This is a genomic window from Leisingera sp. CC-HEC096 (assembly GCF_059429235.1).
In genome coordinates this window covers 2646168-2761228 of sequence record NZ_JCAIJS010000001.1, presented here as the reverse complement: position 1 = coordinate 2761228, position 115061 = coordinate 2646168, and the positions used below count along the sequence as shown (strand labels likewise).

Genomic DNA, 115061 nt, shown 5'->3' with positions numbered 1-115061 from the left:
GTGACAGGATCATGGTGGATTTGGCGCAACAGTTCCCCGGTTATGGCTGGGAGAAAAATGCAGGCTACCCCTCGAAACAGCACCGTGAGGCGCTAGTTCAGCTGGGTGTGACCCCACATCATCGGCGCTCGTTTAAGCCGGTACACAACATCTTGTATCAAGAGTGAACCGTAGCGCGTTGTTATAATAAACAAATTGACCTCGAATCCGCGATGACTCATCCTGTGGACAACCTAATGAGCGCAAAAATGCGCCGCGGTTATGAGGCAGAGCAATGAATAAAACCATGACAAAGGGCGCGGCAGCGCTCCCTTTAAACACGATTATTGGCGGGGACTGCGTCGAAGCGATGAACAGTCTGCCGGCCAATTCGGTCGATCTGATCTTTGCGGATCCGCCGTATAACCTGCAGCTGAAAGGCCAGCTGCACCGTCCCGACAATTCCAAAGTCGATGCCGTGGACGATCACTGGGACCAGTTCTCCAGCTTCCAGGCCTATGACCAGTTCACCCGCGAGTGGCTCAAGGCGGCGCGCCGGGTGCTGAAGCCGAACGGCTCGATCTGGGTGATTGGCTCCTATCACAATATCTTCCGTGTCGGCGCCGTACTGCAGGACGAAGGCTATTGGGTGCTGAACGACGTCATCTGGCGCAAGTCCAACCCGATGCCGAACTTCCGCGGCAAGCGGTTCACCAATGCGCATGAGACGATGATCTGGGCATCGAAGTCGGAAGGCGCGAAATACACCTTCAACTATGAGGCGCTGAAGGCGCTGAACGAAGGCATCCAGATGCGCAGCGACTGGGTGCTGCCGATCTGCACCGGCCATGAGCGGATCAAGGACGAAAACGGCGACAAGGCGCATCCGACCCAGAAGCCGGAATCGCTGCTGCACCGGATCCTGGTTGGCGCGACCAACCCGGGCGACGTGGTGCTGGACCCGTTCTTTGGCACCGGCACAACCGGCGCTGTGGCCAAGATGCTGGGCCGCGAATTCATCGGCATCGAGCGCGAGGAAGCCTACCGCAAGGTGGCGGAGAAGCGGATCAAGGCGGTGCGCAAGTTCGACCGCGAGGCGCTGGAGGTGTCCGCCAGCAAGCGCGCGGCGCCGCGGGTGCCGTTCGGCCAGCTGGTGGAACGCGGAATGCTGCGCCCGGGCGAGGAGCTTTACTCGATGAACCGCCGCCACAAGGCCAAAGTGCGGGCTGACGGCACCCTGATCGGCGACAACATCAAAGGTTCGATCCACCAGGTGGGCGCGCATCTGGAAAACGCGCCGTCCTGCAACGGCTGGACCTACTGGTGCTTCAAGCGCGATGGCAAGACGGTGCCGATCGACGTGCTGCGCCAACAGATCCGGGCCGAGATGCAGAACTGAGGCGCCAGGACTTTTCTGAACACAACAGTCTATTGCAGGTGCCTGCGCGTTTGCGCAGGCGCACACCTTGCCCCGCCTGTCCAAGGCGGGGTTTTTTGCGCTTATGCGGCCCGATGCGCTATTCCTTCTGCGGAACGGGGGATTTAAGTGCAGTGCCGGAACTGCAGCAACCAGCGGGCAGGGGGAAAACCGATGACCGATACCGCAATTGCGTCTGGAGCCGGTGCCGCCCATGCGGCGGGGAGTGGCAGCTTACAGCAGGCCGCAACCGCGGAAAGCAGGTTCGCAGAGGCCGCGCTGGATGCGCACAAGCGGCGCGGGCTGCAGCTTGCCGTGCGGGCGCGCTGGATTGCGCTGCCTATCATCGCGGTCTTCATCGTCTTCCTGAACCCGGTCTGGAGCGTGCTGTATTATCACGGCATTCTTGCGCTTTTGTGCCTCAACGGGTGGTTTATCAGCCGGGCGGGCAAGGTCGGCAGGTCGCGCCTAGAGCTGTTCCTGATCTTCCTCGATCTCCTCATCATGACCTATGGCCTGGTCGTGCCCAATCCCTTTGACAGCCGTGACATACCGGCGGCTATGCTCTACCGGTTCGACAACTTCCAGTATTTCTTCGTCATCCTTGCGGCGGGAACCATGGCCTATTCCTGGCGCACGGTGATTGCTATCGGCACCTGGACAGCAGCGATGTGGCTGAGTGCGCTGGCCCTTGTCTGGTGGTTCTCCAGCCCTGTTCCGGGACTATCGGAAGCAGTGAACATGGCTCTGGACTTTAGCCCTGAGCTGGCGGAGTTTTTTGATCCCAACAGTTTTGTAGTGCGGCTGCGGGTGCAGGAGGCGGTGGTCTTTGTGCTTGTGGCGGTGACGCTGGGTTTCTCGGTGCGCCGATTCAACGGGCTGCTGCGGAGCAATGCCAGCCTGACACGGGAGCGGGCCAACCTGTCGCGGTACTTCTCGCCCAATGTGGTCGAGCAGCTGTCGCAGAACGACGAGCCGTTGAAACAGGTGCGCAGCGAGAACATTGCCGTGCTGTTCATCGACATCGTTGGCTTTACCCGGCTGTCCGCCGGCATGGATCCGCGGGAGGTAATTGATCTCTTGCGCGAATTTCACGGCCGGATGGAGCGCGAGGTGTTCCGCCATCACGGTACGCTGGACAAATACCTGGGCGATGGGCTGATGGCGACCTTCGGCACGCCGGTGGCGGGGGGGCGGGATGCCAGCAACGCGCTGGCCTGTGCCCATGCCATGCGGGCCTCGCTGGAAAAATGGAACAAGGAGCGTATCCGGCAGGGCAAGCCGGAGATCTGCGCCGGGATCGGCATTCACTATGGTGAGGCGCTGCTGGGCGACATCGGAGCCAACAGGCTGGAATATGCAGTGATCGGCATGACGGTGAATGTTGCCGCCCGGCTGGAGAACCTCACCCGCAAGCTGCAGGCCAGGATCGTCACCAGTGAAACGCTGGCGGAGCGGGTCAAGGCGGAACAAGCGGAGCCGGGCCTGCTGGACGGCAGCACCTGGCACCACGGGCAGGAGGTGCGCGGGCTGGATCAGCCGATGACTGTCCTGGCCTGGAGCTAAGCCTTAGCGCGGCATCGGGTTTTGCGCCTTGTTATAGGCGTGCCAGTCGGTAATTTCCGGATAGTACCGCTGCCGCCAGCGCCGCACCCGCGGATTCATCACCCGCCGCCATAGGGGCGGGATCATCGCGGCGATGGTCATCACCGGGTAGCCATAAGGCAGCTGCGGCGCGTCGGCCTCGGTATAGTTCTGCAGCAGCGGAAAGCGGCGGTTCGGCTTGTAATGGTGGTCGGAGTGTCGCTGCAGGTTGATCAGCAGCCAGTTTGACGCCTTATGCGCCGCATTCCAGGAGTGGCGCGGCTGGACGGGCTCATACTTGCCGTCGCCCAGGTATTTGCGGGTCAGCCCGTAGTGTTCGACATAGTTGACCACCTCCAGCTGCCAGATGGCGGTGCCCGCCTGCACCAGGAACAAGAGCACGCCGGTCAGCCCGCCCAGCAGCAGCGCCAGCAGCAGCGTGGCCGCCTGCAGGGCCCAGTAGCGGAAAAACGGGTTGGAACGGTCGGTCCAAGGGCGGTTTTTCCTGGCAAGCTTTTCTTTCTCGGCGCGGAAGGCGGAGTGCCAGCATTGCCGCAACACCCGCGGGTAGAAGCGGTGAAAGCCCTCGTTATAGCGCGCCGTGACCGGATCGCGCGGGGTGCCGACATAGCGGTGATGCACTAAGAGATGCTCGGAGCGGAAATGGGAATAGAGCACCATCGCCAGCAGGATATCCCCAAGCCAGCGCTCGACCCGGCTGGATTGGTGCATCAGCTCGTGGCTGTAGTTGATGCCGACGGCGCCCGTAACCACGCCAACCCCGAAGAAGGCCGCGAATTTCTCGAAGCCGTTCAGGTGCTCCGCGCCGCTGACATACCAAATCAGCCCGAACAGTGTAAGGAACTGCAGCGGCACCCAGGTTGCGGTCAGCGCCTTGTACCACTTGAGGTCGCTGTCGGGTGTCTCTGGGTCGGCGTTTTCCAGATTGAGCCCGAACATGCCGTCCAGCACCGCAAACAGGTGCCAGGTCACCAGCGGCGGCAGCAGCAGCGCCCAGCCGCCTTGCAGCGCGGCAATCCAGACCAGCGGCAGCAGCAGGAAGGACATCCAGAACGGCAGGGCGCTTTGCCAGCGGGAAAGAGTTTCGGGGGCAATCATGCCGGTGTCTCCCAATCAGTCAGCGCGCGTCTAGGGCGACCCTAGGCCCAAAGGTCTGAAAACCCAAGAGGGAGGCAGCGCGGCCTAGCCCCCCTTGTGCAACTCGAAGGCTTTGCGCATCACCGTGGGCAGGCTGGAGGGGCGGAAAGCGTGCCGCGGGATCAGTTCCTGCGCGGGATCCGGGTTGAAGCCTTCGGGCAGTTCCGCTGTCAAAACCTGCAGGATAAGATGGAAATGTGTGAAGGTGTGGCGCACCTCTCCGCCCAGGTCCCGCCAATCCGCCGCGAAGGGGGGATTGGGGGCAGGGGCCTCGTTCCACTCCGACCCGGGCCAGCCCAGCATGCCCCCCAGCAGTCCTTTGTCCGGGCGCCTTTCCAGCAGCCAGGTGCCCTCCGTGGATTTTGCCAGGTAGACGATGCCGTACCGGGTTGGCTTCGGCTTTTTGGGTGTTTTCTTGGGCAGTTCGGCAGCGGTGCCCGCGACCCGCGCCGCGCAAGGATCCCGCCAGGGGCAGATGCCGCAGGCCGGGCTGCGGGGGGTGCAGATGGTAGCGCCCAGATCCATTACCGCCTGGGCATAATCGCCGGGCCGCTGCGCCGGGGTCAGCTCCGCCGCGCGCTCCTTCAGCACGGGCTTCACGTCAGGCAGGGGATCGTGGATGTCATGCAGCCGGGCCATCACCCGTTCGACATTGCCGTCCAGCACGGTTTCCGGCAGGTCGAAGGCGATCGAGGCGATGGCGGCGGCGGTATAGGGGCCTATCCCGGGCAGCTTGAGCAACCCTTCATAATGGTCCGGGAAAATACCCTCTAGCTCATTGGCCACCGCTCGGGCGCATTTCAGCAGGTTGCGGGCGCGGGCGTAATAGCCAAGGCCCGCCCATTCGCTCATCACGTCCGCGTCCTCTGCCGCGGCCAGATCCAGCACCGTCGGCCAGCGGCTGGTGAAGCGCAGGAAATACTCCCGCACCGCGGCCACGGTTGTCTGCTGCAGCATCACTTCGCTGAGCCAGACCTTGTAGGGATCGGGGCGGATGCCGGCCGCGCGCTCCGCCGGGCTGACGCGCCAGGGCATTTCGCGGGCATGCACATCGTACCAGGCCAGCAGCTCTCCGCTCATCATCCCTGCATTGCTGTTCAAGTCACGCATTCGTTATTCCTTGGCTTGCGGTTGGGCTGGCGCCTGTACCCGGGCTCTTTACAATAGGGTACGCAGTCGAGCAAAAGCTAGATCATGGCATTCAGGCGCAGCACAACACGCGGGTTCGCACGAACCTCCAAGCTCCTCAACGAGCAGATCCGCAAGGCGGGGGAAAGCCGGGGCTTCGCGGTGTCCCGGCTGCTGACCCATTGGGAAGAGATCGCAGGCCCGGATATTGCCGCCATGGCGCGGCCTGTGAACGTCGGCTATGGCCGCGGCTCCTTTGGCGCCACGCTGACGGTGCTGACGACCGGGGCCAATGCGCCGATGCTGGAGATGCAGAAGGAACGCCTGCGCGAGCGGGTGAATGCGGTCTACGGCTTCAACGCCATCTCCAAGGTGCGGATCACGCAAACGGCACCGACGGGATTTTCCGACGGCCGCGTGGAATTCAAATATGCCCCCAAGGTGCAAGCGCCGCTGCAGCCGGACCCGCAGGATGCTGCGGAGGCCAGCAAGGCGGCGGCCGGGGTGGAAAACGACGATTTGCGCGCCGCCCTGGAACGCCTGGGGCGCAATGTGCTGACAAAACAGAAAACGCAAGGAAAGGGGTTCAAATGACCCGTCTCATGTCAGGTGTGTTTGCCGCTGTTGCGGTGGTTGCGGGCGGTTATGCCCTGTCCGGTTTCAACACCCAGAGCAATCTGCCTGAAAATCCGCTGGTTGGCGCCGCCTTTGCGCAAGAGGCCGAAGTGGACACCTCGACCATCACCGAGATGACCCTGGGCGCCGAGGATGCGCCGGTCACGCTGATCGAATATGCCTCCTATACTTGCCCGCATTGCGCCAATTTCCACAACACGGTCTTCAAGCAGCTGAAGGAAGACTACATCGACACCGGCAAGGTGAAGTTCATCTACCGCGAGGTCTATTTCGACCGCTACGGGTTGTGGGCGTCGATGATTGCGCGCTGCAGCGGGCCGGAGAAGTTCTTTGGCATTTCCGACCTGATCTACAAGGGCCAGTCGGAATGGGCGCGCGCGGGCGGTGCGTCGGAAATCGTGGATGAGCTGCGCAAGATCGGCCGCCTGGCGGGTCTGGAGAACGAGCAGCTGGAAGCCTGCCTGCAAGATGGCGCCAAGGCGCAGACTCTGGTGACCTGGTACCAGGAGAACGCGACCGAACATGGCATCGAGTCGACCCCGTCCTTTATCCTGAACGGCGAGAAGATTTCGAACCAGTCCTACGAGGAGTTCAAAAAACTGCTCGATGCAGAGCTGGAAGGCTGAGAAACAGCTCCGCTGCAACGATGGCAAGCCCGGGCCGGAGCCCGGGCTTTTCTCGTTTTAGAGCCGCAGCGAAACCCGTGGCGGTTCAAGGCGCGGGTGCAGCTTTCTTCAGCATGTCTTTCAAAGCGTCATCCCCGGCAACCTGCAGCCGCACCGGCAGGGTGATCACCTTGCGGCGGAAGCTGTCAGGCAGGCGGACGGCATCCTTTTCGGTGGTGACCAGCTGGGCGCCGCGCATCTTGGACTCATTCTCCAGCCGGTTCAGCAGCGCCGGGGTCAGCGGCTGATGATCATCCAGCGCCTCGGCCCGGGCGATATCCGCACCGAGGCTGCGCAGGGTATTAAAGAACTTCTGAGGATGGCCGATGCCTGCGAAAGCAAGCACGCGGGTGCCATTCCAGGGCATCCCTGTTTGCAACGGCTCCAGCGCTCCCGTGAAATGCGGCAGGCCCTGCAGCTGGCTGCTCCAGGCGGCGGTAAATGCCTGCTGCGCCGGTTCGGCGCCGATTGAGAGCACCGCATCGGCGCGTTTCAATCCGGTGGCCACCGGCTCGCGCAACGGGCCGGCAGGCAGGCAGCGGCCATTGCCGAAGCCATGCTGTGCGTCGACCACGATCAGCGACAGGTTCTTGGCCACGGACGGGTTCTGAAAGCCATCGTCCAGAATAATGACGGTGGCCCCCGCTGCGGCAGCGGCATGGGCGCCTGCAGCGCGGTCCTTGGCGACCCAGACTTCGCCAAAGGCGGCCAGCAGCAGCGGCTCATCGCCCGTTTGCGCGGCCTCATGCTGGCCTGGAAACACCTGCACGGGGCCTTCCAGCGTTCCGCCGTAGCCGCGGGTTACCACATGCGGCTCGTGTCCGAGGCTGCGCAGGGTTTCCAGCAGCCAGATCACCGTCGGCGTCTTACCGGTGCCGCCGGCGTTCAGGTTGCCGACGCAGATCACTGGCACGCCGGGTACGGCCGGGCTGCCCTTGGCGACCCGTGAAGCCGTGGCCCGCGCATAGGCCCAGCCGAGCGGTGCCAGCAAGGCGGCCCGCAGATCGAATTCGCCCGGCGGCTTGTGCCAGAAGTCAGGTGCCCGCATGGGAATCCTCGCGCTGGTCCAGCAGACCCTGAACCTTTTCCATTAACGTGTCGGTTGTGGCGGCGCTTTCGGTCACGCTTTGCCAGCCGGCCAGGGCCATTTCCGCCGCCTTGTCCGGAGCAGACATCGCGACCACCGCATCGGTCATTTCCGCCTGCGTGCGCACGACCTGGGCAGCGCCGGCCATGGCCAGGCGCTCATACAGGTCGCGGTGGGCATGGACGCCGGGCCCGTGCAGCAGAGCCGATCCCAAGGCGGCGGCATCGAGCGGAGACTGGCCCTGGGCTGCGGGGTCCAGGCTGCTGGCAATCAGCGCAACCGGAGACAGCCGGTACCAAAGGCCAAGGTCTTCGCCGCCTGTCAGCAGCACCTGGGTGAAGTCCTCAGGCTCGCCCCCGGTTTCCCAATCGGCAAATGACAGACCGCTGTCCTGGAGCAGGCCGCGCGCGGTATCCAGGTCCGCGAAGTCATCCAGCGCGACCACCAGCAAGAGCCGGTGCAGCAGCCGCAGTGCGCCCCGGTGGGCGTCCAGGATGCCAGGCAGCTCGCTGAGCTTGACGTGAGCCGCCAGCCAGACCGGGCGGCTGCCCAGTGTCTGCTGCATCGCGGCCAGCTCTTCATCGTTGCAGCCAGGCGGAGTCGCAGAGACCCGAAGTTTTCCTGCCAGCTCCACCCGCTCTGCCGGGAACCCCGCGCGGACCAGCCGCGCCTGTACTGATTTAGACGGTGTCAGGATGCAGGTGAGTCCTTCCAGCAACCGCCTCCGGTGATCCGGAAGCCAGCGGCTGCCCCGGTTCGGGACCTCGTCTTCCAGCAGGTCGGCCAGCAGCACACCAGTGCCTTGTTCGCGCAGCTGCCGCAGCATGACCCGCCGGGCAGGAGTTCCGGTCCAGATGCAGGCATCAGGCTGCCAATGGCCAAGAAAGTCCCGCGCTTCCGCCAGCGTGTCCTCGGGCAGCGGGCCGACGGGGACATCGCAGCCAACGGTTCCGGTCAGCCGCAGGTCCGGTTCCCAGCTTGCCAGCACAGACAGGTCCGGGCGCAGGTTCTTGAGACGGCGGCCGATATCGCACAGCGCCAAATAGCGCTCAGGCGTTGTTGCATGCACCCACAGCAGCTCACCCCTGGGACGGGGCTGCAGTACGGATTGGCGGCTGGGAGCTGTGGTTCGCCGTTGCATCTGGTTCGATCTGAAATTTCCGGCCCAAGGTATCGGCAACATGCGGGTTTGTCTGTGAAAAACTTGTCGGTGGCGCAACCGCTGCTGTTACAGCCGCTTAAGGCCGGCTGCCGTCAATGTCCAGCAATGCCCGGGCTGGCCGGGTCCAGTGCATTCAAAAGAGCTTGGTGCAAAGTGCTGGCGCCGGCCACCACCCCGTTCAGGCGCGGGGCAGGGTTATTGAAGCGCAAAGGGTTGCCGGCCCTGTCGGTGATGGTGCCTCCGGCCTCGCGCAGCAGCAGATCGCCTGCGGCAATGTCCCACTCCCAGCTAGGCCGCAGTGTCAGCATGGCACCGAACCGGCCGTCGGCCACTTTGGCCAGGCGGTAGGCCAGCGACGGGCGGTAGCTGCGGATGAAACCGGGCGGGGTGCCGCCCAGCCAGTGGTGGCTTTGCAGGTTGGGCTTGGCAGCCAGCACTTCTGCTACGGCCAGATCCAAGGCGGAAGAAACTTGGATCGGCTCGCCGTTGCAAGCGGCGCCCTGGCCCTTGGCCGCGGTGTACATCAGATCCCGCTGCGGCAGGTAGATCACCGCCGCCGTCACCACGCCATTTTCCGCGACGGCGATGGAATGCGCCCAGGTCCGGGAGCCCTGGGCAAAGCTGCGGGTGCCGTCGATCGGGTCGATGATGAAAACCCGGTCCCGCGACAGCCGCGCGGCGGTGTCCTCAGTTTCTTCCGACAGCCAGCCGTAACCGGGCCGCGCCTTTTGCAGCATGTCTTCGAGCATAGCATTCACGGCCAGGTCTGCTTCTGTCACCGGGCCTGCACCGCCGGGCTTGTCCCAGCTTCTGGCTTCGGGACCTGTGAAGCGGCATGCGATGTCTCCGGCCAGTTCCGCCGCTTTTACAAGCAGGGGAAGGTCAGTTGCCGGCAAGTGTCATCCCCTCGACCAGCAGCGACGGCACCACGGTGGACAGGTGCGTGCGCGCGTCATTGGCCGGAACAATCCGCCGCAGCATATCGTGCAGGTTGCCGGCAATGGTGCATTCGTTCACCGGATAGGCGATCTCGCCGTTTTCCACCCAGAAACCGGAGGCGCCCCGGGAATAGTCGCCGGTGTTGGGATTGATAGTGGAGCCGATCATTGAGGTGACCAGCAGGCCAGTGCCCATCTGTGCGATCAGGTCCTCGCGGCTGGCCTCGCCTTGTGTCAGAGCGATGTTCCAGGTCGAGGGCGAAGGCACCCCGCCAATACCGCGGGCGGCGTTGCCGGTGCTTTCCAGCCCCAGCTTGCGGGCTGAGGCAAGGTCCAGTGTCCAGCCGGTCAGCACGCCGTTGTCCACCACGGTGCGGCGGCGGGTCGGCAGCCCCTCGCCGTCAAAGGGGCGCGAGCCGGAAATTCGCGGGCGGTGGGGGTCTTCAATGACGGAGACTGCTTCGGGCAGCACCTGCTGGCCCAGCGAATCCTTCAGCCACGAGGAGCCGCGGGCAATTGCCGCACCGTTAGCTGCCGACATCAGATGCCCGATCAGGGAGGAGGATATGCGTTCGTCAAACAGCACCGGGAAGCTGCCGGTCTTGGGCTTGCGCGCGCCCAGCCTGGCAACAGCCCGCTCGCCGGCAGTCTGGCCTATGTCCTGAGCGCTGCGCAGATCGCCCTGGAACGTCCGCGAGTCACCATCGTGGTCACGCTCCATGCCGGTGCCGGTGCCCGCGATTCCGGTGCAGGACAGCGACCGGCCGGTGCGCTGGTAGCCGCCGGAAAAACCGTTGGTGGCAGCCATATGAACAGCGTGGCGGCCATAGCCTGCGGCGGCCGACTGCACCTGGGTGATGCCGTCGATTTCCTGGCAGGCGGCCTCGGCGGCCAGGGCATCCGCCTGCAGGGCGGCGGGTTCCGGCTCGCGCGAGGGGTCTTCCAGCTCCAGCGCGGCCAGGTCCCAGGTTTGGGCCAGCTGCGACGGATCGGCGAGTCCGGCATAGGGATCCTCAGGTGCTTCCTTGGCCATCGCCACGGCGCGTTCGGCCATCGCGGCGATAGTTTCCGGGCGCATGTCCGACGACGACACCAGCGCCTGCCGCTTGCCCACGAACACCCGCAGGCCCAGATCGGTGCCCTCGGAGCGCTCCGCATGCTCCAGCTTGCCTTCGCGCACCTCTATGCTGAGAGAGCTGCCCTCGGCAGCCATGGCATCAGCGGCATCCGCGCCGGCCTTGCGGGCGGCATCAATCAGGGCGTGGCAAAGCGTTTCGGGGGACTGGGTCATGGGCACCTTCTGTTCTGCTCTGTAAAAGAGCTATCCAGTGAGGCGGCTTGCCGCAAGTGCGGGGTGCAAAAAAGGGGCCGCCAAAGGTAGCCCCCTCGCATTACCCATCAGTGATTTGATGGTTATTTGATGCGCTGGCCGTTGGCGTGGATCTGGCCGTCCTCTGAGATTTCGATCTTGGAGGTCAGTGTGTCCTCACCCTCGCCCGGCACGGCCAGCATGCCCATCATCATCCGTGCGCCCATGGCGTCGCCCTCGGACATCAGCCCCATACCGATCAGCTTGTCGATCAGGGTGTTGGCGCCGGTCAGCTTGAGGTTGGCCTCGCCCGCCGGTGCGGGCATGCCGTCAAAGCTGGTCAGGTCCTCGTTGTTGAAGGTGAAGTCGCCGGTGCCGGTCAGTTCGGCGCCCGCAGCGGAAACCTGCAAATGCTTGACGGTCAGCGCGTTCAGCTCGCCCGGCTGTTCCTCGCCCGCTTCCACAGATTCCATGGCTTCCGGGTCGAACATGTCAAACAGCACCTTCCCCTTGCCGGCCAGGTCCAGAATGACGGTGGCCGGGTCATGCGGCAGCTGGCCGGTCGGGTCGACCATGCCCCACAGCATTTCCGGAACGGCAAAATCGCGCAGGGTAACGCCCAGAGCGAAATCCTGCTCTTCCTCGGATTTGGCAAGCGGCATCATCAGCTTGAACCCAGCCTCCGCCATGCTGAGCGCCAGCGGGAAGGGGATCTCGGATCCGGTGATGTTCAAATTGGTGCCGGTCTGCGACAGGTCATAGGTCAGGTGCTGCTTGTCCATCGCAACGGCGATCGAACCGCCTTGGGAGTTGCTTTCCATGGCAAAGCTTTCGCTTCCGTCCACCCCGGAAATGGACCCGTTGCCGCCGGTGAAAGTGAATGTGCCGTCAAAGGCAAAACCGGCTTCCAGAAGCGCTGCCATGTCGGGGCCTTCAAGCCCCGCAGGCACGGTCCCGGTGCCCTTGAAGCTGAGACCTTCCAGCGCGCCCTTGAAGGTACCGGTGCCGTTGCTTTCCGGGTCGTTGAAACCCATGTCGTAGCTCAGGCTGGAGGCGGAAAGCGACTGCTTGTAGCTGCGCGTTTCCGCGATCGTCATCGCGGTGGTCGTGGTTACATCGTTCAGGGTGACCTGCGCACTTGCCACGCCGTCCGGCACGGCCTCGCCATCGGCGGCCAGCTCAGCCAGTGTCATGGTGACCTTGGAGGAGCGGTAATCATAGCTCATGTTTTCGGCATCGCCGGCCACGATCATCGGGGAGCCGTCATGTGTATAGACAAGCTTGCCCGAGAAAGTTTCCCCGTCGGCGGAAAACTCGAACCCTACCGGGAATTCTGCGGGCAGCAGCAGGTTCACGGTGCCATCGCCGTTTTCCACAAACCGGATTTCCGGCAGGCTGACAGTGCCCGATCCGTCCTCTTCGGGGATCGGCATGACCATCGACACATCCGAGACGGTCAGGGTGCTGCCGGAAATGGATTCAGTGCCGGACACGGTATAGCCGGTGCTGGTCAGATAGGCCTTCCACTCAGCCCAGACGTCCTGCGCGCTGAGATCGGCCAGGGCGCCCTGGGCTGAAACAACCAAAATTGCCGCTGCGGCACCGCCGCGCGCAAAAATTCGGGACATTAGAGAACCTTTCTCTGTGAGATAATTGAAATCATCGTCGGCCCGGCGGGCAGTGCCGTCAAGGGGGCCATGGGCTGGACCGTTCCCCGTAACCGCTTTACCACTTGGGTCAGCAGCCACTTGGAGGGACAGCGAATGGATTTCAATGGAAAAACAGTTGCAATTACAGGGGCCAGCCGCGGTATCGGCGCGGATGCGGCCCGGGTGTTTGCCGCTGCCGGAGCTAATCTGGCCTTGCTGGCCAGAAGCGGCGAGGCCTTGCAGGAACTGGCGGCGGAGATCGGCGGGAATGTACTGACCTTCGCCTGCGATGTGGCTGACTATGCCGCGGTCGGGGCGGCGCTGTCCGAGGCGCATCAGAAATTCGGCAGCCTGGATGTTCTTATCAACAACGCCGGGGTGATCGAGCCGATTGCCAGGCTGGAAGAGGCTGCGCCCGAAGACTGGGGCAAGCTGATCGACATCAACGTCAAGGGCGTGTTCAACGGAATGCGGGCCGCGCTACCGCTGATGAAGCCCGCGGGCAGCGGCACTATCATCACCGTCAGTTCAGGCGCGGCGCACCGGCCGCTGGAGGGCTGGAGCGCCTATTGCACTTCCAAGGCGGGGGCGGCGATGCTGACCAGCGCGCTGGACCTGGAGGAGCGCGGCAACGGCATCCGCGCTATGGGCCTGTCGCCGGGCACGGTGGCAACCCAGATGCAGCGGGAGATCAAGGCCAGCGGCATCAACCCTGTGAGCGAACTGGAGTGGGAAGACCACATCCCCGCCGAATGGCCCGCGCGGACGCTGATGTGGATGTGCACGGCCGACGCGGACGACTATGTCGGAGAGGAAGTCTCCCTGCGCGAGGAGACCATCCGACAGCGGGTCGGGCTGGTATGATCGGGCTGGATATTGCGGACAACGGCCTGTGGACCATCACGATCAACCGTCCGGACAAAGCCAATTCGCTGACAGAGGCGATGCTGACCGAGCTGGCGGAGATCGCTGAACGCGCGCAGGAGGCGCGCGGGCTGATCCTGACCGGCACCGGCAAGGTGTTCAGCGCCGGTGCTGATCTGGACGAGGCGCGGGCGGGCCTGGCGACCTCACCTGTGTGGGAGCGGCTGTCCAATGCGATAGCTGGGGTGCCCTGCCTGAAAGTGGCTGCCCTGAACGGAACCCTGGCAGGCGGCGCCAATGGCATGGTGCTGGCCTGCGATATCCGCATTGCGGTGCCGTCTGCCAAGTTCTTCTATCCGGTGATGAAGCTCGGCTACCTGCCGCAGCCCTCGGACGCTGGCCGCATGGCGGCACTGATCGGGCCTGCCCGCACCAAGTTGATCCTGGCGGCAGGGCAGAAGATCACCGCGCAGGAGGCCTATGATTACGGTCTCGTGGACCGCATCGTAGAGCCGGAGGAGCTGATGGGCACCGCGCATGAGCTGCTGACGCACGCACTGGAGGCCAAACCGGAGATCGCCGCCGGGATTCTGAGGATGTGCCGGTGAAGCGGCTGTCCGGCGTTCAGCTGCAGGTGGAAGATCCCGAACGGCTCGCCCGGTTCTATTCGGATGTGCTCGGGATGGAAGCACGGACCGATAACGGGACCTGGCGTGCTGGCTATGCAGGGCAGGATGCGGATGTGATCCTGCAGCCGGGCGGCCGCCTGGTTCAGCACTCACGGGACGAGCGCTATTGGAAAATCGGCATTTGCCTGCCCAACCTGGACATCGCTTGCGAGCAGCTGCGGCAGAAGGGCGTGGAGGTCTCTGCGCCGCATCAGTTTCGCGATATTGGTTACATGGCGCATCTGCATGATCCCGAAGGCTTTGCCATCGAACTGCTGCAGCATGATTTCCAAGGCGACCGGCCGGATGGGACAGGCGACCCGGCGCTGCCGCTGGGCGGCGGGGCGCATTTGGGTCAGATTACCCTGCGTACCTGCGACATCGCGGCAGAACTGGCCATGCGCGCGGACATGATGCTGCTTTCGGTTCAGGACGTGGCGGAATTCGGTTTTGAACTGCATTTCCTGGCCTACACCGACGAAACACCGCCGGATCCGGATCTGCGGGCTGTGGGAAACCGGCCGTGGCTGTGGAGGCGGCCGTATACGACGCTGGAATTCCAGCATATTGCTGGAGCCGACCTGCGCGGCAGCCCGGCGTTCTTGGGGCTGGAGATCACTTAGCGCTTGCGCCGCTTGCCGGGCACGCGGGAGCGGAAGCCCGGCGGGCGTTTCTGCACCCAGGCAATGAACTTGGCCAGCCGCGGGTGTGTTTTCAGTGCTTCCGGGGTGCTGTAATCGCGCGCCAGTTCCGCTTCGCTCAGCGTCGCGTGAATCTCACGGTGGCAGATGTCATGCAGCAACACGGTCGGCCCGCCCTTGCCTCCTTTCAGTTTTGGGATCAGATGGTGCAGGCTTTGCGGCACGCCGTCCGGAATGGGACGGCCGCAAAGCGGGCAGACCGGATCGGACATGTGCGGGCCTCTTGCGGTTTCGTGCGGTGAATAGACACGCTGGCGGCAGGCGTTGGCAAGGGGATGGCATGACGGAAACTTGGGACGCAGTGGTGATCGGTGCCGGGCCTGCCGGGCTGATGGCCGCGGAGGAGCTGGGCCGTGCCGGGCACCGGGTGCTGGTGATTGAGGCCAAGCCATCGGTGGCGCGCAAGTTCCTGATGGCGGGCAAGTCCGGCCTGAACCTGACCAAGGATGAACCGTTTGAGCAGCTGAGCACGCACTATGGCGGGGCGGCGGACTGGCTGGCCCCGATGATCCGCGCCTTTGATGCACAGGCCGTGCAGGACTGGGCACGGGCGTTGGGGAGTGAGTTGTTCACCGGCTCGACAGGCCGGGTGTTCCCCACGGTGATGAAGGCCTCGCCGCTGCTGCGTGCTTGGCTGACGCGGCTGGAGGGGTACGGAGTTCAGATCCGCACCCGCTGGCGCTGGACTGGTTGGGAAGAGACCGCGTTTGCGTTTGAAACGCCCGAAGGGCCGCAACGGATCGAGACCGCGGCCGTGGTTCTGGCGCTGGGCGGCGCAAGCTGGGCCCGGTTGGGGTCGGATGGGGCCTGGGCACCGTATCTGCGTGAAAAGGGTGTGGACCTCGCGCCATTCCAGCCCGCCAATGCGGGTCTGCTGGTGGAATGGTCCAAGCATATGGCGAGCCAGTTCGGCCAGCCGCTGAAGGGCATAGCGTTGCGCGCGGGCGGCCTGGTGACGCGCGGAGAAGCGGTCATTTCGGAACGCGGGCTTGAGGGCGGCGGTGTCTATACCGTTTGTGCGGCGGTACGGGATGGAGCCGTTTTATACATGGACCTGCTGCCGGAGCTGGAGGCGCCTGAGATTGCCCGCCGCTTGTCGCGTCCGCGCGGCAAGGCAAGTTTCTCCAACCATCTGCGCAAGGTGCTGAAGCTGGGGCCGGCGCGAACGGCGGTATTGCAGGAATTCGGCCGTCCGCTGCCGCAGGAGGCGCAGGCCCTGGCGCAGCTGATCAAAGCGCTGCCGGTAAAGCACGCAGGACTGCGCCCGATGGATGAGGCGATCTCCACCGCGGGCGGCGTCTGCCGGGATGCGCTGAACGCAGATTTGATGCTGAAACAGCTCCCCGGCACGTTCTGCGCCGGGGAAATGCTGGATTGGGAAGCGCCGACGGGCGGTTACCTGCTGACCGCCTGCCTTGCCACCGGGCGCTGGGCCGGGCGGGCGGCGGCAGATTATTTGGCGAGTTCTGCAACCCGCTGATAAGCCGGGCGATCGCGCATCCGCTTGCCGTAATCCTGAATTTTCTCGCCCTCGACCGGGAACTTGGCGCTGCGGGCCCAGTTCAGGCAGTGTGTGCAGATGATATCTGCAATGGTGAACTCTTCTCCCATCAGGAAGGGTCCGGCCATCTTGCTTTCGAGACGCGCCAGATTGTGGCCGAATTCCCATTTCAGGCTGCCTTTCACCTCCGGCACACGCTGCTCTTCCGGCAGGATGAAGCTGTGGCGGGCCGCAGCCCACAGAACGGCGTCGATCTCGTCCAGCAGCAGATGGGTGATCGCGTCCTGCTTGGCGCGGGCCACTGTCCCGGCAGGCGCGGTCAATGCGCCGTGCTTGTCAGCCAGATAGGTGATAATGGCGGTCGAATCGGTGATAACCTCACCCTCCACCTGCAGCACCGGGACCTTGCCCGAGATATTCAGAGCCTGAACCTCTGGACTGCGGGGGCCGTGCTGGTTGAGCTCGTAAGGCTCCCCAAGCTCTTCTAGCGCCCAGAGCACCCGGAAGGTGCGGGTCAGCGGGATGCCGGTGACGGTATACATCGTCTCTCTCCTGTTCATTTGCTGACAGCATGGGCCGCCAGCGGAAGCGGATCAAGCAGGATGGCGCGCCGTCTCGTCAGCGGGCACGGCCCAGCATGGCCAGCCGGATCAGGGCGCGCTCCATCAGCGCCAGCGCCGGGGCTGTCTGGCCGGCAGAGCGCAATGCCAGATCGGTGTCGGTGATGATGGTCAGCGCGGTTTCCAGCCGGTTCGCGCCCCAGTTCTGCGCCTGCCGCAGCATCCGGTCGCGGCGCTTGCCGTACAGCGGCGGGCGCAACTGGCCGATGCCCTGGGCCGGGCCGCCGGGGGCGGCGGCGATGGTATAAAGCGTCCGGAAATGACGGGTCGCACCGATGCACAGCGTCACCGCGTTGGTGCCTTGCGCCTGCAGGCGGCGGATCAGCGGTCCGATTTCGGCGCTGCGCCCCTCGGCCACCACGTTCAGGACGTCGTCCAGCGCGGCTTCGGTCGACTGCGGGGCAACGGCGCCGATATCTTCCAGCGACAGCGGGGTGCTGTCGCCGTGTTTATAAAGTGCCAGCTTCTCGATCATGCGGGAGAAGTCGCCGGGGCCGATGTCGTTGGCGATGTCCGTCAGCGCCGACATGCTGTCGCCGGGCACGTCGCGGATGCCGGCCTCGCCCAGGATGCGTTCGATTTCTGCCCGCGAGGGCGGGTCGTCGTAAATGCCCACGGCATAGGCGTTGCTGTGGCCTTCAAACGCCTTGCGCAGTTTGGAGGAGGCCTTGAGCTGCCCGGCTGTGACCACGATCTGGGCGTCGCCCGGCTGCCATTCCTCCAGCGCTGCTGTGATGGCGGGCGTGGCAGTGTCGTTGGCGCCCTCGACAAAGACCGCCCGCACGCCGGGGAAAAACCCTACTGCCTTGACTGCGTCCAACAGCTGCGCTGGGTCCTTGCGCAGGTCGCTGCCGGGCAGGCGGCTCAGCCGCATCTCTTCCTCGGCACCGGGGCCAAGCAGGGCCGCCAGCACCTGCTGCCGCTTGAGCGATACGCGCATTGCATCGGCGCCATAGATCAGAATGCCGGTCTTGCCTGGATCTGGCTTGGCGAAATAGCCGTCAGCTTCGCGCGGGGAGAGCTTCATTCTGCCGGAGCGGAGAGGTCCGCAGTTGCCAGGATCTGTGCGGTGATCTGGTCCGCGAGAATCACCATCAGCCGCTCATGCGCGTCACGCTCGCCTGCCAGTGTTTCCACGGTGGAGCCGGTAGCGGAGTAGCCGGTGAAGTTCCGCACGGTGCCGCTAGAGGCGATATTGCCATCTGCCAATCTTGTCAAAGAGTAGCTGGCGGTGCCAATCACCGAGTAGCGGGTGATCTCGTTGCCGGCGGTGATCGCCTGGCCTTCTTCCTGAGTGCTGAGTGTCAGGTCCAGCTTGTAGGCCGCACTGCCGCCGCGGCCCAGCCGCTGTTCCAGGTTCTGCACCAGGAAATAGGCGTCGGTACCGGTGGCGCCCTTGATCTCCTCGGGCGCCTGGACCTCGATCCGCCCATACAGAGCGGAGCCGGTGCCGCCAGGAGCGTACACCGGGGTAAAGCCGCAGGCCGCTGCCAGCAGGGGCAGGGCCAGAAGCAGGGTTCTGCGGTTAAGCAACGACATTCACAATCCGGCCCGGCACCACGATCACTTTCTTCGGAGCGCCGCCATTCAGCGCCTTTTGCACAGCTTCATGCGAGAGGGCGAGTTTTTCAACCTCTGCCTTGTCCAGATCCTTGGCGACCTCAATCTCGCCGCGGCGCTTGCCGTTGATCTGGATCGGCAGGGTGACGGTGTCTTCGACCAGCATCGCGTCGTCCGCAACCGGCCAAGGGGCAGTGGCACACAGTCCTTCGCCGCCCTGATGGTTCCAGATGTCCTCCGCCAGGTGCGGGGTCATCGGGGACATCAGCTGCGCCAGCGTCATGATCGCCTCGCGCTGCACCTTGTAGCTGGCCTTGGATTTGGAAAGCGTGCCGGTGAAGGCATAAAGCTTCGCGATCGCGGCGTTGAAGCCGAAGGAATCGATGCCCAGCGTCACGTCGCGGATGCATTTATGCATCTCGCGCAGCAGCTCCTCGTCGCCTTCGCCCTTCGCCTCGCGGTCCATCTCCCCGATCCGGTCGCACAGGTTCCAGACCCGGTTCAGGTGCTTATGGGCCGCTTCGGCGCCCGAGGCGGTCCATTCCACATCCCGCTCGGGCGGCGAATCGGACAGCACGAACCAGCGCGCGGTATCGGCGCCGAAGGATGAGATGATGTGCAGCGGATCCACTACATTGTTCTTGGACTTCGACATCTTGGCAGAGGGGATGATCTCCACCTCAGTGCCGTCCTTGAGGAAGCCCTTGCCATCGCGCAGCTCCACTTCCTCGGGGTAGTGGTAGACCGGGCGGTGGTTGTCACCTGTGGTCTTGTAGATCGCGTGGGTCACCATGCCCTGGGTGAACAGCGCGTCAAACGGTTCCTTCGATTTCTCCGGCAGGTGGCCGCAGATGTGCATCGCGCGGGCAAAGAAGCGCGAGTACAGCAGGTGCAGAATCGCGTGTTCGATGCCGCCGATGTACTGGTCGACGTTCATCCAGTATTCGGCCTCGGCCATGTCGGTCGGGGTTTCGGCGCGCGGCGCGGTGAAGCGGGCGAAGTACCAGGACGAATCCACGAAGGTGTCCATGGTGTCGGTTTCGCGCTGGGCCGGCTTGCCGCAGGACGGGCAGGCGCAGTCGCGCCAGGTCGGGTGGCGGTCCAGCGGGTTGCCCGGCACCGAGAAGTCGATCGGCTTGCCGCCCTCATCATAAGGAAGCGCAATCGGCAGATTTTCTTTTTTCTCCGGCACCACGCCGCAGTCTTCGCAATGGACCACAGGGATCGGGCAGCCCCAGTAGCGCTGGCGGCTCAGCCCCCAGTCGCGCAGGCGGTATTTGGTGACGCCCTGGCCCCAGCCGGCCCTTTCGGCAAAGTCGACAGTGGCGTTGATCGCGTCCTCGCCAGTAGTCTCGGTCAGGCCGGCGAAGTGATTGACCCAGCGAACCTTTTCGGTTTTCGGCGGCACCAGGGCCTCGTTGGCGACGGGTGCGTCGTCATCCAGCGCAAAGAAGGCGTTGGTGACAGGCAAGTCATACTTTCGGCAGAAGTCGAGGTCGCGCTGGTCATGCGCCGGGCAGGCAAAGATCGCGCCAGTGCCGTAATCCATCAGGATGAAGTTGGCGATCCAGACCGGCAGTTCCCACTCCGGGTTCAGCGGATGCTTAACGCGGATGCCGGTGTCATAGCCCAGCTTCTCAGCGGTCTCGATGGCTTCCTCGGTGGTGCCGCCCTTGCGGCACTCGGCGACAAACGCGGCGACCTCTTCCGATTCGGCCTCCAGCGCCTTGGCAACCGGGTGATCGGGCGAAATGCCGACAAAAGACGCGCCCATCAGCGTGTCGGGGCGGGTGGTGTAGACCTCGATCGGCTCGCCGCCGTCTGTGCGTTCAAAGGAGAATTGCAGGCCGCGCGACTTGCCGATCCAGTTTTCCTGCATCAGGCGCACCTTGGCGGGCCAGTTTTCCAAGCCGTCCAGCGCCGACAGCAGCTCTTCGGAGAAATCGGAGATCTTGAAGAACCATTGGGTCAGCTCGCGCCGTTCCACCAGCGCGCCGGAGCGCCAGCCGCGGCCGTTCTCGACTTGCTCGTTGGCCAGCACGGTCATGTCGATAGGGTCCCAGTTCACCACCGCGTTCTTACGGTAGACCAGGCCCTTTTCGAGGAAGTCGAGGAACAGAGCCTGCTGCTGGCCGTAATATTCAGGGTCGCAAGTGGCGAACATGCGCGACCAGTCCAGCGACAGGCCCAGCGGTTTCATCTGCTCGACCATCGTGTCGATGTTTGAGTAGGTCCAGTCCTTGGGATGCCCGCCGGAAGCCATCGCGGCGTTTTCAGCCGGCATGCCAAAAGCGTCAAAGCCCATCGGGTGCAGCACGTTATGGCCGGTCGACAGCTTGTAGCGCGCAATCACGTCACCCATCGTGTAGTTGCGCACATGGCCCATGTGCAGCTTGCCCGACGGATAGGGGAACATCTCCAGCACATAGTACTTGGGCTTGTCGCCGGTACGCTTGGCCTGGAAAATTCCGGCCTCGTCCCAGGCCTTCTGCCATCGTGCTTCGATTTCAGGAGCTATGTAACGCGGCATCAGAGCGGTCCTTTGCATGAAAACGCCGGGCAAGTGGCCCGGCGCATCTGATAATGGGGTTTGGCTGGTGATTCCAGTGCGCAGCGGGTCAGAGTTTCTTGTCCGCGATGCGTAGCTGCCGCGCGCGGGAAAGAATCGCATCTTCGACCGCCCGGGTCGTGCTGGCGCTGACCGGGCCGCCCTTGGATTGCAGCGCAACATTCAGCGAGCGCGCATCCAGCGCCGGGTCCTTGATGTGGATAGTCGCCCGGTAGGAGCGGCCGCCGCCCGGCGGGGTGCCGAATCCGGTGACGATCACGCCGGTGAACGGATCGACAGACTGAACCGGCAGGAAGGACAGCACATCCAGGCTGGCGGTCCAAAGGTAGCGGTTCACCTGAACGGTCTGATCCGGCTTGGCATTCAAGAAGTCAAAGAGCGAGGACTTTGTCGCGGCGCCCTGAATCTCTTCCTTGTGGCTGATTGTCCGGGCCGTGCTGGCAGGTGCGTCGCCGCCTCTGTTGCCGCCGCATGCCGCGAGGCTGAGACAGATCGCACCGACCAAAGTTACCCGCAGGGTCTTTCCGTATTCCATAACCGCTCCCGGAGCCATTTTCTGCGCGAACACCTAACGCAAGCCAAGCCGGCGGAGCAAGGGCTTTGGCTGCTATAGTATGGCTATAGTACTGCGCCGCCGGGCGTTTCCGCCGCAACACGGGGCTGATCCGGCGGCACAGCGCACCGCGGGCGGGCAGACTGTGGCAAAGCTGCACCATCCCGGCCCGCATCGTTTCGCCTGACTTTCCCAACACTTGCCAAAACGGGGGCGAAAGAGCGAAACCCCTTGGCATACCCACGCCGGATTCCCCGGTTTGGGCTGAGGAATAGAAAACCGAGGGAAAAACTATGAAAAAGGTTCTCTTCGCGACTACCGCGCTGATCGCCACCGCAGGCATGGCCGCGGCAGAAGTCAAGATCTCCGGCTACGGCCGTTTCGGCCTGGACTGGAACGAAGCCAACAGCGCTGTTGCTGGCACCGCAGAAACCAACATCACCAGCCGTTTCCGTCTGACCTTTGACGTGTCGACCGAAACCGATGGCGGCGTGACCGTTGGCGGCCGTATCCGCGCTCAGGCTCGCAGCCGTGACGGCGCACCGGGCACCGCAGCATGGTCCGCACCGCAGTTCCACGTCGCATACGGCGGTCTGCGCGTGAACGTTGGCAACATCTGGGGCGCGATCGACTCCGCACCGGGCCTGTACCTGAACACCACCTCGGTTGGCACCGGCATCGACGGCATGGGCTTCAACTCCCTGGCCATCGGCAACGGCTTTGACTGGGATACCTTCACCTCCGCGGGCGCTGGCCGCAACGGCATCGAAGCTCTGTACTCCGCAGGCGGCTTCTCCGGCCACATCTCCTACTCGCAGTCGAACGGCGGTACCGTTCTGGGCGAAGCGAACGGCCTGGAACGCGCAGCAATCATGCTGAGCTACTCCTTCGGTGACTACTTCGTGACCGGTGCATACCAGTCCGAAGACAACGGCCGCGCGCTGACCAAAAACGGCGCAGCTGTCAGCGCTGGCGACGACCTGATGTTCTTCGCTGCTGGCGCAGACTTCGGCCAGTTCGGCGCGACCCTGTCCTATGGTCAGACCGAAGAAGCTGACGCTGTGACCCTGGCTGGTGAAGCTGAAATCGGCGCAGCCTCGACCGTTGTTGCATGGGTGAACTCCACCGACATCGACACCGGTGTGACCGCTGGCCAGACCCGTCTCGACGGCACTGCCTTCGGCATCAACTACGAGTACGACCTGGGCGGCGGCGTGACCTTCGTTGCTGGCTACGTGAACACCGCAGCCAACACCAACGAAAACTCCGTTCAGGCAGGTCTGCACTTCAGCTTCTAAGCTGAAGCACGCCTAGCGTGACTTTCGGGGCGGGTTCCTTCGGGACCCGCCCTTTTCTTTTGGCTCTTAACATTGGCGGTCAAACAGTGTTTTTTGCGGCCAAACAGAAACGAGGCCGGACCCATGCCGCTAGAAGAAATTAAATCCAGAATTGCCAAAGCTGAGGCGAACGCAGGCCGCGCGCCGGACAGCGTAAAGCTGATTGCGGTGTCCAAGGTGCAGCCGAATGAACGGGTCGAGGCAGTGCTTGAGGAAGGTCATCGCTGCTTTGGCGAGAATAAGGTTCAGGAGGCGGCTGCCAAATGGCCTGACTTTGCTGAGCGGTTCGATGGTATCGACCTTCACCTGATCGGCCCATTGCAGACCAACAAGGCGCGCCAGGCGATGGAGCTGTTTGACAGCATTCACTCGGTGGACCGCCCAAAGCTCGCCAAAACCCTGGCCCGGCTGGCGCAGGAGCTGGGCAAATGCCCGGATCTGTTCATCCAGGTGAACACCGGTGAAGAGGACCAGAAGGCAGGCGTAATGCCGGCGGAAGCAGATGCGTTCATTGCCGAGTGCCGCGCGCTGGATCTGCCGGTCAAAGGGCTGATGTGCATTCCTCCGGTGGATGAGGAGCCTAGTCTGCATTTCGCTCTGCTGGCGAAGATCGCGGAACGCAACGGTCTGAAGGGCCTGTCGATGGGTATGAGCAGTGACTTCGAGTCGGCAATTGCGCTGGGCGCCACTCACGTCCGCGTCGGTTCTGCCATCTTCGGTGCCCGGACTTATTGAGGCGCAAAAGTCTTGTGAAAACTTTTGCCAAGACTTTTAAGAAAAGTCTCGGGTGCGTCAGGCGCGGCTCAAGGGCGGCACAAAGACCCGGGTGCCTGGCTGAACTCTGGCGGCCAGCCAATGGAGATCGGCGCGGGAAAAGGCGATGCAGCCTTCGGTGGGGAACCCGGGACGCCGCCATTGGTGCAGGAAGATGGCCGAGCCTTTGCCAGGCGCGGCGTCCGGCCAGTTCCAATCGGTGATCAGCACCAGATCATAAAGCGGATCCGCCCGGCGCAGCTTTTCGTGACTGAACGCATAAGGCGCCCGGACATGATGGTTGTAGGCGCTGTGGCCTGCATCATCCGACCACAGATCGCTGGGGCCGATCGGCTCTGCCCAGGGCGCGGGCCGGGAGAGGCGATCGGGGCGGTAGAGCATGCCTGCAATGCGATGAACGCCGATAGGGGTGGCGCCATCGCCTTCGCGTTTCCTGCTGGTAAGCCCGCCTTTCCCGATGGAGAAGGGCAGCAGACGGCCCAGGAAACGCACGCCGCGCGGGGTCAGGACCAGATCTGCCGGGGACATTACAGCATGTGCCCGGACTTGCGCGCCTTGGTGGCCAGATAGTGCTGGTTGTGAGCGTTTTCACCGACTTTCAGGGCCACTCGTTCCGCAACATGCACGCCGGTTTTTTCCATCATCGCGATTTTGTTCGGATTGTTGGTCAGCAGCCGCACCTGGGAAAAGCCCATCTTTTGCAAAATGGCGGCCCCCAGGCGGAAATCGCGCTCGTCATCCTCAAAGCCGAGGCGGTGGTTGGCCTCTACCGTATCAAAGCCCTGGTCCTGCAGGGAATAGGCGCGCATCTTGTTGGCGAGGCCGATGCCACGGCCCTCCTGGTTGAGGTACAGCAAAACGCCTGCGCCCTCATCCCCCATCTGTGCCAGCGCGCCGCGCAACTGCGGGCCGCAATCGCATTTGAGCGAGCCGAGCACATCGCCCGTGAAGCAGGCGGAATGCAGCCGTGCCAGCACCGGCTTGGAGCGATCGGGGCGGCCGATTTCCACCGCATAATGTTCTTCGGCACCGTCCTCGGGCCGGAATATGTGAAGGCGCCCGGCTTCGGCAGCGTCCATCGGCAGGCGGGCCGCGGCGACCGGGTGCAGGGGAGAGCTTTCGCTCAGCAGCGGAGCTGCGGCAGTCCGCGAAATCGTGGTAAGCCCATGGTCCGCGGCAAAGGCTGCTGCGCCACTTAGCGGGACCAAAGCTGCGGCCGGCAGCAGGCGCGCGGATTTTACCAGCGCAATCGCCAGCCGGTGCAGATCAGCGCTGCCGCCGCGCTGGCTCGACAGCGGCCCCTTCATCGGTGTGTTCAGGTCATCGGCCGGATCCGCAAGCGCCTGAATCCAGTCCAGCCCTTCGGATTCCGGGACGGTCACACGGGCGATATCTTCGTCGTAAACCCGGGCTTTCAATGTGTCCGCCCTGCGCGCTGTCAGGGCCAGCGACAGGTCCCCCAGTGCCCGCATGTCTGACAGGCGTGCGCCGGTCAGAGATTCGACAGCAATCGCCAACGCCGCCTCCTCGCCGCAGGTCAGCACCACCGGCAGCCCCATGCGCAGATCAACCCGGGCGCGGGCCAGCAATTCGATCATGGTGGGCATCAGGCTCATGCGGGGTATCCGGTGTTATTCTGTAACAAAGGCTCGCCGTCTTTACGCCCAAATGCAACGGATGTGAAACAATTTCCATGTCATGGACACGTCGGCGTGAGAGTTTTGCAGCAAATCTTGCCGCGGGCGCAAGGGATGCGCATTTGTGGTTCCAAGAACAGGAGGGTGAGCCGATGGCGCAACTGAAGAAAATTCTGCTGGTTGATGACGACGAAGACCTGCGCGAGGCCTTGAGCGAGCAGCTGGTGATGACCGAGGACTTCGATGTCTTTGAGGCGGAGAACGGTCAAAGCGCGATGGAGCGCGCCAAGGAAGCTCTTTACGACCTGATCATTCTGGATGTCGGCTTGCCGGATACTGACGGGCGAGAGCTGTGCCGCCTGATGCGCAAGCAGGGGGTGAAGGCGCCGATCCTGATGCTGACCGGCCATGACAGCGACGCCGACACCATCCTGGGGCTGGATGCCGGTGCAAATGACTATGTTTCCAAGCCTTTCAAATTCCCGGTGCTTCTGGCCCGGATCCGTGCCCAGCTGCGCCAGCACGAGCAGTCAGAGGATGCGGTCTTTGCGCTGGGGCCGTACACGTTCAAGCCCGCGATGAAACTGCTGATCACCGAAGACGACCGCAAGATCCGCTTGACGGAGAAAGAGACAAATATCCTCAAGTTCCTTTACCGTTCCAGCGATGGGGTGGTGCCGCGCGACGTGCTGCTGCATGAGGTCTGGGGTTACAATGCGGGTGTCACCACCCATACGCTGGAGACCCACATCTACCGGTTGCGGCAGAAAATTGAGCCAGACCCGTCGAATGCGCGCCTGCTGGTGACGGAATCAGGCGGATACCGGCTGGTCGCCTAAGCGCGGCGTTGAGCCAGATCAAAGAAGACACTAGAGTTCATCTTTAGACTGTATTCGATCCCGCGCATATCCGGGTTACGGTATGCACCTCCCTGTTGGACTTGGCCGGGCCACTTGCCCGGCCTCTTTTTTGGGCGTCTTGCCGCACGGGATATTCGCGCAATTCATCTCTGGCCCTTCCCGGCCGGGGCGGGCAGTATCGCGGCCGAACCCGGAATTCACGATGAGGCGCGCGATGCCATTTACCCTTGCAACCTGGAACATCAACTCGGTCCGCCTGCGCGAGCCGATTGTGCAGAAGCTCTTGCAAGAGGAAGGGCCGGATGTGCTGTGCCTGCAGGAGTGCAAAAGCCCGGTGGAGAAGATCCCGATGGAGGGGTTCGCGGCGCTCGGCTACCCTCACATGATTGCGCGCGGGCAAAAGGGGTACAACGGCGTTGCGATCCTGTCGCGGCTGCCGATCGAGGATGCCGGCGATCAGGACTTTGCTGCCCTTGGCCATGCCCGCCATGTGGCCGGGCGGCTGGAGAACGGGGTGGTGATCCACAACTTCTATGTGCCGGCGGGCGGCGACGTGCCGGACCGGGACGTGAATGAGAAGTTTGGCCAGAAACTGGATTACCTGACGGGCATGCGCGACTGGTTCCATGCGGAGAAGCCGCAGAAGTCCATTCTCGTCGGCGATCTGAACATCGCCCCGCGGGAGGAGGACGTCTGGGATCACAAGAAGCTGCTGAAGGTGGTGAGCCATACGCCGGTAGAGGTCGAGCATCTGGCCGATACACAGGAGGCGGGCGGATGGGTCGACATCACCCGCCGCGATATTCCTGAGGGCAAGCTCTATAGCTGGTGGTCTTACCGCGCGCGCGACTGGGATGCGGCGGACAAGGGGCGGCGGCTGGATCATGTCTGGGCAACACCGGATATAGCCGGGGCAGGCCATTCCAGCCGGATCCTGCGTGACGCCCGCGGCTGGGAAAAACCCAGCGACCACGCGCCGGTCTTTGCAACCTTCGATTTGTGACCGGGGGCGGGGTTCTCCCGCCTGAACCGGGCCATCCGCCGGATGACCCTCCTCAGTTGGGCATGGAACCGCGCTGCCGCGCAGTGCCGGCACGCCGCCAGGGGCTGGCGCCGCCGGGACCACACAGTCAGGGTCATCAACGAAAGCACCGCCATGCGGCTGTAGACGTCGCAAGGATCGGCGTGCCGGTCCAAGGCGGTCTCATTCTTGCGCATCATCTGCGCGATGCCAATGAGGCCACACCTGGGCTGTGCCACGGCCAACTCCTCTCTTGGTTTCCGGCGCACAGGATTCCATATAGGGGGGAAGTTCCAAGCGGAGAACAAACTGATGAGCGATATTATTGGCAGCACCGCACCGGCGGGTGATCTGATCAAGGACGTGACCGAAGCCACCTTCATGCAGGACGTTGTCGACGCGTCGATGCAGGCTCCGGTGATCGTGGATTTCTGGGCCCCCTGGTGCGGCCCCTGCAAAACCTTGGGCCCGATGCTGGAGGCCGCCGTCACCAAGGCCAAGGGTGCTGTCACCATGGCCAAGATCAACGTGGATGAGAACCAGCGCCTGGCGCAGGCGCTTGCGCAGCAGGGGCTGCCGCTGCAATCCATCCCGACCGTAGTCGCCTTTGTGCAGGGCCGCCCTGTCGACATGTTTCAGGGCGCTTTGCCCGCATCGGAAATCGACGCCTTCCTGAAGAAGGTGATCGAGGCCGCGGGCGGCACCGCCGACGGCGGGCTTGGCGAAGCGTTGGAAGCCGCGGAACAGATGCTGGCCGAAGGCGCGGTTGCGGATGCGGCTCAGACCTTTGCCGCCATCCTGGGTGAGGATGACAAGAATGCCGCCGCTTATGGCGGGCTGGCGCGGGCCCATATTGCACTGGGTGAATTGGATCAGGCCGAGGCGGTGCTGAACGGAGCACCCGCGGAGATCGCTGAAGCAGCGGAAATCGAAGCGGCCTTCGCGCAGATCGAGCTTGCCCGCCAGGCGGAAAACGCCGGCCCGGTGGCGGAGCTGCGGGCCGCGGTGGATGCAAACCCCGGCGATCACCAGGCCCGTTTCGATCTGGCCCAGGCCCTGCATGCATCGGGCGAGACCGAGGCTGCCGTCGATGAACTGCTGGAGCTGTTCCGCCGTGACCGGGAGTGGAACGACGGCGCCGCCAAGACCCAGCTCTTTACCATCTTCGACGCGCTCAAGCCCAACGATCCGGTGGTTCTGAACGGCCGGCGCAAGCTGAGCTCGATGATATTTGCCTAAGATCGGGGCAGCACTACACTCTGTCCTATGATCCAGCCTGCCGATCTGCCGGACACCATTGCCGTGTTTCCCTTGCCCGGGGCGCTTTTGCTGCCCCGTTCGCGTTTGCCGCTGCACATCTTCGAGCCGCGGTACCTGCAAATGCTGGAAGACACGCTGAAAACGCGGCAGCGGCTGATCGGTATGGTGCAGCCTTGCCCAGGCCCCAACGGGCAGGGCGAAGATTTGCATTCGATCGGCTGCGCCGGGCGGGTCACTCAGTTCTCGGAAACTGAAGACGGGCGGTATCTGGTCACGCTGTCAGGTGTTTCACGGTTCCGCGTCACGCGCGAGTCCAGCGGGTTTGCCCCCTACCGGCGATGCGACGTCAACTGGACAGGATTCGAGCGCGACCTGGGCCGGTCCGAGGCGGACGATACGCTGGACCGCCCCTCGTTCATGAATTTGCTCGAACGGTTCTTTACCGCGCGCAGCCTGTCGACCGACTGGGAGGCGCTGAAAGAGGCTGAGGATGAGCTGCTGATCAATTCCCTGGCGATGCTGCTGGAGTTCGACCCCGAGGATAAACAGGCCTTGCTCGAGGCGCCCTGCCTTGCGACAAGGCGGGAGACGCTCGTCACTTTGATCGAATTCGCCCTGCGCGGCGGCTCTCAGGAGGAAACCCTGCAATGACCGAACCACAGGCGCCTGCCTTTGACCGGCGGATGCTGGAAGCGCTGGTCTGTCCGCTGACCCAGACAGTGCTGGACTATGATGCTCAGGCGCAGGAACTGATCTCGCGCGCGGCCAATCTTGCCTTTCCGATCCGCAACGGCATTCCGGTGATGCTGGTGGATGAGGCGCGCGAGCTGGATTAAGCTAGGTTCAACCCCGCGCTTCTTCCATGCAGTTCCGGCGCTCTCCCGCGCCTTCAGGCATGCCGGCTGCACCGGCGCCCCTTGCCAGGCTTGGGCCCGGCGACGCGCTGAGGCGCGGCGCGGTTGCTCTGCTTGTCTCAGCATTCCGGGAAATCATGGGCTGCAGCGCGCCCTTGCAAGGATGCTCAGCCCATTGTGAGAGCGCGGCCATATGCCCGCGCCAGCGCGGTGCCTCGCTCAACTGTGCAGGGACATCCCCTGGGATGTTCCGGAGCAGGCGGGAGCACACCCGTCGGTTTCCCGTGAGCGGCGGCGCCTAGATCGCCTGGCCTTTCAGCAGCCGGGGCAGGTCGCCGGTCAGCCCGGCCGCCTCGCGCACGAAATTGCGGCGCAGCCCCGGGACCGCGCCGGCCACGCCCATGCCGATGTCCCGGCCCAGCCGCAGCAAAGGGTTGTCGTTGGAGAACAGCCGGTTGAACACATCCGTGGCCGCAACCAGCGAGGCGGTGTCAAAGCGGCGCCATTGCTGGTAACGCTCCATCACCAGCGGCGAGCCAATATCCTCTCCCCGCCGGGAGGCTTCGGTAATCACCTCGGCAAGTGCTCCGACATCGCGCAGGCCGGCGTTCAGGCCTTGGCCGGCGATGGGGTGCATCCCATGGGCGGCATCACCAACCAGGGCCATGCGGTCGCCGATAAAGCTGTTGGCGATGGTCAGGTTCAGCGGGTAGGTGAAGCGCTTGCCGGCCAGGGAAATCTCGCCCAGAAAATCACCGAACCGCGGCCGCAGTGCCTGGATGTAATCTGCGTCATCCAGCGCGTGAATGGCCTTGGCGGTTTCCGTCCGCTCGCTCCACACGATGGAGGACCGGTTGCCCGGCAGCGGCAGGATTGCCAGCGGTCCCGGGGGCATGAAGAACTGATGCGCGATGCCGTGATGCGGCTGCTCGTGATCAATGGCACAGACCAGCGCAGTCTGGCCGTAGTCCCAGCCGGTCCTCTTGATTCCTGCCCGCAGGGCGGTGCCGCTGCGGCGCCCGTCTGAGCCGACCAGCACCTGGCCGCGCAGCTCTCCGCCATTGTCCAGCGTGACGGTCACGCCGGTCTGGTCCGGGGACTGAGCGGTCACGGTGCGGCCCGATACCAGGGTGATACCCGGCGCATCCTCCATCGCCTGCAGAAAGGCGCGGCGCAGGAAGCGGTCCTCGACCATATAGCCCATCGGGCCTTCTTCGAGCTCGGCATGGTCAAAGTGGATGAAAAACGGCGAGGGGCCTTGGCCCGCGTGGCCGTCGGTCACCTTGATCTCCAGCATCGGCTGCGCGTTGTCCCCGACATGCTGCCAGACGCCGGTCTGCTGAAGCAGCCGCTGCGAGGCGAGCGCCAGCGCGTAGCCTCGGCCGTCGAAACCCTCATCAGCCAGTTTGTCCGGGGTCAGCGAGTCGACGACGGTGACGCTATGGCCGGTCTGTGCCAAGGCCAGGGCCAGGGCGGGACCGTTCAGCCCGCCGCCCACGATCAGGATATCGGACGCATTTTTCATGCCCCGCAATATGCGCCTGCTGGCGGGATTGTCCATGCAGGAAGCGCGGGATTGTGCCTGCGTCCTGGTGCCGCTACCGTCACCGGCAACTGCTTAAGGGGAGACGGGATTATGCAAGACTGGCTGACGATGACGGCCGCCGATCTGGGACGCGGGATTGCAGCGGGTGACATCAGCCCGGTGGCGCTGACCCGCTGCTATCTTGATGCCATTGATGCGCATCCCCTCAAGGACCGGATCTATACGCAAGTCACTCATGAGCGTGCGCTGGCTGAGGCGAAAGCGGCTGAGCAGCGTGCCGGTCTGGGCCTTCGCCGCTCCCTGCTGGACGGGGTGCCGGTCAGCTGGAAGGACCTGTTCGACAGCGCCGGCACCGCGACAGAATCCGGCTCTGACCTGCTGAAAGGGCGGGTGCCGGATCAGGATGCGGCTGTGTTGCGCAATGCAACCCTGATGGGCACGGTCTGCCTGGGCAAGACCCACATGAGCGAGCTGGCCTTTTCCGGCCTTGGCTTCAACCCGGTCAAAGAAACGCCGCCCTGCGTGAATGACCAGGGCGCAGCGCCGGGCGGCTCTTCCTCCGGCGCCGCTGCATCCGTGGCTTATGGCCTGGCGGCGGCTGGAATCGGCTCTGACACGGGCGGTTCCGTGCGTATCCCCTCTGCCTGGAACGATCTGGTGGGGCTCAAGACCACCTCGGGCCGGATCACGTTGGAGGGCGTCGTGCCGCTGTGCCTGAAATTCGACACCGTTGGCCCGCTGGCCCGCTCGGTGGAGGATGCGGGGCTGCTGCTGGGGGTGCTGGAGGGCTCCGCAGGTCCGGATCTGCGCCATCCCGCCAGTCTCAAAGGGCGTCGGTTTGCCGATCTGCAGAATGTCGTGCAGGATGATCTGGACCCGAGGATTGCGTCGGCCTACCGGGAAACGCTGGAGAAGCTGAAAGAGGCGGGCGCGCAGATCGTGCCGCTGGAGGTGCCGGAGCTGGAGGAGGCCATGGGCCTTAGCCCGATTCTCTACACCACCGAAGCCTACGGTCTGTGGAAGGACGTGATCGAGGCATCGCCGCAGCTGATGTATCCGGAGATCCTCGAGCGCTTCCGCACCGGTGCGCAGTTCAGCGGCCCGGATTACGTGGCGGCCTGGGCCAAGCTGGAACAGTGCCGGATGGCCTGGGATCAGGCTGTGGCAGGTTTTGACGCGGTGCTCAGCCCGGCCTCGCCGAACCTGCCGCCGAACCTGGAACGGCTGCAAAGCGACCATGACTATTACGTGCAGTCCAATCTGCTGGCCTTGCGCAACACACGGGTCGGCAACCTCATGGGCCTTTGCGCGCTGTCGCTGCCCACCGGCACGCCTAGCTGCGGGCTGCAAGTCCTGGGGCAGCCGGATTGCGAGGAGGCGCTTCTGCGCACCGGGGCCGCGATCGAGACCGCCTTGGCCTGAAAGCCACATTCGGCCCAGCGGGCCACTCACCGGGTGGACGCACCCGCCCGCCATCTGTAACCTGAGGCGCAAACGGGGCGCCAATGATCCCGTGACCGAGGCACAAGACATGGATTTTCCTGAGCGGTTTTCGAACCTGCCAGCCTATGCGTTTCCGCGCCTGAGGGCGCTGTTGGACCATCACACCCCCGGCGGGGATGTGGTGCATATGACTATTGGCGAACCGAAACATGCGTTTCCGGCCTGGGTCACCGATGTCATTGCCGAAAATGCAGCCGGGTTTAACCAGTATCCGAACAATGACGGCACACCGGAACTGCGAGGTGCCATCTCGGACTGGATCAGCCGCCGCTATGGTGTGACCGGGGACCCCGAGACGCAGATCATGGCGCTGAATGGCACCCGCGAGGGGCTGTATAATGCCGCGATGGCGTTGTGCCCGGAGCAGAAGAACGGGCAGACGCCCGTCGTGCTGATCCCGAACCCGTTTTACCAAGTCTACATGGTGGCGACGATCTCCGTCGGCGCAGAGCCTGTTTTCGTGCCAGCGACCGCAGCCACCGGCCATTTGCCGGATTACGAAAACCTGCCCGAAGATGTGCTGAACCGCACCGCCGTGGCCTATATCTGCTCGCCCGCCAACCCGCAGGGCGCCGTGGCTTCGCGCGATTACTGGACCCGGCTGATCCAGCTGGCCGAGAAATACGATTTCCGCATCTTCGCGGATGAATGCTATTCCGAGATCTACCGTGATGAGGCCCCAGTGGGGGCGCTGACCGTCGCACAGGAACTGGGCGCCGACCCGGAACGGGTGGTGCTGTTCAACTCGCTGTCGAAACGGTCGAACCTGCCGGGTCTGCGCTCCGGGCTGATTGCAGGCGGGCCTGAGACCATCAAGCGGGTGAAGCAGCTTCGCGCCTATTCCGGTGCGCCGCTGCCGGGTCCCTTGCAAGCGGCTGCGGCCAAGGTCTGGGCAGATGAGGCGCATGTGGCGGAGAACCGTGCTCTGTATCAGGAAAAGTACAAGATCGCGGATGAGGTCTTTGACGGCCTCAATGGATATATGGCGCCCGAAGCGGGCTTCTTTCTGTGGCTTCCGGTGGACAACGGCGAGCAGGCCGCGCTGAAGCTGTGGACGGAAACCGGCGTGCGGGTGCTGCCCGGCGCATATCTGGCGCAGGGCGAACCTGGGCAGAACCCGGGCGAGCGCTACATCAGGGTGGCGCTTGTCGCCCCCGCCGAAGACACCCGCAAGGCGCTGAGCACGCTGCGCGGCTGCCTTTACTGAATTCTGCTGAGCGGCCCCAGGCTGGGGGCCGTACAGCCAAGACCAAAAACGGAAAGGCTTGTGACCCCGCGGTGAACAGCAGGGCGCGGGCAAAAGAAACGGAACTGAGGTAGGCATGGCATTTCAAACCCGCAGCCGCGACCCGCTGCTCGACAGCAACATGCAGGCGGCCATTGAAAAGCGCGGCAAGGAGCTGATCGGGATTGCCCTGATCCTGATGGGGCTGATGTTTGCGGCCATGCTCGGCTCGTATACGCCCGAGGACCCGAACTGGACCGTTTCGACTGACGCGCCGGTGCAGAACTGGCTGGGCCGGCCAGGGGCGTCGGTTTCTTTCATCCTGATCACACTGTTCGGCAAGGCCAGCTGGGCGCTGCCGCTGTTCGCCTCGGCCTGGGGCCTTCGGTTTGTGCTGCACCGGGGCGAGGACCGGGTGGTCTGGCCGCTGCTGCTCTCGGTGCCGTGGCTGCTGGTGGTCGCGCTGCACATGGAAACCCTCAATGCCAGCGCTGCCTGGCAGCAGAACTATGACTTCGGCCTTGGCGGTATGGTGGGTTACACCTTCCTGGGCGCTCTGCTGGCGCTGCTGCCGGTCAGTCTGCACTTCATGGTCAAGATCATGTCGCTGCTGAGCGCGGCAGGCATGCTGGCGCTGGGCTGCGCCGTGCTGGGCTTTACTTGGCCAGAGGTTAGGAAAGGCCTGCACAAGGTTACGGTCGGGCTGATCCTCGGATATGGCGCAGTTGCCGCCCTGCTGGGCCGCGGTGCCTCCAGCGGGCTGCAGGCCGCCATGACCTACCGCAAGGAGCGGGCCGAACGGGCGCATTTTGCTGAAGATGAGGCCGCCGCCTACGGCAGCGCAGAGCAAGACCCCGAGATGTTCGAGGACTTCCCCGAAGACACCTATGGCGCCTACATGGCAGAAACCGCCCCGGCAGAGCCGGAAGCCCCGGCCAAGGCGGGTCTGCTGTCCCGCGTACCGTCGCTGATCCGCCGCGCCGCGCCCGCGCCTGCGGTGGAAAACGCCTATGCGGCAGAGATACAGGAGGAGGATGACTCAGGCGCTTTGGCGGATGGAGAAGCCGGCGAGGACCGGATTTCCCAGAAAATCGCCAATGCTGTCCGCATCCGCCGCGCGGCCGAAGTGCCGCCGGAGCAGGACCCGAATCTGCCCCTGACCAAGGGCCGCGGGCAGCGCCCGGCGCCGCTGATCTTCAACCCGGCCGCAGCCCAAGGCGGTCTGCCGCCCGAGCCGCCGCTGACTGCAGCAATGACTCCGGTGCCGCCGCTGCCGGAAGAACCGCCGCTTGTCTGGCAGGAGCCGGAAGACGAGGCCGAGATCCGCGAAGTACCGGTTACAGACCTGCACCAAGACTCGAATGATGTGGACTTTGCCGCTGAGACTGAGTTTCTGACCCCGGATCATGTACCGTCCGAAGCGCTTCCCGACTATGCCGCGGCGGTTACGGCCCCGGCACCGGCTCCGGAAAAGCCCAAAGCCGCAGGGCCGCGCCTGACGGTTGACCTGCCGGTGGCAGAGCCGCGCAAGGCTGTTGTCGAACAGCCGGTGCGCAAGGCTGTGCAGCCTTCGGCCCGTGCCAAGGCAGAGGCCCAGCCCAATCTGGCCTTCGATGACAGCGGCAGCGATTTCGAACTGCCGCCTCTTAATCTGCTGACCAACCCGACCAGCATCGAGCGGCACCACCTCAGCGACGAGGCGCTGGAAGAAAACGCCCGGATGCTGGAAACCGTGCTCGACGACTATGGCGTCAAGGGTGAAATCGTCTCGGTCCGTCCTGGCCCCGTGGTGACCATGTATGAGCTTGAGCCTGCGCCGGGCCTCAAGGCCTCCCGCGTGATCGGCCTGGCCGACGATATCGCCCGCTCCATGTCAGCACTGTCGGCGAGGGTCTCGACCGTACCCGGCCGCACGGTGATCGGTATCGAACTGCCGAACGAGAACCGCGAGAAAGTGGTGCTGCGTGAAATCCTGTCCTCGCGTGACTTCGGCGACGGCAACCACGCATTGCCGCTGGCATTGGGCAAGGACATCGGCGGCGACGCGATGGTCGCAAACCTCGCCAAGATGCCTCACCTGCTGATCGCTGGCACCACCGGCTCCGGCAAGTCGGTGGCGATCAACACCATGATCCTGTCGCTGCTCTACAAGCTGACACCGGATGAATGCCGCTTGATCATGATCGACCCCAAGATGCTGGAGCTTTCCGTCTATGACGGCATCCCGCATCTGCTCTCGCCTGTTGTGACGGACCCCAAGAAGGCGGTTGTTGCCCTCAAATGGGTGGTGGGCGAGATGGAAGACCGCTACCGCAAGATGTCCAAGATGGGCGTGCGCAACATTGCGGGTTACAACGGCCGCGTGAAGGAAGCGCTGGCCAAGGGAGAAATGTTCTCGCGCACGGTGCAGACCGGGTTTGATGACGAAACAGGCGAACCGGTGTTCGAGACTGAAGAGTTCGAACCCAAGGCGCTGCCCTACATCGTCGTCATCGTCGACGAGATGGCCGACCTGATGATGGTGGCGGGCAAGGAGATCGAAGCCTGTATCCAGCGTCTGGCGCAGATGGCGCGGGCCTCCGGTATCCACCTGATCATGGCGACCCAGCGCCCCTCGGTCGACGTGATCACCGGCACCATCAAGGCAAACTTCCCGACCCGGATTTCCTTCCAGGTGACCTCCAAGGTGGACAGCCGGACGATCCTGGGCGAGATGGGCGCCGAGCAGCTCCTGGGCATGGGCGACATGCTCTACATGGCGGGCGGGGCCAAGATCACCCGCTGCCACGGCCCGTTCTGTTCGGACGAAGAGGTCGAGGAAGTGGTCAATCACCTCAAGCAATTCGGACCGCCGGATTATGTCGGCAGCGTGCTGGATGGCCCGGATGAGGACAAGGCCGACAATATCGACGCGGTTCTGGGGCTGAACACCGGCGGCAACACCAATGGCGAGGATGCGCTCTATGATCAGGCCGTTGCCATCGTGATCAAGGACCGCAAGTGCTCGACCTCCTACATCCAGCGCAAGCTGGCGATCGGGTACAACAAGGCGGCACGGCTGGTGGAGCAGATGGAAGAAGAGGGCGTCGTCTCTGCCGCGAACCACGTGGGCAAACGGGAAATTCTGGTTCCCGAACAGTAAGCTGACAAAAAACTGCCGATGCCGGATCCTCGCGGGTCCGGCATCTTCACATCCGCAATGGCGTACCTATGTTGGACACATGAAACGGATTTTACTCGCCATTGCGCTGACCCTCGCTGCGCCTGCCTCCTGGGCAGCAGAGAAACTGAGCCTCAACGAGATCTCCCGTTACCTGAACGGGATCTCCACGGCATCTTCACCCTTCACCCAGATCAATGACGACGGCAGCCTGTCGACCGGCAAGCTGTACATGCACCGGCCGGGGCGGATGCGGTTCGAGTATGACGGCAAGGGCGGTGGCACGGTGGTGGCCGGCGGCGGGGCGGTGGTGATCCACGACCCCAAGTCGAACCAGCCGCCTGAGACCTATCCGCTGAAACGGACGCCGCTGTCGATCATCCTCGATCGCCGGGTGGATCTGGGCCGCGCCAACATGGTGGTGGGGCACAGCTTTGATGGCACCTCGACCATCGTGCGGGCGCAGGATCCGGAGCATCCGGACTACGGCAGCATTGAGATGATGTTCACTGGCGATCCGGTGGAGCTGCGCAAATGGGTGATCCATGACAGCTCAGGCGGCAAGACGACGGTTATCTTAGGTGCAATGAAAACCGGCCAGAAGCTGTCTTCCAGCCTGTTCACCACCAGCGGCAGATCCCGCTAAGGCCGGACCTTCAGCGCAACAGCGGCTCCCGCGCCCGCGGCTGCTCCGGAACCGCCTTGCGGCCTTGGGCCCGGCGCCGGGCTGGCGCCCGGCGCGCGACCGCGATTTTCCAGTTGCAGCAGCCCAACGGCACGGGACCGCACCGCGCGTCAGCGCGGTGCCTGGCCCAACGGCTGAGAGGCTTTCCTGAGAAAGCCTCCGAAGCGGGCGGGAGCGCCGCGCTTGACGTGGCTCAGCGGAACTTGCGGCAGGTGGCAAGCTGCGCCTGATAGGCCTGGGCGCGGGATTCGACTTGCCCGGCAACCCGCATCAGCCATGATTTCGAGCGGTAGCTGCCGCGGGAATAACCGTAGTGGCCTTCGTGATAGGCCAGGTACTGATTGCGCGCGTCATAAAGCGGGATGCCATTCTTTTCGTAGCTCTTGCGCATATACCAGCCCATGAAATCGGCGGCATCGCTGATGCGGTCGCGCTTGGCCCGGCGGCGCCCGGTGTCGCGGCGGTAATCATCCCAAGTGCCGTCCAGGGCCTGGCTGTAGCCATAGGCGCTGGATTGCCGCCCGACCGGGATTACACCCAGCAGGAACTGGTGCGGCGTGCGGGCGTCGCCGCGGAACCGGCTTTCGTGATAGATGGTTGCCATCTGCACATGCACCGGCACGCCCCAACGGCGCTGCGTGGCGCGGAACGCCTTCAGGTATTCAGGACGCTGCTGGATGATGCTGCACGCGTTATCCAGGTTGCGCGGCGGCGCTTTGTGCCCGCCTCCGCATGACGCAACCGCCATCAGGAGAACAAGGGCGCTCAGGAATCTGCTCATTACCTCAGCCCATTTTTGCATTGGGTATGTTTTCGGCAAGTCTAGCGGATTGCGGCGGGTGTGAAAATCAAATTTACAGCACCTGGCTCAGTAGCAGAGGCAGCAGCAGCGCTGACATCAGGGTCGAGACCACCACTAGCCCCGCCACGGCGGTGGAATCGGCATCGAATTTTTCGGCCAGCAGATAGGCGGTGACGGCGACCGGGGTGGCCAGCTGCAGGATCAGCACGCCAGAGGCCGTTGGATCCAGCCCGAAAGCCACCGCCAGTCCCCAGCCCGCGGCGGCGCTGATCAGAAACTTCACCAGCGACAGCGCAACCGCCTTGCCGGTGCCGCCGGGCGTCAGCCGCGCCACCGCGGTGCCCAGTGTGATCAGCATCAGCGGCACCGCCATCTGTCCGGTCAGCTCCAGCGCGTTGGTCAGGAAACGCGGGGTTTCCCAGTCCTGCCACAGGAACAGCGCGCCCAGCAGCGTCGCCCAGACCATCGGCTCCCGGATTGCCTTGCTGCCCGCGCTGTGCCCGGCCACCAGATAGATGCCATAGGTGAAGGACAGGATGGCAGACACGGCGAGCATGACGACGGCATACCCAAGCCCGGCCTCGCCAAAGGCAAGCATCGCCAGCGGGATGCCCAGATTGCCGGTGTTGCCGAAAATGAAAGGCGCCAGATAGGTCCGCCGCTCCAGCCCGCTGATGCGGCAGAGGGCCTCGCCCGCCACCGCCATTACCGCGTGGCCCGCCAGCGCGGCCAGTACAAAGGTTCCCAGCGCGCCCTTGTCCAGACTGGTGTTCATCAGCGCGGTAAAAATCAGGCAGGGCACCGCCAGCGTCATCGCCAGCCGGGTGACAAACTGGGTACGGAACTCAAACCCGAGCTTCACCCAGAGGAACCCGGCGAAGGCCAATAGGAACACCGGGGCAGTGATTTCGAGCACTGTCAAAGCGAGGTTCACAGTCTGTTTCCCCGAAAATTTACGTCAAGAGTTGGACAATTGCTGCGCGAGCGCGCTATTTACAAAGAACGGGGGCTAACATGACCATGTTGAGAACACGAGCAAAATACAACCTTGGGCAGGTCGTCCGCCACCGGAAGCACCCCTTCCGCGGGGTGGTTTTCGACGTCGATCCGGAATTCTCCAACACCGAGGAATGGTACGAGGCGATCCCTGAGGACAGCCGTCCGGTGAAGGACCAGCCCTTCTACCACCTGCTGGCCGAGAACGATCAAAGCTACTATGTGGCGTATGTATCGGAGCAGAACCTGGTCGCGGATTACTCGGGCGAGCCGGTCGGCCACCCGGACGTGCCGGAGATGTTCGGCACCTTTGACGGTGGTGCCTATGCGCTGCATTACCAGCTGAACTAAGAGCTGCTGCTGTCCGGCCGCTGACCGGATAAGCTGCGTATTCGCGCATCAGTATCCCAGCGCACAGCCATCCTTGCGCGGATCGCTGGCACCCTCCAAAACGCCTGAGGCATTAATCCGGATGGCCTGCGCACCGCCCAGCGGCGTGTCCGGCACCACGACATCGTGGCCCAGATCCGCAAGGGCCTGATGCACCGGAGCCGCATATCCGCGCTCGACTTTCAGCACGCCGCCATCGGCAAAGCTGCGCGGGGCGTCGATGGCCGTTTGCAGGTCCATGCCGAAATCCAACAGGTTCGAGACAAGCCGGGCATGGCCCGCAGGCTGATAGCCGCCGCCCATCACGCCAAAGGGCATGATCACCTCTCCGTCTTGCTGCAGCATAGCCGGGATGATCGTGTGCATCGGCCGCTTGCCGGGCCCAAGCTCGTTCGGGTGACCTTCTTCCAGGGTAAAGCCCGCCCCCCGGTTCTGCAGCAGGATGCCGAACTTCTCCGACGCAATACCGGACCCGAAGCCGTGGAAGATCGAGTAAATCAACGACACTGCCATCCGGTCCTTGTCCACCACGGTGATATAGACCGTATCCTTGTGGACAGCTTCGCTCAGCGGTGCGGCGGCCGGCATGGCGCGTTTGGGGTCAATCAGCGCGGCCAGTCCGGACGCAGTTTCCGGCGCCAGCATGTGCGCGAGCCGCGAGGTGTGGTCCGGATCCGCCAGAAACCGGTTGCGCGCGTCATAGGCCAGCTTGGAGGCTTCCGCCTCGATATGCGCCCGTTCGGCCCCGAACGGGTCCATCCCGGCAAGGTCAAAGTGCTTCAGGATATTCAGCAGCAAGATTGCCGTTGCGCCTTGGCCGTTAGGCGGGTGCTCTGCGAGTTCGCGCTCCTTGTACTGGCCAGTAACCGGCTGCGTTGCAAAGCTCTTTACGCCGGCAAAGTCCTCCAGTGTGTGAACGCCGCCCAGAGCCTCCAGGACCTGCGCCATGTCCTCGGCCACCTCGCCGGTATAAAAAGCATCCCGCCCGTGTTTGGCGATGCGGCGCAGGACTTCGGCTTGACCGGGCGCGCGGAAAACGTCGCCGCTGCCCAGAGGCCGGCCGTCCCGCAGATAGTGGCGCCGGGCCGCGCCTTGCAGGGTGTCGGCACCGTTATTCCAATCGAAGGCCGTGCGCGGTGCCACCGGCACGCCCTCTTCGGCATAATCTATCGCAGGCTGCAGCAGTGTATCGAGCCCCAGCCGGCCTTCGCTTTCCGCAAGACGGCAAAAGGCATCAATTGCACAAGGGATCGTAACAGCCTCGGCACTGCTCAGCGGCACCGTCTCCAGCCCTCGCGCCCGCAAGGCGGCAGCGCTCGCCGCCGCCGGAGCGCAGCCGGACCCGTTCAGCGCCTGAACTCCGCTGCCCGGCCGGGAATACAGCACAAAGCAGTCGCCGCCGATCCCGGTCATCTGCGGCTCGCAAATACCCAGCAAAACGGCTCCGGCCAGGGCCGCATCCATCGCGTTGCCGCCGCGCTTCAGCATGTCCACCGCCACGCTGGCCGCCAGCGGATGGGAGGTGGCGCACAGGCCGTTACCGGCAAAAACGGCTGACCGCCCGGGAAGATGAAAATCGCGCATGGTCCGGCTCCTCGCTGTCACCGGTCAGAGCCTAGGCAGGCGGTGCGGGAAGGCAATGAAATTCCTCTGCCGCTGCGGCGGGACGGAACGTCATGGATCACGAAAGCGGGAGAGCAGCCTGAACGAAGTGTCCCCGGTGCCGCGCACTGGTGGGGGCTAGTATACGCGGCACCAGGGGAAGCTCGTTTCAGCTACAGGTAAGGTTTCGCATATGTATTGGGCTGCGGTTTGCCGGGAATACGGCGCCGGTGTGGCGAAGCGTTAAAAATGCAGCTAACCGGCGGTTCGCCCGCAAATAGGGGCGGTAATTTGGTTCAGGCTTCGGCAGGGGGGGTGGTGACCTGGATTTCAAAGCAAAGAGAAAGGTTATTGTTCCCATCCGCCCGCTCGTACTGAACCTGGCTTGCAAGCTCCCGGATCAGGAACCAGCCAAATCCGCCTTCGGGCAGGCTGTCGGTGGGTCCGCTGATATCCGCGGGCTTGCCTTCGGGCAGCTCGCCTTGGGGGAACGGGCTGCCGGCGTCCTGAATGCTGATCCACAAACGCTCCGGTGCCAGCTCCACCCTGATCCGGACGTCGCCGGGGGTTGTGTCCTCATAGGCGTGTTCGACCACGTTGTTCACGGCTTCGGTCAGGGCAATTTGCACCTCGTCCACGCGGGCACCCGGCACCCCCAGGGACCGCAGTTTGCTGACCACGGACTGGATTCCCTTGCGAGCATCCAGATTTGTGGCCGTGAACGAGCAGGCAAAGGTTTTTACCATAAATTTCTCGCTTTGCGCCGCCAGCGCGTTCGTCTTCAAGAATTTGCGTTAGCAGGCGCGGTTGCTTCGTTCAGCGAACCGTAGAGGTCAAAGACCGTATCCATCCGGGTCAGCCGGAAAACCTTCTCCACCATTGGTGTCAGCCCGGCGAGATCCAGTTTGCGGGTGCCGCCCAGCTGCTTCATCGCAGCGACAATCGCGCCAAGCCCGCTGGAATCGATGAACTGGACCTCGGACAGATCGAGGATCACACGGTCCGGCCCGCTTTCGGTTTCCGTCCGCATGTCCTCCTTGAATTGGATAGCCATGGCGGCGTCAATACGTTCAGCATTGACTTTGACGATCTGCGCATCGTCCGTCATGGTGGTCGTCAGGCTCATTTCTTCCCCCGGGATGTAACGTCATTTGGCAGCACTCTAGACCGCAAAGCTTACTTTTCTGTAGGTATAATTTTGACGATTGGAGGAAAATTGCATGAAAGATGTTGTTATCGCCGGAGCAGCCCGGACGCCGATGGGCGGATTCCAGGGAATGTACGACGGGGTGACGGCTTCGGAGCTGGGCGGCGCGGCCATCCGGGCGGCCCTCGACGGGGCCGGCGCTGCCACTGTCGATGAGGTTCTGATGGGGTGTGTGCTGCCCGCGGGCCAGGGCCAGGCGCCTGCGCGCCAGGCCGGGTTTGCGGCGGGCCTGGGCGAAGACGCCCCGGCCACCACGCTCAACAAGATGTGCGGTTCCGGCATGAAGGCGGCGATGATCGCGTTTGATCAGATCGCGCTGGGCCACGCGGACACGATGATTGCCGGCGGTATGGAAAGCATGACCAATGCCCCCTACATCCTGCCGAAAATGCGCGGCGGCGCCCGCATCGGCCATGGCCAAGTCATCGACCACATGTTCCTCGACGGGCTGGAAGACGCCTATGACAAGGGCCGCCTCATGGGCACCTTTGCCGAGGACTGCGCTGAAAAATACCAGTTCACCCGCGAAGCTCAGGACGAATATGCCCTGAAGTCCTTGTCCAACGCGCTGGAAGCACAGGAGAGCGGCGCCTTCGACGGCGAAATCGCCGCGGTGACCGTGAAAACCCGCAAGGGCGAGGTGGTCACCGATGCGGATGAGCAACCGAAATCGGCGCGTCCGGAAAAGATCCCCACGCTGAAACCGGCGTTCCGCAAGGACGGCACCGTGACCGCCGCCAATGCCTCCTCCATTTCGGATGGCGCCGCGGCGCTGGTGATGGCCTCCGCCGAGGCGGCCGAAGCGCAGGGCCTGACCGTGCGCGCCCGCATCCTGGGCCACGCCAGCCACGCCCAGGCGCCGGGCTGGTTCACCACTGCACCGGTGCCAGCAGCGCAGAAACTGCTCAAGTCGCTTGGCTGGAAAGTTGAGGATGTCGATCTGTGGGAGGTCAATGAGGCCTTTGCTGTGGTGCCCATGGCCTTCATGCACGAAATGGGCATTTCCCGCGACAAGGTGAACGTGAATGGCGGCGCCTGCGCGCTGGGCCACCCGATCGGCGCCTCCGGCGCGCGCATCATGGTCACCCTTCTGAACGCGCTGGAAAAGCGCGGCCTCAAGCGCGGTGTGGCCGCCATCTGCATCGGCGGCGGGGAAGGCACCGCGATCGCAATCGAGCGGGTGTGATCTTCACCTTCGCAAAATACTCTCGGGGGTGAATTGACCGTCAGGTCAAGAGGGGGCAGACAGCCCCCTCTGCTGCGTTGAAGGAGGGCTGTTCATGCAGGCCGATTACAATATCCTTGCCAAGACCATCGCCTCGCTGACCGAAGGCGAGACGGATGAGGTGGCGCTGATGGCTACAGTCGCCTGCGAGGTGCATCACGCCGACGACCGGTTCGACTGGACCGGCTTTTACCGTGCCGTTGCGCCGGAGCTGCTGAAGATCGGCCCCTATCAGGGCGGCCACGGCTGCCTGCAGATCCCGTTCTCCCGCGGTGTCTGCGGCGCGGCAGCGCGCAGCGGCGAGGTGCAACTGGTGCCGGATGTGGAGGCGTTTCCCGGCCATATTGCCTGCGCCTCCTCCACCCGTTCGGAGCTGGTGCTGCCAGTCTGGAATGGCGCAGGCGCGCTGATCGGGGTTTTTGACATCGACAGCGACCAGCCGGAGGCCTTTACCCAGCAGGATGCGGATCACTTGGCAGCGATTCTGCATCAGGTGTTCAACCGCATCTGATTCGGGGCATCCAGGGGCTTCGCCCCTCGGCCTGGCGGCCTCACCCCAGAGTATTTCCAGAAAGATGAAAGGCCCGGCGTCTGAAAGCGCTGGGTTTTTTCGTGGGACAACCGCTTTCGTGAAAAAATGCTTGGAAATTTCACGGGCCCGATGCATCGTGAAAAACGAGAGGATTTTTTCACGAGTTGGGAGCAAGCCTGTGAACGATCAGACCCTGGCCGCAGCGACATTGGGAGCGGATATCCGGGCCTTGCGCAAGGCGCGCGGGCTGACGCTGTCGGATATCGCCGCAGTGCTGAACCGCTCGGTCGGCTGGCTGAGCCAGGTTGAACGGGACATGTCTGACCCTTCGATTTCTGACCTGCGCCAGATTGCCGAGGCGCTGGGCGTGCCGATGTCGATGCTGTTTGCCCACTCCGGCGCCCCGGCGGATGAGCATGGCTACATCGTGCGCGCAGGCTCCCGCCGTCCGATGGGCTCCGGCGAGGAGGGGCTGATCGAAGAACTGCTCTCCCCCGATCTGACCGACGACTTCGAGATGGTGCATTCCACCTTCCAGCCCAAATCGCGGATGCAGACGCCGGCCAACCGGCCAACGCAGGAGGTCGGCTACATGATCTCGGGCAAGCTGGACCTGCTGATCGGCGGCCGCAGCTTTACTGTAGGTCCCGGCGACAGCTTCCGGATCAAGCACGAGCCGTATCAGTGGTCCAACCCTTACGACGAGCCTGCCGTGGCCGTCTGGGTGATCGCGCCGCCGGTTTACTAGGAGGGGATGATGATCAGGGGATCCTGCCTTTGCGGTGATGTCCGCTTTGAAACCGCCGCCCGGCCCCAGGGGGCTTCGATGTGCCATTGCAGCCAGTGCCGCAAGCAATCGGGCGGCATCTGGGCCTCGGCTCAGGTGCGGGAGGAGGACCTCACGATCACCGGTCCGGTCAGCTGGTTTGAGGCAACACCGCGGGCCAAACGCGGCAGCTGCCCGCGCTGCGGCTCCTTCCTTTTCTGGAAGGGCAAGGGCGAAGACACCACGAGTTTTGCTTTGGGCACTGTCGACGGGAACACCGGTCTCAGTGTCGAAAAGCACATCTTTACCGCCTCCAAGGGCGACTACTACGAAATCGCGGACGGCGTGCCGCAAGAGGACTGAGACTAGGGAGCGAACATGTCTGATTTTCCAACCAAGGCCCGCGTGGTCATCATCGGCGGCGGCGTCGTCGGCTGCTCGTCGCTTTTTCATTTGGCCAAGAAAGGCTGGACCGATTGTGTGCTTCTGGAAAAGAACGAGCTGACCGCCGGTTCGACCTGGCACGCGGCCGGCAATGTGCCGACCTTCTCGACGTCCTGGGCGATCATGAACATGCAGCGCTATTCGACCGAGCTTTATTCAGGCTTGGCCGAAGAGGTCGACTACCCGATGAACTACCATGTTTCGGGCTCGATCCGCCTTGCACACACCAAAGAGCGGATGCAGGAATTCGAACGCGCCATGTCCATGGGCCGCTACCAGGGTATCCCGATGGAGATGTGGACCCCGGAAGAAACCAAGGAGCACTATCCGTTCCTGGAGACCCATGACCTGGCAGGGGTTCTCTATGACCCGACCGATGGTGACATCGACCCGGCACAGCTGACCCAGGCCCTGGCCAAAGGCGCGCGCGACATGGGCGCTAAGATCCTGCGCTTCACCCCGGCGACCGGTGTGACCCAGCACGAAGATGGCACCTGGACCGTGCACACCGAAAAAGGCGATATCGACTGTGACTATGTGGTGAACGCCGCCGGTTACTATGCGCAGCGCGTGGGCGAGATGTTCAAGCCCTACGGCGGCCGCACCGTGCCTGCCATGGTGATGGAGCACCAGTATCTGCTGACCGAACAGATCCCCGAAGTCGAAGCCTGGTCGAAGGAACACGGCGGCAAGCTGCCCCTGATCCGCGACGTGGACGTGTCTTACTACCTCCGTCAGGAAAAGCACGGCTACAACCTCGGCCCCTACGAGCCGAACTGCAAAGGCCACTGGCTGACCGACGACGATCCGATGCCCGAGGACTTCTCATTCCAGCTGTGGCAGGAAGATCTGGACCGGATCGAGGATATCGTCACCGATGCCATGGAGCGGGTGCCGCTGATGGCGTCATCCGGTGTCTCCAGTGTGATCAACGGCCCGATCCCCTATGCCCCCGATGGCCTGCCGATGATCGGCCCGATGCCGGGAGTGAAAAACGCGTTTGAAGCGCACAGCTTCACCTTCGGCATTGCCCAGGGCGGCGGCGCCGGCAAGGTGCTGGCCGAATGGATCGTTGATGGCCACACTGAGTGGGATATGTGGGCCGTCGATCCGCGCCGCTATACCGACTATACCGACCAGGATTACTGCAACAAAAAGGGCATGGAAGTTTACGGCAACGAATACGCCATGCACTTCCCGCACCACGAATGGCCGGCTGCGCGCGACAAGAAGGTTAGCCAGGTGCACGCCAAGATCAAGGAACTGGGCGGCCAGATGGGTGTCTACAACGGTTGGGAACGCGCCAACTGGTTTGCCAAGGAGGGTGACGACACCTCCGAGGAGGCCACGCATACCTGGGGCCGCTCCGGCCCGTGGCAGCAGCGCATTCAGGAAGAATGCGAAGCGGTCCGCGACAGTGTCGGCGTGCTGGACCTGCCGGGCTTCTCCCGCTTCAACCTGGACGGCGAGGGCGCAGCCGAATTCCTGCGCGGTATGGTGACTGGCGGCCTGCCCAAGGTGGGCCGGATGAACCTGGTCTACTTCTCGGATGACCGCGGCCGCATTCTGACCGAGATGTCCTGCATTCGTCATGGCGAAGACCACTTCACCATGATCACCGCGGGCTCGGCCCAGTGGCACGACTTCGAGATCTTGCGCAAAGCGCTGCCCGCGGGTCTGACCCTGACAGACCGCACCACCGAGTTTGCGACCATGATCGTTACCGGTCCGAAATCGCGGGAGCTGCTGGCGGGTATCTCGGACGCTGACCTGTCGCTCGGCTGGCTGACTCATCAGGAAGCCACAGTGGCAGGCAAGCCCGCCTTCCTGGCGCGGGTCTCCTTTGCCGGCGAGCTGGGCTGGGAAGTTCACTGTGCCAACGCGCATCAGCCGGCGATCTACGACGCCCTGCTCGCAGGCGGTGCCAAGCCGTTCGGCATGTACGCGCTGAACTCCCTGCGGATCGAAAAAGGCTACCGCACTTGGAAGGGCGATCTCAGCACCGATTACTCGCTGCTCGAAGGCGGGCTGGAGCGTTTTATCAAGCTGGACAAGCCCCAGGACTTCCCGGGCAAGGCCGCGATCCAGGCCGAAAAGCAGCAGGGGGCAAAGAAGTCCTTCGTCACCCTGATCGTCGACGCAGGCGAGGCGGACGCGCCTTACATGTCCTGCATCTGGAAAGATGGCGAAATCGTGGGCGAAACCACTTCCGGCGATTGGGGTTACCGCGTCAACGCCTCCATCGCTCTGGGCATGGTGCGCACCGATCTCGCCGTGCCGGGCACTGAGCTGGAGGTCGAGATCTACGGTGAGAAATGCCGTGCGGTGGTTCAGAAAGACGAACCGCTGTGGGATCCGGCCAACGAGCGCCTGCGCGCCTAATGTACTGGCATCATCCCGGGTGGTGACCTGCCCGGGCTGATGCCTGATTGCAAGACAGCCTGCGCCGCCGGACCGTTTCCTGTATCCTGGCGGCGCATGGCACCCTGAATAAGGACGGTTCGGTATGGCTGAGATCACGCTTCTGGATGGCTCGATCGGGCAGGAGATTGTCAGACGCTCCGGCGAGCGGGCAACGCCCCTGTGGTCCACGTCCGTGATGATCCAAAAGCCGGATGTGGCTGGCAGCGTTCACGCCGACTACTTTGCCGCCGGGGCCACAGTGGCCACCATGAACACCTACGCCGTGCTGCGCGACCGGCTGCGCCGTGCCGGTATCGAAGACCATTTCGAGGAGTTGCTGGAGACGGCCGCCAGCCAGGCCGCCGCCGCGCGCGATGCCCACGGTTCGGGCCACGTCGCCGCCGCGCTTGGACCGCTGATTGCCTCTTACCGGCCGGACATCTGCCCGCCGGCTGAGGAAGCCCAAGGCGTCTATGCCGAACTGGTCCAGCTTCTGGAGCCGAAGGCGGATCTGTTCCTGATCGAGACTGTCTCCTCGCTGGAGCAGGCCAGGGGCGCATTGCTGGGCTGCGCCGGCACGGACAAACCTGTCTGGCTGGCTGCCTCTGTTTCGGATGAGGACGGCACCCTGCTGCGCTCCGGTGAGCCGCTGGCGGCCCTTGCCCCGCTGATCGAAGAATTTCAGCCGGACGCTGTGCTGCTCAATTGCTCCCGGCCCGAGGTCATCGCCACCGGGCTGGAGATCGTCAAGGCATTCGGCAAGCCGTTTGGAGCCTATGCCAACGGCTTCACCCGGATTTCGGAGGGCTTCCTGCAGGATGCCCCCACAGTGGATGCCTTGGAGCAGCGCCAGGATCTCGGGCCCAAGGCTTATGCTGAATTTGCGATGGGCTGGGTCGCGCAGGGCGCCACCATCGTCGGCGGCTGCTGTGAAGTCGGCCCGGACCACATTGCCGAACTGGCCCGCCAGCTGCGCGCGGCCGGGCATCGGATCGTCTGACATCGTCTGCCCAGGGGAGGGGGGATCAGCATGGCAACTCCGGAAAAACTCAAAGCTGCGGATCCGGCCCGGGTGTGGAGCATCGACATCATCGTCACCGAAGGCTTTGTCCTGACAGAAATGTCGGCAATTCTTGAAGTGCTCAGGATCGCCAACAGGGTGCTGGCGCAGCCGCCGTTCAAATGGACGGTCCGCTCGTTGCAGGGGGGACGGGTCGGCTGCCGGGCGGGCCTCAGCCTTGATACCGAATCCTTTGCGGCCAAGCCGGACGCGGATTTTGCCTTCTTCCTTGGCAACTCCGACCCGGATCATCCGGGCCTAAGCCTGGGCCGGGTGATCTCCAGCTACACCTGCCGCGGCATCAAGGTTTACCTGCTGGCAGAGGCCGCGGCCCGTTACATCCGCGATCAGGGCGGGGCGTCCGGGCGGCTGACGACCCACTGGGAAAACTCCGCCCTGCTGCGCGAACGCATGGGGCTGAACGATTCCAGCCACGCGCTGGCCAGCGAGGACGGGCTGGTGGTGACCTGCGCCGGCATGGGGTCCACTGTTGATATCGCGCTGGCGCTGGTCGGGCGGCTCACCTCCGCCGCGGCGCAGATGACCGTCGCCAATATCATGCTGCACGAACAGGTGCGGGATTTCTCCTCGCTTCAGCCGTTCGCCGGCGCCAAGCCGACGATCACCGGCGACAGCGACCTGGACCACTGCATCCGCATCATGCAGGACAATATCGAGGAACCGGTGCCGATCAGCGAAATCGTTGCCGAACTTGGCATTTCCACCCGCTCTCTGGAACGCAAGTTCAAGACCTTCCTGGGCACCACCCCCAACGGCTTCTACCGGGAAATGCGCCTTTCCAAGGCCAACAACCTCCTGCTCAACACCACCATGAGCGTGCGGGAAATCGGTCTCGCCTGCGGCTTCCCGAACGGATTTTCCAGCCTTTACAAAAGCTTCTTCGGCATCACCCCATTTGCCCTGCGCAAGCGCCGCAGGCTGGGGGAGGACGGTCCGGAAAATATCCTTAAGGCCGGAGAATAGCCCCGGGAGTCTGACGTTTTTGATGCATTTTGTGCCGCCTGTACGTGATAAATCGGCCTCAACACTGAATGTGGAGCGATGACATGAGCGATCTTCCCAACAAGGCCCGCGTGGTCATTATCGGCGGCGGCGTGATCGGCTGCTCGGTGGCCTATCACCTGACCAAGCTCGGCTGGAAAGATGTGGTGCTGCTGGAGCGCAAGCAGCTCACCTCCGGCACCACCTGGCACGCCGCGGGCCTGATCGCCCAGTTGCGCGCGACTGCCAACATGACCAAGCTGGCGAAATACAGCCAAGAACTCTACGGCTCGCTGGAAGAAGAAACCGGCGTCGCCACTGGCTTCAAACGCTGCGGCTCGATCACCGTTGCGCTCACCGAAGAGCGCAAGGAAGAGATCTTCCGCCAGGCCGCCATGGCGCGCGCCTTTGGCGTCGAGGTTGAGGAAATCTCCCCCGAGGAAGTGAAAGCCCGCTACGAGCACCTGAACGTGGGCGACGTGACCGCCGGTGTGTGGCTGCCCAAGGACGGGCAGGGCGACCCGGCTAACATTGCGCTGGCTCTGGCCAAAGGCGCCCGCCAGCGCGGAGCACTGGTCAAGGAGCGCATTAAGGTCACCGGCATCTCCAAGGAAGGCCGCCGTGTCACCGGTGTCGACTGGGTCAGCGATGACGGCCAATCGCAGGGCCATATCGAGGCCGACATGGTGGTGAATTGCGCGGGTATGTGGGGCCACGAGGTCGGCCGCATGGCGGGTGTCAACGTCCCGCTTCATGCTTGCGAGCACTTCTATATCGTCACTGAAGGGATCACGGGCCTGACCCAGATGCCGGTGCTGCGCGTCCCGGACGAATGCGCCTACTACAAGGAAGACGCCGGAAAGATCCTGCTGGGCGCGTTTGAACCGAATGCCAAGCCCTGGGCAATGAACGGCATCCCCGACAGCTTTGAATTCGACCAGCTGCCCGAGGACTTCGACCACTTCGAGCCGATCCTGGAAGCGGCCTGTAACCGGATGCCGATGCTGGCTGAGGCAGGCATCCACACCTTCTTCAATGGACCGGAATCCTTCACCCCGGACGACGCCTACCACCTGGGCCTGGCGCCTGAGATGGACAACTTCTGGGTCGCTGCGGGCTTCAACTCGATCGGCATCCAGTCGGCCGGCGGCGCCGGTATGGCGCTGGCGCAGTGGATGGAAGACGGCCAGAAACCGTTCGACCTGGGCGATGTCGATATCTCCCGCATGCACCCGTTCCAGGGCAACAAGCACTATCTGTTTGAGCGCTCAAAAGAGACGCTGGGCCTGCTCTACGCCGACCACTTCCCCTACCGCCAGAAGGCCACTGCCCGCGGTGTGCGCCGGACCCCGTTCCATCACCACCTGAAGGAACAGGGCGCGGTCTTCGGCGAACTCGGCGGCTGGGAGCGCGCCAACTGGTTCGCCAATGAGGGTCAGGAACGCGAATACCAGTACAGCTGGAAGCGCCAGAACTGGTTCGAAAACTCTGCCGCTGAACACAAGGCAGTCCGCGAGAACGTCGGCATGTACGACATGTCCTCCTTCGGCAAGATCCGCGTCGAAGGCCCGGATGCGGAGACCTTCCTCAACTACATCTGCGGCGCCAACGTCTCGGTGCCCGCGGGCAAGATCGTGTACACCCAATTCCTGAACCCGCGCGGTGGCATCGAGGCGGATGTGACCGTCACCCGCCTGTCTGAGACCGCCTATCTGGTGGTGACCCCGGCGGCGACCCGTCTGGCCGACCAGACCTGGATGATGCGCCACGTGGGCGATCATCGCGTGGTGATCACCGACGTGACCGCAGGCGAGGGCGTGCTGGCTGTGATGGGCCCCAACGCCCGCAAACTGTTGCAGAAAGTGTCACCCAACGATTTCTCCAACGAGGCTAACCCCTTCGGCACCGCGCAGGAGATCGAGCTGGGCATGGGCCTCGCCCGTGTGCACCGTGTGACCTATGTGGGCGAACTTGGCTGGGAAATCTACGTTGGCGCCGACATGGCGGGCCACGCGTTTGAGACCCTGTGGGAAGCGGGCCAGGGCATGGGGCTCAAGCTTTGCGGCATGCACATGATGGACAGCTGCCGGATCGAGAAGGGCTTCCGCCACTTCGGCCACGACATCACCTGCGAGGACAACGTGATCGACGCCGGCCTCGGCTTTGCAGTTGCCACCGGCAAGGACGATTTCATCGGCAAGGCTGCGGTGCTGGAGCGCAAGGAAACCGGCCCCAAGAACCGCATGCTGCAATTCAAACTGACCGATGCCGAACCGCTCTTGTTCCACAACGAGCCGATCATCCGCGACGGCAAATATGTGGGCTACCTCAGCTCCGGCAACTACGGCCACACACTGGGTGCCGCCATCGGCATGGGCTATGTGCCGTGCGAGGGGGAAAGCGCCGCCGATGTGCTGGGCTCCACCTACGAGATCGACGTCTGCGGTGTGAAGGTGAAGGCCGAGGCTTCGCTGAAGCCGATGTACGATCCGAAATCGGAGCGGGTGAAGGCCTAAGCGCCTCTCCAGCGTCTTTACCTGCCCGTATCACGCCCCGGCCTGCGCGCCGGGGCGTTTTTCGTCTGTGTCCCCGCGGGGACTCGTTTCAGGTTTCGCAACCCAGTCCCCGCGGGGACAGTTCCGGGTTCTGCTGCAACGTTTCCCCGGGTTTGGCCCATATGCCGTCCGCCGCCTCTTGACCCCGCCGGAAATCCCTTGGAGAAATCCATAAAAAGCCTTGTATGGCAGGGGTAAACAGGTAGGTTGCTTGTCCCGGCCACTGACAGGGGCCTGACGAAGAGGATTTGGGACATGAAGATCAGCATCGAACGCGGCACGCTTCTCAAGGCTGTGGCTCAGGCGCAGTCTGTCGTTGAGCGCCGCAACACCATTCCGATTCTGGCGAATGTGCTGATCGAAGCCGAGGGCGACAGCGTCCAATTCCGCGCCACCGACCTGGATATCGAGGTGGTCGACAAGGCCCCCGCACAGGTGGAGCGCGCCGGCGCGACCACCGTGGCCGCCACCACCCTGCACGAGATTGTCCGCAAGCTGCCCGACGGCGCGCTGGTCACACTAAGTGCCGACGCCGCAACCGGCCGCCTGACCGTTGAGGCCGGCCGCTCCAACTTCTCGCTGGCGACCCTGCCGCGGGAGGATTTCCCGGTAATGGCGTCTTCTGAGTATCACTCGAACTTCGCCGCGAAGGCCGCGGTGCTGCGCCGCTTGTTCGACAAATCGAAATTCGCGATCTCCACCGAGGAGACCCGGTATTACTTGAACGGTGTTTACCTGCATGTGTCGTCGGGTGATAGCGGCAAGGTTCTGCGCGCCGTCGCCACCGACGGCCACCGCCTGGCCCGCATCGACGCGGAACTGCCGCTGGGCGCCGAGGACATGCCCGGCGTGATCGTGCCGCGCAAGACCGTGGGCGAGCTGCGCAAGCTGCTGGACGATGACGACATGGACATCGCAGTGTCGGTCTCGGAAACCAAGGTTCGATTTGCCACCCCTAACATCACGCTGACGTCCAAGGTGATCGACGGCACCTTCCCCGACTACACCCGCGTGATCCCGGCCGGCAACACCCGCCGCCTGGAAGTGGATGCAGCCGAGTTTGCGCAAGCCGTTGACCGGGTTGCCACCGTGTCCTCCGAACGCTCCCGCGCGGTGAAGCTGCAGCTGGAAGAGGACCGCCTGATCCTGTCGGTGAACGCGCCCGACAGCGGCGCCGCCGAGGAAGAGCTGGCGGTGGCCTACAATGACGAGCGGCTGGAGATTGGCTTTAACGCCAAGTACCTCTTGGAGATCGCCAACCAAGTGGATCGCGAAAACGCCGTGTTCATGTTCAACTCCTCCGGCGATCCGACCCTGATGCGCGAAGGCAATGACGAAAGCGCCGTTTACGTTGTGATGCCGATGCGGGTCTGACGCGCCTGACGGCGCGGCCTGCGGCGCGAGTATTTTTAGAAAGATGAAAAGGGAGCGCGCCTCGTGCTGGCCCTGACCGCATTGACCCTGTCCCATTTCCGCTCGCATTTGCGGGCGGAATTGCGTTTGGACGGGCGTCCGGTGGCGATCTACGGGGACAACGGGGCAGGCAAGACCAACATACTGGAAGCAGTCTCGCTGTTTTCTCCGGGCCGCGGGTTGCGCCGGGCCAGCGCGGCAGAGATGGCGCGCCAGCCTGAAGCTTTGGGCTGGAAGCTGAAGGGGGAGCTGCGGGCACCGTCGCAGGCCTATGAGGTGGAAACCTGGTCCGAGGGCGGCACTGCCCGGCAGGTTAAGATTGATAATAAATCCGCCAGTCAGCTGGCGCTGGGGCAGGTGGCGCGGGTGGTCTGGCTGATCCCGGCGATGGACCGCCTGTGGATCGAGGCGGCGGAGGGGCGGCGGCGGTTCCTGGACCGGATCGCGCTGAGTTTCGAACCCGCCCATGCCGAGGCCTCACTGGCCTATGAGAAAGCGATGCGCGAACGCAACCGGCTGCTGAAGGAGCAGGTGCGCGATGCCGCCTGGTACCGGGTGCTGGAGGACCGGATGGCGTCCGCCGGGCACCGGATCCATGCCGCACGGGTGCAGGCGGTGGATTTGCTGCAGCTGGCGGAGGCGGAGGCGGAAACCGCATTTCCCGCGGCAGAGCTGGAATTGCTGCAGTCAGAGGGCAGCATGCCGTCCTCTGAAGCCGATTTCAAAGAGGCGCTGCAGGAAAGCCGGTTCCGGGATCTGGCGGCGGGACGCACCCTGGTGGGGCCGCACCGCACTGACCTGATAGGCACTTACCGGGCCAAGGGCATCCCGGCCAAGGATTGCTCCACCGGTGAGCAGAAGGCGCTGCTGGTCTCGCTGATCCTGGCCAACGCCCGGGCGCTGGCACAGCGCGAAGGCGCGCCGCCGATCCTGCTGCTGGATGAGGTGGCCGCGCATCTGGATGCGGGCCGCCGGGCCGCGCTGTATGACGAGATCTGCGCGCTTGGCACCCAGGCCTGGATGACCGGCACCGGGCCGGAGCTGTTTGCCGAACTGGGCGGCCGCGCCCAGGTGCTGGAAGTCTCGGACAGCGGCGGCACGTCGGAAGTTCTGCAAAAATGACTGTCTCTGCCTGGGATCTGACCCTCTATGCGGGGGCGCTGCTGATCCTGTTTCTGACCCCTGGCCCGGTCTGGCTGGCCTTGATGGCACGCTCTCTCTCGGGCGGGTTTCAGGCAGCCTGGCCTCTGGCGGTCGGGGTGGCCTGCGGCGATATCCTGTGGCCGCTGATCGCGGTGGCGGGCATGTCCTGGGTGGTGTCGGAGTTCACCGGCATCATGACCGTGCTGCGCTGGGTGGCCTGCCTGATGTTCCTCGGCATGGGCTATCTGCTGATCCGCCATGCCGGCGACGCGGTAGAGGAAAACCGGGCCCTGACCCGCCCCGGTGTCTGGGCCGGTTTCATGGCAGGGATTGCCGCCATTCTGGGCAATCCCAAGGCGATCCTGTTCTACATGGGGGTGCTGCCGGGGTTCTTTGATCTGTCCGGCACCTCCTGGCCGGATGTGGCTGCGATCGTGACGCTGTCCTTCGTGATCCCGCTGGTCGGCAACCTGGCACTGGCCGGCATGGTGCACCGCGTGCGCCGCGCGGTGACCTCCACGCGGATCCGAAGGCGCATCAACCTGGTGTCGGGCGGTCTGCTGATCGCTGTGGGGCTGGTGATCCCGCTCACCTGAACGCTGCCCTCAGGCAGGCGGCAGCAGCCAGGCCCGCAGATAGGGTTCGAGCGCATCGGCGGGTGACGCGTCGTTTTCGTGCTCGGCGCAAAACCAGACTCCCAGCACATGATTCAGAAAGCCTTGGACGCCTTCTGCCAGCAGTTCCGGTGGCTGGTCCTTGCGCACATTGCCCGCTGCCTGCAGGGTCTGCAGCCAGCCTGTCAGCAGGGTGACCTGCCGGATAAAGCTTGCCGCGACCACCTCATCCGGTTCCGCGGCGGTGGTGCCTGAGTAGCGCAGCAGGAGGTCGAAGATCACCCGGTCCTGCGCGACGTAATCGAGATGCGGAGCCAGCCGGGCGGTGAGGGCGGCAACGTTCGCAGGAGTGCCGCCAGCCTCCATCCCGTCGAGCAGGCGCGTGACTTCCTCGCCGATCAGCACAGCCAGCAGCCCGTCCTTGTCCTTGAAGTGGGAAAACAGGGTGCCCTTGGCCACGCCCGCCCGGGCAACCACGTCTTCGACCCGCAGCCCGCTGTAGCCTTGTTCCCGTACGATAGCCGCTGCCACCTCCAGCAGCTTTGCCCGTGTTTCCAGCCGCCGCTTCTGGGGTGCACGTGTCATGTCTCAGCCTCACGATCTCGTTATTGACCGCGGTCACTTTTATAATTGACCGCGGTCATTTTTGGTTCAATAAAGTGACCATGGTCAACTTAACTTGCGGAGCCTCAAATGTCTTCCCGGAAAATCCTGATCCTGAACGGCCACCCCGGCCAAACCTCGCTGTCTAAATCCCTGTGTGCCGCCTATCAGGCCGCGGCTGAGGAAAACGGCCACCAAGTGCGCTGCCATGACATTTCGCAAATGAAGTTCGACATGGACTATGGACAAAGCGGGTATAAGAACCCCAAGCCGCTGGAACCGGATCTGGCCGCCTTCCTGGAGGATCTGGAATGGGCAGAGCATGTGGTGATGTCTTCACCGCTGTGGTGGGGCGCGGTGCCGGCCAAGCTGAAGGCGGTGTTTGACCGGGCCTTGTTGCCGGGGCGTGCCTTTGACACCCGCAACGTCAATTTCATGGGGCTGCCGGCGCCGATGCTGACCGGCAAGACCGCGCGTGTGCTGCTCACATCGGACACCCCTGCGCTGCTGCTGCGGCTGTTCTACGGCAATGCAGTCAAGAAATTCATCAGCCGCCAGATCCTTGGCTTTGTCGGCATCAAACCCACGCGGTTCACCACGTTTGCGCCGGCCACGGATGCGCCGGAGGCCAAGGTCGAATCCTGGCTCAGAACTGCAGGAGGGCTGGGGGCCAAAGCGGCTTGATTCTGCCAAGAAAAAAGGGGGCTTGCGCGTGACATTCCCGGTCAGGTTTCGTATAAAATCCCGAAGCTAAGACAGGAAGATGTGAATGTCCGGAAACGAGCAGGCCCCCGCAGAATATGGCGCGGATTCCATCAAGGTTCTCAAAGGGTTGGAGGCGGTTCGCAAACGCCCCGGCATGTACATCGGGGACACGGATGACGGCTCGGGCCTGCATCACATGGTGTATGAGGTCGTGGACAACGGCATCGATGAAGCACTGGCGGGCCACGCAGACCATGTGACCGTCAAAATTCACGCCGATTCCAGCGTCTCCGTCAGCGACAACGGGCGCGGGATTCCGGTGGATATCCATGCCGAGGAAGGCGTGTCCGCGGCCGAGGTCATCATGACCCAGCTGCACGCGGGCGGTAAGTTCGACTCGAATTCCTACAAGGTCTCCGGCGGTCTGCACGGGGTGGGTGTGTCGGTGGTGAACGCGCTGTCCGATTGGCTGGAACTGCGCATCTGGCGCAACGGCAAGGAGCACGTCGCCCGGTTTGAGCGCGGCGATACCGTCAAGCATCTGGGAGTGGTCGGCGATTGCGGCGACCAGACCGGCACCGAGGTCCGGTTTATGGCGTCGACGGATACATTCTCGAACCTGGAGTACTCTTTCGAGACGCTGGAAAAACGCCTGCGTGAACTCGCCTTCCTGAACTCCGGCGTGCGGATCATTCTGGAGGATGAGCGCCCGGCAGAGAAGCTCTCGGCTGAGCTCTTTTACGAGGGCGGCGTCAAGGAGTTCGTCAAATACCTTGACCGGCACAAGACCCCGGTGATGGAGGCTCCGGTCTACATCGTGGGGGAAAAGGACGACATCGGCGTCGAGATCGCCATGTGGTGGAACGACAGCTACCACGAGACGGTGCTGCCCTTTACCAACAACATCCCGCAGCGCGATGGCGGCACTCACGTTGCGGGCTTCCGCGGTGCGCTGACCCGCACCATCAACAACTACGCGCAGACGTCGGGCATCGCAAAGAAGGAGAAGGTCTCCTTCACCGGTGACGACGCCCGCGAGGGGCTGACCTGTGTTCTGTCGGTCAAGGTGCCGGATCCGAAATTCTCCAGCCAGACCAAGGACAAGCTGGTATCCTCCGAGGTGCGCCCGGTGGTGGAGAGCCTGATGGGCGAGAAACTGGCCGAATGGTTCGAAGAGAACCCCAACGAAGCCAAGCAGATCGTCGGTAAGATTGTCGAAGCCGCGCTGGCCCGCGAGGCCGCCCGCAAGGCGCGCGAGCTGACCCGCCGCAAGACCGCGATGGACGTGAACTACCTGGCGGGCAAGCTCAAGGATTGCTCCGAAAAAGACCCCTCCAAGACCGAAGTCTTCCTGGTCGAGGGTGACTCGGCCGGCGGCTCCGCCCAGACGGGGCGGGACCGGATGACCCAGGCGATCCTGCCCCTCCGAGGCAAGATCCTGAACGTGGAACGCGCGCGCTTCGACCGGATGCTGTCCTCTCAGGAAATCGGCAACCTGGTGATGGCGCTGGGCACCGGCATCGGCCGGGACGAGTTCGACATCTCCAAGCTGCGCTACCACAAGATCGTCATCATGACTGATGCCGACGTCGACGGCGCCCACATCCGCACCCTGCTGCTGACCTTCTTCTACCGCCAGATGCCGGAGCTGATCGAGGGCGGCTACCTCTACATCGCGCAGCCGCCGCTCTATAAGGTCGCGCGCGGCAAGTCGGAGGTCTACCTCAAGGATCAGGCGGCGCTGGATGACTACCTGATCAACCAGGGCGTCGACGGCGCGGTGCTGAAACTGGGCGATGGCTCCGAGATCGCCGGCGCAGACCTCACCCGCGTGGTGGATGAGGCGCGCCAGCTCAAGCGCGTGCTGGATGCTTTCCCGACCCACTACCCGCGCCATATCCTGGAGCAGGCCGCGGTGGCCGGCGCCTTTGTGCCCGGCGCGGTGGATGCCGACCTGCAGGGCGTGGCGGACAAGGTGGCGGCGCGGCTCGACGCGATTGCGCTGGAGTACGAGCGCGGCTGGCAGGGCCGGATCACGCAGGACCACGGTATCCGCCTGGCCCGCATCCTGCGCGGGGTGGAAGAAGTCCGCACGCTGGACGGCCCGATGCTGCGCTCCGGCGAGGCCCGCAAGACCGGCAGCTTCACCAAGAGCCTGCAGGAAGTATACGGCACCACTGCCCAGCTGGTGCGCCGCGACCGCAGCCAGATCATTCACGGGCCGCTCGGTCTGCTGCAGGCGATTCTGGAAGAGGGCGAGAAGGGACTCACCTTGCAGCGCTACAAGGGCCTGGGCGAGATGAACCCGGATCAGCTGTGGGAAACCACCCTGGACCCCGATGCGCGCACCCTGCTGCAAGTGCGGATCGACGACATGGTCGAGGCGGATGACCTGTTCACCAAGCTGATGGGAGATGTGGTGGAGCCCCGCCGCGAATTCATCCAGAAAAACGCCCTCAGCGTCGAGAACCTGGACTTCTAGCGCGTTGCAGAGGCCCCCTTAGAACTGCGGGTTCCACCGGTATCGCCGGAGGTGCCTGCAGGTCTGTGGAGGCCTTGGTGTGCGAATTGGCGTCCTGGCCGCATTCGGGAGGGGCCAGGCGGCGTTGCGCAAGAGTGCCTGCCAGCCGCCCTGCCTTTGGGTCATGATCGTATGAGAACCCATACAAGGAGCAGCGCCATGCCGGTCAGTGCCTGTATGGCCGATGCGCCTGCAAGAATGTACACCGCACGGGCTTCTCGCTTCTCCTCTGCCAGCGCGTCACCACGCACGAGCCAGTAGAAGCTGTCATTGGGCAGGATCGCAACGAAGGAGCCAAGGCTGATCGCAAAGACGGCGGCGAGCGGGTCAGTGCCGCTTGCGGCAACGATCGGCGCGGCGACTGGCGAGACCGCGGCGAAGGTCGCCATGGATGATCCCTGGGCCAATTTAAACGCAGCGGTTAGTGCGAACAGGGCGAGCAATGTGAGCGGGCCGCCGCCTTCAGGCACCAGACGGTCAAGAGGCACAGACCCGGTCACTGCCGCCCCGAAAGCGCTGGCGGCCCCGATCAGCAGCAGCAATGATCCGGTCCGCCGCACAGCCGCTTCCATGCAGCCGCGGCGCGCGCTGGCTGGGGTTTGCGCCACTGCGAGGACCGCGGCGGCGATCAGCGCGCCTTTGGGCGACAGAAAGAAGTCCGCCGCGGCCAGACCGGTTTGCCCGGCCAGCCCGCCGAGTGTTAGCAGTGCGGCCATGAGCGCGAAGGGCGCAAAAGCGATCCATAGCCGTCCGCTTGCAGGGGCCGGCTCAGGCTCTTTCCCGGCAACAGGTGCTCCGTTGACAAGGCGCACCCAGACCATGCCCGCAGCCCAGACAGGGGGTGTAAGTGCGATTCCTGCGGCCAGCAGAACCAGCGGCGGTGCCGAATCCGGGATTGCACCGCCCAGCCTGGCCGCCACGATCAGGGGACCGGCGGGGTAGAGCAGTTTGAAGCCGGTATAAGCACCGAAAACGGTGGCGAGCTTGTGCCGCCCGGCCGCCGGAGAAAGCGCGGCATAGGCGGTGTCGGGGCAGATCATGCCCGCCCCGGCTACAGGCGAGGCGAGCCCCGCCGTCCGCCCGGCGGCTTCGGAGGCTATGTGCCGGCGTGAGAGTGCGGCGGCAAGCGTGAAAGAGGGGAGCAGTATCAGGGCGAACTCGCCCAAGGCGCGTCCGAAACCGGTGTTGAACAGGCCGATCACCTCCTCCGCTCCGCGACCGTTTGCCAGGCCAAGCACCAGTGTCAGAAGGACCATCCACATTACCAGTGGCAGGTCGGGCAGTCCCCGCCACACAGTCGCAGTGTCAACAACAGCAGTACGTGTGTCGGGCATGGCCAATAACCTTTATGCATGAGTTCTGAACATGCTATCCATGCCCCTAACCCTTTCAAAATGAGAAGAAACAGCACTTATCATGCGTACAACTCATGCTAACCTTCCCCTCAGGTCGCTTCAGGTCTTCGAAGCCGCCGCCCGCCACGGCAGCTTTACGGCGGCGGGTGCGGAGCTGGGGATCACCCAGAGCGGTGTGTCGCGGCAGATCTCGGACCTGGAGGCGGTTCTTGGAGTACGGCTGTTTGTCCGGAAAGGCGCAAAGGTGACCGTGACCCCGGCGGGCGACCGGCTGGCGGCGGGGCTGACCGACTCCTTTGGCCGGATGTGGCGCGCGGTGGCTGAGGCCCGGCGGTCGGAACAGGTGGTCACACTTTCGATGCTCCCTTCCGTCGCGGCCCGCTGGTTTGCGCCCCGGCTGGGACGGTTCATTGCCGGCCACCCGGAAATTGACCTGCGGGTTACGGCGTCGCGCCATCTGGTCGATTTCGCCGCCGAAGGGATCGACGCGGCTGTCCGCTATAACCGAGAACCTGACAGCAACCTGGAGGCGGTCAAGCTCGGCACTGAGACGGTTCAGCCGGTTTGCTCCCCGGACTATGCCCGCCGGATGCGCCTGGAGGCTCCGGACGATCTGTATCGCGCAACCCTTCTTCACGCGGATATTCCTGAGGACTGGTCCGCTTGGCTTCACCTTGCGGGGTGCACCCGGCCGCCGCCCGCCGGGCCGCGTCTTGAGGATGACGGCGCCATACTTCAGGCCGCCATGGATCATCAGGGGGTTGCACTTGGCCGGTCGCTGCTTGTGGCCGGCGACATCGCGGCAGGCCGGCTCATTGCGCCATTCTCGATCAGCCTTGAGGCGAGCCATAGCTATTGGTTCGTCATGCCCAAGGGGGTGGAGCCGTCGAAGACGCTTGCCTCCGTCAAGCGGTGGCTAATCGGCGAGTTTCAAGGCGCGGGTCAGGATGCATCCCGATAAGCAGGAGCGCAGTTTTGCCGGCGGTGAGCAGGTCTTGCCGCGAAAGCGGCCTCGCGACCAGCAACCTACCTGCGGTTTGGTCCTGACAAGGCAAAGGGACCCGCTGCGCGCCCGCGGCGCTGATCGCTTCGGTTTTGCGCCGCGCTGCAGGCGAACGGATTGTTTTGAATTTACTTAACAAGTTTCCGAAGCCGCCGTTTGCAGCCCAACAAACATTAACTTATGATTTTTTGAATGTTTTGATTTTCGGAATCTACAGGCTTTAAAATGACTCAGATCAATGTGACGGACGACGGTCCTTCGCATTGTCCCGTCCAGCGAAGTGAAGCTGAACTGGAAAACAGGTATCTGACATGACCGTTTCCTGGCTGGCTTGCTCCGCTGACAAAGTGAGAGCCAAGGAGGACGCATATGTCCGAACAGCCAACCAAAGCCGAAGAGCGGAACACATTCCTGTTTCTTGCCGTCATCCTCGCGCCGGTTCTGGCGGTCGGGATTGTCGGCGGTTACGGCCTGATCATCTGGGTTTCCCAGATCTTCCTGGGCCCGCCCGCGGGTTAAGAGGCCAGGCCGATGCCAGCCCATGCCAGCACAGCCCCTTCCCGGCGCGCCTTTCTGACCGGACGGGTCGCCAGGCCCGAGCCGGAGTTCCGCCCGCCCTGGACCGATGAGGACCGGGTGCAGGCGCATTGCACCAGCTGCAATGCCTGCGTCGAGACTTGCCCGGAAGAGATCATCGAGTTTGACAGCCGGGGTCGCCCGCGGATCCGCTTCAGCGGCGGCGAGTGCACCTTCTGTGCGGCCTGCGCCGAGGCCTGCCCTGAACCTGTTTTCGACCTCGAGCAGCCCGAGCCCTGGCCGGTGACCGTGGAAATCGGCAGCAGCTGCCTGCTGTCTGCGGGCATAACTTGCCAGCTGTGCACCGATATTTGCGACCCGCGCGCCCTTCGGATGGATCTTTCGGTCCGTCCGGCCGGTGCCATCCAGGTGGACGCTAGCGCTTGCACCGGCTGCGGTGCCTGCCTTGCCACCTGTCCCAACAACGCCATCGCGATCCGCGACCCCCGCCAGCAAAGGAGCCACGGGTGACAGAAGAACTGCATATTTCCAGCCTGCTGGTGCGCAGCGACCCGGCCCGCATGGAGGCCGTGCTGAACACCATCAAAGCCATGCCGAACTCCGAGATTTCGCAAACGGATCCCTCGGGCAAAATTGTCGTTTTGTTCGAAGCGGACAGTGATCGCGCCATTGGCGATGCCCTGGCCAAAATCCAGCTTCTCGACGGTGTCGCCAGCGCGGCGCTTGTCTTCCATCAGACCTGCGATGCCCAGGAACTCGCCCTCCAAGAAGGAACTTCCCAATGACCGGACTTACACGCCGTGACGCCATCAAGGCGCAGGCTGCCGCCGCCGCGGCGCTTGCTGCCGGGCTGCCGATCCCCGCGGCAGCGCAGAACCTTGTCACCGACGCCAGCCTGACCGAACTGAAATGGTCCAAGGCGGCCTGCCGCTTCTGCGGCACCGGCTGCTCGATCATGGTGGCCACCAAAGCCGGCCGCGTGGTTGCCACCCATGGCGACACCCAGGCAGAGGTCAACCGCGGCCTGAACTGCGTCAAGGGCTACTTCCTGTCGAAGATCATGTATGGCGCCGACCGCCTGACCACCCCGCTGCTGCGCAAGACCAATGGCGAATATGATAAGAACGGCGAGTTCACCCCGGTCAGCTGGGATGAGGCCTTCGACATCATGGCCGAGAAGTGGAAAAAGACCCTGGCCGAGAAAGGCCCTGAGGGCATCGGCATGTTCGGTTCCGGCCAGTGGACTGTCTGGGAAGGCTATGCTGCCTCCAAGCTGATGAAAGCGGGCTTCCGCTCCAACAACATCGACCCCAACGCGCGCCACTGCATGGCTTCTGCCGTGGGCGGCTTCATGCGGACCTTCGGCATCGACGAGCCGATGGGCTGCTATGACGACTTCGAGAACGCCGACGCCTTTGTGCTGTGGGGCTCGAACATGGCGGAGATGCACCCGATCCTGTGGACCCGCATCACCGACCGCCGCTTCAGCCATCCGCATGTCAAAGTGGCGGTGCTGTCGACCTTCACCCACCGCAGCTTCGACCTGGCGGACATCCCGGCGGTGTTCACCCCGCACTCCGACCTGGTGATCCTGAACTACATCGCCAATTACATCATCCAGAACGACGCGGTGCATAAGGACTTCGTCGGCAAGCACGTCAACTTCAAGCGCGGCAACCAGGACATCGGCTATGGCCTGCGTCCCGAGCACCCGCTGGAGCAGGCTGCCGGGAACGCCGGCAAGGCCGGCGGCGCAACGGACATGAGCTTTGAGGAGTTTGCCGAATTCGTTTCCGAATACACGCTTGAAAAAGCGGCGGAAATGTCCGGTGTCCCGGCAGAGACGCTGGAGAAGATCGCCAAGCTGTACGCCGATCCGGACACCAAGGTGATGTCGCTGTGGACCATGGGCGTGAACCAGCACACCCGCGGTGTCTGGGTGAACAATCTGCTTTACAACATCCACCTGCTGACCGGCAAAATCTCGACCCCCGGCAACTCGCCGTTCTCGCTCACCGGCCAGCCCTCCGCCTGCGGCACCGCGCGCGAGGTGGGCACCTTCGCTCACCGCCTGCCGGCCGACATGGTGGTCAAGAACCCCGAGCACCGCGCCTATGCCGAGAAGATCTGGAAACTGCCCGAAGGCACCGTGCCCGGCTGGGTCGGCTCCCACGCGGTGAAACAGAACCGCGACCTGAAGGACGGCAAGATCAACTGCTACTGGGTGCAGGTGAACAACAACATGCAGGCCGCCCCCAACATGATGGAGGAAGGGCTGCCGGGCTACCGCAACCCCGACAACTTCATCGTGGTGTCGGATGCCTATCCGACGGTGACCGCCGAAGCCGCCGACCTGATCCTGCCCGCCGCCATGTGGGTGGAGAAGGAAGGCGCCTACGGCAACGCCGAACGCCGCACCCAGTTCTGGTATCAGCTGGTCAACGCGCCGGGTGAATCCAAGTCCGACTTGTGGCAGCTGGCCGAGTTCTCCAAGCGCTTCACCACAGATGAGGTCTGGCCTGCGGAAATCCTGGACGCCAACCCCGGCTACAAGGGCAAGACCCTGTTCGAGGTGCTGTTCGCCAACGGCAAGGTCGACCAGTACGAGCTGTCCGAGAAGGCCAAGGAATACGGCAACCACGAATCCGAAGACTTTGGCTTCTACATCCAGAAGGGCCTGTTCGAGGAATACGCTGAGTTCGGCCGGGGCAAGGCGCACGATCTGGCGCCGTTCGACACCTACCACGAGGTGCGTGGCCTGCGCTGGCCCGTCGTCGATGGCAAGGAAACCCGCTGGCGCTTCAAGGAAGGCTCAGATCCCTACGTTAAACCAGGTGCGGATTTTGAGTTCTACGGCAAGCCCGACGGCAAGGCGGTGATCTTTGCGCTGCCCTATGAGCCGCCGGCGGAAAGCCCGGATGAGGAATACCCGATGTGGCTGACCACCGGCCGGGTTCTGGAGCACTGGCACTCCGGCTCGATGACCCAGCGGGTGCCGGAGCTGTATCAGGCGGTGCCGGATGCGCTGTGCTACATGCACCCGGACGATGCCAAGGCCCAGGGCTTTAGGCGCGGCACCGAGGTGCGGGTGATCTCGCGGCGCGGTGAAATCCGCACCCGGGTGGAAACCCGCGGCCGCAACAAGCCGCCCAAAGGCCTGGTCTTTGTGCCCTGGTTCGATGCGCGTCGGCTGATCAACAAGGTCACGCTGGATGCCACCGATCCGATCTCGAAACAGACGGACTTCAAGAAATGTGCAGTCCGTATCGAAGCAGTGTGAGGCCCGTCATGAAACATCTCCGTCTCGCTATCCTGGCCGCTCCGATCCTTTTGGCCTCGGCCGCCTTTGCCCAGAACCAGGTCGCCACGCTGCGTAATACCGCGCCGCTCGACCAGGAGGGCGAAGCCACCCAGATCCCCGGCATCGTCAACACCGACATCCGACAGGTGCGCAACTACCCGGATCAGCCGCCGCTGATCCCGCACAAGACCGACAACTATCAAGTCGACCTGAACTCCAACAAATGCCTGACCTGCCACAGCCGCACCGCGGTGGAGGTCAGCCAGGCGCCGATGATCTCGGTCACCCACTTCATGAACCGCGAGGGCCAGACCCTCGCCGCCGTGAGCCCGCGGCGCTACTTCTGCAACCAGTGCCACGTGGTGCAGACCAACGCCCGGCCGCTGGTCGAGAATGAGTTCGTCGATGTAGACAAGGTGCTCGACTATGTGCACTCGAAACAGGGCGGGGCGGACTGATGATTGCTTTCCTGAAAAGGCTCTGGTGGATCATCAGGCGGCCCAGTGCCTATTTCTCGCTCGGCTTCCTGACCATGGGCGGCTTTGTGATGGGGATCATCTTCTGGGGCGGTTTCAACACCGCGCTTGAGGTCACCAACACCGAGGCCTTCTGCACCAGCTGCCATGAAATGCGCGACAACGTGTTCGAGGAGCTGAAGCCGACGATCCATTATTCCAACCGCTCCGGTGTCAGGGCTTCTTGCCCGGACTGCCACGTGCCGCACAACTGGACCAACAAGATCGCCCGCAAGATGCAGGCCTCCAAGGAGGTCTGGGGTAAAATCTTTGGCACCATCAACACGCGGGAGAAATTCCTGGAGCACCGGCTGGAGCTGGCGCAGCACGAGTGGGCCCGGCTGGAAGCCAACGACTCGCTGGAATGCCGTAACTGCCACTCCGACGAGTCGATGGACATCACCCGCCAGTCCAAGCGCGCAGCAGAGGCGCATGAGCGCTTCCTGTTCACCGGCGAGAAGACCTGCATCAATTGCCACAAGGGCATCGCCCACCAGCTGCCCGACATGGCCGCAGCCGAAGGCGAGGATCACGCAGGCCTGCTGGCCCCTGCCCATGGCGAGGGCCTGCTGGCCAGCACCCGCAGCTACCTGGGCCTGAGCGGGGACTGACGCTGGCAGCCTGCGCAAGCACTAAAAAAGGCCGCTGTCCCGATGGGCAGCGGCCTTTCTAATTGTCTGCTACTCGGCAGGGCTTACAGCGGGATGCTGCCCAGGTGATCCTCGCCGCGCTCCCGCGCCAGCTTCATCTGTTTCTGCCGCTCGCGGAACCGGGCCTTGTCCTCTTCCGAGGTTTCATTGATGCACAGGTGGCAGGAAACGCCCTGTTCGAACTCCGGCCGGGCCTTGTCCTCAGGCAGGATCGGGCGGCGGCAGCCGTGGCACAGCTCATGCGGGCCTTCGACCAGCCCGTGGCCGACCGACACCCGGTTGTCGAAGACAAAGCACTCGCCTTCCCAGGTGCTGTTTTCGGCGGGCATTTCCTCAAGGTAACGCAGGATGCCGCCCTTCAGGTGGTAGACATCCTCCACCCCTTGGCCCAGCAGGTAGTTGGTCGATTTCTCGCAGCGGATGCCGCCGGTGCAGAACATCGCAACCCGCTTGTTGTGAAAGCGGTCCTTGTTCTCCTCCCACCAGGCGGGGAAATCGCGGAAGCTCTCTGTCTTGGGGTCAATCGCGCCCTCGAAGGTGCCGATTGCCACCTCATAGTCGTTGCGGGTGTCGATCAGCACCACATCGTCCTGCCGGATCAGATCGTTCCACTCTTCCGGCTCGACGTAGTGCCCGACGGAGGCCAGCGGATCCACATCCGGCTGGCCCATGGTCACGATCTCTTTCTTCAACCGCACTTTCATCTTGCCAAACGGCGGCTCGGCGGCAGTGGCCTCTTTCCACTCCAGCCCGGCACAGCCCGGCAGCGCCTTGATATGCGCCAGCACCGCGTCGATGCCGGCACGCGGGCCGGCGATGGTGCCATTGATCCCCTCCTGCGCCAGCAGCAGGGAGCCTTTGACGCCTTGCGCCTGGCACAGCTCCAGCAACGCCGGGCGGATGGCGGCAGGGTCGGGGAAACGGGTGAAGTGATAGAGGGCAGCAATCGTGTACATGCCCCGGCCTTAGAACCATGGCGCGCGGTTTTCAAGAGCAAGAACCGCCTGCGCGGGGCCAATAAAACAAGGGCTTTGCATGTATGTTTTCACTTGCGTCAGCCCGGCGCCGGCCAGCGGGAGTTCCCAAGCGGCACTTGTCCCGTTACAAATTGTGCAAGCCAGAAAGGGAGTTGCCGATGACCCAGGCCCTGATCGTTGTGGATGTGCAGAATGACTTCTGCCCGGGCGGGGCGCTGGCGGTGCCCGGCGGGGACGAGGTGGTCGCCCCCATCAACGCCATGATGGCGCAGTTCGACGCGGTGATTCTCACCCAGGACTGGCACCCGGCAGGGCATTCCTCCTTTGCCTCTGCGCACCGGGGCAAGACACCGTTCGAGACGGTGGAGATGCCCTATGGCACTCAGGTTCTGTGGCCCGATCACTGCGTGCAGGGCACCGGTGGGGCGGACTTCCACAAGGACCTGCGCACCGACGGCGACCTTATAATCCGCAAGGGATTCCGCCCGGCAATCGACAGCTATTCCGGCTTCTTCGAAAACGACAGGACCACGCCCACCGGGCTGGAAGGATACCTGCGCACGCGCGGCATCTCCCGGTTGACTCTCGCCGGGCTTGCCACCGACTTTTGCGTTGCCTTCACTGCGCTCGATGCGGCCCGGCTTGGGTTTGAGGTGACGGTCGATTTGAAGGCCTGCCGGGCAATTGACCTGGACGGCTCGCTGCAGGCGGCCCTTGGCCAGATGAAAGAGGCAGGCGTTGAGCTTCAATCTTGAGTTGATTTGCCGAATTGTTAACGATAGCCGGCTTATGCTGTGCGGGCTCACCGACGGCAAGGCGGATAGATGAATACTTTGGATGGGGCTGCCGCAGGCCCGCTGGACAGTTATTTCAAACGCTACGGTTCGCTCGAGCTGCTGCTGCGTTACGCCCGCGGCCGGGTGCGGATGTTTTGGGGCCGCCAGCTGTTCATGGCTCTGGCCTTTCTGACTCTCGCTCTGGTCGTTCCCACGCAATACGCGCTGCTGGCCTTTGCCATAACCTTTGCCGGCGACACCGCGGATTGCATGCTTCTGCGCCGCGCGGACCGCTTGGCCGGCAGCGGCCTGAGTGAAAGGCGGCTGCGGCTGCTGACCGCTCTGACCGCGTTCCTGCACGCCCTGGCGCTCTGCGCGGCTGCATCCATTCCTTTCTGGGTCGAGTTTCCGGCCCAGGACCCGCACACCCACAACGAACCGCTTTTCACTGTCGGCCTGCTCCTGGGGCTGGCGATCAATGCCGCGCTGGTGCTGCCGTATAACCCTTTGGCAGTTATCGTAAAACTCGTCACCTATGCAGCGCTGCCGGTGGCGGCGCTGGCGGTGGAGATCCTGGAAGCGCCGGAATCGGCCGCAATGTACGAATTGCATCTGGCAGGGCTGGCGGTGCTTTATACCTCCTTTCTGTGGTTTCTCGTTTTCGTCAGGCGAAACTTCAGCCGGACCCGCCGCAACATGAGGGCCCAGGCCCTGCAGCAGCAGGAGCTGGAAGCCGCCTATGCGGAGCTGTCCGAACAGCAGATGGAGGCCAAACGCCTGGCGCTGGTTGCGGAGAACGCCAATGACAGCGTGATGCTGATGGACCGGAACGGGCGGATTACCTGGGTCAACGACAGTTTCACCCGCCTCACCGGGTACTCGTTCGACGAGGCTCTGGGTCAGCTGCCGGGTGACTTGCTGAACAGCGGCAGGACCGACCCCGCCGCCATCCGGCTGCTGCAGGACAGTGTCCGCGATGCCCGGCCGGTGCGCGTGGAAATCTGCAACCGGCGCAAGGACGGGCAGCACATCTGGATAGAGACCAGCCAGGTGCCGATGCTGAACAGCGCCGGAGAGCTGGAAACACTGATCGCGGTGGAACGGGACATTTCCGCCGCCAAGGAACATGCACGGCAGCTGGAACAAGCGCGGATCTCGGCTGAGGAAGGTGCCCGCGCCAAGGCAGAATTCCTGGCGACCATGAGCCACGAAATCCGCACCCCGATGAACGGGGTGATTGGCATGGCCCAGCTGCTGCGCGACAGCGGCCTGAACGGCGAGCAGGAGCTTTATGCCAGCACCATCCTCAGCTCGGCGGATACCCTGCTGGCGCTGATCAACGATGTTCTCGACTTCTCCAAGATGGACGTTGAGGGCGTCACCCTCAGCTGCGCCGACTTTGATCCGCGCGCCTGTTTTGAGGAAACGGTGTGCCTGCTGAAGGCCCAGGCGGACTCCAAGGGCTTGGGGATGCTGCTGGAAATCAAGGATCGGGTGCCCGCACAGCTGCGCGGCGACGACCGGCGAATCCGGCAGATTTTGCTGAACCTGGCTGGCAATGCGATCAAGTTCACCGAACAAGGCCGGGTGCTGGTGACACTGGATGCCGAACCGGCAGGGCAGGGGTTTGATCTGATCTTTTCGGTGGCGGACACCGGCATCGGAATTCCCAAGGAGATGCTCTCCAAGGTGTTCGAGCGGTTTGCCCAGGGGGACGCCGCAATCAGCCGCCGCTTTGGCGGCACCGGACTGGGGCTCGCTATTTCCCGCCGCCTGGCGGAGGCAATGGACGGCAGTATCACAGTGAAGTCCGAACTGGGGCTGGGGTCCTGTTTTACTGTGCGGCTTCGCCTGGATCCTGCGAAGGCGCAGCAGGCAGCACCGCCCGCTGCCGCACCGCAGCCGGTCGGTTTCGACGCGCTGGAGGGGCTGCGGGTCCTGGTGGCGGAAGACAACGCCGTGAACCGGGTGCTGATGGAAAAGTTTCTGCACCCGACACCGGCGCAACTGGTCTTTGCCCAAAATGGCCGCGAAGCGGTGGCACAGTTCCAGGAATTCGCACCGGATATCATCCTGATGGATATGTCGATGCCAGAGATGGACGGGCTGGAAGCCACCCGCGCGATCCGCGCCTCGGCGCTGCCGCAGCCTGCTATTGTGGCGCTGACGGCCAATGCCTTCGATTCGGACCGGGAGGCTTGCCTTGCCGCAGGCATGAACGAATTCATGAGCAAACCCATCAACCGCAGCAAACTGATCGAGCTTTTGGTGCAGCTGGCGCCACAGGCGCAGGCCCGCCGCGCGGGCTGATTTCCTTTGCCCCCGCTGGCGGGCTATCCTATCAATCAATGACTTCTTAAGCACGAGGCTGCCGGTGGATATTGCAACCCGCGTCTACAATCACAAATGGAAGATTGATCCGATTGTCCGGTCGCTGATCGACACCGATTTCTACAAGCTGCTGATGTGCCAGTCGGTGTTCCGCAACAAGCCGGACACCACCGTGACCTTCTCGTTGATCAACCGCTCCACCCATGTGCCGCTGGCCCGGCTGATTGACGAGGGCGAGCTGCGCGAACAGCTGGACCACATACGCTCGCTGTCGCTTAGCCGCGGCGAAAGCACCTGGCTGCGCGGCAATACTTTCTATGGCAAACGGCAGATGTTCCGCCCTGATTTCATGGAGTGGTTCGAAGGCCTGCGCCTGCCGCCCTACCACCTGGAGCGCAAGGGCGATCAGTATGAGCTGACGTTTGAGGGCAAGTGGCACGAGGTCATGCTGTGGGAAATCCCGGCGCTTGCGGTGCTGATGGAGCTGCGCTCGCGCGCGGTTCTGGACAAGATGGGCCGGTTTGAGCTGCAGGTGCTCTATGCCCGCGCCATGACCCGCGTCTGGGAAAAGATTGAGCGCCTGCGCGAGATTGACGGCTTGACGATTGCCGATTTCGGCACCCGCCGCCGCCATTCCTTCCTGTGGCAGGACTGGTGCGTGCAGGCGATGATCGAGGGGCTGGGTGAGAAGTTCACCGGCACCTCCAACTGCCTCATTGCCATGCGCCGCGAGGTGGAGGCGATCGGCACCAATGCGCATGAATTGCCGATGGTCTATTCGGCGCTGGCGGACAGCGATGCGGAACTGGCTCAAGCACCTTATGAGGTTCTGTCCGACTGGCATGACGAGCACGAGGGCAACCTGCGCATCATCCTGCCCGACACCTATGGCACCCAGGGGTTTCTTGACCACGCGCCTGACTGGCTGGCCGGCTGGACCGGCATCCGCATCGACAGCGGCGACCCGGCCAAGGGCGCAGAGGTAGCGATCAACTGGTGGAAAGAGCGCGGCGAGGACCCGGCGGAGAAACGGGTGATCTTTTCCGATGGCCTGGACGTGCAGCAGATCCAGGACCTGCACGCGCAGTTTTCCAGCCGCACCAAAGTGTCCTTTGGCTGGGGCACGCTGCTGACGAACGACTTCCGCGGACTGGTGCCGGATGACGCGCTGGCGCCCTTCTCGCTGGTGTGTAAGGCAGTTGCCGCCAATGGCCGTCCGACGGTGAAACTGTCCGACAACCCGGAAAAGGCGATGGGGCCTGCGGATGAGATTGCGCGTTACAAGCGCGTATTCGGCGTCGGCAAGCAGGAACGGCAGGACGTTATCGTCTGAAAGAAAACGAGGGGAGTTAAAGGGGGGGCGCCGCCCCCTCGGCCTGGCGGCCTCACCCCCGGAGTATTTGGGAAAGATGAAAGAGGCGGACGGCCTCAGCCGTGATGCGCCGCCACGGTCTTGAGCTGCGAGAAGCCATAGAGCGCTTCAAAGCCTTTCTCACGCCCGTGCCCCGACTTCCCGACGCCGCCAAAGGGCAGCTCCACCCCGCGGCCGGCACCGTAGTTGTTGAGGAACACCTGGCCCGCCCGCAGTTTCTTGGCCAGCCGCATCTGCCGGGCGCCGTCACGGGTCCAGACGCTGGCGACCAGCCCGTAGTCGGTCGCATTGGCAATCCGCAGCGCGTCGTCTTCGGTGTCGAACGGGATCAGCACCTGCACCGGGCCAAAGATCTCTTCGCGCGCAAGCACATGATCGTCTGGCACATCGGAAAACAAGGCGGGGCGGACATAGGCGCCGCTTTCCGGCGCATGTCCCACGATGGTCCCCTGCGCCGCGACGGGAAGATCAGCGCCCTTGTCCAGATAATCCTCCACGATCTGTTTTTGCCTGGCAGAGATCAGCGGCCCGACCCGCAGGTCCTCTGCCGCAGGTCCGACGGTCAGCGTGCTGTAGGCCTTAGCCATGCGCCGCTTTACCTCCTCATACGCCCCGCGCTGCACCAGAATGCGCGAGGATGCCGAACAGGTCTGGCCTGCGTTCTGGATACCCGCGTTCACGAGAAACGGCAGGGCAGCGTCAAGATCGGCATCGTCAAACACCAGTTGCGGGGACTTGCCGCCCAGCTCCAGCGTGACCGGCACCACGTTGGCGCCCGCCGCCTGCTGCACCAGCGCGCCAGTCCTGACCGACCCGGTGAAGGAAATGTGATGCACGCCGGGGTGCCCGGCCAGCGCCGCACCGGCCTCCGATCCCAGTCCCGGCACCACGTTCAGCGCACCCGCAGGCAGCCCGGCCTCCATCGCGATATGGGCGAAGGCCAGCGCCGTCAGGCAGGCCTCCTCCGCCGGTTTCAGCACAGAGGCGTTGCCCATTGCCAGCGCCGCGCCGACAGAGCGGCCGATGATCTGCATCGGGTAGTTCCAAGGCACGATATGGCCGGTCACCCCATGCGGCTCCCGCAGGGTATAGACGGTGTAGCCGTCGAGATAGGGAATGGTCTCCCCCATCACCTTGTCCGCCGCGCCGCCGTAGAACTCGCAATAGCGCGCCAGCGCCACGGCATCGGCGCGCGCCTGGGTCAGCGGTTTGCCCACATCCATCGCCTCAATCTCGGCCAGCAGGTCCACCCGCTCCAGCACGAACTGGCCGATCCGGGTCAGGATGCGGCCCCGTTCCAGCGCAGTCATGCGGCCCCATGCGCCGTTCAGCGCCGTCCCAGCTTCTTGCACCGCGGCCTCGATATCTGCCGCACCGCCGCGGGGGATCTGGCAGATTTCGCTGCCGTCCGAGGGGTTCACCAGCGGCAGAGTGCCGCCGCTGGCCGCGGGCAGCCACTTGCCGCCAATGAGGCAGAGCGCGGGATCGAACCAGAGGGGGTCAGACATGCTGGGGGCTCCTTTTCGGGCCGGACAGATCAGGCAGCACCGGGGCTGCGGCGATCAGCTGGCGGGTGTAGGGGTGCTGCGGGTTGCTGAATACGGCTTCGGTTTCACCCTGTTCGACGATTTCTCCGTGCCTCATCACCAGGCAGCGGTCGGTGATCGTGCGCACCACGCTCAGGTCGTGGCTGATGAACAGGTAGGTGAGGCTGTAGGCCTCGCACAGTTCTGCCAGCAGGTCGAGGATGCGGGCGCGGACAGAGACGTCGAGGGCTGACACCGCCTCGTCAAAGATGATCAGCTCCGGCCGGGTGATCAGGGCGCGGGCAATGGCAATACGCTGGCGCTGCCCGCCGGAGAACTGGTGGATGTATTTCTCAGCGTCCTCCGGTTTCAGGCCGACAGCGTCGAGGGTTTCGGCGATCAGATCACGGCGCGCCGCGCCGGTTGGCGGATCAGGCAGCATATGGAACGGTTCGGTGATCAGCCGGTCCACCCGGTGGCGCGGGTTGAAGCTGCCGTAGGGGTCCTGGAAAACCACCTGCATCTTGCGCCGGGTCTCGGGGGCTAGGTGGATCGTGACGGGTTCTCCATCCAGCAGGATCTCCCCCCCTTGCAGCGGCTCCAGTCCCAGAACTGCCCGCGTAAGGGTCGATTTTCCGCATCCCGACTCCCCCACCAGCCCCAGCCGCTCCCCGCGGTTCAGGGTGAAGGAGACATCGTTCACGGCACGGAATGTGCCGGGCTTTGCAAACAGCGATGGGCGCGGGGTCTTGTAGTCGCGCACCGCGTTCCGTACCTCCAAGAGCGCTGCTGGCGCGGATGGATCCGGCAGCGCCACCTGATGGTTCGAGGCGTCAAACAGCATCCGCGTGTAAGGGTGGCGCATGTTGCGCAAGAGCCAGTCCGTGTGGCCGGATTCGACCACCTCTCCATTGCGCATGATTACAATCCGGTCAGCCAGATCCGCTACCACCGCCAGGTCGTGGGTGATAATCAGCAGACCCATGCCATAGTCCTGCACCAGGTCCTTCAAAAGGCCGAGGATCTGCGCCTGCGTGGTCACATCCAGCGCGGTTGTCGGCTCATCCGCGATCAGCAGCTTGGGGCGCAGGGCTATGGCCATGGCGATCACCACCCGCTGGCGCTGGCCGCCCGACAGCTCATGCGGATAGCGGCTTAGCGGAAAGCGGTCCTGAGGCAGCCCGACCCGCTCCAGCACCTCGCGGGCGCGGGCCTCGGCGTCCTGGCGTGGCATCGCCTTGTGGATCAGGATCGTTTCCATCACCTGCTCGCCGATGGTCTTGACCGGATTGAGCGCGGTCATCGGCTCCTGAAACACCATGCCGATAGACTGGCCGCGCAGGGCGCACATCTGTTCTTCGGACTGATCCAGCAGCTGGGTCCCGTCCAGCGTGACATACCCCTTGATTTGGCTCCGCTCCGGCAGCAGTTGCATCACCGCCAGCGCGGTCATCGACTTGCCGGAGCCGCTTTCGCCGGTGACAGCAACAATCTCGCCCGGCTCTACGTGGAACGATACATCCTTCAGCACCGGATAGCAGCCGATCTTGAGAGATAAATGGGTCACATCCAGCAAGGTCATGTCCGCGCCACCCGCAGCTTCGGGTCAAAATAATCACGCAGTCCGTCGCCCAGCAGGTTCAGTCCCAGCACCGTCAGGATGATGGCTGTGCCCGGCACCAGCGCCAGATGCGGTGCAAAGCTGACCATGGTCTGCGCATCGGCCAGCATCCGCCCCCAGCTGGGGGTGGGCGGCTGCGCGCCCAGGCCGACATAGCTGAGGCCGGCTTCGGCCAGGATCCCCAGCGAGAACTGGATCGTCCCTTGCACGATCAGCAGGTTCATTACGTTCGGCAGGATGTGTTCCGCGGAGATGCGCGCCGCGTTCTTGCCTGCCACACGGGCGGCCAGGATGAATTCCCGCTCCCAAAGGCTCAGCGCCGCGCCGCGGGTGATGCGGGCAAACACGGGGATGTTGAAGATGCCGATGGCGATGATCGCGTTGATGGCGCCAGCCCCCAGAACAGCGGTGATCAGGATCGCAATCACCAGCGAAGGGAAGGCAAAGACGAGGTCATTGCCGCGCATGATCAGCTCATCCAGCCAAGACCCCTTGCGCGCCGCCGCCGTCAGCCCCAGCGGAACGCCCGCGCCCATGCCGATACCGACGGCCACCAGCGCCACGGCGATGGAGGTGCGCGCGCCGACCATGATCATCGACATCAGGTCGCGCCCGAAATGATCGGTGCCCAGCCAGTGCTGCGCATTCGGCGTCTGCAGTTTGGCGGCGATGTTCATTGCGGTGTGGTCAAAGGGCGTCCAGACAAACGACACCGCCGCCGCCAGCAGCACCAGCGAGGACAGCACACCGCCAAGGATCAGGTTGCGGGTCATGTCCGGCTCCTCAGCCGCGGGTCCACCAGCGCATAGGCAAGGTCGACCAGGAAATTCACCGTTATGACGGCAAAAACCAGCAGCATCACCACCGACTCCACTACGATCAGATCGCGGGAGGAGATCGCCTGGAACACCAGCCGCCCGAGGCCCGGCAGGTAGAAAACCTGCTCGATGATAATGGCGCCTGCCAGCAGGAAGGAAAACTGCAGCCCGATGATGGTCAGCACCGGGATCATCGCGTTGCGCACTCCGTGCCGCCATAGTGCCTGACGGCGAGTCAGCCCTTTGGCGCGGGCGGTGCGCATGAAATCCTCACCCAGAATATCCAGCAGGGCGGAGCGCATCACCCGCGTCAGGATCGCCGCCTGCGGCAGCGCCAGGGCAATCGCGGGCAGCGTCAGCGCATGGAGGCCCGCCCAAAGCCCCGCTTCCCAGCCCGGAAACCCGCCGGCCCCGAACCAGCGCAGGTTGATGGCAAAGATCAGGACCAGCATCATCGCAAACCAGAAGTTCGGCACCGCAACGCCCAGCTGGGTTGCCCCCATCACCGCCATATCGCCTGGCGTGCCGCGGCGGGCAGCGGCATAGATGCCGGCGGGAAAGGCGATCAGCGTTGACAGCGTCAGCGCGTAAAGCGCCAGCGGCAGCGATACCCACATGCGGTCGGCAATCATCCCGGCAACAGGCGTGCGGTAGGTGTAGGAGGTGCCGAAATCGCCCGCCAGCATCCCGGCGATCCAGTTCAGATAGCGGGCGGCTTTGGTTTGATCCAGCCCCAGCTCTGCCTTCAGGGCGGCCACCGTGTCGGCCTGCGCATTGACCCCCAGCATGAACGACGCCGGGTCGCCCGGTGCCACCTCCACCACAAGGAAGATCACCAGCGAGGCAACAGCCAGGCTGAGGATCAGTGACAGGAGGCGTTTGAGGGCATAGCGCAGCATGGCTGCCACGTTAGGAGCCTGCGGGGAACGGGTCCAGAGGCCAGCAGAGGGAAACCGGGGCCAGGCGGCAAAAATGCGCAGCGTCAATGGGTTGAGCGGATGCCGCACGGAAACCGGCGGATTGTGCGGGGCAAGCCCTTTGGCAGCGCCCGGAAAACGGCTATCACTCTGCCATGCTGTCCCGCCCCCTGTTCATCGGATCTGAAATCTACCGCGGATCGTCCTATGGCCGCACCCATCCCCTGCGGGTGCCTCGGGTTTCAACCGTGATGGACCTGTCCCGCGCGCTGGGCTGGCTGCCGGATGAGGCCTATGTGAACTCCCCCCGCGCCAAACCTGCGGCGCTTACCATCTGGCACACGCCCGAATACGTCGCGGCCCTGCAGGCGGCGGAGGCGGCGCAGTTTGTGAGCGAGGAGGTCCGCGCCCGGCATCATCTTGGCACCCTGTCCAACCCGGTGTTTCCGGAGATCTTCCGCCGCCCGGCCACCGCTGCGGGCGGCTCGATCCTGGCGGGGGAACTGCTGGCGGGTGGCGGCATCGTCTACAACCCGGCGGGTGGCACCCATCACGGGATGCCCGACCGCGCCAACGGGTTCTGCTATCTGAACGATCCCGTTCTGGCGATGCTGTCGCTGCGCCATCACGGCGCGCAGCGGATCGCCTATGTCGACATCGACGCCCATCATTCCGACGGGGTGGAGCATGGCTTTGCCGGCGACGCCGATGTGCTGATGATCTCGGTGCATGAGGAAAACCTGTGGCCCAAGACCGGCACACTGACAGAGGACGCAGGCGGGTCCGCCCTGAACCTGCCGGTGCCGCGCGGCTTCAATGATGATGAGATGGCCCATATCCGCGACGCGCTGATCCTGCCCGCGGTCGAAGCGTTTCAGCCGGATGCCATCGTGCTGCAATGCGGGGCGGATGCCGTCACCGAAGACCCGCTGCCGCATCTGGACCTGTCGAACAACGCCCATTGGGCGGTGGTGCGGGCGCTGATGGGCATGGCGCCGCGCTATCTGGTGCTGGGCGGCGGAGGCTACAATCCGTGGTCAGTGGGGCGGCTCTGGACCGGGGTCTGGGCCACGCTGAACGGGTATGAGGTGCCGGAGCACCTGCCCGCGGCGGGTGAAGAAGTGCTGCGCGGGCTGGAGTTCAATGGCAATCGCCTGGGCCGCAATCCGCCGGAACACTGGTTCACCACGCTCAGGGATCAGCCGCGGGGCGGGGAGATCCGTCAGGAAATCCGGGAGCGAGTAGCGTTTGTACGTGCGAGGCAGGGTCTGTGACGCGATGAGGGCAGCGCCCGCTCCTGGGAGGGGGCGTAAGCGCCCTCTCGTTTTGCCGAAGGCAAACCTGCGGTTTGACGGGAGGCTCGGGCGCTGCCCGGCGTTGCCGCCGGGCCATTGGCTTTTATCAAATTACTCCGCCCAGCTGATCGCCGTCAGGTCGATGGCCGCCGTCGGCGCGTTTTCCCACAGACCTTGCAGCCCGGCTTTAGCAACACCCAGCTTGGCCAGCTGGAACAGGTAACCGTTGACGTAATCCGCTGCGATCATTTCCTGCGCCTCCTGCATCAGCGCGGTGCGGCTGTCCGGATCCGTGGTCGCGTTCAGCCGGTTCATCAGCTCCTGAAACGCCTTGCTGTCATACTGGAAGTAGTACTCGGGCCGGGCGTAGATGCCGATGTCCATCGGCTCGGTATGGCTGACGATGGTGAGGCCAAAGTTCTTGCCGCGGAACACGGTCTCCAGCCACTGGGCCCATTCCACATTGATGATCTCGGCCTTGATACCGACCGCGGCCAGCTGCGCCGCGATGATCTCGCCGCCGCGGCGGGCGTAGGAGGGCGGCGGCAGATGCAGGGTGGTGTCAAACCCTTCGGCGAATCCAGCCTCGGACAGCAGCGCCTTGGCCTGTTCCGGGTCATAGGCGGACTTGCCGGTCAGATCCTTGTAGGCCGGATTGTGCGGCGCAAAGTGGGTACCGATCGGAGTGCCGTACCCGAACATGGCGCCGTCGATGATCGCCCTCCGGTCGATGGCATGGGCCACCGCCTGGCGCACCCGGATGTCATCAAAAGGCGGCTGCTTGTTGTTGGTGGACAGGATCGTCTCACCCTCGGTCGAGCCGACCAGAACCTGGAACCGCGGATCGGCCTCGAACTGCGGCAGGTTCTCAGGCGCCGGGAAATTGTCGAAGGCGTCGATATCCTCCGCCATCATCGCGGCAAAGGCGGCCGTGGGGTCGGAAATGAACTTGAAGGTGGCCGACGCCAGCGCAGGCTGATCGCCCCAATAGTCCGGATTGCGGGCCAGCGTGATGCGGTCGCCCTGCACCCACTCCTGGAACGTATAGGCGCCGGTGCCGACCGGATTGGTTTTGATGTCTTCGATGCTTTCCGGCGCCACGATCACCGCGTCGCCCCAGGCGAGGTTAAACAGCAGGCTGCCATTTGGCGCCTCCAGTGTAATCTGCACGGTCTGCGGGTCCACCGCGTCGACCGCGGTTATCCCCTCGAACAGCGCCTTTTGGGCATTGGTGCTATCCTCCGCCCGGGCGCGGTCGAGCGAGAATTTCACGTCTTCCGCATCCATCGCGCTGCCGTCGTGGAAGGTGACGCCCTCACGCAAGCGGAAGGTGTAGACGGTGCCGTCTTCGGAAATTTCCCAGCTCTCTGCCAGCCCCGGCACTACCGATCCGTCTCCCATGAACCGGGTCAGCCCCTCGAAAATGTTGCTGTAAACCACCGAGTCGATGGCCTGGGCGGCGGCGCTGGTCGGGTCCAGATGCGGCGGTTCCAGCTGCATGGCGATGGTGACGCTGTCCTTGGCCCAGGCACCGCCCGCGGCCAGGGCCAGTGCGGAACCCGCCGCAAAAACAAATGATTTCAGTGCCATTGAATAACTCCCCGTGTACAATATGCGGGCCGTGTGCGGCGCCTATTGGAAACGAGTTTCCCCGATTCCCAAGCGTAATCAAGGGCGGGGGACATTTCGCCCACTGGAAGCACGCGGCGTTAATTGATAATCCGTCGCCACTCCAAGAACCGCGGACAGGAAGCCATGAGCGCAACAGCCAAGAAACAGGCGCCCAACGCCGAAGACATCCGGGCCCGCAAAGGCGGCACCCCTCTGGTGAGCCTGACGGCCTATACCACGCCGATGGCGCGGCTGATGGACAAGCACTGCGATTTCGTGCTGGTCGGCGACAGCGTCGGCATGGTGCTGCACGGGCTGACCTCCACCCTGGGCGTGACGATGGAGATGATGATCCTGCACGGCCAGGCGGTCGCGCGCGGTCTCAGCCAGGCGATGCTGGTGATCGACATGCCTTTCGGGTCTTACGAGGAAGGCCCGCAGCAGGCATTCCGCAACGCTGCCCGGCTGATGGCCGAAACCGGCTGCGCCGCGGTTAAGCTGGAGGGCGGTGTCGAAATGGCCGAAACCATCCGCTTCCTGGTAAAGCGCGGTATCCCGGTGATGGCCCACATCGGCCTCACACCGCAGTCGATCAACACACTGGGCGGGTATAAGGTGCAGGGCCGTGACACACAGGCGGACGCCGTGCTGGCAGACGCCCGCGCGGTGGCGGAGGCCGGCGCGTTTTCGGTGGTGCTGGAGAAGGTGCCGCAGAAACTGGCCGACAAGATCACCGCCGAGGTGGCGATTCCCACCATCGGCATCGGCGCCAGCGCCGGCTGCGACGGGCAGATCCTGGTGGTGGACGACATGCTGGGCTTCTTCACCGCCTTCAAACCGAAGTTCGTGAAACGCTACGCCGACCTTGGCCCGCTGGCCGAGGCGGGTATCGCCGAATACGCCGCCGAAGTGCGTGCCCGCAGTTTCCCGGCTGCCGAACATGTCTTTGCCGATCAGGCCCCGGCGGCCAAGACGCCCTCCAAAGGATGACTTCCGAAATGACTGCCCCGATCCTGCGCCGTCTGGCCGACCTGCGCGCCAAGACGTCCGAGTGGCGCCGCAACGGCGAAACCATCGGCCTGGTGCCGACCATGGGGGCCTTGCACGCAGGACACCTGTCGCTGGTCGAAGCAGCCAAGCAGGCTTGTGACCGTGTGGTCGTGACCATCTTCGTGAACCCCAAGCAATTCAATAACGCTGAGGATCTGGCGAACTACCCGCGCACCGAACACGAGGATGCGGAGAAGCTCGCCCCCTACGGCGTGGACCTGATCTATGTCCCGGACCCGGATCAGATCTACCCGGACGGCTATGCCACTAATGTGTCTGTCGGCGGCAGCATCACGGACGTGATGGAGGGCCCCTTCCGCCCCGGTCATTTCGACGGGGTTGCAACGGTCGTCGCGAAGCTGTTCCTGCAGACCAGCGCGGACAAGGCCTTTTTCGGCCAGAAGGATTACCAGCAGCTGATGGTGGTGACCCGCATGGCCCGCGATCTGGACATCCCGATCGAGGTCATCGGCTGCGAAACCGTGCGCGAGCCGTCGGGTCTCGCCATGTCGTCGCGCAACCTGCGCCTTTCGCCGGAGGCGCTGGCCAAGGCCGCGGCCCTGAATGCGGCAATGCGCGAGGCCGCCGCCAAGGCGTCCGGGGGCGGGCTCTGGGCACCGCTGGAGGCCACCGCGCGGCAGGCGCTGTCTGAGGCGGGGTTTGGCGACGTCGAATACTTCGATCTGCGCTGCGCGGAAACGCTGGAGGCGCTGGAGACCCCCTCCCGTCCGGCCCGGCTGCTGGCCGCCGCCTGGATGGATGGCATCCGCCTGATCGACAATATCGAGGTTCCTCAACTAAATTCTTAGTAGGGGCTGGTAGCGATAGCACCTTTGCGTTTATTGTCCCCGGTCAGAGGAGACTGGAGGGCAGCCGATGACCTATATTCTGGCAATTGATCAGGGCACCACGTCGACCCGGGCAATCCTGTTTGATGCGGGAATGCAGGTCGCGGGCACCGCGCAGCAGGAGTTCACCCAGCATTACCCGCAGGCGGGCTGGGTGGAGCATGACCCGGAGGAGATCTGGGACACCACCGTCGCGGTCTGCCGCAGGGTTATGGCGGATCTGGATGTTTCTGCTGCGGATATCGCGGGCATCGGAATTACCAACCAGCGTGAAACCACCGTGGTCTGGGATAAATCCAGCGGCAAGGCCATCCACAACGCCATCGTCTGGCAGGACCGCCGCACCGCCGCCATCTGCGAGCAGCTGCGCGAGGCCGGCCACGCGGAAATGGTGGCCGACCGCACCGGGCTGCTGCTGGATCCCTATTTCTCCGGCACCAAGGTGAAGTGGATCCTCGACACCGTTCCGGGCGCGCGGGAGCGGGCCGAGGCAGGGGATCTCCTGTTCGGTACAGTCGACAGCTTTCTGATCTGGCGCCTGACCGGCGGCGCCTCCCACGTGACCGACGCGACCAATGCCGCGCGCACGCTGATGTATGATATCCGCAAGGGCCGCTGGAGCAGCACCATCAGCGATCTGCTGAACGTGCCGCAGCAGATGCTGCCGGAGGTGAAGGACAGCGCCGCCGATTTCGGCACCACCGACCCGGAAATCCTTGGCGGTCCGGTTCCGATTCTGGGTGTGGCCGGCGACCAGCAGGCCGCCACCATCGGCCAGGCCTGCTTCCAGCCGGGGATGATGAAATCCACCTACGGAACGGGGTGCTTTGCGCTGTTGAACACCGGGGATGAGCCGGTTGTGTCGAAGAACCGGATGCTGACCACCATCGCCTATCAGCTGGACGGCAAGCCGACTTATGCGCTGGAAGGCTCGATCTTTATCGCCGGCGCCGCGGTGCAGTGGCTGCGCGACGGGCTGGGAATCATCGAACAGGCCTCCCAATCTGGCGAACTGGCGCTGCGGGCGGACCCGGGCCAGGACGTGATCCTGGTGCCCGCCTTCACCGGCCTTGGCGCGCCCTATTGGGAGCCGGAGTGCCGCGGCGGCATGTTCGGTCTGACCCGCAACTCCGGTCCGGCGGAATTCGCCCGCGCTGCGCTGCAAAGCGTCGCCTACCAGACCCGCGACCTTTATGAGGCGATGCGCGCCGACTGGGAGGACGACAGCCACCACACCGTGACCCTGCGCGTCGATGGCGGCATGAGTGCCAGCGACTGGACCATGCAGAGCCTGTCCGATCTGCTGGGCGCTGCCGTCGACCGCCCGGTGATGCAGGAAACCACCGCGCTGGGCGCGGCCTGGCTGGCAGGGATGCGGGCCGGGATCTACCCGGACCAGACCGGTTTTGCCGACACCTGGAAGCTCGACCGCCAGTTCGCGCCGCTGATGCAGCCCGCCGCGCGCGAAGCGGCCTATGCCCGCTGGCAGCGCGCGGTGCAGGCGGTGATCGGGATCTAAGCGCTAGTGAACGGGCAGGGCGGTGCTCTCCCGCCTGCTCCTGCCCATTCAAAAAATGGGCCTCACAGTTGGGCGTAGCGCCGCGCTTTGCGCGGCGCTTTTCTATCTGCTGAGAAGCGGTTTAAGGGCGGAACTGCCCTTAAACGCGCGTTTTCGAGTGTGTGTGTCCATCCGCGCCTCAAGAATAAACCGAGCCTGCGGCACGGCGGCTGCGCCGTCCTTGACCCGCGGTTGGCCGGGGGGCGTGCCTCAGCTGATGCCAGCGCCTGCCGGGATGGTCGGGGGACGCGCGTTGAGTTCTTCGATGGAAAAGCCCGCAATCGACTTGTACTTGGCGGCATGGGCGGCCAGCTCAGCCTGCGGGATCACTTCGCTGATGTCCCCGAAATCTCCGCCGCAGAGGTCCTCGACTTGTTGCAGCACTCCGTCCGGGCCGCCGCCTGCGCGGTTGGCCATACCCACAGCCGTGGTCACCGGACGCACCTCTGCCTCATAGGCCTGCAGAGCGCTGGCGCTGATCCCGTGGTCCAGCAGTCGCGCACCGATCACCCGCGCATCGACAATCGCCTGGCTGGCGCCGTTGGAGCCCACCGGATAGGTCGGATGCGCGGCGTCGCCCATCAGGGTCACGTTGCCATCTGTCCAGCGCGCCAGCGGGTCGCGGTCCACCATCGGGTATTCATAGACCACCTCCGCCCCGCGGATCAGGCCGGGCACGTCGATCCAATCGAACTGCCAGCCCGCAAAATCCGGCAGGAACTCCTGGATGTCCGCAGGCCGGTTCCAGTCCTCCCGCCGCCAGGGGGCGGAGGGGTCAAAGCGCTTTTCCGCGATCCAGTTCATCGTGACGAGGCCTCCGGCATCCGGCTGGGAGATCGGATACGCGACCAGCCGCAGGTCGTCGTGACCGATCATCGCCATCGCCGCGCCGCCCTTGAAGGCGCGCGCGCGGGTGGTAGCCCGCCACAGGATGCGGCCGTTCCAGATGGGCGCGCCCTCATCCGGCACCATCTGCGCGCGCAGGGCAGAGTGGATCCCATCGGCTGCCACAACCAGCGAGCCTTCGATCCGCCGCCCATCAGCCAGCAGCAGCGTGGCGCCGCCGCCCGTATTCTCAAACCCTGCCGCCCGTGCCCCGGTCTCGTAGCAGCCCGCCCCGGCCCGCTCCGCCAGTGCGCGGTACAGCAACATCTGCAACGCCCCGCGGTGCACCGAATACTGCGGCCAGGCATAGCCCGCGCCGGTGCCGCGGGGCTCCTCCCAGATCGTTTTGCCCAGCTTGCTGTAAAACCCCAGCTGCCGGGTCTTCACGCCAATCGCATCCAGCTCCGCCTCCAGCCCCAGATCGAACAACTCCCGCACCGCGTTGGGCTGCAGGTTGATGCCAACCCCCATCGGCTTCAGCTCCCGCGCCGCCTCAAAGATCCGGAAGGGCACCCCGATCTGATGCAGGGTCAGCCCCAGGGTCAGCCCGGCGATGCCGCCGCCGGCGATGAGAATGGACATGATAAGTATACCTCCCAATTGTGCGGGCAGAAAACCACAGCCTACTGCGCAGAACAAGAAGATACGGGGGAGGCGGCTCAGCGCCTGCCGGCGATGATCAGGTCGGGGCCAAAGATCACGTCAGCATAGTTGTGCAGGTAGATCTTCAGCCAGGGTGTGAAGCGCTCAGGATGGCGGCTCACCTCTGCCAGCAGGTCGTGGTAGTCGACCCAGCGGGTTTCCATCACCTCATCCGGGTTCGGGGTGACTTTCAGCGGGCGGTGGGCGTGCGCCAGGAACACATCAACAGCTTCATGCTCCACCAGCCCGTTGCCGACATCGGCGCGGTATTCCAGGTGGTGGCGGAACTCCGGGTACAGACCGGTGATCCCCAGCTCCTCCTGCATTCGCCGCACCGCGCAGGCCGAAGCCTGCTCCTCCCACATCGGATGGGTGCAGCAGGTGTTCGCCCACAGCCCCGGCGTGTGGTATTTGCCCATCGCCCGCCGCTGCATCAGGATTTCCACGCCTTTGACCACAAAGACGGAAACCGCCTTGTGCTTCAGCCCGCGCTCATGCGCGGCGAGCTTGTCAACAGGTGTCAAATCGCCGTTCACCCAGGCGGGGATCATGTGGCTCATGCTGTGTCCGTGACGTGTTTCCCTGGCCGGCCTGCCGCAATTGCGATGGCCTGGCTCCTACCGCTAACGCCTGCGGGTTGCGAAAGCAATTACGCGAAAAGCCGCGGCGAAAATGCCGCGGCTTTGATGCAGTGTTTGCCGGAAATCCGGGCGTTATTCGGTGGCCGCTTCCGCGCTTTCCTCAGTTTCGGCACCCTCTGCCGGGGCCGGGCCGTGGCTGGCCAGGAAGGCATAGATGTCTTCGCCGCCCTTCTTCAGGCGGAAGGACATTTTCGATTTGGCTTTGGAGTCGCCGGTTTCGGCCTGCAGGAACTTCTTGGGGTCTGCTGTGAAGGCGACGAATTTCTCTTCATCCCAGACCAGCCCGGCTTCACCGGCAGCAGCCAGGTCCTTGCTGTATTTGAAGTCTTCCACGGCGCCTGCAGTGCGGCCGGCAACACCCCACAGGTTGGGGCCGGTTTTGCCGCCCTTGACGATCACGTCGCCGTCATCAGAGACGACCATGTGGCAGGACTTGCACTTGTTGAACCCCTTTTCACCCTTGGCCGGGTCGCCTTCGGCGAAGGCGGGGGCGGCGAGGAGGCCGAAAATGGCGGCAGTAACGAGAGGTTTCATATTGCTTGCTCCGGTTATGAGTTGGCACGTGTGACTCATGATCCAATAGCCGGCAGTGTCAACCGGCAGTTTGACGCGCATCAAAGTTCCGGCAGGAAGCTGCGGCAATTCAAGGCGCCGCCCAGCAGGGCAGCAGATCTCCGGGTTCCGGGCGCGCGTGAAAGACTGCGCGGGCAATGGCCCGGCTGAGGCACAGGGCTGCTGCATGGCAGAGCGTTCCAAGCTCCGCGTCCGCAACCTCCAGCGCCCGTGCGCCAGTGCTGGCGGCAAACACCAGATCACCGTCGCCGGGGGTGTGCGCGGGCACGATGGCGCGGCCGATGCCGTCATGGGCGGCGGTGGCCAGCCGCTGGCACTGCGCCTTGGTCAGTGCCGCATCTGTGGCGACGATGGCAATTGTGGTGTTGGCGCGCTCCGGTGGCAGCGGCGTGCCGCTCAGGTTCTGGATCGCTTCGATCTTGCGGCTGCGCAGGCTGCGGCCCAGCCCGGCGGACGTGTCTGGTCCGATCCCGCCGAACTCCTCGCCAATCTCAAAGGGCGCGGCCCAGAAATGCCGCTCCCCCGGCGTGGTGACGGCGCCCAGCGGATTGGCTGCCACCAGCGCGCCCACGGTGACGCCGCCCTCCAGCACCAGCGAGGCGGACCCCAGCCCGCCCTTCAGCATCGCCGTCAGCGCCCCGGTGCCGGCGCCCGAGGTGCCAAGTTCAAAACTCTCCGCCGCCGCCTCAAACGCCGCCCGGCCCAAATCGCGGTAGGGGTTTTCCTGCCACGCCTTATCCCCACCGTTCAGCAGGTCAAAGAGGATCGCCCCCGGCACCAGCGGCACCCGCGCCGGGCCGACCGGAAAACCGCGGCCCTGGCCATGCAGCGCGTCCATCACGCCGGAGCAGGCGTCGAGCCCGAAGGCAGAGCCGCCCGACAGCACCAGCGCGTCGATCTTTGCCACCGATTTATCCGGCGCAAGCAGGTCGGTCTCCCGCGTGCCGGGCGCGCCGCCCATCACATGCACCGACGCGGTGAAGGGGCAGTCCGATGTCAGCACCGTGGTGCCGGATTTCAGCGTGGCATCCTGGGCGTTGCCGACGAGAATGCCGGGAACGTCGGTGATCAGGTTCCTTGGGCCGGGGAGCATGGCGGGCGGTCCTTTTTCTGAATGAAGCGCGCTGGCGCGCGCTGCCTCCGGCGGGAGTATTTTGGGAAAGATGAAAGCCGGGGACGCTATATGCAGCGGCCGCCGTCCACTTCCATCGCGACGCCAGTGATCATGCTGGCCTCGTCCGAGCAGAGGAAGCAGGCGGCGTTGCCCATGTCCTCCGGCGTTGAAAACCGGCCGATCGGGATGGTGGACAGGAACTTGGCGCGCACTTCCGGGGTATCCTCGCCCATGAAGGATTTGAGCAGCGGGGTTTCGCCCGCCACCGGGTTGATCGCATTGACCCGCACCCCATGCGGCGCGAGCTCCACCGCCATGGTCTTGGTCGCGGTGATCATCCAGCCCTTGGAGGCGTTGTACCAGTTGAGGTTGGGACGCGGCGAGACGCCGGCGGTGGAGGCGACATTCAGGATCGCGCCCGCCTTGTTCGCCTTCATATGCGGCACCAGGGCGCAGGCGGTCAGGTAAACGGATTTGACGTTGACGCCCAGCACCCTGTCGAAGTCGTCCTCGCTGATCTCTTCCAGCGGCGCAGGCAGATGGGTGACGCCTGCGTTGTTGACCAGAATGTCGAGGCGCCCGAAGGCGGCCAGCGCGGCCTTGGCCATGGCATCGACCGAAGCGCGGTCCGAAACATCCACCGCCTGCGGGATGGCGTTGCTGCCCAGCTCTGCGGCCAGCTCTTCTGCCGCAGCGCCGTTGATATCCGCAATCATCACCCGGGCGCCCTCGGCCAGGAACTTGCGCGCAATGCCCGCGCCAAAGCCCGAGGCGCCGCCGGTCACGATGGCGGTCTTTCCGTCCAGACGCATGATTTTCCTCCCGAACTGTCTGACGCCAGCATGGGACGCTCCGGGCGGCGGTGCAATCCCAAGTCAGTCCGGGTCGATCTTACCGCGCGTCGCTTTCAATTCGCCGCGCTGCTTCTTGGCCTCCAGCCGCCGCTTGATGGAGCCCCGGGTGGGCTTGGTGGCGATGCGCCGCTTGGGCGCGATCAGCGCCTTGCGCACCAGCTCTGCCAGCCGCTCGCGGACGATCTCGCGGTTCCTTTGCTGCGAGCGGGTCTCGTCGCATTGCAGGATGATTGCGCCTTCCTTGGTCCAGCGGCGCCCGGCCAGCCGCTTCAGCCGGTTCTTGACCGCAGGCGTCAGCGCAGGAGAGCGCTCCGCCTCGAACCGCAGCTCAACCGCTGTCGCCACCTTGTTCACATTCTGCCCGCCCGGGCCCGAGGCGCGGACAAAGCTCTCGGTCATTTCCCAGTCCTGCAGGGTGATTTGGTCGTTGATGCGGATCATGGCTCTTTATGAAACGGCGGCCGGAAAAGCGAAAGGGCTGTTCCCACACGCGGGAACAGCCCTTCGAGATGATAGGAGGTGCACCGGTTAGGTCAGCACCAATTCAGTGATCTATACGCGCCAAGGGCTGCCTCGGCCGCACTCCTTCTGAACTGTTCCGGCACTGCTCTCCATAGCTTCTCTAGACAATGGGCACCTCCTTTCTGAATGTTTCGTGTGCCCTCAGCCTGCCATAGATTCGGCCAATGTCAAAACAAAATCATGTGGTCTTTGCGGTGAGCTTACGCACGATGATGCGGAAGGGCACAAGGGCAACCAGCGCCAGCGACAGTTTCACCAGCCAATCGGCCAGGGCCAGCGAGACCCACAAGGGGCTTTCGGGGCCGGTGCCCAGCAGCGGCAGGATCTCTCCCGCCCAGGAGACGTCATTGCCCGGCTCCAGCCAAGTGAGCGCGCCGGAAAACGCCACGGTGAAGAAAATCGCGGTATCCACCGAGGAGCCGATCAGGGTCGAGGCGAGCGGGGCACGCCACCATTTGCCGGTCCGCAGGGCGGAGAACACGGCGACATCCAGCATCTGCGCGGTGAGGAAGGCGAGGCCGGAGCCAAGCGCAATGCGCAGAGTGACCGCCGGGTAGGTGAAACCGTCGCCCTCCAGCATGATTTGGGTGCCGATCAGCGAGCAGATCACCCCGGCGACAAAGCCCGCCACCACCACTTTGCGCGCCGCGGCGGCGCCGTAGACGCGGTTCATCACGTCGGTGACGAGAAAGGCAATGGGGTAGGTGAAGGCGCCCCAGGTCAGCCATTGGCCGAACAGGAATTGCACCAGGATATTGGAGGCCACCACCACGGCGGCCATGGCAAGGATGCCGGGAATATGCGAGCGGTTCATGTGTCGGATCCGTATGTTTCGGGGCGCGCGGACGAGGTCCGCGGCAAAAAAAGACCGGCCCCTTTAAAATGATCCGGCCTTGAGGGCAAGGTATCCGGCGGCAGGGAACGCTCCTGCCCGCTCGCGGTGCATTCCGTGAATGCCCCGCTCCCGGTTGGGCCGGGCGCCGCTGGCGCGGCGCGATCAGCGGGGCAGCGCGTATTCCACCAGTTCCGTCCGCTGGAGCGGCAGGAAGTTGTCATCCGACACCATGGTGGCGCGCAGCTGGCCGGTTTCATCAGCCCAGACCGACAGGCCTTCCAGATTGTCGTGGGTGCCGGGGCCGGTCTGCAGCAGAATTGTTTCGTTCACCGGGCCGGCGGCGGTCATGTCCCAGCGGCGCAGGCGGCTGCGGAAGCCGAGAAAGGTCAGGTCCCGCTCCAGAAGATAGAAGCGGCCGTCGGGCCCGAAATCGGCGTCCACCGGCAGAAACCTTCCCTGCGGCGGCAGGCTGAAGGGCCGCGACCAGCGGCGGCCGTTCCAGCGCCAGACCGGGATCTGCCCGTGCTTGTCATAGGCCCGCTCCGGCAGCGTGTAGAGGCGGCCGCGGGAATCGATGGCAAGGGTTTCCAGGGACTTGTTGGGCGGCAGCTTGCGGAAGGCCTTGGGGCGCGGCAGCACCTTGGCGCGGCTTTCAGGACGGCGGTAGCGGACCACCCTCGCGGCGCCCTCAAAAGAAATATAGCGGCTGCCGTCGGGCGATACCGCCAGCCCCTCGCTGTCTCCGGCAAATCCGCGCAGCACCTTGCCGGTGGAGGCCCGCAGGCCATGCGCGCGCTGCGCGGTCACTCCGGAAATGGTGCCGTGACGGCGCTCGATCCGTGTGGTCACCAGGGTGGCGCGGTCGCTCAGCACCGTCATTACCGTGCCGCGCTCGCTGAGCTTGAGCGCGGAAAAGCCGCCGAACCAGGGCTGGTTCAGCTTCCAGGTATAGCTGCTCAGATACCGCGCTTTGCCCGCCACGGAGGCGGCGGGACGGCTGGCGGCAAAGACCGCGGCTGTCAGTCCGGCAGCAGCGGCCAGGGCCAGGGTCAGTTTGATTGCAGAACGGCGGCGCATTGCTTGGGCAGATCCGAAAGGGTGTAGTCACGCCGTGGTTTAGGCTTTGGCGCGTTGGGGTCAACCGGTTTCGGCGGCGGCGGGTTCAGGATGTTGTTCACCCACTGCTGCGCATCCGCGCAGCCGTCGCCCTTGGGCGGAGCGGCCTGATCCACGCAGCCGCGGGCGCCGCGGGGGCAGGCCAGACGCACGTGGAAATGGTAATGATGCCCCCACCACGGCCGGATCTTGCGCAGCCAGCGGCGGTCGCCCGTCTCGTCGTTGCACATCTGCACCTTGGCGCCGGGAAACACGAAAATCCGCGCCACCCGCTTATCTTTGGCCGCGGCCTTGAGGATCTCGTGATGCGCCCGGCTCCAGCTGGCGTTCACATAGGCGCCTTTGGCACGGCGCATGGAGATTGAGGAAATGTTTTCGCGTGCATTACGGCTGAGGTTCAGCCGGTCGGGCGGGCGCATCCAGATGTCGATATCCAGGCCGATCTGGTGGCTGCGATGGCCTGACAGCATCGGCCCGCCGCGCGGCTGGCTGATGTCACCGATGTAAAGCCCCTTCCAGCCGCGCTGCCGGGCGGCAAAGCGGCTCAGGTCCTTGACGAAATCAATCGCGACGGGATGGCCCCAGTTGCGGTTGCGGCTCAGCCGCATGGCCTGCCAGGTGGGGCCGGTCTCCGGCAGCCGGGCGGCGCCGGCAACGCAGCCCTTGGCGTAGGAGCCGAAAGGCGCCGGCCGCTGCTGCGAGGCGGCGGGCTTGGCCCCGAACAGCGCTTTGGCGGGGGTCTGCGCGCTTGCCGGACTTATGAAACCAGCAACCGCTAAACAAAAGGCAAGTAACAGTCTCAACCCTGATCTCCTTCTCCTTGAACCCAGAATAACAGTATCAAACCGATCAGAAACAGCCCGATGACGGGGGTGATCCCCAGCCGCGCGCTGCCGGTTATTGTGGTCGCTGCGCCAATCAGCGCCGGTGCCAGAAAGGCGGTGGCGCGGCCCGAGAGCCCGTAGAGGCCAAAGCTTTCGGTTGCGTCCTTCGGGCTGGTGTGGCGCACCATCAGGCTGCGGCTGGCCGCTTGCAGAATGCCGCCGAAGCCGCCGATCAGCACGCCGCAGCCAAAGAAAACAGTGTCCGGCAGGGTGGAGCCTTCTGCCAAGGGTACACCAAAGATCTGGTGCCGCGACATGGAAACGATGATCAGGCAGACAAAGGACAGGATCAGGATCGAGGCGATGATCACCGGCTTCGGCCCGAACCGCCGGTCCGCCTTGCCGCCCAGCCAGCTGAACAGCGTGGCCGCAAAGGCCGCGACAATGCCGAAGATGCCGATCTGGGTAATCTCCCAGCCCAGCACCAGCTTGGCGTAGACGCCGCCAAAGCCGTACAGCCCGTTGAGCGCATCGCGGTAGAACATCGAGGAGCCGAGGTAGCTCGCAAGGCTCAGCCGGCGGCGCAGGCCGGAGACCAGCTTGACCACCATCTGCCAGGCCTTGGCCAGCGTCGCCTTGCGCCCGGTTGCACCGCGGTCCTTCACCCACAGGAAATAGGGGATCATGAAGACGGCAAACCAGATTGCGGTAAAGGGTCCGACGGCGCGGGTGCCCTCCTTGGCCTCCGGATCCAGGCCCAAGGCAGGGCTGAGGCCGATCAGGGTTTTGCCGCTGCCCTGCTCGACAAACAGCAGAAGCATGATGAACAGCGCAATAACCCCGCCGAGGTAGCCAAAGGCAAAGCCCGAACCGGAGATATCCCCCACGTCCTCGCGGCTGGCCAGTGTCGGCAGCTGGGCATTGACAAAGATCAGGGCGAATTCAGCACCGATGAAGCCAAACCCGAAGCTGACCAGCATCCACCACAGGTTGCCGCCCTCGGGGTCCATATACCACAGGCCCCAGGCACCGATCAGGTACATCAGCGAAAACACCATAATCCAGGGCAGGCGGCGGCCGGTGATATCCGCCATGGCGCCCAGGAACGGTGCCCCGAAGCCGATGATCAGCCCGGTCACGGTCAGGCACATCGACCAGACGGTCTGCGCCTGCGCCTTGGCGGCCTCGCTGTCCAGTCCCTGGCCCAGGAAATGCTCGGCGGCGACGGCGGCAAAGAACGGGCTGAACACAAAGGTGACCAGCAGCGTCTGATACGGCTGGCTGGCCCAATCGAAAAACCACCATCCCCAGATCCGCTTGCGCGTGGACACCTGCTGCATACCCGGCCTCTTTTTATAGTTGCCTTCAGGTATGGCAGGCGGGCAGGGGCCTAGGCAAGCCCGTCCTGCATCGGCGGCCAGGGGCGGCCTGCATCCGCTTGGCACCAGTCCTGGATCCACCCGGGCAATTCAGGGGAGGCCTCGGTGCTTTGCCCAAGCGCCGCCAGAACTTTTTCCGGCGGAACGATACCGTTGCGGTCCGTAACGGCCGTGCGCAGCATCACATGGCTGGCGCACTCGCCGTTTTTCTTCCACATGGACTGTTCGACATAGATGAACCGGTCGTCCCAGCCGGCCGCGCGGCTGCGCATTTCAAAGCGCTCAAAACCGCGGATACGGCGGCGGTAGCGCACCGACGACCCTGCCACTGTCAGACCCCAGCGGTTCTTCTTCAACGCGCCGATCAGCCCGGCCCGCTGCGCCAGCATGGTGCGGCCCAGGTCATACAGTGTCATGGTGCGGCCGTTGTTCAGCTCCATCCACATGTCCAGATCCCAGGGCCAGCAGATGTGGCTGGAGACATGCAGGCCGGTGATCGGCAGCCGCTCCATCCGGCTGGCCAGAACGGTATCCTTGATCAGGCGGAAAATCGGGTACATGGACGCGGGCTCCTGTTTCGCATGTGCCCGTGATGCCACCCGTTTACAGCGCGTCAACCGCAACCTCGCGGAAGCCTTGCGTATTTCCTGCCGGCTGCTTACCTGTGTGGCTGTTCGAAAAAGGGAAATACAGATGGTCTCGCTGTTCCAAATCCTGATGCTGATCCTCGACATCGTCTGGTTCTTCATCATTGCCCATGTGATCATGAGCTGGCTGATCAACTTCCAGGTGCTGAACCTGCACCAGCAGCTGGTGGCCCAGATCTGGTACGGGCTGAACCGGATCCTGGAACCGCTCTATGCGCCGGTGCGCCGCGTGATCCCCAACATGGGCGGGCTGGACCTGGCACCGCTGGTGGTGCTGGTCGCGGTCTATGCGCTGCGCATTATCCTAGTGAACAACATGGCGGCGTTCTACTGATGGACCTTCTGCCCGGCCGATAGGCCGGGCTGCGCCCGACCCTCCCCACGGGAGGGCGCATTCGCACCCTCCCAGGCTCGGGCGCAGCCCTTGGCGGTTGACCAATAGCGTCGCCGGATGGTTAAGCCCCCCTTGCCGCCCCATGCCTCCTGTGGGATTGTGCCTGCCAAGTAAGAGCAGACCACCACACTGAGGCCCCTTGCCCCCATGACAGCCCCGGCAGCCCTGACAGGCGCGTCCCCGATCCTGCGTGAGATCTTCGGCTTTGACGCCTTCCGCCCCGGCCAGGAAGAGATCGTCGACGCGGTGACCGCCGGGGAGAATGTGCTGGCGATCATGCCCACCGGCGGCGGCAAGTCGCTGTGCTACCAGCTGCCCGCCCTGCTGCGCGACGGCATTACCGTGGTGATCTCCCCCCTCATCGCCCTGATGCGCGACCAGGTCCGCGCCTTGCAGGAGGCCGGCGTCACCGCAGGCGCGCTGACCTCCGGCAACACCGATGAAGAGACCGAGATGGTCTGGGAAGCGATCGAGGCCGGGCGGCTCAAGCTCCTCTACATGGCGCCCGAACGCCTCGCTTCCGGCGCCGCCATGGGGATGCTGCGCCGCATCGGCGTCAGCCTGATCGCGGTGGACGAGGCGCATTGCGTCAGCCAATGGGGCCACGACTTCCGCCCCGACTACCTGCGCATCGGCGAGCTGCGCCGCGCCCTGGACGTGCCGCTGGCCGCCTTCACTGCCACCGCGGACCAGGAAACGCAGGAAGAGATCGTCCAGAAACTGTTCGACGGCGAGGCCCCCCGCAGCTTTCTGCGCGGCTTCGACCGGCCCAACATCCACCTGGCCTTTGCCGCCAAGGACAGCCCGCGCCGCCAGATCCTGGAATTCGCCGCCGCCCGCAAGGGCCAGTCCGGCATCGTCTACTGCGGCACCCGCGCCAAGACTGAGGCGCTGTCCGCCGCCCTGCGCGAGGCCGGCCACTCCGCTTGTTTCTATCACGGCGGCATGGAGGCGGAGGACCGCCGTATTGTCGAAACCCGCTTTGCCCGCGAGGATGGCTTGATCGTGGTCGCCACGGTTGCCTTTGGCATGGGCATCGACAAACCCGATATCCGCTGGGTCGCCCACGCCGACCTGCCGAAATCCATCGAGGCCTATTACCAGGAAATCGGCCGCGCCGGCCGCGACGGCGCGCCTGCCGAAACCCTCACCCTGTTCGGCCCCGACGACATCCGCCTGCGCCGTTCGCAAATCGACGAGGGCCTTGCGCCGCCCGAACGCCGCGCCGCCGACCATGCCCGCCTGAATGCGCTGTTGGGGCTGGCCGAGGCGTTGCATTGCCGCCGCCAGAAGCTGCTGGGGTATTTTGGCGAGGAAGCAGAGCCCTGCGGCAATTGCGACCTGTGCGACACGCCGGCAGATGTGTTCGACGGCACCACCGTGGTGCGCAAGGCCCTGTCGGCGGTTCTGCGGACAGAGGAATGGTTCGGCTCCGGCCACCTGATCGACATCCTCCTGGGCGCCGACAACGAGCGGATCCGCGCCAAGCGCCATGATGAGCTGTCGGTCTACGGCTGCGGCAAGGAGTTCGGCAAGCGCCAGTGGCAGGCGGTGTTCCGGCAGATGATGGGCCACGACCTCTTGCGCCCGGACCCGGAACGCCACGGTGCCCTGCGCTTTACCGAGGCCGCCCTGCCTATCCTGCGCGGCGAGCAGTCCATCGAGCTGCGCCGCGACACCATCAAATCCGCCGACCGCCGCCCGGCGGTGAAGGCCCTGGTCTCCGAAGAGGACGCACCCCTGCTGTCCGCGCTCAAGGCCAAGCGCCGGGCGCTGGCAGAGGCGCAAAAAGTGCCGGCCTATGTGATCTTCCCCGACCGCACCCTGATCGAGATGGCGGAGATGCGCCCGGAAACGCTGGACCAGATGGCCCGCATCAACGGCGTCGGCGCCAAGAAGCTGGAACGCTACGGCGATGATTTCCTGGGCGTGATCACCGGCGCCGCAGAGCAGCTGCACCCCGCACGGCGCAAACTGGCAGGGCGCGAGGCGGGCTCCGTTTACGACGGTCTGCTGGAAGCGCAGGCGCAGCTGGCCCGCGGCGAATGCGGCACCTTGAAGCCGCTCACCTGCTCGGCGTCGCTGCTGGCAAAGGTGGCGCAGCTGCGTGCGGATGACGAGGCTGGCGTTTCGCGGCTCTTGGGGGAGCGCCGCGCCGAACGTTTCGCGGCGGCGTTTCTGGACGTCCTGCGCGGCGCGGGCTAGGGTCGCGCCAAGATCATCAAGGGGGCAGATATGCTGGTAGTGACCTCTCCGGCGAAGAAGCTGGACTGGGCGGAACGGGATCAGGAGATGACCTGGCCCGCGCTGCATGACGACGCGGTGGAGCTGGCAGAGGTGGCGCGCGGTCAGTCCGTGGCGGACCTGATGAAGCTGATGCACATCAGCGAGGATCTGGCCAAGCTCAACTACGACCGTTTCCAGGCCTTCGCCGCCGATCCGAAAACGGAAGCCACCCGCCCGGCGGCGCTGGCCTTTGCCGGCGACACCTACCAGGGGCTGGAGGCTGCCTCGCTGGAGCCGGAGGAAATGGCCTGGGCGCAGGAGCACCTCCGCATCCTGTCCGGTCTTTACGGGGTGCTGCGGCCCTTGGATGCGCTGCAGCCCTACCGGCTGGAGATGGGCTCGCGCCTGAAAAACCCGCGCGGCAAGAACCTCTATGAATTCTGGGGCCGCAAGATCTCGGACGCGCTGAATGCGCAGGCTGAGGCTGCGGACACGGATATCCTGGTGAACTGTGCCAGCCAGGAATATTTCGGCGCGGTCGATCTTGCGGTGCTGAAGCTGCGGGTGGTCACGCCGGTGTTCATGGAAGACAAGAACGGCACGCCCAAGGTGGTGAGCTTTTATGCCAAACGCGCCCGCGGCGCGATGGCGCGCTACATCATCCAAGGCAGGCTGACAGACGCGGAAAGCCTGCTGGAGTTCGATACCGGCGGCTATGCCTACCAGCCGCAGCTGTCGGAACCGGACAAGCCTGTCTTCCTGCGCAGCGCCTGATACAGGGCCGGGGGCTCCCGCCCGCTCCGGCACAGTCAGAGACTGCACCGTCCCGGTTGGGCCCGGCAGCGCGCTCCGCGCGCTGCCGGGCCCAAGGCCGCACAAAGGATGCTCCGGCGCAGCCGGTGCGCCCGCGGGCGCGGGAGAGTTTGGATTTTGAAATCAGGGACCATGGAGGCGGCAGTCCGCTCGGCGCTGCCCTTGTCCGGTCTCATGAACCGGGCGGGCAGCACATTGGAGGCTGCAACTGCCGGTTTCGCAAGCTGCGTTTTTTGCCTGATGCGGCAGGAAACCCGGCTCTAAAGCGGCCGGGACCGGTCCTTGTGCCTTCACTGTCCGCTGGCGGCCGGGATCGCAGGCGGGCTGCCGGTGTCCAGCGGGTTGGTGCCGGGCGGAGCGCAATCCCGGATCTTTTCGTGGATCAAGGCCTTGCGCAGCGGCTTGGTCAGGTAATGGTCCAGCCCGGCTGCCAGGATGCCCTCGGCATCGCCGGCCATGGCGTGCGCGGTCAGTGCCACCACCGGCACATGATTGCCGGTTCCGGCCTCCAGCTTGCGGATTTCCGCGGTGGCTTCCTTGCCGTCCATCTTGGGCATCGAAATGTCCATGAAGATCAGATCCGGGGCAAAGGTCCTGAAGGCCTCGACCGCCTCCAGCCCGTTGCTGGCGAATTTCAGCTCGATGTTGAGTTCCTTCACCATCTTGCGGAACACCAGCTGATTGGTCTTGTTGTCTTCCGCCGCCAGCACCCGCATCCGGCGGATTGCCGGGCCGGGCGGGCGGGCAGGCGGTTCCGGCGCCGCCGCCAATGGAATCGCCGCCGCAGGCTCTGGCCCCGCAGCGGACGGCGCTGCCGCGGGCTTGCCGGAGCCAGCCAGATTGGCCAGCTGCCTGAACAGCTCATCGCGCGGCACCGGATTCTGCAGCACGCCGTTCACCAGCTGGCGGATTTCCGGATCGTTCGCGGCCTGCGGGCTGGAGTTCAGCAGCAGCACCGGCACCCCGCGCCACGGCCCGGATTTGAGATCCCGGGCCAGCTGCACGCCGTCCAGAACCGGCAGGTTGTGGCCGCTGATGACCAGGTCGATCCCCTCCTGCATTGCCGCCAGCGCGGCAGCGGCGGTGCCCGCGGTGCTGACCCGGACCCCCAGCATCAGCAGGTGCTTTTGCAGGATCTCGCAGTTCAGCGGCAGGTCATCCACCAGCAGCACATGGCGCAGCGTGCTGGGCAGCGCCGGAACCGCCGCCTCGGGGCCGGCTTCCACCGGCAGCGGCAGGCGGAAGCCGAAGCAGGAACCCTTGCCCTCCTCGCTGTCGACCCAGATCTCGCCGCCCATCATCTCGATCAGCCGTTTGGAGATCGCCAGTCCCAGCCCGGTGCCTTCAAACTGGCGGTTGCGTTCGTCCTCGACCTGGTTGAACTCGCCGAAGATGTGGCCGATCTTCTCTTCGGGGATGCCGATGCCGGTGTCCTCGATATTCACATGCACCGCGCATTGCTTGTCGTCGGGAGAGGTGATGCCGGTCACCCTCAGGGTCACATGCCCCTCCTTGGTGAACTTCACCGCATTTCCTGCCAGGTTGGTCAGCACCTGCCGGATGCGGCCCGGATCGCCGGTAAAGCGGGTGGGCAGGAACAGGTCGTAGTCGACCAGCAAGGCAATCCCCTTGTCCCGCGCGGTGGGCTGCAGCAGCATCACCACCTCATGCAGGCTGCGTTCCAGGTCAAAGGGTTCGGGGTGCAGCTCCAGCTTGTCGGCTTCGATCTTGGAGTAGTCGAGCACGTCGTTGATGATGACCAGCAGCGCCTCGCCCGAATTCTTGATGGTGCTGGCATACAGCCGCTGTTCTTCATTAAGCCCGGTGTCTGACAGCAGCTCCGCCATGCCCACCACCCCGTTCATCGGGGTGCGGATCTCATGGCTCATGTTGGCGAGGAAGGCGGACTTGGCGCGGTTGGCGGCCTCCGCCCGGGCACGGGCGGCGCGCAGTTCCTCCTCGTAGCGCACGGTCGAGGTGATATCGAGCGCCAGAGTCACCATGTCGCCGTCATGGCCGCGCTGGTCGATCAGCCGCAGGTAGCGTTCGTCCCACAGCTGGATCACCACCGGTTCCGGCGCGGGAGAGTGCCAGCGCTCATTCATCATCTCGCGCCAGGCATCCGCCGCCATGTCGCCGGTGTTGATCAGCCCTTCGTCGGTCAGAAGCTGCAGGATGCGCAGGTAGGAGATGCCGGGCGACACTTCCTCCAGCCCGTCGAAGATATTCAGGTAAGCCGTGTTCGCGCCGATCAGGTTGCCGTCGGCATCGAAGAAGGCAAACCCGTCCTGAAACGCCTGGATCGAATGCCACAGCCGCCGCTCTGCGGTCTCGACCTTGGCGTGGGCGGTGCTGAGGTCGGATTTCACTTTGGCGTTTTCGTCGCGGACCGTGGCCACTTCGGCCTGTGTCTGGCCGATCTGCTTGGTCAGCGCCAGCGCATGGCGGCCAAGTTTGCGGTTGGCGGCGGAAAGCTCGGCCTGCTTGAGCTCAAGCAGCCGTTCCGCGGCGAGCCGGGCCCGCCTTTCTTCCGCTAATTTGTCGGCAAGGCTCATCCCTGCAAACTCCGGCAATGCATCAACACAAACAACGCGCGGCTAATTCCGCGCGGGCGGCAGCCTGGCTGCCCTTAACGTGTTACGCGGGGGAATCTTGCTATGACGTTAAGCCCGTGCCAGCCTGTCTCCAGTATTGGAGGGTGCCATGCCGCGTCTGTTTGCTTCTGTCTTATTGTATTTTATTGCTTTTATTGCGTTTTTACCCTCGGCTTGGGCCGGGCCGGCGGTTCCTGATTATCGTTACCGCTCTTATGCGGATACCGATTTCTACGGCTCCGATCTGCAGCCGCTGTTTGATACGGACGTGGCATCCTGTGCCCGCGCCTGCTCCGCACAGGCGGACTGCGCAGGCTTTGTCTTCAATCAGAGGGCGAGTGCCTGCTTCCCCAAATCGGCACTGGGGCAATCCAGCCCCTACGCAGGCGCCCTCTCCGCGGTGAGACAGCCCGCCGCGCCCGGGCTGGCCGCCGCGGCAGCGTCCCGCGCGGCGCGGCTCGGGTTCCTGCCGGCGCAGGACTTGCAGAACGCCGCTGCCTTTGCGCGCACTTTGGGGCTGGATTACCCGCTGGCCGCCAGTGACCCGGCGGAGGCCCGCGCCGCCGCCCGCAACCGGCTGCGGGAAGGCGATTCCCCTGCCGCTCTGCGCTGGATGGCGCAGGCGGTGGTGCTGAGCGATGACGCCGCGGATTGGACGCAGTTCTCCGGCTATTTGCTGCGCGCTGCCAAGGACAGGGGCAGCCGCAGCCAGCAGCGCCGCTTGCGCGCGCAGGGCTACCTCGCGGCGGTGAACGGCTACTTGCGGGCCGCCACGCCTGCCGCGCAGGCAGAGGCGCTGGCGGCAGCAGCCCGCGCACAGGAGCTGCAGGCAAACGGCCGCGCCATGCTGCCGCTTTTGCGGCTGGCGCAGGACATCGCGCCTGACGCCGGCCGCGCCGCGCAGCTGGAGGATGCGACTGCCAAATACGGTTTCCGCGTGCTCACCAGCACGGTCGAAAGCGACAGCGCCGCGCCGCGCATCTGCGCCGAGTTCTCAGAGGATCTGGAGCAGGCCGGCACCGATTACGAAAACTACGTCCGCATGGCCGAGGCCGGCCTGGCCGTCACCGTCCAGGGCCGCCAGCTCTGCCTCGACGGGGCGGAGCACGGCAAGCGCTACCGCCTGACCCTGCGCCGCGGCCTGCCCGCGGCCAGCGGCGAGCAGCTCTACAAAGATGTGGAGCTGACCCACTATGTGCGCGACCGCTCCCCGCAGGTCCGCTTCCCGGGGCGTGCCTATGTGCTGCCAGCCGGCGGTGCCGCGGCACTGCCGGTGGAAACCGTGAACCTGACGGAACTGGACCTGCGCCTGCGCCGGGTCAGCAGCCGCAACGTGCTGCGCACCCTGCAGGAGGGCTATTTCGCCAAGCCGCTCTCCCACTGGGAAGACAAGCATTTCGCCGCTGACATTGCCGAGGAGATCTGGACCGGCAGCGCCGAAGTGGACACCGCGCTCAATCAGGCCATGACCAGCCGGCTGCCGCTGGAAGATGCGCTGACAGGGCAGAAGAAACCGGGCCTTTACGCGCTGACCGCCCGGGTACCGGGGGCCGACCCCTACGAGGATGCGGGGGCGACACAGTGGTTCGTACTGACCGGCCTTGGCCTTTCCACCATGTCCGGCAGCGATGGCCTGCATGTGCAGGTGCAGGGCCTGGCGGATGCCAAGCCGCAGGAAGGCGCCGAGGTCAGCCTGATCTCCTCCGCCAATGAGGTTCTGGCAACCCAGACCAGCGATGCCAGCGGCTATGTGCATTTCGCCCCCGGCCTCACCCGCGGCACTGGCGACACGGCGCCCGCGCTGATCACCGCGCGGGCAGGGGAGGGCGATTTCACCTTCCTGCCGCTGAACGATGCCGCCTTTGACCTGTCGGACCGCGGCGTGGCCGGGCGTCCCGCGCCGGGGCCGGTGGATGTGTTCCTCGCCACCACCCGCGGCGCCTTCCGTGCGGGCGAAACCGTGCATGTGACCGCACTGGCCCGCGACAGCAAGGCCCAGGCCATCGACGGCCTGCCGCTGACCGCAATCCTCCTGCGCCCCGACGGGGTGGAATACACCCGCCAGACCTCGGCCAATGGCCATCAGGGCGGCCATGTCTTCGCGCTGGAAACCGGCCCCGCCGCCCCGCGCGGCACCTGGCGGATCGAGATCAAGAGCGACCTCAAGGCCCCCGCGCTCGCCAGCCGCCAGATCCTGGTTGAAGATTTCCTGCCGGAGCGCATCGACTTCACGCAGCAGGTCACCAATTCTGACAGTCTTCAGCCCGGCGGCGCCGCGCAGATCAGCCTGCAAGCCGACTACCTGTTCGGCGCGCCGGGCGCGGGCCTGAAGGTGGAGGGCAGCATCCGCCTGACCGCCGCCGATACTCTCGAACAATGGCCCGGCTTCCGCTTCGGCCGCTATGATGAAGCCTCCTCGGCCCAGACCGAGTATTTCGGCGGCCAGGAAACCGGCGCCGACGGCAGCGCATCCTTCACGGCCAGCCTCCCGGCCGCCACCCCGGCAGAGGGCAAGCCGTTGCTGGCCACGCTCACCACCCGCGTTGCCGATGGCGCCGCCCGCCCGGTGGAGCGCGTGCTGGAACTGCCGGTCCGCCCCGCAGGCCCGGTCCTCGGCATCAAGCCGCTGTTTGACGAGGCCGCGCCGGAAGGCTCTGAGGCAGGCTTTGAACTGATCGCCCTGTCGCCGGACCTGAAACCGATGCCGATGCGCGTCAAATGGACCCTGAACCGCATCGAGACCCGCTACCAGTGGTATCAGCTCTACGGCAACTGGAACTGGGAACCGGTGACCCGCCGCACCCGCATCGCCACCGGCGAGGCGCAGCTGGGCAATGATCCCCTGCCGCTGTCGCAGCCCGTCGACTGGGGCCGTTATGAACTGGTGGTGGAGCGGTTGGACGGAGAATACGCTTCCGCCGCTTTTGACTTCTACGCCGGCTGGTACGCGCCCGAAGGCAGCACTGAAACACCGGCAAGGCTGGACCTGTCGCTGGACCGCGACAGCTACATCCCCGGCGACACCGCCCGTCTGCGTATCGTGCCGCAAGCTGCCGGCACTGCGCTGGTCTCGGTGGTCTCCAACCGCCTGATCCACCGCATGGCGGTGGAGGTTCCGGCTGGCGAAACCGTGATCCCGCTGGAGGTGACACAGGACTGGGGCAGCGGCGCCTATGTGACCGCCACGGTAATCCAGCCCGTTGCGGCTGAGCGCGGCCGCACCCCGCTGCGCGCCCTGGGCCTGGCCCACGCGGCCGTCACCCAGCCCGGACAGCAATTGCAGGTCGCCATTGACGTCCCCGAAGTGGCCCGCCCGCGCGGCACCCAAGTGGCCAAAATCCGCGTGGATGGCGCGGCAGAGGGCGAAGAAGTCTGGCTCACCGTCGCCGCGGTGGACCTCGGCATCCTCAACCTCACCGGCTTCACCAGCCCCGATCCCAGCGCGCATTACTACGGCCAGCGCCGCTTAGGCGTGGAGCTGCGCGACGTCTACGGCCGCCTCATCGACCCCGGCAACGGTACCCTGGGCCGCATCCGATCCGGCGGCGATGCGGACAGCGGCATGAAGATGCAATCGCCGCCGCCCACACAGGATCTGGTGGCGTTGTTCTCCGGCCCGCTGAAAGTGGACGCCAATGGCGAGGCGGAGTTCCCGATGACCCTGCCTGCCTTCAACGGCACCGTGCGGCTGATGGCGGTTGCCTGGTCGGGCAAGGCCGTCGGCCAGGCAGAGGCCGACATGCTGGTTCGCGACCCCGTCGTGGTCACCGCCTCCCTGCCGCGCTTCCTGGCGCCGGGTGATGAAAGCCGCGCAAGGATAGAAATCGTCCACGCCGACGGCCCGGCAGGCGAGATGAAGCTGACCGCAACAAACGCAGGCGGCCTGACGCTCGGCAGCCTGCCTGCCTCCGTCACACTGGCGGAGCAGGGCAAGGCCGTGCTGGACCTGCCGGTGACGGCAGAAACCGTGGGCGACCATGAACTGACGCTCACCCTCACCACGCCCGATGGGCAAGAGTTGCGGCAGGACCTTCGGATGCCGGTCCGCGCCAATGATCCGGTGACGTCAGAGACCCGCCGCTTCACCCTCGCAGGCGGCGACACCTTCCTGTTCAGCAAGGACGTTTTCACGGGCCTGCGCCCCGGCACCGCGCGGGCCACCATTTCCTCCGGCCCGCTTGCCAAGTTCGACGTGCCGGGCCTGCTGGCCGAATTGGACCAGTACCCCTACGGCTGCACTGAGCAGGTGACGTCCAAGGCCCTTCCGCTCCTCTACCTCAGCAGCGTGGCGCAGGCAGCTGGGCTGGGCAACGGCCCGGCGGTGGACGCCCGCATCAACGCCGCCATCCGCAAGGTGCTGACCCGTCAGGCCCCCTCGGGCGCCTTCGGGATGTGGCGCGCCGACAGCGGCGAGTTCTGGCTCGACGCCTACGCCAGCGACTTCCTCAGCCGCGCCCGCGCCCAGGGCTTCGAGGTGCCGCAGCAGGCCTTTGCCCAGGCGATGGACAACCTGCGCAACCGCATCAACTACGCCGCCGATTTTGACGCGGGCGGCGAGGAGATCGCCTATGCCCTGCTGGTGCTGGCCCGCGAAGGCGCGGCCCAGATGGGCGATCTGCGCTACTATGCCGATGTGAAGGGCGACGCCTTTGCCACCCCGCTCGCCGCCGCCCAGCTGGGCGCAGCCCTGGCGGCCTATGGCGACCAGCGCCGGGCTGACCGGATGTTTGCCCGCGCCGCGCAGATGATCGGCTCCGATGAACAGGGCGAAGCCCGCCTCTGGCGCGCCGATTTCGGCACCCGGCTGCGCGACACCGCCGGCGTTCTGGCGCTGGCGGCAGAGGCTGGATCGGAGGCGGTGGATCGCGCCCGCCTGTCGTCGCGGCTTGTTGATGCGTCCGGCACCCGCTCCACCCAGGAGTCCGCCTGGACCCTGATGGCCGCCCACGCCTTGGCGCAAACCCCCGAAGACTCCGGTCTGCTGGTCAACGGCCAACCCGTGCAGGGCCCGTTTGTTGAAGCCGCAGACGGCCAGGACACGCCGGAGCTGGCGCTCACCGCCGCCAGCGGGCGGACGGCAGAGATCACCCTCACCACGCTTGGCGTGCCAGAGGTCCCGCCCGCCGCGGGCGGTTTCGGCTACACCATCGAGCGCAGCTATTACTCGCTGGAGGGCCAGCCGCTGGATGCGCAGTCCGTGCAGGCTGGCGCGCGGTTCGTGGCGGTCCTGCGGGTGAAACCGCATGAAAAGACCGGTGCGCGGCTGATGATCAACGACCCGCTGCCCGCGGGGTTTGAGATCGACAACCCCAACCTTCTGCGCTCCGGCGACCTGCGCGATCTCGACTGGCTGAACCCGGCAGAGGCCGAGCACGCCGAGTTCCGCAGCGACCGCTTCCTGGCGGCGGTGAATGTGCGCGATGCCTCGCCTGTGACGCTGGCCTACGTGGTCCGCGCGGTGACGCCCGGCGTGTTCCACCACCCGGCGGCCTCGGTTGAGGACATGTACCGCCCCGCCTACCGCGCCCGCACCGGCACGGGGCGGGTAGAAGTCAGGTGAAACGCTGGCGGAAAAGAGCTGAGGGCAGCGCCTGTCCGCGGGTGGGCGAGTATCGCCCGCCCGGGGGGGCGGACGGGCGATGCCCGGCCTATCGGCCAGGCAAAAGGCGGAAATGGAGCGCTCTGGCCTTAGCGCTTCTGATAGCGGTGACGTTCTCCGCCTACCGCAGCTTCGACACTTGGATCGAGAATACAAACTTCCCTCTCACCCTGTCGGAGACCTCCACCGAAGTTCTCGACCGCAACGGCAAGCTGCTGCGCGCCTACCCTGTGGATGACGGCCTCTGGCGCCTCGCGGTGCAGCCCGCCGACGTCGACCCGCGCTTTCTGAACATGCTCCTGCGCTATGAAGACAAGCGCTTCCGCTCCCACGCCGGCGTCGACCCCATCGCCCTGATCCGCGCCGCGGGCCAGGCGCTGTGGAACGGGCGCGCGGTCTCTGGCGGCTCCACCCTCACCATGCAGGTTGCGCGCCTGCTGGAAGACGGCACCACCGGCCGCTGGTCCGGCAAGCTGCGCCAGATGCGGGTGGCGCTGGCGTTGGAGCGCCGCCTCAGCAAGGACGAAATCCTCACCCTCTACCTGACCCACGCCCCCTATGGCGGCGCAGCAGAGGGCATCCGCGCGGCCGCCTACAGCTGGTTCGGCAAGGAGCCGAAGCGCCTGACGCCGGCAGAGGCCGCGCTGCTGGTCGCCTTGCCGCAGAGCCCCGAGCGCCGCCGCCCCGACCGCTTCCCCGAGGCCGCCAGCGGCGCCCGCGACCGGGTGCTGGCGCGGATGCTGCGCCAGGGCCTCCTGACCGATGAACAAGCAGAGGCCGCCCGGCGCACCCCGCTGCCGCACCAAATGGCCGCTTTCCCGCGCCTCGCCCCGCATCTGGCCGACCGGGTGGCGGCCCAGCACCCCGGCAACCGCCAGCTGCGCCTGACCCTCGATGGCGCAATGCAATCGCGGATGGAGAGGCTGCTGGCCGAGGCCGTCCGCAGCAGCCCGCGCCTCTCTGCCGCCCTCATCGCCGCCGATCACCAGACCGGCGAAGTGCTGGCGCTGGTCGGCTCGCCCGGTTACTCGGACGCCGCACGCCGCGGATACGTCGACATGACGCAGGCGGTCCGTTCCCCCGGCTCCACCCTGAAGCCGCTGATCTACGGCCTCGCCTTCGACCAAGGGCTGGCCCACCCGGAAACCCTGATCCGCGACGGCCCGGTCAACTTTGCAGGCTATGCGCCGCAGAACTTCGACGGCGAATTCCGCGGCGACATCCGCCTGCGCGAGGCGCTGCAACTGTCACTGAACATCCCCGTCGTGAAACTGACGCAAGAGCTTGGCCCGGCCCGGGTGATGGCCGCCCTCTGGGCCAGCGGCGCCAGACCGCAACTGCCCGGCGGTGGGCCTGGCCTGGCACTGTCGCTTGGGGGCCTCGGCATCAGCCTGCAGGACATGGTGCAGCTTTATGCCGGGCTGGCGGCAGGCGGGCAGGGGCCGCGCCTGCGCGTGATGCAAGGCGAAGCACGCGCTCCCGCAGGCCGCCTCGCCTCTCCCGAGGCTGCCTGGCAGGTGGCCGATATCCTGCGCGGCCTGCCGGTGCCAGCGGGGGCGCGCGCAGGCAGCATCGCCTACAAGACCGGCACCTCCTATGGCCACCGCGACGCCTGGGCGATCGGCTGGGACGGGCGCCATGCGGTCGGCGTCTGGATGGGCCGCGCCGATGGCACCCCGGTGCCGGGCATCTTCGGCGGGGACCTCGCCGCGCCGGTGCTGTTCGAAGCCTTCGGCCGCCTGAAACCCGCGCTCGACCCCCTGCCGCCTCCGCCGCCCGCGACGCTGATCGTCAGCTCTGCCGAACTGCCGCAGCCTTTGCAGCGTTTCCGCCCCCGCGATGCGGCTTTCGCGGAGGCTTCAGACGCGCCGGAGCTGGTCTTCCCGCCCGAAGGCGCAAGGCTAGAACTTGCGGGCGCCGACCTCACCCTCAAACTCCGCGGCGGCACCGCGCCCTTCCTGGTGATGGCCAACGGCCGGCCGGTGCTATCGGGCCAGCGCCGCCGCGAGTTCGCTGTCCCCAGCCCAGGCCCCGGCTTCTCCTCGCTGGTGGTTGTCGATGGCTCGGGCCGCTCCGACCGCGTTAATCTGCGGATCGACTGATCCCGCAATTCCAAGAGGCCCTGTCATGCTGAAACCCCTTCCCGCCGCCTGCAGCCTTGCCTTGTCCGTGGTCCTGGCCGCCCCCGCCGCTATGGCCGCCTGCGCCACTGATGCCGAAATCGCCGCCTTTGTGGACAGCTACTTGGCCAAGACCCCGGCGCAGGCTCTGTCGCCCGGCGCCAGCATGGAGGACGCGCTGTGCTCCCAGGAAAAACTCGCCGCCGCGCTGGAGCTGCACCTGGGCCCGGTCATCGGCTACAAGGCAGGCCTCACCAGCAGACCGGCGCAGGAGCGTTTCGGCGCAACCGAGCCCGTGCGCGGCCTGCTTTATCAAAACATGATGCTGGACGATGGCGCCACGCTCGACGCCTCTTGGGGCGCGATCCCGATGGTCGAGGCCGATCTGGTGCTGGTGGTCGCGGATGAGGGCATCAACACCGCGGCCACGGCGCAGGAGGCCTTTGCCCATATCTCCGCCATCCGCCCCTTCATCGAACTGCCCGACCTCACACTGGCCAAGGGACAGCCATTCACAGCTGAGACGATCACAGCGATGGGCGTGGGCACGCGCCTCGGCGTCCTGGGCGCTCCGGTGCCGGTGGAAGACCCGGCTGAGATGTCCCGCATGCTGGAGGAAATGACCGTCACGATGCGCGACGGCGCGGGCGGTGTGCTGGTGCAGGCGCCGGGCCGCGCGGTGCTGGGCAACCCGGTGAATGCCGCCCTCTGGCTGCGCTCCAAGGGCGTGGAGTTCAAGGCAGGCGACCTGATCTCCGCCGGCTCCTTCGGCCCGCTGTTCCCGCCGCAGAAAACCAAGGGCGGGGTCAGCGTGACCTATCAGGGCCTGCCAGGCGACCCGGTGGTTTCGGTGAGCTTCAAGGAATAATCCGCAGCCGGCTGGATGAGGTGTTTCGCTTCGGGCTGCGCCCGAAGCGACCCGCGCCGCGCCTTTGGCGCGGCGCTTGGCCCAACCAGGGCGGTGTCCGGCAGGACACCTGCGATGGGCGGGAGTACTCCCTGGTCCAGCGGGCGGTCCCGGCTGAAACGCCTACCGCCGTCCCTCGCGCAGCCAGCCGGCCACCAGGAAGAAGGCCGCCAACACCAGCGCCAGCCAGGCGGGCAGCAGCGGCCCCTGGGAAACCGACAGCGTTTCATAAGCCTCGCGCGGGGTCAGGCCGATCCAGCCGCGCCCGGCAGCCGGGCGTCCGGCGCGCACGCTGCGCAGGGCAGGCATCCCGTCCTCCAGCCGCAGCACTCCGCCGCGCAAAGGCGCCAGCACCGGCTCCAGCACAGCGCCGGAGGCCAGGGTCTCCTCGAACTCCTTCGGCGCGGCAGGCCCCAGACCGGCCACCGCGGTCTTGCCGCCTTCCTCCAGCCGGTACAGACCGGCCTCCGGCCCCTCATAGCGGGTCTCCCACTGGCCGGGCGCGGTCTGGCGCAACGCCAGCTCCACCGTGGAGCCATCCGGGTTGGTCACCGTCACCGGCCCGGCCTCCCCTGCCAGCGTCCGGCGCAGGATGCGCATCCGCTGGCCCGAGGTCTCGGCCCACAGCGCCTCCTCCTCCAGTTCCGGCTCCTTCATCATCCAATGGGCGAGACGGCGCAGCAGCTCCAGCTGCGGCCCGCCGCCCTCGTAGCCGCGGCTCCACAGCCAGGCGTGGTCCGAGGCCAGCAGCGCCACCCGGCCCTCGCCCACCCGGTTCAGCACCAGCAGGGGCCGCTCGCCTGCGCCGTTCATCAGCACGTGGCCCTCCGGCGTCCTCAGCTCGATCTGGCGCAGCCAGCGGCCCCAGTCCTCCGCGCCCTCGAGCCCGGAGGTGACCGGATGCTGCTTGCCCAGCTCCGTCACCGCAGGGCGGTAGGCTTCTTCCAGCACCCGCGCCGAGGGCTCGGCCGGCAGGATCAGCGACAGCGGCGAACGGTAGATGCTGTCGGCACTGGCGAAATCCGGCCCCGCCGCCACCAGCACCGCGCCGCCGCCCATCGCGTAATTCGCCACATTGTCCAGATAGACCGCCGGCAGGATGCCGCGCCGCTTGTAGCGGTCAAAGATGATCAGGTCGAAGTCATTGATCTTTTCCAAGAACAGCTCGCGGGTCGGGAAAGCGATCAGCGACAGCTCCTCCACCGGCACCCCGTCCTGCTTCTCCGGCGGGCGCAGGATGGTGAAATGCACCAGGTCCACCGCACTGTCGGATTTCAGCAAATTGCGCCAGGTGCGCCCGCCCGCGTGCGGCTCACCCGACACCAGCAGAACCCGCAGCCGGTCGCGCACCCCGTTGATCTGCACCAGCGCGGCGTTGTTGCGCGCGGTCAGCTCGCCCGGTTCTTCCGGGACGGAGAACTGGATCACGTTGCGCCCGCCGTGCTGCAGCACCATCGGCAGCTCGAAATCCACGCCGACCGGCAGGGTAAAGCGCTGCGCTTCATCGCCGCCGACCGAGATGTCGAGATCGGCAAAACCGCCCTGCACCGGCACCGCGCCCTGATCCTCGATCCGGAGCGTCAGCGTCACCGGCTCGCCGATAATGGCAAAGCCGGGGGCGTTCCTGACGATCAGGCGGCGGTCCCAGTCGTCCTCGCGCCCGGTCAGCAGCAGATGCATCGGCGCCGGCAGGTTCACAAGCTGATCCGCGTCATGCACCTGGCCGTCCGACAAGGCGATGATGCCGGCTACCCGCGCCCGCGGCTCATCCGCCAGCGCCCCGGCAATGGCGCTCATCAGCCGGGTGCCCTCATCGCCCGCGCCATCCGCAACGGTGACCCAGCGCACTTCGGTTCCGGGACGGTTCGCCAGCGCCGTCTTCAGCTGGGTGCGGGCGCGCGCCATCTGCTCCGGGCGGCCGCGCAGCTGCTGGCTGGCGGTCTGGTCCTCGGCAACAATCACAATGTCGTCCAAGGGCGCGCGGTCCTCGCTCTGATGCACCGGACCGCTGAGCGCCGCCAGCAGCACCAGCGCCGCCAGCGCCCGCAGGCCCCAGCCCGACAGCCCTTTCCAAAGCCCCAGGATCAGCACTGCCAGGGTCACCGCACCCGCGGCCCAGATCACGGGCCAGGGCACCAGCGGGTCGAACAGAATGGTCTGTGTCATGGCATCCGCCCCCTATTGCCCCAGCCGGTCCAGCAGCGCCGGCACATGCACCTGGTCGGATTTGTAGTTGCCGGTCAGCACATGCATCACCAGGTTGACGCCAAAGCGGAACGCCAGTTCCCGCTGCCGCTCTCCGGCATAGCCGCGCCCGACCGGCAGCAAAGGCCGGCCGTTTTCATCCACCGCCCAGGCCGAGGCCCAGTCGTTGCCGCCGATCACCACCGGCGTCACCCCGTCGTTGAGATTGCGGAAGGGGATGCCCTCGGCCTGTTCCGCATCGGCCGGCGCCGCCTCGACCCAGACCGGGCCGCGGCTGTGGCGGCCGGGAAAGGCCTGCAGCAGATAGAAGGCGCGGGTCAGCACATGATCCTCCGGCACCACCTCCAGCGGCGGGATGTCCAGCGGCAGCGCGATCTGCTGCAGCCGCCGTGCCGCCGGGCTGGTCGCGCCTGCAGAGGCCAGATCGGCGTCGCGGGTGTCGAACAGGATCATGCCGCCCGCCCGCAGATAGGTGTTGAGCTTGGCGTAAGCCTCGGACGAGGGCAGCGGCTGGTCGCGGGTAACAGGCCAGTACAGCAGCGGAAAAAAGGCCAGCTCGTCCCGCTCAAGGTCCACTGCTGCCGGATTGGCCGGCTCCACCGAGGTACGGAAGAACAGCGTGTCCGACAGTCCGCGCAGGCCCGCCTCGGCAATGCGGTCGACCTGAGGATCGCCGGTCAGCACATGCGCCAGCACCAGTTCGGCAGCCAGCCCGGCAGCCCTGAAATCTTCCGGTGCAGGAGCATCCTGTGCCCGCGCGTCCTGCGGAAAAGCCAGCGCTGCCAGGCCTATGCCGGCCGCCAGCGCTGCCGCCCGGCCCGCCCGAAGCAGGCCGGACACCGCAAGCGTGCCCAGCACATCCAGCGCCAGCAACGCCAGCGCCAGGGTCAGAAGCGCGCCGCCCAGCGGCAGCTCTTGCGGCGCGTCATAGCCGCTGACCCGGACCGAGGCAGGCCAGCGCGCCGCCAGCAGCTCATCGCCCGGACGCAACACGTTGCGCGCCAGCATCCGCCGCCCGCCGTCATAGACACCGGGCCGCAGCTCCGGCCCCGCGGGCGCGGCCACCAGGTCCGGCCCCTTGACGCCCGGCAGCGTCTCCGCCGCCTCCAGCCGGCCAAAGCCGTCCAGCACCTCGACCGGGGTCCAGGTGGTGCCTTCCAGATCCTCGGCTTTTGGCGTGGCGGCGGAAGAGGACACCGCCAGCCGCTCCAGCATCGAAACGAACAGCCCCGACAGCGGCAGGCTGCTCCACTCTGCATTGGCGGTCACGTGAAACAATACCACCTGACCCTGTCCCAGCGTCTTGCGGGTGACCAGCGGCGTGCCGTCCGCCAGTTCGGCAATCACCCGCTCCGCCAGCTGCGGATCGGGCTGCGCCACCACCTGCGAGCTGATCGAGACTTCCTCCGTCACCTCGAGCCCGTAAAAGGGCGAGCTCTCGGCAAAGGGCGCCAGCGTCTTGGGTTCGCCCCAGCTCATGGCGCCGCCGATGCTGCGCCCGCCTATGCGCAGGCGCACCGGCATCAGGGGTTCCTCGCCGCTGCGGGCAGTGTCGCTGGCGGCCAGCCGCGGCCCGGCAAATCGCAAGAGCAGGCCGCCGTTTTCCACCCATTCGATGACCTGGTCTTCCTGATCCGGGGCCAGCCGCGCCACATCGGCCAGCACGATCACATCCGGATTGGCCGGCAGCAGATCCGCCAGCGCGCCCTCCAGCAGCTCCGCCGAAGGCGCCAGCGCCTGGCGCAGGTAGTGCAGCGGCGACAGCAGCGCCAGCCCCTCATCGGCGCTTTCGGAGGAGACCAGCGCAACCTCGCGGCGGCGCAGGCTTTCATCGGTCAGCGCCACCGCGCCCGCCGACCTCACCTCGCGGATTTCGAACCGTGACAGACGCGCCCGCAGCTCCGCGGGCAGCGACAGCTCGGCGGAGGCGCTGCGGGCACCATCCGCAAACCGCAGCGGCAGCGCCGCCAGGCTGCGGGCGGTGCCGCCCGGATCCTTGCCCTGGGCCACAACCGTGACCTCCTGCGCAGGCCCGCTGCGGCTGCGCTGCACCGTCAGTTCGATCGCGCCGCCGGTATAGCTCGCGGGCATCAGCCCCAGCACCGGCGCGGGCTGTTCAAAGACTTCGATGCCGCCGCGGCGGCTCAGCGCCTGGACCAGCCCGTCGCGGCCCGGATACTCCAGCCCGTCGCTGAACCAGATGGTGTCAAAGCGGCCCTCGGCGCCGTCAATCGCGTCCAGCGCCTGCGCCAGCTGCTCCGGTCCCGGCTGCCAGGGCAGGGGCACCATCCCGGCCAGCTGCCGCTGCCAATCGCTGGCGGCGCGGAACAGCAGCGGTTCCGGCGCGCTCAGGCGCAAAACGGCCACCGGGCGCCCGGCCCGGCCTGCCTCCTCCAGCTGCACCGCGGCCTGCGCGGTGGTCTGCTTCCACTCCGCAGCACCGCCCCAGCTCGCATCCATCACGATCAAAAGCGGCCCGCTGCCGCCAGTCTCCTCGGCCGAGGGGTTCAGCACCGGCCCCGCCAGCCCGATGATCGCCGCCGCAACAGCCAGCGTCCTCAGCAGCAAGAGCCACCAGGGCGTGCGGTCCGACAGGCTCTCGTCGTCCTTCAACCCCAACAGCAGCGTCACAGCCGGGAACGGCTGGCGCCTGGGCGCAGGCGGCACCGCGCGCAGCAGCAGCCACAGCACCGGCAAGGCCAGCAAACCCAGCAGCAGCCAGGGCGCGGTAAAGCCGATGCCCGCAATCATTGTCATGGCGCGGTCCGCTCCATTGCGTGATAGAGCCACATCAGCGCGTTCTGCGCTGGTGTGCCAGTGTGATGCTGCCCGAACCGCCAGCCCGCCCCGTGGCACAGCCGCTCCAAGGCCGCGCGGCGCTCCGCCAGCCGTTCCAGATAACGCTCCTGCAGGGCAGAGGCCTTGAGTGTTTCATGTGTAACACCGCCCGCGATGCTCTCGAACAGGGTGCGCCCGGAAAACGGAAACGCCTCTTCTGCCGGGTCCAGCACCTGCAGCAGCACACCCCGGACGCCGCGCGCGGCGGCCTTGGACAGCGCCTGCTCTACCGGTTCATACGGCCCCAAGAAATCCGAGATGAACAGGGCGCGTGCGTGCGGGATCAGGGCGCGGCCATTGGGCGGGGCATAATCTTCCTCTTCGTCATCCGACAGCGCCTCGGCCAGCCGCAGGATCTGCACATTGCCGCGCCGCGGCGGCAGGCTGCCGCCAGTGAGGCCCACCCGCTCACCGCCGTGCACCATCAGCACCGACGCGGCGAGGCCCAGAAGCCGGGCCTGATCAATCTTCTGCGGCAGCTTCGCGGAGGAGGCGAACCGCATCGACGCACCGGTATCCACCCACAGATGCACCGTCTGCGAAATATGCCATTCCCGCTCGCGCACATACTGGATGTCGCCCATGGCAGAGCGCCGGTGGTCGATCATCCGGCGGCTGTCGCCGGCCTGTGCCGGGCGGTACTGCCAGAAATCATCCCCCGTGCCGGCCCGGCGGCGGCCATGCTCGCCCATCAGCACCGACCCGGCCAAGTGCCGCGCCTGCACCAGCAAGGGCGGCAGGGTGCTGGCCTCGGCCTCTGCCCGGTGCCGCAGTCCAACTGCGGCCTGAGAGGCGGCGGGCCTGGTCACGCGGCGGCCCCGGTCCGGGCCAGATCCGCGGCGGTTTCCTCAATCAGGGCGGCCAGGCTCTCACCGCGCGCCCGGGCGGCAAAGTTCAGCTGCATCCGGTGGCTCAGCACCGGGCGGGCCATGTCCAGCACATCCTCAGCATTGGGCGCCAGCCGCCCCTGCAGCAGTGCCCGCGCCCGCACGGCCAGCATCAAGGCCTGCGCCGCACGCGGACCCGGCCCCCAGGCCACGGTCTGCGCCACATGATCGGACACGCCCGGCTCCTCGGGGCGGAACGCGCGCACCAGATCCAGTATCATCTCCACCACCGACTCGCCCACCGGCATCCGCCGCAGCAGGGTCTGCGCTTCGATCAGCTCAGCAGCGGTAAACACCTGATAGGCCTCTGCTTCCTCCGCCCCGGTGGTGGCCAGCAGGATATCCCGCTCAGTCGCGCGGTCCGGATAATTCACGTCGATCTGCAACAGGAACCGGTCCAGCTGCGCCTCCGGCAGCGGATAGGTGCCCTCCTGCTCAATCGGGTTCTGGGTTGCCAGCACATGGAACGGCGCGCCCAGCGAGCGGTCCTCGCCCGCCACCGTCACCATCCGCTCCTGCATCGCCTGCAGCAGCGCCGACTGGGTGCGCGGGCTGGCCCGGTTGATCTCATCCGCCATCAGCAGCTGGCAGAACACCGGCCCCGGCACGAACCGGAACGACCGGTGCCCGTCGGCGGCGGTGTCCAGCACCTCGGACCCCAGAATGTCCGCCGGCATCAGGTCCGGGGTGAACTGGATCCGGTTGCCGTCCAGCCCCATCACCGTGCTCAGCGTCTCCACCAGCCGGGTCTTGCCCAGGCCCGGCAGGCCGATCAGCAGCCCATGGCCGCCG

The 115061-nt window shown here is 64.9% G+C and carries 99 protein-coding genes (2 of these 99 cut by a window edge); 54 read left to right on the top strand and 45 right to left on the bottom strand.

Annotated features, from left to right (window positions below; all coding sequences use genetic code 11):
* The 3 genes from rnhB to AC5STI_RS13220 all read left to right on the top strand — a co-directional run.
* Window positions 1-167, top strand: the 3' end of a protein-coding gene (gene rnhB / locus AC5STI_RS13230) for a ribonuclease HII (protein ID WP_490397782.1). Its footprint begins 451 nt before the window's first position; only the last 167 of its 618 coding nucleotides appear in the window; its start codon lies beyond the left edge, outside the window; it ends in the stop codon at window positions 165-167.
* A 107-nt stretch (window positions 168-274) separates the two neighbouring features.
* The gene (locus AC5STI_RS13225; RefSeq protein WP_027236023.1) at window positions 275-1378 is read left to right on the top strand and encodes a site-specific DNA-methyltransferase; all 1104 of its coding nucleotides are present in this window, start codon (window positions 275-277) and stop codon (window positions 1376-1378) included.
* A 192-nt stretch (window positions 1379-1570) separates the two neighbouring features.
* A complete protein-coding gene (locus AC5STI_RS13220) occupies window positions 1571-2962 on the top strand; it encodes an adenylate/guanylate cyclase domain-containing protein (protein WP_495446997.1) in 1392 nt (463 codons plus the stop codon).
* 3 nt (window positions 2963-2965) lie between these two features.
* Here the strand turns inward: AC5STI_RS13220 and AC5STI_RS13215 are convergent, their stop codons facing one another.
* Entirely contained in the window at window positions 2966-4099 is a 1134-nt protein-coding gene (locus tag AC5STI_RS13215) for an alkane 1-monooxygenase (protein ID WP_495446996.1), read from the bottom strand.
* A gap of 84 nt (window positions 4100-4183) precedes the next feature.
* The gene (gene mutY, locus AC5STI_RS13210) at window positions 4184-5248 is read right to left on the bottom strand and encodes an A/G-specific adenine glycosylase (RefSeq protein ID WP_495446995.1); all 1065 of its coding nucleotides are present in this window, start codon (window positions 5246-5248) and stop codon (window positions 4184-4186) included.
* Window positions 5249-5332: 84 nt separating this feature from the next.
* Here mutY and AC5STI_RS13205 point away from each other — a divergent pair, with 84 nt between their 5' ends.
* Both AC5STI_RS13205 and AC5STI_RS13200 read left to right on the top strand, forming a co-directional pair.
* On the top strand, window positions 5333-5860 hold the full coding sequence (locus AC5STI_RS13205; RefSeq protein WP_475048338.1) for a DUF721 domain-containing protein: 528 nt from the start codon (window positions 5333-5335) through the stop codon (window positions 5858-5860).
* Window positions 5857-6528: a DsbA family protein gene (locus AC5STI_RS13200; RefSeq protein ID WP_495446994.1), complete on the top strand. Its 672-nt coding sequence runs from the start codon at window positions 5857-5859 to the stop codon at window positions 6526-6528. Before AC5STI_RS13205 ends, AC5STI_RS13200 begins: the two co-directional genes overlap by 4 nt.
* Window positions 6529-6613: 85 nt before the next feature.
* Here the strand turns inward: AC5STI_RS13200 and lpxK are convergent, their stop codons facing one another.
* From lpxK to AC5STI_RS13175, 5 genes are all read right to left on the bottom strand, one after another.
* Complete coding sequence (gene lpxK, locus AC5STI_RS13195; RefSeq protein WP_495446993.1) at window positions 6614-7615, bottom strand: tetraacyldisaccharide 4'-kinase; 1002 nt, start codon at window positions 7613-7615, stop codon at window positions 6614-6616.
* Window positions 7602-8795 (bottom strand): 3-deoxy-D-manno-octulosonic acid transferase, encoded by a 1194-nt coding sequence (locus AC5STI_RS13190; RefSeq protein WP_495446992.1) that lies wholly within the window; start codon window positions 8793-8795, stop codon window positions 7602-7604. The genes lpxK and AC5STI_RS13190 overlap by 14 nt, the downstream gene beginning before the upstream one ends.
* 113 nt (window positions 8796-8908) lie before the next feature.
* On the bottom strand, window positions 8909-9712 hold the full coding sequence (locus AC5STI_RS13185; RefSeq protein ID WP_495446991.1) for an inositol monophosphatase family protein: 804 nt from the start codon (window positions 9710-9712) through the stop codon (window positions 8909-8911).
* Window positions 9699-11045, bottom strand: coding sequence for a TldD/PmbA family protein (locus tag AC5STI_RS13180; protein ID WP_495446990.1), 1347 nt, complete (start codon window positions 11043-11045; stop codon window positions 9699-9701). Before AC5STI_RS13180 ends, AC5STI_RS13185 begins: the two co-directional genes overlap by 14 nt.
* Before the next feature lie 122 nt (window positions 11046-11167).
* The gene (locus AC5STI_RS13175; protein ID WP_495446989.1) at window positions 11168-12691 is read right to left on the bottom strand and encodes a DUF2125 domain-containing protein; all 1524 of its coding nucleotides are present in this window, start codon (window positions 12689-12691) and stop codon (window positions 11168-11170) included.
* A gap of 135 nt (window positions 12692-12826) precedes the next feature.
* Here AC5STI_RS13175 and AC5STI_RS13170 point away from each other — a divergent pair, with 135 nt between their 5' ends.
* Genes AC5STI_RS13170 through AC5STI_RS13160 form a run of 3 tightly spaced genes read left to right on the top strand, consistent with a single transcriptional unit; the run spans window position 12827 to window position 14867 of the window.
* Window positions 12827-13576 carry an SDR family oxidoreductase gene (locus AC5STI_RS13170; protein ID WP_495446988.1) on the top strand — a complete coding sequence of 250 codons (750 nt, stop codon included), beginning with the start codon at window positions 12827-12829 and terminating at the stop codon, window positions 13574-13576.
* Window positions 13573-14184 carry an enoyl-CoA hydratase/isomerase family protein gene (locus tag AC5STI_RS13165; RefSeq protein ID WP_495446987.1) on the top strand — a complete coding sequence of 204 codons (612 nt, stop codon included), beginning with the start codon at window positions 13573-13575 and terminating at the stop codon, window positions 14182-14184. Before AC5STI_RS13170 ends, AC5STI_RS13165 begins: the two co-directional genes overlap by 4 nt.
* The gene (locus tag AC5STI_RS13160) at window positions 14181-14867 is read left to right on the top strand and encodes a VOC family protein (RefSeq protein ID WP_495446986.1); all 687 of its coding nucleotides are present in this window, start codon (window positions 14181-14183) and stop codon (window positions 14865-14867) included. The genes AC5STI_RS13165 and AC5STI_RS13160 overlap by 4 nt, the downstream gene beginning before the upstream one ends.
* On the opposite strand, the gene AC5STI_RS13155 is transcribed toward AC5STI_RS13160, so the two are convergent.
* Window positions 14864-15157, bottom strand: coding sequence for an HNH endonuclease (locus AC5STI_RS13155; protein WP_475048314.1), 294 nt, complete (start codon window positions 15155-15157; stop codon window positions 14864-14866). The genes AC5STI_RS13160 and AC5STI_RS13155 overlap by 4 nt on opposite strands.
* Before the next feature lie 68 nt (window positions 15158-15225).
* Between AC5STI_RS13155 and AC5STI_RS13150 the strand changes: the two genes are divergently transcribed.
* Entirely contained in the window at window positions 15226-16425 is a 1200-nt protein-coding gene (locus AC5STI_RS13150; RefSeq protein WP_495446985.1) for a TIGR03862 family flavoprotein, read from the top strand.
* Here AC5STI_RS13150 and AC5STI_RS13145 read toward each other — a convergent pair.
* The 5 genes from AC5STI_RS13145 to AC5STI_RS13125 all read right to left on the bottom strand — a co-directional run bounded on the left by AC5STI_RS13145 (window position 16398) and on the right by AC5STI_RS13125 (window position 21730).
* Complete coding sequence (locus AC5STI_RS13145; RefSeq protein WP_495446984.1) at window positions 16398-16988, bottom strand: glutathione S-transferase family protein; 591 nt, start codon at window positions 16986-16988, stop codon at window positions 16398-16400. The genes AC5STI_RS13150 and AC5STI_RS13145 overlap by 28 nt on opposite strands.
* Window positions 16989-17064: 76 nt before the next feature.
* On the bottom strand, window positions 17065-18093 hold the full coding sequence (holA, locus tag AC5STI_RS13140; RefSeq protein WP_495446983.1) for a DNA polymerase III subunit delta: 1029 nt from the start codon (window positions 18091-18093) through the stop codon (window positions 17065-17067).
* The gene (gene lptE, locus AC5STI_RS13135; protein WP_495446982.1) at window positions 18090-18605 is read right to left on the bottom strand and encodes an LPS assembly lipoprotein LptE; all 516 of its coding nucleotides are present in this window, start codon (window positions 18603-18605) and stop codon (window positions 18090-18092) included. The genes holA and lptE overlap by 4 nt, the downstream gene beginning before the upstream one ends.
* The gene (gene leuS / locus AC5STI_RS13130; protein ID WP_495446981.1) at window positions 18592-21156 is read right to left on the bottom strand and encodes a leucine--tRNA ligase; all 2565 of its coding nucleotides are present in this window, start codon (window positions 21154-21156) and stop codon (window positions 18592-18594) included. Before leuS ends, lptE begins: the two co-directional genes overlap by 14 nt.
* An 88-nt stretch (window positions 21157-21244) precedes the next feature.
* Window positions 21245-21730 carry a DUF3576 domain-containing protein gene (locus AC5STI_RS13125; RefSeq protein ID WP_495446980.1) on the bottom strand — a complete coding sequence of 162 codons (486 nt, stop codon included), beginning with the start codon at window positions 21728-21730 and terminating at the stop codon, window positions 21245-21247.
* A 311-nt stretch (window positions 21731-22041) separates the two neighbouring features.
* Between AC5STI_RS13125 and AC5STI_RS13120 the strand changes: the two genes are divergently transcribed.
* Complete coding sequence (locus tag AC5STI_RS13120; RefSeq protein WP_475048299.1) at window positions 22042-23046, top strand: porin; 1005 nt, start codon at window positions 22042-22044, stop codon at window positions 23044-23046.
* 123 nt (window positions 23047-23169) lie between these two features.
* A complete protein-coding gene (locus AC5STI_RS13115; protein WP_495446979.1) occupies window positions 23170-23820 on the top strand; it encodes a YggS family pyridoxal phosphate-dependent enzyme in 651 nt (216 codons plus the stop codon).
* A gap of 57 nt (window positions 23821-23877) precedes the next feature.
* Here the strand turns inward: AC5STI_RS13115 and AC5STI_RS13110 are convergent, their stop codons facing one another.
* Together AC5STI_RS13110 and ribA are read right to left on the bottom strand one after the other, a co-directional pair.
* On the bottom strand, window positions 23878-24387 hold the full coding sequence (locus AC5STI_RS13110; RefSeq protein ID WP_495446978.1) for a L,D-transpeptidase family protein: 510 nt from the start codon (window positions 24385-24387) through the stop codon (window positions 23878-23880).
* Window positions 24387-25475, bottom strand: a complete 1089-nt coding sequence (gene ribA, locus AC5STI_RS13105; protein ID WP_495446977.1) for a GTP cyclohydrolase II — start codon at window positions 25473-25475, stop codon at window positions 24387-24389. The genes AC5STI_RS13110 and ribA overlap by 1 nt, the downstream gene beginning before the upstream one ends.
* Before the next feature lie 173 nt (window positions 25476-25648).
* Here ribA and AC5STI_RS13100 point away from each other — a divergent pair, with 173 nt between their 5' ends.
* The 5 genes from AC5STI_RS13100 to AC5STI_RS13080 all read left to right on the top strand — a co-directional run bounded on the left by AC5STI_RS13100 (window position 25649) and on the right by AC5STI_RS13080 (window position 29473).
* The gene (locus AC5STI_RS13100) at window positions 25649-26335 is read left to right on the top strand and encodes a response regulator transcription factor (protein WP_027236048.1); all 687 of its coding nucleotides are present in this window, start codon (window positions 25649-25651) and stop codon (window positions 26333-26335) included.
* 235 nt (window positions 26336-26570) lie between these two features.
* On the top strand, window positions 26571-27359 hold the full coding sequence (locus tag AC5STI_RS13095) for an exodeoxyribonuclease III (RefSeq protein WP_475048292.1): 789 nt from the start codon (window positions 26571-26573) through the stop codon (window positions 27357-27359).
* Window positions 27360-27689: 330 nt separating this feature from the next.
* Entirely contained in the window at window positions 27690-28616 is a 927-nt protein-coding gene (locus AC5STI_RS13090; protein ID WP_495446976.1) for a tetratricopeptide repeat protein, read from the top strand.
* A gap of 27 nt (window positions 28617-28643) precedes the next feature.
* The gene (locus AC5STI_RS13085) at window positions 28644-29288 is read left to right on the top strand and encodes an LON peptidase substrate-binding domain-containing protein (RefSeq protein WP_495446975.1); all 645 of its coding nucleotides are present in this window, start codon (window positions 28644-28646) and stop codon (window positions 29286-29288) included.
* Window positions 29285-29473, top strand: coding sequence for a Trm112 family protein (locus AC5STI_RS13080; RefSeq protein WP_027236052.1), 189 nt, complete (start codon window positions 29285-29287; stop codon window positions 29471-29473). Before AC5STI_RS13085 ends, AC5STI_RS13080 begins: the two co-directional genes overlap by 4 nt.
* Window positions 29474-29789: 316 nt before the next feature.
* Here AC5STI_RS13080 and AC5STI_RS13075 read toward each other — a convergent pair whose 3' ends face one another.
* Window positions 29790-31016: an FAD-dependent monooxygenase gene (locus tag AC5STI_RS13075; RefSeq protein WP_495446974.1), complete on the bottom strand. Its 1227-nt coding sequence runs from the start codon at window positions 31014-31016 to the stop codon at window positions 29790-29792.
* Window positions 31017-31127: 111 nt separating this feature from the next.
* Between AC5STI_RS13075 and AC5STI_RS13070 the strand changes: the two genes are divergently transcribed.
* The 4 genes from AC5STI_RS13070 to AC5STI_RS13055 all read left to right on the top strand — a co-directional run bounded on the left by AC5STI_RS13070 (window position 31128) and on the right by AC5STI_RS13055 (window position 37571).
* Window positions 31128-32459 carry an amidase gene (locus AC5STI_RS13070; protein WP_495446973.1) on the top strand — a complete coding sequence of 444 codons (1332 nt, stop codon included), beginning with the start codon at window positions 31128-31130 and terminating at the stop codon, window positions 32457-32459.
* Between the two features lie 109 nt (window positions 32460-32568).
* Window positions 32569-33747 (top strand): aminotransferase class I/II-fold pyridoxal phosphate-dependent enzyme, encoded by a 1179-nt coding sequence (locus AC5STI_RS13065; protein ID WP_495447766.1) that lies wholly within the window; start codon window positions 32569-32571, stop codon window positions 33745-33747.
* 115 nt (window positions 33748-33862) lie between these two features.
* A complete protein-coding gene (locus tag AC5STI_RS13060) occupies window positions 33863-36907 on the top strand; it encodes a DNA translocase FtsK (RefSeq protein ID WP_495446972.1) in 3045 nt (1014 codons plus the stop codon).
* 79 nt (window positions 36908-36986) lie between these two features.
* On the top strand, window positions 36987-37571 hold the full coding sequence (locus AC5STI_RS13055; RefSeq protein ID WP_495446971.1) for a LolA family protein: 585 nt from the start codon (window positions 36987-36989) through the stop codon (window positions 37569-37571).
* A gap of 232 nt (window positions 37572-37803) precedes the next feature.
* On the opposite strand, the gene AC5STI_RS13050 is transcribed toward AC5STI_RS13055, so the two are convergent.
* Window positions 37804-38391, bottom strand: a complete 588-nt coding sequence (locus AC5STI_RS13050; protein WP_490397753.1) for a transglycosylase SLT domain-containing protein — start codon at window positions 38389-38391, stop codon at window positions 37804-37806.
* Between the two features lie 73 nt (window positions 38392-38464).
* Complete coding sequence (locus AC5STI_RS13045) at window positions 38465-39346, bottom strand: AEC family transporter (RefSeq protein ID WP_495446970.1); 882 nt, start codon at window positions 39344-39346, stop codon at window positions 38465-38467.
* Between the two features lie 86 nt (window positions 39347-39432).
* Between AC5STI_RS13045 and hspQ the strand changes: the two genes are divergently transcribed.
* Window positions 39433-39759 carry a heat shock protein HspQ gene (gene hspQ / locus AC5STI_RS13040; protein WP_027245329.1) on the top strand — a complete coding sequence of 109 codons (327 nt, stop codon included), beginning with the start codon at window positions 39433-39435 and terminating at the stop codon, window positions 39757-39759.
* Window positions 39760-39807: 48 nt separating this feature from the next.
* On the opposite strand, the gene AC5STI_RS13035 is transcribed toward hspQ, so the two are convergent.
* The 3 genes from AC5STI_RS13035 to AC5STI_RS13025 form a co-directional block, all read right to left on the bottom strand.
* On the bottom strand, window positions 39808-41382 hold the full coding sequence (locus AC5STI_RS13035; protein ID WP_495446969.1) for a gamma-glutamyltransferase family protein: 1575 nt from the start codon (window positions 41380-41382) through the stop codon (window positions 39808-39810).
* Window positions 41383-41696: 314 nt separating this feature from the next.
* Window positions 41697-42146, bottom strand: coding sequence for an ATP-binding protein (locus tag AC5STI_RS13030; protein WP_495447765.1), 450 nt, complete (start codon window positions 42144-42146; stop codon window positions 41697-41699).
* 35 nt (window positions 42147-42181) lie between these two features.
* Window positions 42182-42526, bottom strand: a complete 345-nt coding sequence (locus AC5STI_RS13025) for an STAS domain-containing protein (protein ID WP_475048269.1) — start codon at window positions 42524-42526, stop codon at window positions 42182-42184.
* A 94-nt stretch (window positions 42527-42620) separates the two neighbouring features.
* Between AC5STI_RS13025 and AC5STI_RS13020 the strand changes: the two genes are divergently transcribed.
* From AC5STI_RS13020 to AC5STI_RS12970, 11 genes are all read left to right on the top strand, one after another.
* Window positions 42621-43793 (top strand): thiolase family protein, encoded by a 1173-nt coding sequence (locus tag AC5STI_RS13020; protein ID WP_495446968.1) that lies wholly within the window; start codon window positions 42621-42623, stop codon window positions 43791-43793.
* A gap of 94 nt (window positions 43794-43887) precedes the next feature.
* Window positions 43888-44343 (top strand): GAF domain-containing protein, encoded by a 456-nt coding sequence (locus tag AC5STI_RS13015; RefSeq protein ID WP_495446967.1) that lies wholly within the window; start codon window positions 43888-43890, stop codon window positions 44341-44343.
* Window positions 44344-44542: 199 nt separating this feature from the next.
* On the top strand, window positions 44543-45112 hold the full coding sequence (locus tag AC5STI_RS13010; RefSeq protein WP_475048265.1) for a helix-turn-helix domain-containing protein: 570 nt from the start codon (window positions 44543-44545) through the stop codon (window positions 45110-45112).
* 9 nt (window positions 45113-45121) lie between these two features.
* Window positions 45122-45493, top strand: coding sequence for a GFA family protein (locus AC5STI_RS13005; protein WP_495446966.1), 372 nt, complete (start codon window positions 45122-45124; stop codon window positions 45491-45493).
* A gap of 15 nt (window positions 45494-45508) precedes the next feature.
* The gene (locus tag AC5STI_RS13000; RefSeq protein ID WP_495446965.1) at window positions 45509-47956 is read left to right on the top strand and encodes a GcvT family protein; all 2448 of its coding nucleotides are present in this window, start codon (window positions 45509-45511) and stop codon (window positions 47954-47956) included.
* 124 nt (window positions 47957-48080) lie between these two features.
* Complete coding sequence (locus tag AC5STI_RS12995) at window positions 48081-48977, top strand: homocysteine S-methyltransferase family protein (protein ID WP_495446964.1); 897 nt, start codon at window positions 48081-48083, stop codon at window positions 48975-48977.
* A 30-nt stretch (window positions 48978-49007) separates the two neighbouring features.
* Window positions 49008-50021: a GlxA family transcriptional regulator gene (locus AC5STI_RS12990; protein ID WP_495446963.1), complete on the top strand. Its 1014-nt coding sequence runs from the start codon at window positions 49008-49010 to the stop codon at window positions 50019-50021.
* A gap of 83 nt (window positions 50022-50104) precedes the next feature.
* Entirely contained in the window at window positions 50105-52555 is a 2451-nt protein-coding gene (locus tag AC5STI_RS12985; RefSeq protein WP_495446962.1) for a GcvT family protein, read from the top strand.
* A gap of 294 nt (window positions 52556-52849) precedes the next feature.
* Window positions 52850-53968: a DNA polymerase III subunit beta gene (gene dnaN / locus AC5STI_RS12980; protein WP_495446961.1), complete on the top strand. Its 1119-nt coding sequence runs from the start codon at window positions 52850-52852 to the stop codon at window positions 53966-53968.
* A 63-nt stretch (window positions 53969-54031) separates the two neighbouring features.
* A complete protein-coding gene (gene recF / locus AC5STI_RS12975; RefSeq protein WP_495446960.1) occupies window positions 54032-55129 on the top strand; it encodes a DNA replication/repair protein RecF in 1098 nt (365 codons plus the stop codon).
* Window positions 55126-55746, top strand: a complete 621-nt coding sequence (locus AC5STI_RS12970; RefSeq protein ID WP_495446959.1) for a LysE family translocator — start codon at window positions 55126-55128, stop codon at window positions 55744-55746. The genes recF and AC5STI_RS12970 overlap by 4 nt, the downstream gene beginning before the upstream one ends.
* 9 nt (window positions 55747-55755) lie before the next feature.
* Here the strand turns inward: AC5STI_RS12970 and AC5STI_RS12965 are convergent, their stop codons facing one another.
* Entirely contained in the window at window positions 55756-56349 is a 594-nt protein-coding gene (locus AC5STI_RS12965; RefSeq protein WP_495446958.1) for a TetR/AcrR family transcriptional regulator, read from the bottom strand.
* A gap of 108 nt (window positions 56350-56457) precedes the next feature.
* Here AC5STI_RS12965 and AC5STI_RS12960 point away from each other — a divergent pair, with 108 nt between their 5' ends.
* Together AC5STI_RS12960 and gyrB are read left to right on the top strand one after the other, a co-directional pair.
* Window positions 56458-57051 carry an NAD(P)H-dependent oxidoreductase gene (locus AC5STI_RS12960; RefSeq protein ID WP_475048245.1) on the top strand — a complete coding sequence of 198 codons (594 nt, stop codon included), beginning with the start codon at window positions 56458-56460 and terminating at the stop codon, window positions 57049-57051.
* A gap of 85 nt (window positions 57052-57136) precedes the next feature.
* Entirely contained in the window at window positions 57137-59554 is a 2418-nt protein-coding gene (gyrB, locus tag AC5STI_RS12955; RefSeq protein ID WP_495446957.1) for a DNA topoisomerase (ATP-hydrolyzing) subunit B, read from the top strand.
* Window positions 59555-59715: 161 nt separating this feature from the next.
* Here gyrB and AC5STI_RS12950 read toward each other — a convergent pair whose 3' ends face one another.
* Window positions 59716-60795 carry a GntT/GntP/DsdX family permease gene (locus AC5STI_RS12950; protein WP_495446956.1) on the bottom strand — a complete coding sequence of 360 codons (1080 nt, stop codon included), beginning with the start codon at window positions 60793-60795 and terminating at the stop codon, window positions 59716-59718.
* Window positions 60796-61009: 214 nt separating this feature from the next.
* Between AC5STI_RS12950 and AC5STI_RS12945 the strand changes: the two genes are divergently transcribed.
* From AC5STI_RS12945 to AC5STI_RS12915, 7 genes are all read left to right on the top strand, one after another.
* Window positions 61010-61909, top strand: coding sequence for a LysR substrate-binding domain-containing protein (locus AC5STI_RS12945; protein ID WP_495446955.1), 900 nt, complete (start codon window positions 61010-61012; stop codon window positions 61907-61909).
* A gap of 411 nt (window positions 61910-62320) precedes the next feature.
* Window positions 62321-62470, top strand: coding sequence for a periplasmic nitrate reductase, NapE protein (napE, locus tag AC5STI_RS12940; protein ID WP_475048174.1), 150 nt, complete (start codon window positions 62321-62323; stop codon window positions 62468-62470).
* A gap of 12 nt (window positions 62471-62482) precedes the next feature.
* A complete protein-coding gene (gene napF / locus AC5STI_RS12935) occupies window positions 62483-62998 on the top strand; it encodes a ferredoxin-type protein NapF (protein ID WP_495446954.1) in 516 nt (171 codons plus the stop codon).
* Window positions 62995-63273: a chaperone NapD gene (locus tag AC5STI_RS12930; protein WP_475048170.1), complete on the top strand. Its 279-nt coding sequence runs from the start codon at window positions 62995-62997 to the stop codon at window positions 63271-63273. Before napF ends, AC5STI_RS12930 begins: the two co-directional genes overlap by 4 nt.
* Entirely contained in the window at window positions 63270-65768 is a 2499-nt protein-coding gene (napA, locus tag AC5STI_RS12925) for a nitrate reductase catalytic subunit NapA (protein WP_495446953.1), read from the top strand. The genes AC5STI_RS12930 and napA overlap by 4 nt, the downstream gene beginning before the upstream one ends.
* Window positions 65769-65776: 8 nt before the next feature.
* The gene (locus AC5STI_RS12920) at window positions 65777-66247 is read left to right on the top strand and encodes a nitrate reductase cytochrome c-type subunit (RefSeq protein ID WP_475048166.1); all 471 of its coding nucleotides are present in this window, start codon (window positions 65777-65779) and stop codon (window positions 66245-66247) included.
* Window positions 66247-66915 (top strand): cytochrome c3 family protein, encoded by a 669-nt coding sequence (locus AC5STI_RS12915; RefSeq protein ID WP_475048165.1) that lies wholly within the window; start codon window positions 66247-66249, stop codon window positions 66913-66915. The genes AC5STI_RS12920 and AC5STI_RS12915 overlap by 1 nt, the downstream gene beginning before the upstream one ends.
* 83 nt (window positions 66916-66998) lie before the next feature.
* Here the strand turns inward: AC5STI_RS12915 and trhO are convergent, their stop codons facing one another.
* On the bottom strand, window positions 66999-67910 hold the full coding sequence (gene trhO / locus AC5STI_RS12910) for an oxygen-dependent tRNA uridine(34) hydroxylase TrhO (RefSeq protein WP_495446952.1): 912 nt from the start codon (window positions 67908-67910) through the stop codon (window positions 66999-67001).
* A 179-nt stretch (window positions 67911-68089) separates the two neighbouring features.
* On the opposite strand from trhO, the gene pncA reads away from it, so the two are divergent.
* The 3 genes from pncA (at window position 68090) to pncB (ending at window position 72371) form a co-directional block, all read left to right on the top strand.
* Window positions 68090-68686, top strand: coding sequence for a bifunctional nicotinamidase/pyrazinamidase (gene pncA / locus AC5STI_RS12905; RefSeq protein WP_495446951.1), 597 nt, complete (start codon window positions 68090-68092; stop codon window positions 68684-68686).
* A gap of 69 nt (window positions 68687-68755) precedes the next feature.
* Window positions 68756-71017 carry a hybrid sensor histidine kinase/response regulator gene (locus AC5STI_RS12900; RefSeq protein WP_495446950.1) on the top strand — a complete coding sequence of 754 codons (2262 nt, stop codon included), beginning with the start codon at window positions 68756-68758 and terminating at the stop codon, window positions 71015-71017.
* A 64-nt stretch (window positions 71018-71081) separates the two neighbouring features.
* Window positions 71082-72371 (top strand): nicotinate phosphoribosyltransferase, encoded by a 1290-nt coding sequence (gene pncB, locus AC5STI_RS12895; RefSeq protein WP_495446949.1) that lies wholly within the window; start codon window positions 71082-71084, stop codon window positions 72369-72371.
* 95 nt (window positions 72372-72466) lie between these two features.
* Here pncB and AC5STI_RS12890 read toward each other — a convergent pair whose 3' ends face one another.
* Genes AC5STI_RS12890 through AC5STI_RS12875 form a run of 4 tightly spaced genes read right to left on the bottom strand, consistent with a single transcriptional unit; the run spans window position 72467 to window position 77274 of the window.
* Entirely contained in the window at window positions 72467-73918 is a 1452-nt protein-coding gene (locus AC5STI_RS12890) for an aldehyde dehydrogenase family protein (RefSeq protein WP_495446948.1), read from the bottom strand.
* The gene (locus tag AC5STI_RS12885; protein WP_495446947.1) at window positions 73911-75518 is read right to left on the bottom strand and encodes an ABC transporter ATP-binding protein; all 1608 of its coding nucleotides are present in this window, start codon (window positions 75516-75518) and stop codon (window positions 73911-73913) included. The genes AC5STI_RS12890 and AC5STI_RS12885 overlap by 8 nt, the downstream gene beginning before the upstream one ends.
* Complete coding sequence (locus tag AC5STI_RS12880) at window positions 75515-76330, bottom strand: ABC transporter permease (RefSeq protein WP_490397729.1); 816 nt, start codon at window positions 76328-76330, stop codon at window positions 75515-75517. The genes AC5STI_RS12885 and AC5STI_RS12880 overlap by 4 nt, the downstream gene beginning before the upstream one ends.
* On the bottom strand, window positions 76327-77274 hold the full coding sequence (locus AC5STI_RS12875) for an ABC transporter permease (protein ID WP_495446946.1): 948 nt from the start codon (window positions 77272-77274) through the stop codon (window positions 76327-76329). Before AC5STI_RS12875 ends, AC5STI_RS12880 begins: the two co-directional genes overlap by 4 nt.
* Before the next feature lie 173 nt (window positions 77275-77447).
* Between AC5STI_RS12875 and AC5STI_RS12870 the strand changes: the two genes are divergently transcribed.
* Window positions 77448-78566 (top strand): acetoin utilization protein AcuC, encoded by a 1119-nt coding sequence (locus AC5STI_RS12870; RefSeq protein WP_495446945.1) that lies wholly within the window; start codon window positions 77448-77450, stop codon window positions 78564-78566.
* Between the two features lie 132 nt (window positions 78567-78698).
* Here AC5STI_RS12870 and AC5STI_RS12865 read toward each other — a convergent pair whose 3' ends face one another.
* Window positions 78699-80177 carry an ABC transporter substrate-binding protein gene (locus AC5STI_RS12865; protein ID WP_495446944.1) on the bottom strand — a complete coding sequence of 493 codons (1479 nt, stop codon included), beginning with the start codon at window positions 80175-80177 and terminating at the stop codon, window positions 78699-78701.
* A gap of 165 nt (window positions 80178-80342) precedes the next feature.
* Between AC5STI_RS12865 and panB the strand changes: the two genes are divergently transcribed.
* The 3 genes from panB to glpK all read left to right on the top strand — a co-directional run bounded on the left by panB (window position 80343) and on the right by glpK (window position 83615).
* Window positions 80343-81188, top strand: coding sequence for a 3-methyl-2-oxobutanoate hydroxymethyltransferase (gene panB / locus AC5STI_RS12860; protein WP_495446943.1), 846 nt, complete (start codon window positions 80343-80345; stop codon window positions 81186-81188).
* A gap of 8 nt (window positions 81189-81196) precedes the next feature.
* Complete coding sequence (panC, locus tag AC5STI_RS12855; RefSeq protein ID WP_495446942.1) at window positions 81197-82057, top strand: pantoate--beta-alanine ligase; 861 nt, start codon at window positions 81197-81199, stop codon at window positions 82055-82057.
* Window positions 82058-82124: 67 nt separating this feature from the next.
* Window positions 82125-83615 (top strand): glycerol kinase GlpK, encoded by a 1491-nt coding sequence (gene glpK / locus AC5STI_RS12850; protein ID WP_495446941.1) that lies wholly within the window; start codon window positions 82125-82127, stop codon window positions 83613-83615.
* 249 nt (window positions 83616-83864) lie between these two features.
* On the opposite strand, the gene AC5STI_RS12845 is transcribed toward glpK, so the two are convergent.
* The 11 genes from AC5STI_RS12845 to AC5STI_RS12795 form a co-directional block, all read right to left on the bottom strand.
* A complete protein-coding gene (locus AC5STI_RS12845; protein ID WP_495446940.1) occupies window positions 83865-85121 on the bottom strand; it encodes a flavin-dependent oxidoreductase in 1257 nt (418 codons plus the stop codon).
* Window positions 85122-85198: 77 nt separating this feature from the next.
* Entirely contained in the window at window positions 85199-85741 is a 543-nt protein-coding gene (gene idi, locus AC5STI_RS12840; RefSeq protein ID WP_027236097.1) for an isopentenyl-diphosphate Delta-isomerase, read from the bottom strand.
* Between the two features lie 153 nt (window positions 85742-85894).
* Window positions 85895-86356, bottom strand: a complete 462-nt coding sequence (locus AC5STI_RS12835; protein WP_475048129.1) for a c-type cytochrome — start codon at window positions 86354-86356, stop codon at window positions 85895-85897.
* Between the two features lie 109 nt (window positions 86357-86465).
* Window positions 86466-87488, bottom strand: coding sequence for a P1 family peptidase (locus tag AC5STI_RS12830; RefSeq protein ID WP_495446939.1), 1023 nt, complete (start codon window positions 87486-87488; stop codon window positions 86466-86468).
* A gap of 86 nt (window positions 87489-87574) precedes the next feature.
* Window positions 87575-88321 (bottom strand): SDR family oxidoreductase, encoded by a 747-nt coding sequence (locus AC5STI_RS12825; protein WP_495446938.1) that lies wholly within the window; start codon window positions 88319-88321, stop codon window positions 87575-87577.
* A gap of 63 nt (window positions 88322-88384) precedes the next feature.
* Entirely contained in the window at window positions 88385-88804 is a 420-nt protein-coding gene (gene arfB, locus AC5STI_RS12820) for an alternative ribosome rescue aminoacyl-tRNA hydrolase ArfB (RefSeq protein WP_495446937.1), read from the bottom strand.
* Window positions 88805-89063: 259 nt separating this feature from the next.
* Window positions 89064-89699 (bottom strand): queuosine precursor transporter, encoded by a 636-nt coding sequence (locus AC5STI_RS12815; protein WP_495446936.1) that lies wholly within the window; start codon window positions 89697-89699, stop codon window positions 89064-89066.
* Window positions 89700-89882: 183 nt separating this feature from the next.
* Complete coding sequence (locus tag AC5STI_RS12810; RefSeq protein WP_495446935.1) at window positions 89883-90797, bottom strand: esterase-like activity of phytase family protein; 915 nt, start codon at window positions 90795-90797, stop codon at window positions 89883-89885.
* Window positions 90770-91639 carry a penicillin-insensitive murein endopeptidase gene (gene mepA, locus AC5STI_RS12805; RefSeq protein WP_495446934.1) on the bottom strand — a complete coding sequence of 290 codons (870 nt, stop codon included), beginning with the start codon at window positions 91637-91639 and terminating at the stop codon, window positions 90770-90772. Before mepA ends, AC5STI_RS12810 begins: the two co-directional genes overlap by 28 nt.
* On the bottom strand, window positions 91636-93000 hold the full coding sequence (locus AC5STI_RS12800) for an MFS transporter (RefSeq protein ID WP_495446933.1): 1365 nt from the start codon (window positions 92998-93000) through the stop codon (window positions 91636-91638). Before AC5STI_RS12800 ends, mepA begins: the two co-directional genes overlap by 4 nt.
* A gap of 50 nt (window positions 93001-93050) precedes the next feature.
* Window positions 93051-93599, bottom strand: a complete 549-nt coding sequence (locus AC5STI_RS12795; RefSeq protein WP_495446932.1) for an acyl-CoA thioesterase — start codon at window positions 93597-93599, stop codon at window positions 93051-93053.
* Between the two features lie 133 nt (window positions 93600-93732).
* On the opposite strand from AC5STI_RS12795, the gene AC5STI_RS12790 reads away from it, so the two are divergent.
* The 3 genes from AC5STI_RS12790 to yaaA all read left to right on the top strand — a co-directional run bounded on the left by AC5STI_RS12790 (window position 93733) and on the right by yaaA (window position 97080).
* A complete protein-coding gene (locus tag AC5STI_RS12790) occupies window positions 93733-94020 on the top strand; it encodes a YggT family protein (protein ID WP_475048104.1) in 288 nt (95 codons plus the stop codon).
* 207 nt (window positions 94021-94227) lie between these two features.
* A complete protein-coding gene (gene recQ, locus AC5STI_RS12785; RefSeq protein WP_495446931.1) occupies window positions 94228-96285 on the top strand; it encodes a DNA helicase RecQ in 2058 nt (685 codons plus the stop codon).
* Between the two features lie 30 nt (window positions 96286-96315).
* Window positions 96316-97080: a peroxide stress protein YaaA gene (gene yaaA / locus AC5STI_RS12780; RefSeq protein WP_495446930.1), complete on the top strand. Its 765-nt coding sequence runs from the start codon at window positions 96316-96318 to the stop codon at window positions 97078-97080.
* Window positions 97081-97409: 329 nt separating this feature from the next.
* Here yaaA and AC5STI_RS12775 read toward each other — a convergent pair whose 3' ends face one another.
* The gene (locus AC5STI_RS12775; protein ID WP_495446929.1) at window positions 97410-99674 is read right to left on the bottom strand and encodes a response regulator; all 2265 of its coding nucleotides are present in this window, start codon (window positions 99672-99674) and stop codon (window positions 97410-97412) included.
* A gap of 148 nt (window positions 99675-99822) precedes the next feature.
* On the opposite strand from AC5STI_RS12775, the gene AC5STI_RS12770 reads away from it, so the two are divergent.
* The 3 genes from AC5STI_RS12770 to AC5STI_RS12760 all read left to right on the top strand — a co-directional run bounded on the left by AC5STI_RS12770 (window position 99823) and on the right by AC5STI_RS12760 (window position 108300).
* On the top strand, window positions 99823-105273 hold the full coding sequence (locus AC5STI_RS12770; protein ID WP_495446928.1) for an alpha-2-macroglobulin family protein: 5451 nt from the start codon (window positions 99823-99825) through the stop codon (window positions 105271-105273).
* Window positions 105274-105419: 146 nt separating this feature from the next.
* The gene (gene pbpC, locus AC5STI_RS12765; protein ID WP_495446927.1) at window positions 105420-107414 is read left to right on the top strand and encodes a penicillin-binding protein 1C; all 1995 of its coding nucleotides are present in this window, start codon (window positions 105420-105422) and stop codon (window positions 107412-107414) included.
* Window positions 107415-107439: 25 nt separating this feature from the next.
* Window positions 107440-108300 carry a 2-keto-4-pentenoate hydratase gene (locus AC5STI_RS12760; protein ID WP_495446926.1) on the top strand — a complete coding sequence of 287 codons (861 nt, stop codon included), beginning with the start codon at window positions 107440-107442 and terminating at the stop codon, window positions 108298-108300.
* Window positions 108301-108462: 162 nt separating this feature from the next.
* Here the strand turns inward: AC5STI_RS12760 and AC5STI_RS12755 are convergent, their stop codons facing one another.
* The 4 genes in view from AC5STI_RS12755 to AC5STI_RS12740 are tightly spaced (at most 12 nt apart) and all read right to left on the bottom strand, a layout consistent with a single transcriptional unit that may run on beyond the window.
* Complete coding sequence (locus AC5STI_RS12755) at window positions 108463-110505, bottom strand: hypothetical protein (RefSeq protein WP_495446925.1); 2043 nt, start codon at window positions 110503-110505, stop codon at window positions 108463-108465.
* Window positions 110506-110517: 12 nt separating this feature from the next.
* A complete protein-coding gene (locus AC5STI_RS12750; protein ID WP_495446924.1) occupies window positions 110518-113301 on the bottom strand; it encodes a DUF4159 domain-containing protein in 2784 nt (927 codons plus the stop codon).
* The gene (locus AC5STI_RS12745; RefSeq protein ID WP_495446923.1) at window positions 113298-114191 is read right to left on the bottom strand and encodes a DUF58 domain-containing protein; all 894 of its coding nucleotides are present in this window, start codon (window positions 114189-114191) and stop codon (window positions 113298-113300) included. The genes AC5STI_RS12750 and AC5STI_RS12745 overlap by 4 nt, the downstream gene beginning before the upstream one ends.
* Window positions 114188-115061 carry the 3' portion of an AAA family ATPase gene (locus AC5STI_RS12740; RefSeq protein ID WP_495446922.1) on the bottom strand. It continues 134 nt past the right edge of the window, so only the last 874 of its 1008 coding nucleotides appear in the window; its start codon lies beyond the right edge, outside the window — the gene reads right to left on this strand; it ends in the stop codon at window positions 114188-114190. Before AC5STI_RS12740 ends, AC5STI_RS12745 begins: the two co-directional genes overlap by 4 nt.

Coding starts and splice junctions, on each gene's coding strand:
- AC5STI_RS13225 (WP_027236023.1), top strand. CDS start 275: ATGAATAAAACCATGACAAAGGGCGCGGCAGCGCTCCCTTTAAACACG.
- AC5STI_RS13220 (WP_495446997.1), top strand. CDS start 1,571: ATGACCGATACCGCAATTGCGTCTGGAGCCGGTGCCGCCCATGCGGCG.
- AC5STI_RS13215 (WP_495446996.1), bottom strand. CDS start 4,099: ATGATTGCCCCCGAAACTCTTTCCCGCTGGCAAAGCGCCCTGCCGTTC.
- mutY (WP_495446995.1), bottom strand. CDS start 5,248: ATGCGTGACTTGAACAGCAATGCAGGGATGATGAGCGGAGAGCTGCTG.
- AC5STI_RS13205 (WP_475048338.1), top strand. CDS start 5,333: ATGGCATTCAGGCGCAGCACAACACGCGGGTTCGCACGAACCTCCAAG.
- AC5STI_RS13200 (WP_495446994.1), top strand. CDS start 5,857: ATGACCCGTCTCATGTCAGGTGTGTTTGCCGCTGTTGCGGTGGTTGCG.
- lpxK (WP_495446993.1), bottom strand. CDS start 7,615: ATGCGGGCACCTGACTTCTGGCACAAGCCGCCGGGCGAATTCGATCTG.
- AC5STI_RS13190 (WP_495446992.1), bottom strand. CDS start 8,795: ATGCAACGGCGAACCACAGCTCCCAGCCGCCAATCCGTACTGCAGCCC.
- AC5STI_RS13180 (WP_495446990.1), bottom strand. CDS start 11,045: ATGACCCAGTCCCCCGAAACGCTTTGCCACGCCCTGATTGATGCCGCC.
- AC5STI_RS13175 (WP_495446989.1), bottom strand. CDS start 12,691: ATGTCCCGAATTTTTGCGCGCGGCGGTGCCGCAGCGGCAATTTTGGTT.
- AC5STI_RS13170 (WP_495446988.1), top strand. CDS start 12,827: ATGGATTTCAATGGAAAAACAGTTGCAATTACAGGGGCCAGCCGCGGT.
- AC5STI_RS13165 (WP_495446987.1), top strand. CDS start 13,573: ATGATCGGGCTGGATATTGCGGACAACGGCCTGTGGACCATCACGATC.
- AC5STI_RS13155 (WP_475048314.1), bottom strand. CDS start 15,157: ATGTCCGATCCGGTCTGCCCGCTTTGCGGCCGTCCCATTCCGGACGGC.
- AC5STI_RS13150 (WP_495446985.1), top strand. CDS start 15,226: ATGACGGAAACTTGGGACGCAGTGGTGATCGGTGCCGGGCCTGCCGGG.
- AC5STI_RS13145 (WP_495446984.1), bottom strand. CDS start 16,988: ATGTATACCGTCACCGGCATCCCGCTGACCCGCACCTTCCGGGTGCTC.
- holA (WP_495446983.1), bottom strand. CDS start 18,093: ATGAAGCTCTCCCCGCGCGAAGCTGACGGCTATTTCGCCAAGCCAGAT.
- lptE (WP_495446982.1), bottom strand. CDS start 18,605: ATGTCGTTGCTTAACCGCAGAACCCTGCTTCTGGCCCTGCCCCTGCTG.
- leuS (WP_495446981.1), bottom strand. CDS start 21,156: ATGCCGCGTTACATAGCTCCTGAAATCGAAGCACGATGGCAGAAGGCC.
- AC5STI_RS13125 (WP_495446980.1), bottom strand. CDS start 21,730: ATGGAATACGGAAAGACCCTGCGGGTAACTTTGGTCGGTGCGATCTGT.
- AC5STI_RS13120 (WP_475048299.1), top strand. CDS start 22,042: ATGAAAAAGGTTCTCTTCGCGACTACCGCGCTGATCGCCACCGCAGGC.
- AC5STI_RS13115 (WP_495446979.1), top strand. CDS start 23,170: ATGCCGCTAGAAGAAATTAAATCCAGAATTGCCAAAGCTGAGGCGAAC.
- AC5STI_RS13110 (WP_495446978.1), bottom strand. CDS start 24,387: ATGTCCCCGGCAGATCTGGTCCTGACCCCGCGCGGCGTGCGTTTCCTG.
- ribA (WP_495446977.1), bottom strand. CDS start 25,475: ATGAGCCTGATGCCCACCATGATCGAATTGCTGGCCCGCGCCCGGGTT.
- AC5STI_RS13100 (WP_027236048.1), top strand. CDS start 25,649: ATGGCGCAACTGAAGAAAATTCTGCTGGTTGATGACGACGAAGACCTG.
- AC5STI_RS13095 (WP_475048292.1), top strand. CDS start 26,571: ATGCCATTTACCCTTGCAACCTGGAACATCAACTCGGTCCGCCTGCGC.
- AC5STI_RS13090 (WP_495446976.1), top strand. CDS start 27,690: ATGAGCGATATTATTGGCAGCACCGCACCGGCGGGTGATCTGATCAAG.
- AC5STI_RS13085 (WP_495446975.1), top strand. CDS start 28,644: ATGATCCAGCCTGCCGATCTGCCGGACACCATTGCCGTGTTTCCCTTG.
- AC5STI_RS13080 (WP_027236052.1), top strand. CDS start 29,285: ATGACCGAACCACAGGCGCCTGCCTTTGACCGGCGGATGCTGGAAGCG.
- AC5STI_RS13075 (WP_495446974.1), bottom strand. CDS start 31,016: ATGAAAAATGCGTCCGATATCCTGATCGTGGGCGGCGGGCTGAACGGT.
- AC5STI_RS13070 (WP_495446973.1), top strand. CDS start 31,128: ATGCAAGACTGGCTGACGATGACGGCCGCCGATCTGGGACGCGGGATT.
- AC5STI_RS13065 (WP_495447766.1), top strand. CDS start 32,569: ATGGATTTTCCTGAGCGGTTTTCGAACCTGCCAGCCTATGCGTTTCCG.
- AC5STI_RS13060 (WP_495446972.1), top strand. CDS start 33,863: ATGGCATTTCAAACCCGCAGCCGCGACCCGCTGCTCGACAGCAACATG.
- AC5STI_RS13055 (WP_495446971.1), top strand. CDS start 36,987: ATGAAACGGATTTTACTCGCCATTGCGCTGACCCTCGCTGCGCCTGCC.
- AC5STI_RS13050 (WP_490397753.1), bottom strand. CDS start 38,391: ATGAGCAGATTCCTGAGCGCCCTTGTTCTCCTGATGGCGGTTGCGTCA.
- hspQ (WP_027245329.1), top strand. CDS start 39,433: ATGTTGAGAACACGAGCAAAATACAACCTTGGGCAGGTCGTCCGCCAC.
- AC5STI_RS13035 (WP_495446969.1), bottom strand. CDS start 41,382: ATGCGCGATTTTCATCTTCCCGGGCGGTCAGCCGTTTTTGCCGGTAAC.
- AC5STI_RS13030 (WP_495447765.1), bottom strand. CDS start 42,146: ATGGTAAAAACCTTTGCCTGCTCGTTCACGGCCACAAATCTGGATGCT.
- AC5STI_RS13025 (WP_475048269.1), bottom strand. CDS start 42,526: ATGAGCCTGACGACCACCATGACGGACGATGCGCAGATCGTCAAAGTC.
- AC5STI_RS13020 (WP_495446968.1), top strand. CDS start 42,621: ATGAAAGATGTTGTTATCGCCGGAGCAGCCCGGACGCCGATGGGCGGA.
- AC5STI_RS13015 (WP_495446967.1), top strand. CDS start 43,888: ATGCAGGCCGATTACAATATCCTTGCCAAGACCATCGCCTCGCTGACC.
- AC5STI_RS13005 (WP_495446966.1), top strand. CDS start 45,122: ATGATCAGGGGATCCTGCCTTTGCGGTGATGTCCGCTTTGAAACCGCC.
- AC5STI_RS13000 (WP_495446965.1), top strand. CDS start 45,509: ATGTCTGATTTTCCAACCAAGGCCCGCGTGGTCATCATCGGCGGCGGC.
- AC5STI_RS12995 (WP_495446964.1), top strand. CDS start 48,081: ATGGCTGAGATCACGCTTCTGGATGGCTCGATCGGGCAGGAGATTGTC.
- AC5STI_RS12990 (WP_495446963.1), top strand. CDS start 49,008: ATGGCAACTCCGGAAAAACTCAAAGCTGCGGATCCGGCCCGGGTGTGG.
- AC5STI_RS12985 (WP_495446962.1), top strand. CDS start 50,105: ATGAGCGATCTTCCCAACAAGGCCCGCGTGGTCATTATCGGCGGCGGC.
- dnaN (WP_495446961.1), top strand. CDS start 52,850: ATGAAGATCAGCATCGAACGCGGCACGCTTCTCAAGGCTGTGGCTCAG.
- AC5STI_RS12970 (WP_495446959.1), top strand. CDS start 55,126: ATGACTGTCTCTGCCTGGGATCTGACCCTCTATGCGGGGGCGCTGCTG.
- AC5STI_RS12965 (WP_495446958.1), bottom strand. CDS start 56,349: ATGACACGTGCACCCCAGAAGCGGCGGCTGGAAACACGGGCAAAGCTG.
- AC5STI_RS12960 (WP_475048245.1), top strand. CDS start 56,458: ATGTCTTCCCGGAAAATCCTGATCCTGAACGGCCACCCCGGCCAAACC.
- gyrB (WP_495446957.1), top strand. CDS start 57,137: ATGTCCGGAAACGAGCAGGCCCCCGCAGAATATGGCGCGGATTCCATC.
- AC5STI_RS12945 (WP_495446955.1), top strand. CDS start 61,010: ATGCGTACAACTCATGCTAACCTTCCCCTCAGGTCGCTTCAGGTCTTC.
- napE (WP_475048174.1), top strand. CDS start 62,321: ATGTCCGAACAGCCAACCAAAGCCGAAGAGCGGAACACATTCCTGTTT.
- napF (WP_495446954.1), top strand. CDS start 62,483: ATGCCAGCCCATGCCAGCACAGCCCCTTCCCGGCGCGCCTTTCTGACC.
- napA (WP_495446953.1), top strand. CDS start 63,270: ATGACCGGACTTACACGCCGTGACGCCATCAAGGCGCAGGCTGCCGCC.
- AC5STI_RS12920 (WP_475048166.1), top strand. CDS start 65,777: ATGAAACATCTCCGTCTCGCTATCCTGGCCGCTCCGATCCTTTTGGCC.
- AC5STI_RS12915 (WP_475048165.1), top strand. CDS start 66,247: ATGATTGCTTTCCTGAAAAGGCTCTGGTGGATCATCAGGCGGCCCAGT.
- trhO (WP_495446952.1), bottom strand. CDS start 67,910: ATGTACACGATTGCTGCCCTCTATCACTTCACCCGTTTCCCCGACCCT.
- pncA (WP_495446951.1), top strand. CDS start 68,090: ATGACCCAGGCCCTGATCGTTGTGGATGTGCAGAATGACTTCTGCCCG.
- AC5STI_RS12900 (WP_495446950.1), top strand. CDS start 68,756: ATGAATACTTTGGATGGGGCTGCCGCAGGCCCGCTGGACAGTTATTTC.
- AC5STI_RS12890 (WP_495446948.1), bottom strand. CDS start 73,918: ATGTCTGACCCCCTCTGGTTCGATCCCGCGCTCTGCCTCATTGGCGGC.
- AC5STI_RS12885 (WP_495446947.1), bottom strand. CDS start 75,518: ATGACCTTGCTGGATGTGACCCATTTATCTCTCAAGATCGGCTGCTAT.
- AC5STI_RS12880 (WP_490397729.1), bottom strand. CDS start 76,330: ATGACCCGCAACCTGATCCTTGGCGGTGTGCTGTCCTCGCTGGTGCTG.
- AC5STI_RS12875 (WP_495446946.1), bottom strand. CDS start 77,274: ATGCTGCGCTATGCCCTCAAACGCCTCCTGTCACTGATCCTCAGCCTG.
- AC5STI_RS12870 (WP_495446945.1), top strand. CDS start 77,448: ATGCTGTCCCGCCCCCTGTTCATCGGATCTGAAATCTACCGCGGATCG.
- AC5STI_RS12865 (WP_495446944.1), bottom strand. CDS start 80,177: ATGGCACTGAAATCATTTGTTTTTGCGGCGGGTTCCGCACTGGCCCTG.
- panB (WP_495446943.1), top strand. CDS start 80,343: ATGAGCGCAACAGCCAAGAAACAGGCGCCCAACGCCGAAGACATCCGG.
- panC (WP_495446942.1), top strand. CDS start 81,197: ATGACTGCCCCGATCCTGCGCCGTCTGGCCGACCTGCGCGCCAAGACG.
- glpK (WP_495446941.1), top strand. CDS start 82,125: ATGACCTATATTCTGGCAATTGATCAGGGCACCACGTCGACCCGGGCA.
- AC5STI_RS12845 (WP_495446940.1), bottom strand. CDS start 85,121: ATGTCCATTCTCATCGCCGGCGGCGGCATCGCCGGGCTGACCCTGGGG.
- idi (WP_027236097.1), bottom strand. CDS start 85,741: ATGAGCCACATGATCCCCGCCTGGGTGAACGGCGATTTGACACCTGTT.
- AC5STI_RS12835 (WP_475048129.1), bottom strand. CDS start 86,356: ATGAAACCTCTCGTTACTGCCGCCATTTTCGGCCTCCTCGCCGCCCCC.
- AC5STI_RS12830 (WP_495446939.1), bottom strand. CDS start 87,488: ATGCTCCCCGGCCCAAGGAACCTGATCACCGACGTTCCCGGCATTCTC.
- AC5STI_RS12825 (WP_495446938.1), bottom strand. CDS start 88,321: ATGCGTCTGGACGGAAAGACCGCCATCGTGACCGGCGGCGCCTCGGGC.
- arfB (WP_495446937.1), bottom strand. CDS start 88,804: ATGATCCGCATCAACGACCAAATCACCCTGCAGGACTGGGAAATGACC.
- AC5STI_RS12815 (WP_495446936.1), bottom strand. CDS start 89,699: ATGAACCGCTCGCATATTCCCGGCATCCTTGCCATGGCCGCCGTGGTG.
- AC5STI_RS12810 (WP_495446935.1), bottom strand. CDS start 90,797: ATGCGCCGCCGTTCTGCAATCAAACTGACCCTGGCCCTGGCCGCTGCT.
- AC5STI_RS12800 (WP_495446933.1), bottom strand. CDS start 93,000: ATGCAGCAGGTGTCCACGCGCAAGCGGATCTGGGGATGGTGGTTTTTC.
- AC5STI_RS12795 (WP_495446932.1), bottom strand. CDS start 93,599: ATGTACCCGATTTTCCGCCTGATCAAGGATACCGTTCTGGCCAGCCGG.
- AC5STI_RS12790 (WP_475048104.1), top strand. CDS start 93,733: ATGGTCTCGCTGTTCCAAATCCTGATGCTGATCCTCGACATCGTCTGG.
- recQ (WP_495446931.1), top strand. CDS start 94,228: ATGACAGCCCCGGCAGCCCTGACAGGCGCGTCCCCGATCCTGCGTGAG.
- yaaA (WP_495446930.1), top strand. CDS start 96,316: ATGCTGGTAGTGACCTCTCCGGCGAAGAAGCTGGACTGGGCGGAACGG.
- AC5STI_RS12775 (WP_495446929.1), bottom strand. CDS start 99,674: ATGAGCCTTGCCGACAAATTAGCGGAAGAAAGGCGGGCCCGGCTCGCC.
- AC5STI_RS12770 (WP_495446928.1), top strand. CDS start 99,823: ATGCCGCGTCTGTTTGCTTCTGTCTTATTGTATTTTATTGCTTTTATT.
- AC5STI_RS12760 (WP_495446926.1), top strand. CDS start 107,440: ATGCTGAAACCCCTTCCCGCCGCCTGCAGCCTTGCCTTGTCCGTGGTC.
- AC5STI_RS12755 (WP_495446925.1), bottom strand. CDS start 110,505: ATGACACAGACCATTCTGTTCGACCCGCTGGTGCCCTGGCCCGTGATC.
- AC5STI_RS12750 (WP_495446924.1), bottom strand. CDS start 113,301: ATGACAATGATTGCGGGCATCGGCTTTACCGCGCCCTGGCTGCTGCTG.